Annotated in this window: 99 protein-coding genes (1 of these 99 running past the window's edge); 31 read left to right on the forward strand and 68 right to left on the reverse strand. The window is 39.9% G+C overall.

Translation table 11 applies throughout. The features are described from left to right. Positions 1 to 103 precede the first annotated feature (103 nt). Positions 104 to 1,267 carry an acyl-CoA dehydrogenase family protein gene (locus tag ACL9RF_RS16640; RefSeq protein ID WP_422801769.1) on the reverse strand — a complete coding sequence of 388 codons (1,164 nt, stop codon included), beginning with the start codon at positions 1,265 to 1,267 and terminating at the stop codon, positions 104 to 106. A gap of 110 nt (positions 1,268 to 1,377) precedes the next feature. Here ACL9RF_RS16640 and ACL9RF_RS16645 point away from each other — a divergent pair, with 110 nt between their 5' ends. The 3 genes from ACL9RF_RS16645 to ACL9RF_RS16655 all read left to right on the forward strand — a co-directional run bounded on the left by ACL9RF_RS16645 (position 1,378) and on the right by ACL9RF_RS16655 (position 5,123). Next, positions 1,378 to 2,907 (forward strand): aldehyde dehydrogenase family protein, encoded by a 1,530-nt coding sequence (locus ACL9RF_RS16645; protein WP_422801770.1) that lies wholly within the window; start codon positions 1,378 to 1,380, stop codon positions 2,905 to 2,907. Between the two features lie 27 nt (positions 2,908 to 2,934). Continuing rightward, positions 2,935 to 4,236: an L-lysine 6-transaminase gene (lat, locus tag ACL9RF_RS16650; RefSeq protein WP_422801771.1), complete on the forward strand. Its 1,302-nt coding sequence runs from the start codon at positions 2,935 to 2,937 to the stop codon at positions 4,234 to 4,236. Positions 4,237 to 4,322: 86 nt separating this feature from the next. Beyond that, positions 4,323 to 5,123, forward strand: coding sequence for a sulfurtransferase (locus ACL9RF_RS16655; RefSeq protein WP_422801772.1), 801 nt, complete (start codon positions 4,323 to 4,325; stop codon positions 5,121 to 5,123). Positions 5,124 to 5,201: 78 nt separating this feature from the next. On the opposite strand, the gene ACL9RF_RS16660 is transcribed toward ACL9RF_RS16655, so the two are convergent. The 7 genes from ACL9RF_RS16660 to hutH form a co-directional block, all read right to left on the reverse strand. Continuing rightward, positions 5,202 to 5,975 carry a GLPGLI family protein gene (locus tag ACL9RF_RS16660; protein WP_422801773.1) on the reverse strand — a complete coding sequence of 258 codons (774 nt, stop codon included), beginning with the start codon at positions 5,973 to 5,975 and terminating at the stop codon, positions 5,202 to 5,204. Between the two features lie 22 nt (positions 5,976 to 5,997). Then, a complete protein-coding gene (locus ACL9RF_RS16665) occupies positions 5,998 to 8,790 on the reverse strand; it encodes an outer membrane beta-barrel protein (RefSeq protein WP_422801774.1) in 2,793 nt (930 codons plus the stop codon). 295 nt (positions 8,791 to 9,085) lie between these two features. Further along, complete coding sequence (locus ACL9RF_RS16670; RefSeq protein WP_422801775.1) at positions 9,086 to 9,976, reverse strand: pirin family protein; 891 nt, start codon at positions 9,974 to 9,976, stop codon at positions 9,086 to 9,088. A 97-nt stretch (positions 9,977 to 10,073) separates the two neighbouring features. Next, entirely contained in the window at positions 10,074 to 11,036 is a 963-nt protein-coding gene (gene hutG, locus ACL9RF_RS16675; protein ID WP_422801776.1) for a formimidoylglutamase, read from the reverse strand. A gap of 3 nt (positions 11,037 to 11,039) precedes the next feature. Next, on the reverse strand, positions 11,040 to 13,052 hold the full coding sequence (locus ACL9RF_RS16680; protein ID WP_422801777.1) for a urocanate hydratase: 2,013 nt from the start codon (positions 13,050 to 13,052) through the stop codon (positions 11,040 to 11,042). After that, positions 13,049 to 14,308, reverse strand: a complete 1,260-nt coding sequence (gene hutI, locus ACL9RF_RS16685; RefSeq protein ID WP_422801778.1) for an imidazolonepropionase — start codon at positions 14,306 to 14,308, stop codon at positions 13,049 to 13,051. The genes ACL9RF_RS16680 and hutI overlap by 4 nt, the downstream gene beginning before the upstream one ends. Positions 14,309 to 14,310: 2 nt before the next feature. Further along, positions 14,311 to 15,879: a histidine ammonia-lyase gene (gene hutH / locus ACL9RF_RS16690; protein ID WP_422801779.1), complete on the reverse strand. Its 1,569-nt coding sequence runs from the start codon at positions 15,877 to 15,879 to the stop codon at positions 14,311 to 14,313. Positions 15,880 to 16,080: 201 nt separating this feature from the next. Here hutH and ACL9RF_RS16695 point away from each other — a divergent pair, with 201 nt between their 5' ends. Further along, the gene (locus tag ACL9RF_RS16695) at positions 16,081 to 16,989 is read left to right on the forward strand and encodes a LysR family transcriptional regulator (RefSeq protein WP_422801780.1); all 909 of its coding nucleotides are present in this window, start codon (positions 16,081 to 16,083) and stop codon (positions 16,987 to 16,989) included. A gap of 124 nt (positions 16,990 to 17,113) precedes the next feature. On the opposite strand, the gene ACL9RF_RS16700 is transcribed toward ACL9RF_RS16695, so the two are convergent. The 4 genes from ACL9RF_RS16700 to gyrB all read right to left on the reverse strand — a co-directional run bounded on the left by ACL9RF_RS16700 (position 17,114) and on the right by gyrB (position 25,466). Continuing rightward, the gene (locus ACL9RF_RS16700; protein WP_422801781.1) at positions 17,114 to 19,012 is read right to left on the reverse strand and encodes a RecQ family ATP-dependent DNA helicase; all 1,899 of its coding nucleotides are present in this window, start codon (positions 19,010 to 19,012) and stop codon (positions 17,114 to 17,116) included. A gap of 3 nt (positions 19,013 to 19,015) precedes the next feature. Then, positions 19,016 to 21,103: a ComEC/Rec2 family competence protein gene (locus ACL9RF_RS16705; protein ID WP_422801782.1), complete on the reverse strand. Its 2,088-nt coding sequence runs from the start codon at positions 21,101 to 21,103 to the stop codon at positions 19,016 to 19,018. Further along, positions 21,091 to 23,082: a helix-hairpin-helix domain-containing protein gene (locus ACL9RF_RS16710; protein ID WP_422801783.1), complete on the reverse strand. Its 1,992-nt coding sequence runs from the start codon at positions 23,080 to 23,082 to the stop codon at positions 21,091 to 21,093. Before ACL9RF_RS16710 ends, ACL9RF_RS16705 begins: the two co-directional genes overlap by 13 nt. 425 nt (positions 23,083 to 23,507) lie before the next feature. After that, the gene (gyrB, locus tag ACL9RF_RS16715) at positions 23,508 to 25,466 is read right to left on the reverse strand and encodes a DNA topoisomerase (ATP-hydrolyzing) subunit B (protein ID WP_422801784.1); all 1,959 of its coding nucleotides are present in this window, start codon (positions 25,464 to 25,466) and stop codon (positions 23,508 to 23,510) included. Positions 25,467 to 25,649: 183 nt separating this feature from the next. Here gyrB and ACL9RF_RS16720 point away from each other — a divergent pair, with 183 nt between their 5' ends. After that, positions 25,650 to 26,270 carry an OmpH family outer membrane protein gene (locus ACL9RF_RS16720; protein ID WP_422801785.1) on the forward strand — a complete coding sequence of 207 codons (621 nt, stop codon included), beginning with the start codon at positions 25,650 to 25,652 and terminating at the stop codon, positions 26,268 to 26,270. Positions 26,271 to 26,471: 201 nt separating this feature from the next. Beyond that, complete coding sequence (locus tag ACL9RF_RS16725; protein WP_422801786.1) at positions 26,472 to 27,377, forward strand: CorA family divalent cation transporter; 906 nt, start codon at positions 26,472 to 26,474, stop codon at positions 27,375 to 27,377. Positions 27,378 to 27,391: 14 nt separating this feature from the next. Here ACL9RF_RS16725 and tsaB read toward each other — a convergent pair whose 3' ends face one another. The 5 genes from tsaB to mscL all read right to left on the reverse strand — a co-directional run bounded on the left by tsaB (position 27,392) and on the right by mscL (position 29,509). Next, on the reverse strand, positions 27,392 to 28,090 hold the full coding sequence (gene tsaB, locus ACL9RF_RS16730; RefSeq protein WP_422801787.1) for a tRNA (adenosine(37)-N6)-threonylcarbamoyltransferase complex dimerization subunit type 1 TsaB: 699 nt from the start codon (positions 28,088 to 28,090) through the stop codon (positions 27,392 to 27,394). Positions 28,091 to 28,108: 18 nt separating this feature from the next. Continuing rightward, positions 28,109 to 28,360: a membrane protein insertion efficiency factor YidD gene (gene yidD / locus ACL9RF_RS16735; RefSeq protein ID WP_422801788.1), complete on the reverse strand. Its 252-nt coding sequence runs from the start codon at positions 28,358 to 28,360 to the stop codon at positions 28,109 to 28,111. After that, a complete protein-coding gene (rnpA, locus tag ACL9RF_RS16740; RefSeq protein WP_422801789.1) occupies positions 28,326 to 28,733 on the reverse strand; it encodes a ribonuclease P protein component in 408 nt (135 codons plus the stop codon). The genes yidD and rnpA overlap by 35 nt, the downstream gene beginning before the upstream one ends. Positions 28,734 to 28,792: 59 nt before the next feature. Then, positions 28,793 to 28,951 carry a 50S ribosomal protein L34 gene (gene rpmH / locus ACL9RF_RS16745; protein WP_081643199.1) on the reverse strand — a complete coding sequence of 53 codons (159 nt, stop codon included), beginning with the start codon at positions 28,949 to 28,951 and terminating at the stop codon, positions 28,793 to 28,795. A 150-nt stretch (positions 28,952 to 29,101) separates the two neighbouring features. Further along, on the reverse strand, positions 29,102 to 29,509 hold the full coding sequence (gene mscL, locus ACL9RF_RS16750; protein WP_422801790.1) for a large-conductance mechanosensitive channel protein MscL: 408 nt from the start codon (positions 29,507 to 29,509) through the stop codon (positions 29,102 to 29,104). A gap of 182 nt (positions 29,510 to 29,691) precedes the next feature. Here mscL and ACL9RF_RS16755 point away from each other — a divergent pair, with 182 nt between their 5' ends. After that, positions 29,692 to 30,333, forward strand: coding sequence for a response regulator (locus ACL9RF_RS16755; RefSeq protein ID WP_422801791.1), 642 nt, complete (start codon positions 29,692 to 29,694; stop codon positions 30,331 to 30,333). A gap of 255 nt (positions 30,334 to 30,588) precedes the next feature. Here ACL9RF_RS16755 and ftsZ read toward each other — a convergent pair whose 3' ends face one another. The 13 genes from ftsZ to mraZ form a co-directional block, all read right to left on the reverse strand. After that, positions 30,589 to 32,316, reverse strand: coding sequence for a cell division protein FtsZ (gene ftsZ, locus ACL9RF_RS16760; RefSeq protein WP_422801792.1), 1,728 nt, complete (start codon positions 32,314 to 32,316; stop codon positions 30,589 to 30,591). A 138-nt stretch (positions 32,317 to 32,454) separates the two neighbouring features. Next, positions 32,455 to 33,819: a cell division protein FtsA gene (ftsA, locus tag ACL9RF_RS16765; RefSeq protein ID WP_422801793.1), complete on the reverse strand. Its 1,365-nt coding sequence runs from the start codon at positions 33,817 to 33,819 to the stop codon at positions 32,455 to 32,457. 31 nt (positions 33,820 to 33,850) lie between these two features. Continuing rightward, positions 33,851 to 34,672, reverse strand: a complete 822-nt coding sequence (locus ACL9RF_RS16770) for a cell division protein FtsQ/DivIB (protein ID WP_422801794.1) — start codon at positions 34,670 to 34,672, stop codon at positions 33,851 to 33,853. A gap of 1 nt (position 34,673) precedes the next feature. Next, entirely contained in the window at positions 34,674 to 36,026 is a 1,353-nt protein-coding gene (gene murC, locus ACL9RF_RS16775) for a UDP-N-acetylmuramate--L-alanine ligase (protein WP_422801795.1), read from the reverse strand. 2 nt (positions 36,027 to 36,028) lie between these two features. Further along, positions 36,029 to 37,126 carry an undecaprenyldiphospho-muramoylpentapeptide beta-N-acetylglucosaminyltransferase gene (gene murG, locus ACL9RF_RS16780; RefSeq protein WP_422801796.1) on the reverse strand — a complete coding sequence of 366 codons (1,098 nt, stop codon included), beginning with the start codon at positions 37,124 to 37,126 and terminating at the stop codon, positions 36,029 to 36,031. A gap of 12 nt (positions 37,127 to 37,138) precedes the next feature. Next, positions 37,139 to 38,332, reverse strand: a complete 1,194-nt coding sequence (locus tag ACL9RF_RS16785; protein ID WP_422801797.1) for an FtsW/RodA/SpoVE family cell cycle protein — start codon at positions 38,330 to 38,332, stop codon at positions 37,139 to 37,141. A 12-nt stretch (positions 38,333 to 38,344) separates the two neighbouring features. Next, positions 38,345 to 39,718 (reverse strand): UDP-N-acetylmuramoyl-L-alanine--D-glutamate ligase, encoded by a 1,374-nt coding sequence (murD, locus tag ACL9RF_RS16790; RefSeq protein ID WP_422801798.1) that lies wholly within the window; start codon positions 39,716 to 39,718, stop codon positions 38,345 to 38,347. Position 39,719: 1 nt separating this feature from the next. Next, positions 39,720 to 40,964 carry a phospho-N-acetylmuramoyl-pentapeptide-transferase gene (mraY, locus tag ACL9RF_RS16795; RefSeq protein WP_422801799.1) on the reverse strand — a complete coding sequence of 415 codons (1,245 nt, stop codon included), beginning with the start codon at positions 40,962 to 40,964 and terminating at the stop codon, positions 39,720 to 39,722. A 9-nt stretch (positions 40,965 to 40,973) separates the two neighbouring features. Next, on the reverse strand, positions 40,974 to 42,428 hold the full coding sequence (locus ACL9RF_RS16800; RefSeq protein WP_422801800.1) for a UDP-N-acetylmuramoyl-L-alanyl-D-glutamate--2,6-diaminopimelate ligase: 1,455 nt from the start codon (positions 42,426 to 42,428) through the stop codon (positions 40,974 to 40,976). Position 42,429: 1 nt separating this feature from the next. Next, positions 42,430 to 44,544: a penicillin-binding protein gene (locus ACL9RF_RS16805; RefSeq protein ID WP_422801801.1), complete on the reverse strand. Its 2,115-nt coding sequence runs from the start codon at positions 44,542 to 44,544 to the stop codon at positions 42,430 to 42,432. Between the two features lie 14 nt (positions 44,545 to 44,558). Further along, positions 44,559 to 44,969: an FtsL-like putative cell division protein gene (locus ACL9RF_RS16810; protein WP_422801802.1), complete on the reverse strand. Its 411-nt coding sequence runs from the start codon at positions 44,967 to 44,969 to the stop codon at positions 44,559 to 44,561. Between the two features lie 68 nt (positions 44,970 to 45,037). Then, positions 45,038 to 45,961 (reverse strand): 16S rRNA (cytosine(1402)-N(4))-methyltransferase RsmH, encoded by a 924-nt coding sequence (gene rsmH / locus ACL9RF_RS16815; protein ID WP_422801803.1) that lies wholly within the window; start codon positions 45,959 to 45,961, stop codon positions 45,038 to 45,040. A 53-nt stretch (positions 45,962 to 46,014) separates the two neighbouring features. Further along, on the reverse strand, positions 46,015 to 46,488 hold the full coding sequence (gene mraZ, locus ACL9RF_RS16820; protein ID WP_422801804.1) for a division/cell wall cluster transcriptional repressor MraZ: 474 nt from the start codon (positions 46,486 to 46,488) through the stop codon (positions 46,015 to 46,017). A 529-nt stretch (positions 46,489 to 47,017) separates the two neighbouring features. On the opposite strand from mraZ, the gene aspS reads away from it, so the two are divergent. Together aspS and ACL9RF_RS16830 are read left to right on the forward strand one after the other, a co-directional pair. After that, positions 47,018 to 48,766: an aspartate--tRNA ligase gene (gene aspS, locus ACL9RF_RS16825; protein WP_422801805.1), complete on the forward strand. Its 1,749-nt coding sequence runs from the start codon at positions 47,018 to 47,020 to the stop codon at positions 48,764 to 48,766. A gap of 98 nt (positions 48,767 to 48,864) precedes the next feature. Beyond that, a complete protein-coding gene (locus ACL9RF_RS16830) occupies positions 48,865 to 50,253 on the forward strand; it encodes a LutB/LldF family L-lactate oxidation iron-sulfur protein (RefSeq protein WP_422801806.1) in 1,389 nt (462 codons plus the stop codon). Between the two features lie 81 nt (positions 50,254 to 50,334). Here ACL9RF_RS16830 and serS read toward each other — a convergent pair whose 3' ends face one another. After that, positions 50,335 to 51,606 carry a serine--tRNA ligase gene (serS, locus tag ACL9RF_RS16835; RefSeq protein WP_422801807.1) on the reverse strand — a complete coding sequence of 424 codons (1,272 nt, stop codon included), beginning with the start codon at positions 51,604 to 51,606 and terminating at the stop codon, positions 50,335 to 50,337. Between the two features lie 109 nt (positions 51,607 to 51,715). Here serS and rsmI point away from each other — a divergent pair, with 109 nt between their 5' ends. From rsmI to ACL9RF_RS16855, 4 genes are read left to right on the forward strand one after another with little or no spacing between them, the layout of a single operon-like run. Beyond that, on the forward strand, positions 51,716 to 52,381 hold the full coding sequence (gene rsmI, locus ACL9RF_RS16840) for a 16S rRNA (cytidine(1402)-2'-O)-methyltransferase (RefSeq protein WP_422801808.1): 666 nt from the start codon (positions 51,716 to 51,718) through the stop codon (positions 52,379 to 52,381). 39 nt (positions 52,382 to 52,420) lie between these two features. Then, positions 52,421 to 53,155 carry a PH domain-containing protein gene (locus tag ACL9RF_RS16845; RefSeq protein ID WP_422801809.1) on the forward strand — a complete coding sequence of 245 codons (735 nt, stop codon included), beginning with the start codon at positions 52,421 to 52,423 and terminating at the stop codon, positions 53,153 to 53,155. 6 nt (positions 53,156 to 53,161) lie between these two features. Continuing rightward, positions 53,162 to 54,796, forward strand: a complete 1,635-nt coding sequence (gene lnt / locus ACL9RF_RS16850; RefSeq protein WP_422801810.1) for an apolipoprotein N-acyltransferase — start codon at positions 53,162 to 53,164, stop codon at positions 54,794 to 54,796. A gap of 9 nt (positions 54,797 to 54,805) precedes the next feature. Then, positions 54,806 to 55,933: a cysteine desulfurase family protein gene (locus tag ACL9RF_RS16855; RefSeq protein WP_422801811.1), complete on the forward strand. Its 1,128-nt coding sequence runs from the start codon at positions 54,806 to 54,808 to the stop codon at positions 55,931 to 55,933. Positions 55,934 to 55,976: 43 nt separating this feature from the next. On the opposite strand, the gene ACL9RF_RS16860 is transcribed toward ACL9RF_RS16855, so the two are convergent. Both ACL9RF_RS16860 and ACL9RF_RS16865 read right to left on the reverse strand, forming a co-directional pair. Then, entirely contained in the window at positions 55,977 to 56,297 is a 321-nt protein-coding gene (locus ACL9RF_RS16860) for a copper resistance protein NlpE (protein ID WP_422801812.1), read from the reverse strand. A gap of 152 nt (positions 56,298 to 56,449) precedes the next feature. Continuing rightward, the gene (locus ACL9RF_RS16865) at positions 56,450 to 56,782 is read right to left on the reverse strand and encodes a tetratricopeptide repeat protein (protein ID WP_422801813.1); all 333 of its coding nucleotides are present in this window, start codon (positions 56,780 to 56,782) and stop codon (positions 56,450 to 56,452) included. Between the two features lie 143 nt (positions 56,783 to 56,925). Here ACL9RF_RS16865 and ACL9RF_RS16870 point away from each other — a divergent pair, with 143 nt between their 5' ends. The 4 genes from ACL9RF_RS16870 (at position 56,926) to ACL9RF_RS16885 (ending at position 60,801) form a co-directional block, all read left to right on the forward strand. Then, on the forward strand, positions 56,926 to 57,663 hold the full coding sequence (locus tag ACL9RF_RS16870; RefSeq protein WP_422801814.1) for an electron transfer flavoprotein subunit beta/FixA family protein: 738 nt from the start codon (positions 56,926 to 56,928) through the stop codon (positions 57,661 to 57,663). Between the two features lie 16 nt (positions 57,664 to 57,679). After that, on the forward strand, positions 57,680 to 58,654 hold the full coding sequence (locus ACL9RF_RS16875) for an electron transfer flavoprotein subunit alpha/FixB family protein (RefSeq protein ID WP_422801815.1): 975 nt from the start codon (positions 57,680 to 57,682) through the stop codon (positions 58,652 to 58,654). Positions 58,655 to 58,758: 104 nt separating this feature from the next. Next, positions 58,759 to 59,430: a bifunctional nuclease domain-containing protein gene (locus ACL9RF_RS16880; RefSeq protein WP_422801816.1), complete on the forward strand. Its 672-nt coding sequence runs from the start codon at positions 58,759 to 58,761 to the stop codon at positions 59,428 to 59,430. A gap of 9 nt (positions 59,431 to 59,439) precedes the next feature. Beyond that, positions 59,440 to 60,801 (forward strand): nucleoside permease, encoded by a 1,362-nt coding sequence (locus ACL9RF_RS16885; RefSeq protein ID WP_422801817.1) that lies wholly within the window; start codon positions 59,440 to 59,442, stop codon positions 60,799 to 60,801. Positions 60,802 to 61,247: 446 nt separating this feature from the next. Here ACL9RF_RS16885 and ACL9RF_RS16890 read toward each other — a convergent pair whose 3' ends face one another. Next, positions 61,248 to 61,748, reverse strand: coding sequence for a hypothetical protein (locus tag ACL9RF_RS16890; RefSeq protein WP_422801818.1), 501 nt, complete (start codon positions 61,746 to 61,748; stop codon positions 61,248 to 61,250). A gap of 70 nt (positions 61,749 to 61,818) precedes the next feature. Next, positions 61,819 to 62,394 (reverse strand): C40 family peptidase, encoded by a 576-nt coding sequence (locus ACL9RF_RS16895; RefSeq protein ID WP_422801819.1) that lies wholly within the window; start codon positions 62,392 to 62,394, stop codon positions 61,819 to 61,821. Between the two features lie 75 nt (positions 62,395 to 62,469). Between ACL9RF_RS16895 and ACL9RF_RS16900 the strand changes: the two genes are divergently transcribed. Both ACL9RF_RS16900 and ACL9RF_RS16905 read left to right on the forward strand, forming a co-directional pair. Further along, a complete protein-coding gene (locus ACL9RF_RS16900) occupies positions 62,470 to 63,363 on the forward strand; it encodes an EamA family transporter (RefSeq protein WP_422801820.1) in 894 nt (297 codons plus the stop codon). A gap of 16 nt (positions 63,364 to 63,379) precedes the next feature. Beyond that, a complete protein-coding gene (locus ACL9RF_RS16905; protein ID WP_422801821.1) occupies positions 63,380 to 64,243 on the forward strand; it encodes a hypothetical protein in 864 nt (287 codons plus the stop codon). Positions 64,244 to 64,304: 61 nt separating this feature from the next. On the opposite strand, the gene ACL9RF_RS16910 is transcribed toward ACL9RF_RS16905, so the two are convergent. Continuing rightward, positions 64,305 to 66,185 carry a YfbK domain-containing protein gene (locus ACL9RF_RS16910; RefSeq protein ID WP_422801822.1) on the reverse strand — a complete coding sequence of 627 codons (1,881 nt, stop codon included), beginning with the start codon at positions 66,183 to 66,185 and terminating at the stop codon, positions 64,305 to 64,307. Between the two features lie 86 nt (positions 66,186 to 66,271). Between ACL9RF_RS16910 and ACL9RF_RS16915 the strand changes: the two genes are divergently transcribed. The 4 genes from ACL9RF_RS16915 (at position 66,272) to ACL9RF_RS16930 (ending at position 71,895) form a co-directional block, all read left to right on the forward strand. Further along, positions 66,272 to 66,844: an RNA polymerase sigma factor gene (locus ACL9RF_RS16915; protein ID WP_422801823.1), complete on the forward strand. Its 573-nt coding sequence runs from the start codon at positions 66,272 to 66,274 to the stop codon at positions 66,842 to 66,844. After that, positions 66,837 to 68,132: a carboxypeptidase-like regulatory domain-containing protein gene (locus tag ACL9RF_RS16920; protein ID WP_422801824.1), complete on the forward strand. Its 1,296-nt coding sequence runs from the start codon at positions 66,837 to 66,839 to the stop codon at positions 68,130 to 68,132. The genes ACL9RF_RS16915 and ACL9RF_RS16920 overlap by 8 nt, the downstream gene beginning before the upstream one ends. A gap of 654 nt (positions 68,133 to 68,786) precedes the next feature. Continuing rightward, positions 68,787 to 69,224, forward strand: coding sequence for a hypothetical protein (locus tag ACL9RF_RS16925; protein ID WP_422801825.1), 438 nt, complete (start codon positions 68,787 to 68,789; stop codon positions 69,222 to 69,224). 85 nt (positions 69,225 to 69,309) lie between these two features. After that, the gene (locus ACL9RF_RS16930) at positions 69,310 to 71,895 is read left to right on the forward strand and encodes a TonB-dependent receptor domain-containing protein (protein WP_422801826.1); all 2,586 of its coding nucleotides are present in this window, start codon (positions 69,310 to 69,312) and stop codon (positions 71,893 to 71,895) included. Between the two features lie 69 nt (positions 71,896 to 71,964). On the opposite strand, the gene ACL9RF_RS16935 is transcribed toward ACL9RF_RS16930, so the two are convergent. The 3 genes from ACL9RF_RS16935 to floA all read right to left on the reverse strand — a co-directional run bounded on the left by ACL9RF_RS16935 (position 71,965) and on the right by floA (position 74,340). Further along, positions 71,965 to 72,549 (reverse strand): Maf family protein, encoded by a 585-nt coding sequence (locus tag ACL9RF_RS16935; RefSeq protein WP_422801827.1) that lies wholly within the window; start codon positions 72,547 to 72,549, stop codon positions 71,965 to 71,967. An 18-nt stretch (positions 72,550 to 72,567) separates the two neighbouring features. After that, the gene (locus tag ACL9RF_RS16940) at positions 72,568 to 73,086 is read right to left on the reverse strand and encodes a KdsC family phosphatase (protein WP_422801828.1); all 519 of its coding nucleotides are present in this window, start codon (positions 73,084 to 73,086) and stop codon (positions 72,568 to 72,570) included. Between the two features lie 273 nt (positions 73,087 to 73,359). After that, entirely contained in the window at positions 73,360 to 74,340 is a 981-nt protein-coding gene (gene floA, locus ACL9RF_RS16945) for a flotillin-like protein FloA (RefSeq protein ID WP_422801829.1), read from the reverse strand. Between the two features lie 275 nt (positions 74,341 to 74,615). Here floA and ACL9RF_RS16950 point away from each other — a divergent pair, with 275 nt between their 5' ends. The 7 genes from ACL9RF_RS16950 (at position 74,616) to ACL9RF_RS16980 (ending at position 83,672) form a co-directional block, all read left to right on the forward strand. After that, positions 74,616 to 78,044, forward strand: a complete 3,429-nt coding sequence (locus ACL9RF_RS16950) for a response regulator (protein WP_422801830.1) — start codon at positions 74,616 to 74,618, stop codon at positions 78,042 to 78,044. Then, the gene (locus tag ACL9RF_RS16955; RefSeq protein WP_422801831.1) at positions 78,032 to 78,865 is read left to right on the forward strand and encodes a CheR family methyltransferase; all 834 of its coding nucleotides are present in this window, start codon (positions 78,032 to 78,034) and stop codon (positions 78,863 to 78,865) included. Before ACL9RF_RS16950 ends, ACL9RF_RS16955 begins: the two co-directional genes overlap by 13 nt. A 2-nt stretch (positions 78,866 to 78,867) precedes the next feature. Further along, on the forward strand, positions 78,868 to 79,434 hold the full coding sequence (locus ACL9RF_RS16960; protein ID WP_422801832.1) for a chemotaxis protein CheB: 567 nt from the start codon (positions 78,868 to 78,870) through the stop codon (positions 79,432 to 79,434). A gap of 4 nt (positions 79,435 to 79,438) precedes the next feature. Further along, positions 79,439 to 81,052 carry a response regulator gene (locus tag ACL9RF_RS16965; protein ID WP_422801833.1) on the forward strand — a complete coding sequence of 538 codons (1,614 nt, stop codon included), beginning with the start codon at positions 79,439 to 79,441 and terminating at the stop codon, positions 81,050 to 81,052. Positions 81,053 to 81,120: 68 nt separating this feature from the next. After that, entirely contained in the window at positions 81,121 to 81,657 is a 537-nt protein-coding gene (locus ACL9RF_RS16970) for a plastocyanin/azurin family copper-binding protein (RefSeq protein WP_422801834.1), read from the forward strand. A gap of 114 nt (positions 81,658 to 81,771) precedes the next feature. Next, positions 81,772 to 83,178 (forward strand): dihydrolipoyl dehydrogenase, encoded by a 1,407-nt coding sequence (gene lpdA, locus ACL9RF_RS16975; protein ID WP_422801835.1) that lies wholly within the window; start codon positions 81,772 to 81,774, stop codon positions 83,176 to 83,178. A gap of 80 nt (positions 83,179 to 83,258) precedes the next feature. Then, positions 83,259 to 83,672, forward strand: a complete 414-nt coding sequence (locus ACL9RF_RS16980) for an acyl-CoA thioesterase (RefSeq protein ID WP_422801836.1) — start codon at positions 83,259 to 83,261, stop codon at positions 83,670 to 83,672. 86 nt (positions 83,673 to 83,758) lie between these two features. Here ACL9RF_RS16980 and ACL9RF_RS16985 read toward each other — a convergent pair whose 3' ends face one another. After that, on the reverse strand, positions 83,759 to 84,079 hold the full coding sequence (locus tag ACL9RF_RS16985) for a DUF3817 domain-containing protein (protein WP_422801837.1): 321 nt from the start codon (positions 84,077 to 84,079) through the stop codon (positions 83,759 to 83,761). A gap of 206 nt (positions 84,080 to 84,285) precedes the next feature. On the opposite strand from ACL9RF_RS16985, the gene lpdA (ACL9RF_RS16990) reads away from it, so the two are divergent. Further along, positions 84,286 to 85,674 (forward strand): dihydrolipoyl dehydrogenase, encoded by a 1,389-nt coding sequence (gene lpdA, locus ACL9RF_RS16990; RefSeq protein WP_422801838.1) that lies wholly within the window; start codon positions 84,286 to 84,288, stop codon positions 85,672 to 85,674. A 73-nt stretch (positions 85,675 to 85,747) separates the two neighbouring features. On the opposite strand, the gene ACL9RF_RS16995 is transcribed toward lpdA (ACL9RF_RS16990), so the two are convergent. The 28 genes from ACL9RF_RS16995 to ACL9RF_RS17130 form a co-directional block, all read right to left on the reverse strand. Then, entirely contained in the window at positions 85,748 to 86,761 is a 1,014-nt protein-coding gene (locus tag ACL9RF_RS16995; protein ID WP_422801839.1) for a LacI family DNA-binding transcriptional regulator, read from the reverse strand. A gap of 126 nt (positions 86,762 to 86,887) precedes the next feature. Beyond that, positions 86,888 to 87,445, reverse strand: a complete 558-nt coding sequence (locus ACL9RF_RS17000; RefSeq protein WP_422801840.1) for an HAD family hydrolase — start codon at positions 87,443 to 87,445, stop codon at positions 86,888 to 86,890. Positions 87,446 to 87,451: 6 nt separating this feature from the next. After that, positions 87,452 to 87,931 carry a hypothetical protein gene (locus ACL9RF_RS17005; RefSeq protein ID WP_422801841.1) on the reverse strand — a complete coding sequence of 160 codons (480 nt, stop codon included), beginning with the start codon at positions 87,929 to 87,931 and terminating at the stop codon, positions 87,452 to 87,454. Positions 87,932 to 87,937: 6 nt separating this feature from the next. Beyond that, complete coding sequence (locus tag ACL9RF_RS17010) at positions 87,938 to 88,591, reverse strand: ABC transporter ATP-binding protein (protein WP_422801893.1); 654 nt, start codon at positions 88,589 to 88,591, stop codon at positions 87,938 to 87,940. Between the two features lie 150 nt (positions 88,592 to 88,741). Then, positions 88,742 to 89,965 (reverse strand): OmpA family protein, encoded by a 1,224-nt coding sequence (locus ACL9RF_RS17015; protein ID WP_422801842.1) that lies wholly within the window; start codon positions 89,963 to 89,965, stop codon positions 88,742 to 88,744. Between the two features lie 336 nt (positions 89,966 to 90,301). Next, positions 90,302 to 92,707 carry a polysaccharide biosynthesis tyrosine autokinase gene (locus tag ACL9RF_RS17020; protein ID WP_422801843.1) on the reverse strand — a complete coding sequence of 802 codons (2,406 nt, stop codon included), beginning with the start codon at positions 92,705 to 92,707 and terminating at the stop codon, positions 90,302 to 90,304. Positions 92,708 to 92,717: 10 nt separating this feature from the next. Beyond that, on the reverse strand, positions 92,718 to 93,521 hold the full coding sequence (locus tag ACL9RF_RS17025) for a polysaccharide biosynthesis/export family protein (RefSeq protein ID WP_422801844.1): 804 nt from the start codon (positions 93,519 to 93,521) through the stop codon (positions 92,718 to 92,720). A gap of 9 nt (positions 93,522 to 93,530) precedes the next feature. Then, positions 93,531 to 94,430 carry a hypothetical protein gene (locus ACL9RF_RS17030; protein WP_422801845.1) on the reverse strand — a complete coding sequence of 300 codons (900 nt, stop codon included), beginning with the start codon at positions 94,428 to 94,430 and terminating at the stop codon, positions 93,531 to 93,533. A gap of 31 nt (positions 94,431 to 94,461) precedes the next feature. Beyond that, complete coding sequence (locus ACL9RF_RS17035; protein WP_422801846.1) at positions 94,462 to 96,090, reverse strand: ABC transporter ATP-binding protein; 1,629 nt, start codon at positions 96,088 to 96,090, stop codon at positions 94,462 to 94,464. Next, on the reverse strand, positions 96,087 to 97,202 hold the full coding sequence (locus tag ACL9RF_RS17040) for a nucleotidyltransferase domain-containing protein (protein WP_422801847.1): 1,116 nt from the start codon (positions 97,200 to 97,202) through the stop codon (positions 96,087 to 96,089). The genes ACL9RF_RS17035 and ACL9RF_RS17040 overlap by 4 nt, the downstream gene beginning before the upstream one ends. A gap of 3 nt (positions 97,203 to 97,205) precedes the next feature. After that, positions 97,206 to 97,487 carry a PqqD family protein gene (locus ACL9RF_RS17045; protein ID WP_422801848.1) on the reverse strand — a complete coding sequence of 94 codons (282 nt, stop codon included), beginning with the start codon at positions 97,485 to 97,487 and terminating at the stop codon, positions 97,206 to 97,208. A gap of 4 nt (positions 97,488 to 97,491) precedes the next feature. Continuing rightward, positions 97,492 to 97,962, reverse strand: coding sequence for a S24/S26 family peptidase (locus tag ACL9RF_RS17050; protein WP_422801849.1), 471 nt, complete (start codon positions 97,960 to 97,962; stop codon positions 97,492 to 97,494). 110 nt (positions 97,963 to 98,072) lie between these two features. Continuing rightward, the gene (locus ACL9RF_RS17055) at positions 98,073 to 99,185 is read right to left on the reverse strand and encodes a glycosyltransferase (RefSeq protein WP_422801850.1); all 1,113 of its coding nucleotides are present in this window, start codon (positions 99,183 to 99,185) and stop codon (positions 98,073 to 98,075) included. 8 nt (positions 99,186 to 99,193) lie between these two features. Beyond that, positions 99,194 to 100,324, reverse strand: coding sequence for a glycosyltransferase (locus ACL9RF_RS17060; RefSeq protein WP_422801851.1), 1,131 nt, complete (start codon positions 100,322 to 100,324; stop codon positions 99,194 to 99,196). A gap of 87 nt (positions 100,325 to 100,411) precedes the next feature. Beyond that, positions 100,412 to 101,542: a glycosyltransferase family 4 protein gene (locus ACL9RF_RS17065; RefSeq protein WP_422801852.1), complete on the reverse strand. Its 1,131-nt coding sequence runs from the start codon at positions 101,540 to 101,542 to the stop codon at positions 100,412 to 100,414. Continuing rightward, positions 101,539 to 102,813 carry a hypothetical protein gene (locus ACL9RF_RS17070; protein ID WP_422801853.1) on the reverse strand — a complete coding sequence of 425 codons (1,275 nt, stop codon included), beginning with the start codon at positions 102,811 to 102,813 and terminating at the stop codon, positions 101,539 to 101,541. The genes ACL9RF_RS17065 and ACL9RF_RS17070 overlap by 4 nt, the downstream gene beginning before the upstream one ends. A 9-nt stretch (positions 102,814 to 102,822) precedes the next feature. Then, positions 102,823 to 103,815, reverse strand: a complete 993-nt coding sequence (locus ACL9RF_RS17075; RefSeq protein WP_422801854.1) for a glycosyltransferase family 2 protein — start codon at positions 103,813 to 103,815, stop codon at positions 102,823 to 102,825. A 142-nt stretch (positions 103,816 to 103,957) separates the two neighbouring features. Continuing rightward, complete coding sequence (locus ACL9RF_RS17080; RefSeq protein WP_422801855.1) at positions 103,958 to 104,935, reverse strand: glycosyltransferase family 2 protein; 978 nt, start codon at positions 104,933 to 104,935, stop codon at positions 103,958 to 103,960. A 3-nt stretch (positions 104,936 to 104,938) separates the two neighbouring features. Continuing rightward, positions 104,939 to 105,862 carry a glycosyltransferase family 8 protein gene (locus ACL9RF_RS17085; RefSeq protein WP_422801856.1) on the reverse strand — a complete coding sequence of 308 codons (924 nt, stop codon included), beginning with the start codon at positions 105,860 to 105,862 and terminating at the stop codon, positions 104,939 to 104,941. An 11-nt stretch (positions 105,863 to 105,873) separates the two neighbouring features. Continuing rightward, the gene (locus ACL9RF_RS17090) at positions 105,874 to 106,851 is read right to left on the reverse strand and encodes a glycosyltransferase family 2 protein (RefSeq protein ID WP_422801857.1); all 978 of its coding nucleotides are present in this window, start codon (positions 106,849 to 106,851) and stop codon (positions 105,874 to 105,876) included. Beyond that, positions 106,848 to 107,816: a glycosyltransferase family 2 protein gene (locus ACL9RF_RS17095; protein ID WP_422801858.1), complete on the reverse strand. Its 969-nt coding sequence runs from the start codon at positions 107,814 to 107,816 to the stop codon at positions 106,848 to 106,850. The genes ACL9RF_RS17090 and ACL9RF_RS17095 overlap by 4 nt, the downstream gene beginning before the upstream one ends. A gap of 42 nt (positions 107,817 to 107,858) precedes the next feature. After that, complete coding sequence (gmd, locus tag ACL9RF_RS17100) at positions 107,859 to 108,917, reverse strand: GDP-mannose 4,6-dehydratase (RefSeq protein ID WP_422801859.1); 1,059 nt, start codon at positions 108,915 to 108,917, stop codon at positions 107,859 to 107,861. Positions 108,918 to 108,978: 61 nt separating this feature from the next. Further along, positions 108,979 to 109,764: a glycosyltransferase family 29 protein gene (locus ACL9RF_RS17105; RefSeq protein WP_422801860.1), complete on the reverse strand. Its 786-nt coding sequence runs from the start codon at positions 109,762 to 109,764 to the stop codon at positions 108,979 to 108,981. 48 nt (positions 109,765 to 109,812) lie between these two features. After that, the gene (locus ACL9RF_RS17110) at positions 109,813 to 110,439 is read right to left on the reverse strand and encodes an HAD family hydrolase (RefSeq protein WP_422801861.1); all 627 of its coding nucleotides are present in this window, start codon (positions 110,437 to 110,439) and stop codon (positions 109,813 to 109,815) included. After that, the gene (locus tag ACL9RF_RS17115; RefSeq protein WP_422801862.1) at positions 110,417 to 111,112 is read right to left on the reverse strand and encodes a cytidylyltransferase domain-containing protein; all 696 of its coding nucleotides are present in this window, start codon (positions 111,110 to 111,112) and stop codon (positions 110,417 to 110,419) included. The genes ACL9RF_RS17110 and ACL9RF_RS17115 overlap by 23 nt, the downstream gene beginning before the upstream one ends. A 2-nt stretch (positions 111,113 to 111,114) precedes the next feature. Then, positions 111,115 to 112,647, reverse strand: coding sequence for an aldolase catalytic domain-containing protein (locus tag ACL9RF_RS17120; RefSeq protein ID WP_422801863.1), 1,533 nt, complete (start codon positions 112,645 to 112,647; stop codon positions 111,115 to 111,117). 75 nt (positions 112,648 to 112,722) lie between these two features. Continuing rightward, positions 112,723 to 114,507, reverse strand: coding sequence for an ABC transporter ATP-binding protein (locus ACL9RF_RS17125; RefSeq protein ID WP_422801864.1), 1,785 nt, complete (start codon positions 114,505 to 114,507; stop codon positions 112,723 to 112,725). A 39-nt stretch (positions 114,508 to 114,546) separates the two neighbouring features. Beyond that, a protein-coding gene (locus ACL9RF_RS17130) for an NAD-dependent epimerase/dehydratase family protein (RefSeq protein WP_422801865.1) crosses the window boundary here: on the reverse strand, positions 114,547 to 115,343 show its 3' portion. Its footprint extends 163 nt past the window's final position; the window shows 797 of its 960 coding nt (coding positions 164-960); its start codon lies beyond the right edge, outside the window — the gene reads right to left on this strand; the stop codon is at positions 114,547 to 114,549.

Genomic DNA, 115,343 nt, shown 5'->3' on the forward strand with positions numbered 1-115,343 from the left:
TTACTTCCAAGCCTTTGCTGCGTATATTTTTTAATATAAGCTTAACCTGCTAAAAATGAGACGGAATAAAATGAAAAACTACGTATAGCCATCTAAACAAACTTTAAAAAGCCGATATGCCTGTTATATCCTGCCCGGTTATTAATAAATGTATATCATGTGTGCCCTCGTAGGTTATCACAGACTCCAGATTCATCATATGTCGCATTATCGGATAATCACCAACAATACCCATTGCCCCGAGCAGCTGCCTGGCATCGCGTGCCACTTGCAGTGCCATATACACATTATTACGTTTGGCCATAGAAATTTGTTGCGGCGTGGCTTTATTGGTATTCCGTAGTTGTCCAAGACGCCATACCAACAACTGTGCTTTTGTAATTTCGGTCAACATTTCCGCTAGTTTTTTCTGCTGCAACTGAAAGGAGGCAATAGCCTTACCAAATTGCTTGCGTTCCAGTGCATACTGTAAGGCTATACGATAACAGTCTATTGCTGCACCAATTGCTCCCCACGCTATACCGTAGCGGGCAGAATTCAAACACGACAAAGGGCCACGCATGGAAGAAACACCCGGCAACAAACGGTCTTCAGTAATATGCACCTGATCAAATACCAGCTCCCCTGTTAAGGAGGCACGTAAAGACCACTTGTTTGCAATCTCGGGGGTACTAAACCCTGCATCTTGCCTTTCCACAATCACCCCCCGAACCTTCCCAGCTTCATCCTTCGCCCATACCACCGCAACATCGCATATCGGTGCATTCGTTATCCACATCTTTGTTCCTGTAAGGATGTACCCCTTATTTGTACCATCACGCAACAGTTTAGTTTCCATATGCGCGGGGTCAGAACCATGGTTGGGTTCCGTTAAACCAAAGGCACCAATATACTCCCCTTTTCCGAGTAAGGGCAAATATTTCCGTTTCTGTTCTTCAGAACCAAAGGTATAAATAGGGAACATAACCAAGGACGATTGCACCGATGCAGCCGATCGGATGGCAGAATCACCGGCTTCTAGCTCTTGCATAATAAGGCCGTATGCCATATAATCCAATCCTGCACCACCATATTCGGTAGGAATAAAAGGGCCTAAAGCACCAATATCACCCAATTTCCGCATTAAATCTGGAATAGGTTCATGCGCCTGTGCATAGCTATCCATTACGGGAGCGATATCTTTTTCTATAAAAGCACGCGTTGCCGCACGAATTAAAAGGTACTCATCGCCCAATACATCATCTAAATTATAATAATCTACCGCCATATGTTTACAGATTGGTTACTTGTAAAAATAGGGATAATTCATAATATATAGCATTTTTATATTTTTTATTCGCTATATTTAAGAACATATCGAATATTATAAACAATTTTATGACAAATACAGAATTAAAAACATTAGGGATATTATCGGAGAATTTAGGCACCTCGATTGGCAACAGCTGGTTTGCAACAGGACCGCACATAGCTTCTATCTCTCCCACAAATGGCAAGCACATTGCCAACGTCGCTACTACAACCCGAAAAGAATATGAAAATGTTATTGCTGAAGCGGAGCAGGCGAAGCTGTTATGGCGTGATGTTCCCGCTCCAAAGCGCGGCGAAATTGTTAGACAATTGGGCGATAAACTCCGGGAATTGAAACCTGTTTTAGGGAAACTAGTATCCTATGAGATGGGGAAGTCTTACCAAGAAGGTCTTGGTGAGGTGCAGGAAATGATTGATATCTGCGATTTTGCGGTAGGCCTCTCTCGTCAATTATATGGTAATACCATACACTCGGAGCGCCCTAACCACCGTATGTACGACCAATATCATCCGCTAGGCATCGTCGGTATTATCACAGCCTTTAACTTTCCCGTTGCCGTATGGTCGTGGAATGCGGCACTAGCATTGGTATGTGGTAATGTTTTGGTATGGAAGCCCTCCGAAAAAACACCACTATGCGCCATAGCCTGTCAAAAAATTATAGGAGACATATTAAAAAACAATAATTTACCCGAAGGGATATCAAATCTTGTAACGGGTGCTGCTGAGGTTGGTAGATGGGTTGCAGATGATATTCACATACCATTGGTATCGGCTACAGGATCTACGGCTATGGGAAAACAGGTTGCAACCGTGGTGGCACAACGGTTGGGGAAAAGTTTACTGGAATTGGGGGGCAACAATGCGATTATAGTTACCCCGAGTGCAGACCTCAAAATGACAATTATAGGTGCCGTATTTGGCGCTGTGGGCACTGCAGGACAGCGCTGTACCAGCACGCGCAGATTAATCGTACATGATAGTATCTACGATACCGTTAAAAAATCTTTAATAGATGCCTATAGCCAATTAACGATTGGCGACCCCTTGGATAGTAAGAACCATATGGGCCCATTGATTGATACCCAAGCCGTACGAAACTACAGCGAGGCATTACAAAAAATCACGGAACAAGGTGGAAAAATATGCGTTCAAGGCGAAGTGCTTTCAGGTAAGGGTTACGAAAGTGGGTGCTATGTGCGGCCCGTTATTGCCGAGGTAGATAACCACTACGCTATTGTACAGCAGGAAACCTTCGCTCCGATTTTATACTTAATAAAATATTCTGGCGATGTGTCAAATGCTATAGCCATACAAAACGATGTTAAACAGGGTCTATCATCCGCAATTATGAGTAATAACCTCCGTGAAACAGAGCTATTTTTAAGCCATAACGGCTCTGATTGCGGTATTGCCAATGTTAATATTGGGACTTCAGGTGCCGAAATTGGAGGTGCCTTTGGGGGCGAAAAAGAAACGGGTGGGGGGCGAGAATCGGGATCCGATGCTTGGAAAGTTTATATGCGCCGACAGACCAACACGATAAACTACAGCAGTAGTTTGCCCCTAGCGCAGGGAATAAAATTTAACTTTTAAAGCTTGTAAACCCAAAAGATAAAAATTATGAGAGATATTCAACAACGCTTAAGCAAACATATACTCGCCGATGGGATGCCCATAGAAATGGACTTAACGCAATCTAAAGGCTCTTATATGAGGGATAAAAATGGCACCGCATATTTAGATATGTTCAGTATGTTTGCCTCCTCCCCTATAGGTTATAACCACCCTTATATACTTGAAAATGCTCATCAATTGACTGATATAGCAATTAATAAGCTCGCTTTATCGGATATTTATACCGATGTGTATGCCGACTTTCTAGACTGCTTCGCGCGGGTGGCCATGCCGCGGGAATTGGACTATTGCTTTTTTATTGACGGTGGTGCTTTGGCTGTAGAAAATGCACTTAAAGCGGCATTCGATTGGAAAACACGGTTAAATCTGTCCAAAGGGATATCCCAGGAAGCTGACCAGGTTATTCATTTTAAGCAAGCATTCCATGGCAGGTCGGGCTATACTTTATCCCTTACCAACACAAACGACCCCAGGAAATACATGTATTTCCCGAAATTTGACTGGCCACGGATTACTAACCCGTCTTTAAAATTTCCTTTGACGGAGGATCATTTAGCGGACACATTAGCCTTGGAAAAAAAGGCCATGGCAGAAATTGAGCAGGCTATTACAGATCATCCGCATCGTATAGCTTGTATCATCCTCGAAACCATACAGGCCGAGGGGGGTGACAATTATTTTAGAAAAGAGTTTTTCCAGATGCTCCGGGATATCTGCGATAAAAATGATATTCTCCTTGTTCTTGATGAGGTTCAAACCGGTATTGCCATGACGGGGAAAATGTGGGGGTATCAACATTATGGCATTGTACCAGATATCCTTGCGTTTGGCAAGAAAACACAGGTGTGTGGTATCTTAGGCAATAGGGAAAAATTTGACCGTGTAGATCGGCATGTTTTTAAGGAGTCAAGCCGTATTAACTCGACCTTTGGTGGTAATTTGGTCGATATGCTGCGTTTTAAACTTATTCTGGAAGTTATAGAAAAAGAAAATTTAGTCACGGCGGCCGAAGAAAAGGGTAAATATCTGCTGGAAAAACTTATCCTATTAACCCAAAAATTTCCTTTACTCACCAATGCGCGCGGGAAAGGGCTGATGGCAGCATTTGATTTTCCAGATTCGGCACGTAGAGACGGTTTTATTGCAGCTGCTTTTAAACAGCAACTTCTGATAATGGGGTGTGGCGAAAGAAGCATACGTTTCCGACCGCATCTTACGGTTACCATTGAGGAGATCGATAAAACCTTGCTAGTCATAAACAAGGTATTACAGGAAATAAAAATTTAAGAAATTCTACCCTTGGAGAAATTAAAAAAAATATAGACTTTAGCAGATGTCTATTCTTGTAAAGTTTTCATATTTAACGTTTCATAGTGACACTAGAACTCAACGAAATACAGCAACAAATGGAACAAGGGAAGCTTGTTTTCTTGGATTGCAGCATAGATAAAGTTAACAAGCCTTTGGATAAAAGCCTTATTGAATTAATTCCAGATTCTTTATTTTTTCCAATTGAAGGTGTATTTTCCGATGCCAGCTCCAACCTGCCTCATACAATGGTATCTGCAGCAGTTTTTACCCGGGAGGTACAGAAATTAGGTATTAACAGCGATACTACGATAGTATTGTACGATCGGTGGGGGCTGTATTCGTCGCCACGGGCATGGTGGATGTTTCGCTACATGGGGCATAAGGAGGTATATGTGTTAAATGGTGGAATAATCGCTTGGAAGGAAGCAGGGCTGCCGACAGTAGCTCGACATAGGCAAGCGACGAGAACTGGAAATTTCCAGGCGGCGGTTCAAAGCAACTGGTTTGAATCTAAAAGTTCCTTATATCAGAAACTACATAACCCAAACATACGGATTACTGATGCACGTGGAACAGGCCGGTTTATGGGCACTACAGCAGAACCTAGAGCTGGTTTACGATCTGGAAATATTCCCGGATCTACCAATCTGCCCTTCGAGGAGGTACTGGATGGCCCTTATTTAAAAAGCAAAGCAGCGCTAAAGGAAATATTTGCTGCACATATACGTGCAGAAACCCACAATATATTTACTTGCGGTTCGGGTGTTACAGCAGCTATCCTCGCTTTGGCTGCCTACCATACAGGCATCAGAGACCTGGCAGTTTACGATGGTTCATGGGCTGAATGGGGTAAAGAATACTAAAAACGACTGCCTACCTTTTACACGTCCAAAAGAGAAGCAATAAAAGGTAGGCAGCCGTTTATAAGGCATACTAAACTTTTAGAACAACACTTTACTCATTTGTTTTTGAAACTTCTCCTCCGTATACCAATCATAAACTGTTGCTTTTAATTTTTTGGTAACCTGTTCTTTATTCTCTGGTACGACCTTTTTCTTTTTAGTCAATACGGATGAAACAGGGGTATTAGTTAACTCCACTTTCGTAGCAAACATATTTATATTAAGCGTAGGAATGGATACGCCTAAAATTAACCCGGGCAGCCCTTGAACCAATTCGGGGCCTCCAGGAATATCAATTTGGTTGGTAAAAAAGGCTACGACATAAATCGAGTCCTGAACAAGCCCATTTGCTCTTCTACACTCATATCCAGCAATATTCCTATACTCATCAGTATAACGCCAGCGTACGGTAGGAATGCTATCCGCCAATAACAATTCATCTGCCCCAAAAGGCAGCAATTTCTGGAAGGTACCTTTATGATAATTCACATATGTTTTCGATTCATTAAAAACAGGCAAATACCTTAAAGCGGCGGAATAATTGGAAGGATAATCCTCTTTGGTCGATTCAAACAAAGTTTCCTGATTAAAGAAACTCAGCGTATGTTTTGTGACCACCTCATTCGGTCCATTTTTAATAACATTGTCTACATACATTTTATCCCAAGTATCCAGGTCAACCTTATTGAGGTAATTGCGTTTCAAAAAATTAACTATATGAAAACGTCTTTCATAGGTTACCGTTCCACTGTTAGGAAAAAAGGCATACTGCGCCCGAAGCTGCATCGCTGTACCCAAAAAAAATAATAACAAAATTAAATACCTTAGCTGCATACTAGCTTCCTCCTTTTATTGTTGTAAAATTATAAATAACCTTTATCATCATATACCTACGTAATACCTGGTTGCTTTCTTGTACGAATAAATTTCCTTGCTGTGTACGCTGAAGCCCATTATTACGGTTAAAAATATCGTTCACGAATAACTGCGTTTCCAACGACTTATCCTTTAAGAATTTTTTCGAAATATACCCGCTCGAATTTATCATATCAATTGCTTTAAGCGTTTTTGTTGCGGCGTTATGCGTTTGTTCAATACCCAATTGAATTTTAAAATCCTTGGGGAAGTAATACATAAAATCACCATAACTACGTAAGAAAAATGCCGTACTGTTTAGGTTAGGCTGCAAACTTGAATTCAGCACCTGTACACCGGGCATTATAGATACATAAAAGTCTATCTTATTAGCCTTAGACCTATTAAAACCGATTGTTGGCGACATGGTTATTGACGTATTTTTATTCCTATCGGCGTTACCACCATTTAGGGCTAAGTAATTGTAGTTTATGGCATAATTTGCATTGGCACCGATCTCTAAATTCAACCCCCAATTTTTTATCAAGGGCGTGTAATATCCAGCCCAAGCATTACCATTCCAATTACTTTTATCCAAGTTTACAAACGATACCTGTTGCTTACCTGTATTTTTATCATAAACAATCTTGGAGGTTATAGGATTTTCGAGCTGACTAAACCTAACATTTGTATAAATCCCTTTGTCTTTAAGAGGTCTATAGGTATTATACCCTAAGGATATAGTATTCGAAAAACCCGCCTTTAAATCAAAGTTATCGATATATTCCACCAGCTGCTGTGCATTTTGTTTTAAGGGCTCAATCTGTGTTAAAGAAGGTTGTACAGACCTACCTGAGTAGTTAAAACGTAGGGAGGTGTTTTTATCGATTTTATACTGTGCAGAAAAATTTGGCAGTACCGAGACCTGGTCGCGGTGTAGATTTTTATTGGGTGTATTATAATCCCGACGTAAATTATCAAAATCCAATCGGTTACTCAAATTTATGGTCCATACTTCAGATTTAAAATTTAACCCCGCATTTATCATCTGTTTCAGGCTACTACTTTTAAAGTCATTGAGTAGGTTTTCATCCAAAATATCATACTCCTGCGTCGCCGCGTTATAATTGAACGACTGGTTCAAGGTTTTATTCACATCAGATTCCAGACTATATCCCAAAGAAGCCGTAATCTTTTTAGATAGCGGTTCGGAATATGTCAATGCAGACCGCCAGCTCAGTTTATCTTCACGGTCTCTTTTGGCCTGATCAATACGCATCGTTGTACTGTCGGCAGTAAAGAAAGTATTAGCCCTGTATTGCGCATCACCATGATTTCTACCCGAATTAACATTTGCATTGAAGGTAATAGAACGTTTATCCTTTTTAAACTTCCGCGTTATAAGCACGTCGGCATTTAAATTTTCCTTAATTATATTACCCTTATTTTGATTGAAAGTTTTATTAATTAAACTATCGCTAAGGTTACGCTCTTCGCCATTCGTTTCCAACTCATTATCACTATCTAAGCGATTATACCCCATTTTTAGCGTTACTTCGGTTAAGGAGTCCATTTTAACATCGTAACGCATATTCGCTATATTGTTTCTATTATTATTTTCCGATTCGGTAATTGATGTATTAAGTCGTGCGATATCGGGCAGATTATTTTGAGATAGATAGTTTCTAGTGTTCTTCACATCCATCTGATTACGCCGAAAGCTCACATTAATTTTATGTTTATCCTCCTTAAATTTATCCGAATACGCGGCCCCCATATTTAAGGCCCGAGGAATACCCCTGCCCGAAAAATCACCGGACCAGGAGTCTGTACCATCACCAGAATCTTCCCTGCTAATATAAAACCCGCCACCGTCCATAACATTTACTGTACTGGAACTCATACCGTATTTTTCGGAAGCCTCAAAACCAAGGCCTACCAAACCATTATTTGCTGCGATACCATAAACAGAAATCTTCTGTGCAGCCTTAAATTTATTGAGCATAGCCTTTCCTGCATAATACTTATCGGTACCATATCCCGCTGTTGCTTCGCCAAACATACCCTTCTTACTACCCTCCTTAAGTTTAATATCGATAGTTTGTGTACGCTCGCCATCGTCTATCCCAGTACGATCCGCCATTTCTGATTTTTTTTCATACACCTGCACCTTACTAACCATATCCGAACGGATATTCTTCGTTATTAGGGTCGGATCGTTACCAAAAAACTCCTCGCCATCCAACAATATTTTCTTCACCTCCTTTCCTTGAGCAGTTATTTTACCACTAGCATCCATGGTAATTCCCGGCAAGACCTTTAATAAATCCGCTACTTTGGCATCCTTATCCACCTTAAAACTGGCAGCATCATATTCCACAGTATCCCCCTTAATGACAACAGGAATGCGCCCCTGAACCATCACTTCATCTATTAAAAGCGCCATTTTAGAGAGTTTTATTTGCCCCAGATTCTTGTCCTCCTCAGTAAGTTCGATTTCCTGCACAAAGTCGGCATACTGGGGGTAAGACACAATAAGTGTATACTTTCCATGCGCTAGTGTCGGAAAAGTAAAAGATCCATTCTCCTGACTACGAACAAATTTAATAAGGATGGAATCTACTGGATTTAGCAGCACCACCGCAGCTTTTCCCAACTTGCCATTATCGCTACCATCGACGACAGATCCGGAGAGTTTAGTTTGTGCATATAGGCCTACGCTCAACAGCATAGCGACACCTAAAAATGCGAGTTTGATTAGTTTTTTATTCATAAAATACTGGCTAGTCTTGTATTCAAGCCCACAAAACTACGAAAGTTTAGTAATTTGAATTCTATTCCTTTATTATTTAACTATTATTTAACACTGACCAGGTTTAATACACTACAGTTCAGCGTTTATAATGCCTAATAAAATTAAATAGCGCTAGTAACAGAAATAAATAAATAAATAAATAACTAGTAATTTAAACAGCAGGCAAAAAACACAAAAAAAACCCCTAACTAAACAAATTAGGAGTCTATAAATGGGGTAAACCTCTTATTATTAATACAAATTCGGAGCAAGCCTACTCATCCTTTGTTCTTGGCAAAGGTAGTGGCACATAGCCATCATCGCCCGGAACTTGAGGAAAGGCATGGTTCGCCCAGCGTTTCTTAGCCTCTTCTATGGTCTCTTTTTGCGTAGCGACAAAATTCCAAAAGATAAATCGCTCTTCCGGGAAAGGTTCGCCCCCAAAAATATAAACACTGGTATTAGGTTTCATTGTAAAAGAACAAAGATGCGCATCCTGAGTAATCAGAATTTGCTTCGGACCATAATCAAAACCATTACTTTCAATTTCGCCCTCCAAAATATATAAGCCAGATTCGCCATACAACTCGCCACGGATATCGATTAATGCCTCTTGATCTTTATTTTTAATCTCAATCATATACAATTTGCTATGTACAGGTACCGGAGATTTCTTTGCAAAGGCCTCCCCTGCAATCAGCTTATAACTTACACCATCTTTTTCCCAGGCCGGAATATCTGCCGCCTCAATATGATGAAAGGAAGGGTCAATAAATTCCAATTCTTTTGGTAGCGCCACCCAAATCTGGAGGCCATGCATAAATTTATCCTTTTGACGTAAATATTCTGGCGTACGCTCAGAATGTACAACCCCCTTACCTGCAGTCATCCAATTTACAGCACCGGGTTTAATCTCCATGGCCGAACCGATACTATCGCGATGAAAAATCGAACCTTCAAAAAGGTAGGTTAAGGTAGAAAGTCCGATATGCGGATGCGGACCAATATCTAAATTTTCATGATCGGCTAAACAAACCGGTCCCATATGGTCGATAAACACAAAAGGGCCTATGCTACGTTTTTGCCTAAATGGAAGTAGCCTTCCGACCATAAAATTACCGATGTTTGCAGCCTTCTCTTCTTGGATAAAATCAATATTCGACATATCTGGAATTTAAAATGTTTAGTAATTCTAATTTAACAGATTAAAAATACGAAAAGGAAAAAGAAAACCACTTAATCTAGGTTAAGTATTAAGGGAATCAGCGCTGCTGCACAATTTTAAAAATTAAATCCGCAGCCAAACGTGCCGTTCGATTGTCAATATCCAAAGCAGGATTAAGTTCAGCAATATCCACAGCAATAAGATTGGGCAGATTAATTATCACCTTAAATACCCGCCAAAAGGATCGATCTGGAATAATACCGTTAAATGCTAACGCACTAACTCCCGGAGCAAAGGGCGCTGCAAAGGCATCCATGTCGATACTGAGGTACACATAATCCACTGTAGCTGCAAAATCACGTATACTTTTCTTTATGGCTGCTACCTTTTTAGGATGGATTGCATCGGCCCCAATAATTTGCACTCCTTTTTGTTGGGCATATTGAAACAACGCGGCAGTATTAGCGATTTGCTGAATACCGATGGCTAGATAAGAAAAAGGCTGTTGTTCGTTGGATAGAAGTTGTGAAATTTGGTAAAAACCTGTACCCGAGTTAGGCCGCCCATCCGAAGGTTGCCGAATATCCAAATGCGCATCGATATTAATAATGCCAATACGCTTTCGGGTAGCATTTTTCAAACCTAAAAAATGAGGGAAAGTAATTTCATGGCCACCTCCAAGTAAGAGCGGGAAAGCCCCCGATCTTACGATAGCCTCAACAGCGCCGGCCAAATGCTGTTGGGCACTTTCCAGGTCTGTACCTTGACAGCGAATATCACCGACATCCAAAAGTTGTAAAGCAGCATTAAAATGCACAGGTAAACCAGCCAAAACCGAACGTAACACCGCAGGAGCCTCTGCAGCGCCCACACGCCCCTGATTTCGCCGCACCCCTTCATCGCTAACAAAACCTAAAAAAGCTACCGCTTTAGGCAACGGTTGTAACGCAGTTAGCGGTAAGCATTGCACCACCTGATGCCAGCGCCTATAGGCCGCCGCCGTACCATCGACACGCCCCGTCCAATAATCACTAGCCCCTGCTGTATACCCATCATTCATACGTCACCCCCCCTTAAACAAATCCTCAATAATGCTGTTTTCTACCCTATTTGCCCTGGTAACCCGGAATGTCGGTGTACGTGCAAGTTCAGCCTCCAATGCCTGCTGAGCCTCTTTATTACGGGCCCAAGCCCGACGAGCGATACCATTATTAACATCAAAAAACAGCATTTGCTTCAATCTATCCGCCGCCGCCTGGCTTCCATCCAAGAGCATGCCAAAACCACCGTTTATGACCTCCCCCCAGCCAACACCACCCCCATTATGAATAGACACCCAGGTGGCACCACGGAAGCTATCACCTATAACATTATGCATAGCCATATCAGCCGTAAACTTACTGCCATCGTATATATTAGAAGTCTCCCGATAAGGTGAATCTGTACCACTAACATCATGATGATCACGCCCAAGCACTATAGGACCAGAAATTTCCCCCTTCCGTATTGCCGTATTAAAGGCTTCAGCAATACGCATACGCCCGATAGCATCGGCATACAAAATACGCGCCTGGGAGCCCACCACGAGATTATTCTTATGGGCATCCAAAATCCAAGTAATATTATCTTGCATCTGTTGCTGTATTTCTGGGGATGCCTCGGCCTTGAGGTTTTCTAATACGGTATAGGCAATCTTGTCCGTTTTACGTAAATCAGCGGATTTCCCCGAGGTGCACACCCAGCGAAAAGGGCCAAATCCATAGTCAAAACACATCGGCCCTAAAATATCCTGCACATATGAAGGGTACTTGAAGTTTATACCATCCTCTGCCATGACGGCTGCACCCGCACGACTACTTTCCAATAAAAAGGCATTTCCATAATCAAAGAAGTAGGTACCCCGGGCGGCATGTTTATTAACCGCATCCACATGCCGTATCAAGGACTGCTTTACGGCAACAGCGAAATCATCCGGACGTTCAGCCATCATTTCGTTGGCTTCCTGAAAGGACAACCCAACCGGGTAATAGCCCCCCGACCACGGGTTATGTAACGAAGTTTGATCGGAGCCCAGCGTTACCTGTATATTGTCGATATAAAACCGCTCCCATACCTCCACCACATTACCCAGGTAGGCAATAGACACCACCTCCTTCTGCTGCACCGCCTGACCTACACGAATTAGCAGCATATCAATATCCTCGATCAGCTCATCAACCCAGCCCTGCTGTAGTCTTTTTGTCGCTGCCTCCGGATTTACCTCGGCACATACCGTTATACAGCGGGCAATATTACCGGCTTTAGGCTGCGCCCCCGACATGCCACCAAGACCAGAGGTTAAAAAGATTTTCCCTTCGGAAGTATCTCCATTGTTTAACGTCTTACGAAAAGCATTCATCACCGTGATGGTTGTACCATGGACAATACCTTGCGGACCGATGTACATATACGAACCCGCCGTCATCTGCCCATATTGCGTTACACCTAAAGCATTGTAACGCTCCCAATCATCGGGTTTGGAATAGTTGGGCACCATTATACCATTGGTTATTACGACCCGTGGTGCCGCAGTACTGGAAGGGAAAAGCCCCATAGGATGACCACTATACATATGCAAGGTCTGCTCGTCGGTCATGGTCGCCAAATACTGCATCGTCAAGAGGTACTGCGCCCAATTCTGAAAAACGGCACCATTACCACCATATGTTATAAGCTCTGCGGGATGTTGCGCCACTGCAGGGTCGAGATTATTTTGAATCATCAGCATAATTGCCGCAGCCTGCTGCGACTGTGCAGGATAATCATTAAGCGGTCTCGCATAAATGGCATAACCAGGCTTAAACCTATACATATAAATGCGTCCATAGGTATTTAACTCCGCCAGAAAATCAGCCGCTAATTCGGCATGCCATGCCTGTGGAAAATAACGTAAAGCATTTCGAAGCGCCAATTTCTGCTCCGCCAACGACAATATCACCTTACGCTTTGGCGCATGGCTTAGGGTAGCATCAACCGCCACTTTCGGCGGTAGCACGGCGGGTATTCCTTGTAAAATAAGCTGTTGAAAGTTTGTCATAAGATTTTATTTTTAGTAAATACCTGCACCCCATTTTTCCATACCTCCTGAGGCTGTAACGCCCCCTGCAGGTAGGTTATATCCTGGTAGTTGTCTGTTGCATACAGCATAAAGTCGGCCTTCATACCCCGTACAATCCTTCCCCGATCGTTAAGGCCTAACGCACAAGCCGGGCGAAATGTTAGCGCCGCCAATACCTCGGCATTCGAAAGCTTTTGCTGCGCCGCCAGGATAGCGGCAGAAGTCATCAGCTGCCCCATTGGCGCCGATCCCGGATTCCAGTCACTCGCAATAGCCAATGCGGCCCCCGCATCCAATAAACGACGTGCTGGTGTAAAACGATCGCCCAAACCGAGGGATGCCGCCGGTAAGGCTACAGCAACCGTATCCGAATTGGCCAGGCAATGAATTTCGCGATCTGTAGACGCTTCCAGATGATCCGCAGAGCGGGCATTAAAATCAACCGCAACGATACTGCTGCCAGCGGTAAACTGATCGGCATGGATGGTAATATCAAAACCCAAGGCCTGGGCTTTCCTTAAATACGGTCTTATTTGCTCAGCAGTGAAGGCAGATTTTTCAATAAACGCATCGATTCTATGCGTCAATTGCTGTTCTATAAGTTGCGGAAACAGTAGAGCAGCGATATCCGCTAAATACTCCTCTGGAGAACCGTTAAAATCCTTAGGGCACATATGCGCCGCCAAGCAGGTCGCTATTAAATCTGCCGAAGTTCCTGCGTTGGCCTTCTTTATAGCACGCAGTATTTTCAGCTCCTCGGCGACGGTAAGACCATAGCCGCTTTTCACTTCTATAGTCGTAACCCCCTGCTGCACCAATTTTAAGCTATGTTTTACGGTAATAGCAGCAAGCTCATCCTCGGTTAAGGCGCGGGTATGCGATACGGTGCTCCAAATCCCACCCGCAGCAGCAGCAATATCCAGGTAACTACTGCCACTATTCCGCAAGGCAAAATCATTCGGACGTGAACCACCAAAAGCAATATGCGTATGGCAATCGATATAACCGGGTAGCAATACCGCATTGTAATTTATATATACGATTTCTAAATCAGCAGGTACAGCATCCCTTAAACGCTTAAAATCTCCGACTTGTCGAATAACACCATCCTCTACCCATATCCCTGCATGCTGTATAATTTCCAATTGCGCATCCCGCAATGCCCCCTTTACAGGCAGCTTATCCATGGACAAAAGTTGCGTAAAAGGCCCTATTAAATAGCTTTTAATTTCCATTACTAAAAGTTTTCAAATTCCTGTTGTCCAGCTCCAAAGAGAGCGATATTATTTTTTTGAGCAGCCTTTTTAGCCTGCGCAATTAATTCACCAGATTCTACCAGGTAAAAGGCCTTGTTTAAAATATCTTCCATAGGCTGGTCCTCCTCCAGGTGTGGAATTAAAGTTCGTATATGCTGATGCATCGCCTCCACAATTGCCGTAGACTGCAACGGAGCATGGTAATCTTTAGCTTGGGCAGCACAGAGTAGTTCAATGCTCAAAATTCGGTTTACATTTTTCAAGACCTGCAATAACTTACGTGCCGATATAGCGCCCATACTCACATGGTCTTCCTGCCCCATAGATGTAGGGATACTATCGGCACTAGCCGGAAAGCATAGGCTTTTATTTTCACTTGCCAGGGCAGCAGTAGTATACTGCAAGATCATAAATCCAGAATTTAACCCCGTCGCCTTCATTAACAATCGAGGGACAGCATTGGTTTGCCCTTCCAGGGAAAGGTAAACCCTACGGTCTGATACATTCCCCAATTCCGAAACCGCCAATGTAGCATAATCTAAAGGTAGAGCAATCGGCTGTCCATGGAAATTACCACCACTGATTGTCAGTTCGTCATGGACAATAATCGGATTATCGGTCACGGCATTAATTTCCGTTTCTACAGTATCTTTAAAATGAAGCCAGGCATTTCGCGATGCGCCATGAATCTGCGGAATGCAGCGTAAGGAATAAGGATCCTGTACACGCGCACAATTCGCATGTGAGCGCACAATTGCAGAATGCTGCAGTAACGCATAAATAGTTGATGCCACATAGGCACTCCCCTTATAAGGGCGTAAAGCATGTAGTTCAGGGTAAAACGGCTTTATAGAAGCATTCAGCCCTTCCAGCATTAAGGTGGAAATTAAATCTGCATTGTTCATCAGTTTATTCATTTCTACCACCCCCTTAACCGCATGAGCAGCCATAAACTGCGTACCGTTGATTAAAGCTAGACCCTCTTTGGCACCTAGGCTGATGGCGTTCACATCCAAACGCTTTAATACCGATGCGGTATCCTGAATTACGCCATCCACAAACACCTTACCCAGGCCGATAAGGGGCAAAAACAAATGCGACAAAGGGGCCAAATCACCGGAAGCACCTACCGAACCCTGACAAGGTACTACGGGGATAATGTCCTGCTCGATATGCCAGATAATGCGTTCTATCGTAGACAGCTGCACCCCTGAAAAACCCTTACTTAATGCATGTACTTTTAAGATCAGCATTAATTTGGACAATTCCTTTTCAAGAGGTTCCCCCACACCTACGGCATGACTCTTTAAAATATTTTCCTGCAATTTTTGGGTATCGGTAATATTTATACGTGTGGTACATAAAGGACCAAAACCAGTATTAATACCATAAACTATTTCCTCTGCATCCACAATCTGCTGTACATACTGTGCACTCCGTAAAACCCTAGCCTTGGTCGCAGCATCGATCTGCCCGCGGATTTCTCCATTTGCGATAGCTATAGCCAGTGAACTACGGAGTGTATCTATACCATAATTAAATGTTTTCATCTTTATAATCAGCTGTTTATCAAATTTACCAGCTATATTTGATAAATAATAATACCAATACTATCAACAAATAATACCTTTTAGTTATGATTAGTAATTGGATAACTGCAGTTTTTTTCCGTTAAAGCGACTATAACTTTATCGCTATAAAAAGCGTATATTGTATTAAACCCGAATAATTAAAAAAATAAAAACCTGAATATGGGGTATCCAATTGAACTTCGACACCTACAATATTTTAAAGTGTTAGCCGAGGAACTACATTTTCGGAAAGCAGCGGAGCGTTTATTTATAGCACAACCAGGGCTAACGCGGCAGATAAAACAGATGGAAGAAAGCTATAAAGTTAGGCTGTTTGAGCGCAACAACCGCAGCGTAAAACTTACCCCTGCCGGGATGTATTTGAAAAGCGAGGTGGAGCTACTTTTTAATCGATTGGCTAACATAAGCTACCAATTGGAAAAAATTGGGGAGGGAAAGATAACCAGCCTAAAGTTAGGTTTTATTGGCTCCGCGGTGCAAACGGTACTTCCAACCCTATTAAAAGAGCTGAAAGCGAAACAACCCTTAATAGATATTGCCTTAAATGAACTATCCAATGAAATACAGCTGGATTATCTTCGGCAGGAAAAATTAGATTTTGGCTTTTTACGGTTGATAACGCCTATAGAAGGCCTCCAGACCATTCCTATAGCAACAGAGCATTTTGTTTTGGCCGTACCGAAGAGCCTAAAACTAAAGATAGAGACGCAAAAGGAGCCTACATTTGACCTTCGCAGCGTTAAAGAGGAAAACTTTATTTTATTTTCTAAAGACTACAGTAATAACTACTACGATCTTGTAATGAGTATATTTCGGGATCATGATTTTGTTCCGAATGTTACGCTACGCACCGTTAATGCATTAAGCATATTCAATCTTGTGGAGCAGGGCTTAGGTATAGCCATTGTGCCTGCATCCCTACCCTTAGGCTATGCCATTGAGGTAGATTTTATTTCCTTGGCTTACTTACCCCAACGCACGACCCTATCTTTAGTATGGAATGCCGAAAACCGCAATCCCGGAGTACCCCTACTTTTGGAAATATTAAAAAAAATAGTACCGTATTAAAAATAAAAACCAACAATGTTAGCGATATATCGGGTTTAGACTTCTTAAAAAGTTAGGCCATGCCTACGTGGGTCAACGATCCAGACAATGCCATACTTTTCGAAGTATTACATGTAGGCAACAGCTATTTCCCTAACCAGAGCAATAGACCGTCTGCTTCTTTGACCGTTCCAACATCGATTAACTCGCGTAATACGGCTAAGCGCTTGGCATCATCTCCGACGGATATACCATCCATCAATTCTGCTAAAGTCTGCGGTTTTTCCAACAGCAGCACACGAAACTCTGCCTCAATCTTTTCGGCCATATTTGTTTTATGCTTGCGCATTAAGCAAAGGTCGCAAGCGCCACAAGCTTCACCAGTATGTTCGCCAAAATAGGCAAGCAAGTCTTGGCTACGGCAGCTTTTACCATCCAAATACTGATAAATAGCGTGCAGTTGATTCGCTTTAATCGCCTTACGTTCCTTTATAAAATCTGTGTCGATATAGAGGTTTTTATAATCCACGCGTGTTTGTAAAAACTGCAGCTGCGGTTTATCTGTACTTGGCAGATAAGAGGCTATCTGCTGCTTTACCAACCCCTGCAACAAGATAACGACCTGCTCGTAAGGAAGTTTTAGTTTTTTCGCCAATTCGTATTCGTTTACGGGGACAAAAAAATCAAAAGCTCCCCCATAGTTGCGAAGGATAAGTTTTATCAAGGGGTCGTACTTTGCCGATTGAACCTGAAATTTATACAGTTCTTGGAAATCGATTTCAAACTTAAACCTGGAGGGCACATATACTGCCTCCGACAGTGCTATCCAGCCGTCACGTTCCAGAAACTTCAATGCACTGATGGTGGGGAGTACCTCCAAGTTATAGCGCTTCACAAATTCTGCGAGGTCAAAATCAAATAATGTACCCTTTCCTGCGCCATAAGGCACCTGAAAATTATTTGCCAGATGATGATAACATTGCTGTATAAATCGTAATGGAGGAAAGCTATTTTCAAAATTTGTCCACAGGCGATCCCTATCCGCTTGGTTATACAAAATTACAGGAAAGGCTTTTTTGCCATCCCTACCCGCCCTACCGGCCTCTTGATAATACGCCTCTAATGAATCGGGAATATCCATATGCAGCACAAAACGAACATCAGGTTTATCAATTCCCATTCCGAATGCATTTGTGGCAACAATAATGCGTATTGTATTATTTTTCCATGCATTTTGCTTCGCCTCCCTATCCTTCATCTTCATACCAGCATGATAGAAGTCGGCAGGAATACCATGGTTAATCAGAAACCATGCTATCTCTTGTGTTTCCCTACGGTTTCGCGCATATACAATACCACAACCTCCTATTTTATGAATAATACGTAGCATACGCCCCATTTTATTCTCTTCGTCCAGCGCCATGTAACCCAAATTCTTGCGTGCAAAGCTTTGCTGCATAACATGCGGCGCACTAAATAATAACTTCTCTTGAATATCGGCCACCACAGGAGGCGTTGCCGTAGCGGTAAGCGCCAAAACAGGGACTTGTGGATGCAGCTTTCGCAGTTCGCCAAGTTGTAAATAGGCCGGTCTAAAATCATAACCCCACTGGGAAATACAATGCGCTTCATCGATAGCAAAAAGATTTACCTTCATATATCGGATACGCTCGCGTACCATATCTGAATAGAGCCGTTCCGGAGATATATACAGAAACTTAATCTTTCCGAACACACAATTGTCCAACGCGATATCAATCTCCCGGTAACTCATGCCCGCGTAGATGGCTACCGCTTCAATACCTTTAGCACGCAGGTTTTCAAGCTGATCTTTCATTAAAGCAATCAGCGGACTGATAACCACGCATATGCCCTCCTGCATTAAGGAAGGAACTTGAAAACAAATCGACTTTCCTCCCCCTGTTGGCAGCAATGCCAAGGTATCACGCCCCGAGACCACAGCTGCTATAATTTCGGCCTGTAAGGGACGAAAAGCATCATACCCCCAATATTGCTTTAATATGGTTAAACTGTCTTCCTGCATAAACTAATCCTCTGGCCAAACATAAGCAAAATTATTATTTAGAAAATAAAACCTATGCGGATATTTTAAAGCTACCTTCTTCAATCTATCGATATGCGAGGCGGTATTACTGCCATCGACGAGAATGGTGAGGGCAGGGTTTTTCACGATTATAGGTTCTATCGGACTGCTATTATTATGACGCCACAACAGGTACCGGTAGCTGTGCAGTGCGGGTGGTGAAAGCCGATCCATTACAAACAGCTTTTGCCCCAGAAGATCCACTGTAGCCCCCGTATTACCAGCATAAAAAATAAATTTTATGTCCTCCATACGGGCATACCGCTTTACATCCGGAAATAGACTATAACGTAAGGCTGGATGTCGTAGCGAGTCTAAAGACGATACTACAACAACCTTTCCGCTAGCTATACTGGCCACGGCAAACCCTTGTTTTAAGGTATAAATACGAATACCCCGGTACTGCTGCTGTTGTATACTGCTGGCGACACATAAAGTAATCAATAGAGCGACAGAAAGTGCGCCCAACTTAAGGTACAGCTTCTTTTGGTAACAAAGCCCCAGCAGCAGCAACGCTAATGCCAGGTAATACAACAACAGCTCTGTTGCGGTCCACACTATCCCATCGATAGTTGCAAAGGGAAAATTTGCAATACGACGAAGTACGTTGAAAATACCCAGCAGCATAAAATCTAGAATTTGCCCTAAAACAATACTCAGCGAAACTATCGGACAGCATGCCAACAGTAGTCCGAGGTACATTACCGCCGCAACGCAATAACCTATACCCAGGTTAGCGATTAAAAAATAAGTGGGAAACTGTCCGAAGTAGTAGATAACGACTGGTGCCGTAAAGAGCTGTGCCGCCATACCTACATAACAGGTGCCGAACAAGGCTGCTAAATATTTATTTTTAGGCATATAGAATGCCTTAAATAAAGGAAACACCAGCATAATACCCAGCATGGCCAAGTAAGAAAGCTGAAAGCCTACCTGAAATAGCGCATTCGGCGCGCATAATAAAATAAAAAATGCCGAGGCAAATAAAGTATTTAACGGTTGCTGTTGCCGATAGAAAAGCATGCTGACCAAGTAAAAGGATAGCATAATACCGGCCCGAAGTATGGGCGCTGCCAAACCGGTAAGAAAAACATAAATCCATACCATCATACAGATAAAAACGATACGTACTACCCTTCCCCAGCTGTATCGATCCAAAACTTGCAGCAGGTAGGCCATACAGGCAAATACCATACTAACATGTAAACCCGAAACGCTTAATATATGTATGGTACCTGTTTGGGAAAAGGCGTCCTTAACATGTTGGTCTAAAGCCCCCCGATACCCAAGAATTAAAGCAGCTATAGCCTGATAGGCTTCTGGAATCTTTAGGTATCTTTTATACTTTTCCAGCAGTTTATGGCGCATATTAATGGCATAATACCGCAATACATAACGTTGATTTTTTGCTAGTATTTGTATAGCAGACTGCTGTATAAAGCACTGATCGTAAACACCTACGTACGCTAAATATTGCTTGTAATTAAATTCTCTGGGATTTTTGGGCCCCTCGACAGGGATACAGCGTTTGAGAAACAAAACTTTATCGCCATATTCAAACTGCCTCTGATGTACGTCATCCTGCTGCTGTACGTAGGCTAGCAATCGGCCTGATGTGCTGCCTCCCTCTGCTGCTGCTGTGGCAGCGCTCCAGGTAACGTTTACAAAAAAACGATAACTTTTATTTTTGAATACCGGCTCTTCATCAATCACCCCCATCAGCAAGGTAGAATCGGCAAGTTTAGAAAAATGATTATCCTGATATGTGGGTATACTCTTGGCCGTAATCCAGAGGCCTGAAAAAAATGTAAACAGCGAAAAGAAAACGGTAAATACACCCGTTACAATAGGTTGCTTTATAAAAACACAAAGCAGTACAAACAGTAAAATCAAGATAAGAACAATACAATCAAAAAAAGGAATATAGAAATACTGAGCGACTAAAATCCCCAAAGTAAAAGGAAGCAATAGCCGCATCATGGGCACTTTGGATAAGGTAACATCCAGCAACTTATCTTCTAGATATGCCATCTTACCTGTACCTTAATATCAGACCTTATATTCCTATCAATCCGCTCTAATCCAGCACCTAAAGATTCTTGTTTTGGGAAATAGGAAATTGCATAACGCGCCCATAGCTCCATGCTGGATAACATCTTCCAGTGAAGGTTAAGGTACGTGCGGAGCCCCCTACCATTATACACGGGAAATGCTCCGGCATAACGTATATCTTGTTCATAAGCATAAATACGAGCATAATAACTGTCTGTGTTAAAATATGCCAGGCGTACGTTGATCTTAAATTTATTCTTTGCGGAAGACCAAAAAAAATCCTGATATACCAATAAGCCCAGTGCTTTGGCATTAAATGCTTTGTTATAATGCATCCCCTCTATACGGCCAGCAATACGCCAAATAGCATTAAGCTTAACCTGGTAATCCAGTCGAAGTTGATGCCTATTGACATCTGCAATAATGCGATCTTTCTTCGTTACATTATGGTTTTCCTGATTGAACCTATAGCGATAGCGAAGCCCCAATTTGCCCCGTTTATACCATAAGTATGTGAATTGTGTTAACATATCCATTCCCGCGCTAGGCCCATCCACCCGATAACGCCACCACGGAAATTTAAAAATATCAACATAAGTAACCCATTCAAACTTACGGGCCCGCTGGTATTGTATACCAAACATTAGGGCATGTTCATTGCATACCTTCGTTCCCTCGCCAAGGGCATTGCCATAATAGGCATAATAACCGGGGGCATAATACCGAAAGCTTCCAAACCAAAAAAGGTTGGGATTGACGACAGCCAGCACTCCATTTAACACGGAAAGAGCCTTAAGGTTGGAAAGCGCCATTTCTCCATAGAGGTAGTAATTTTTTAAAGCATAGCGATACGCTCCGCCCAACAGTACATTATTCTTACCGCGGAAATCATAACGATGTGCTACATCCTCTGGACTAATTTTCCTATATTTAAAGCGATTTAATACCGCAGAAAATTCGAGGTTAAACCGCCCTTTATGAAACCTCAAGTTACTACCACAGCTAAGTAAAGGAACTGATTTTCTATACCTCTGTTCTGTAGGCGTACGGTGCAGACCACTCGAATGCAGGGTACTTAAAACCCACTCATTATTATGCTGCTCTACCCTACCCGACAATTTATTATAGGCCACAAAAGGTATCCATTCCCATTTTTCGTATTGAAATTGAGCCGCCAAGCCCCGTAGAAAATTACGCTTATCTATGCCCGTGTAAGCCACAAGCCCCTGCCCCTGTTTTGCCAAGCCATTTACAAAAGTACCTTTGCCTAAGGCAAAACCATTCCAGAGCATTAGTCCCTGACCTATCTGTAGGCCATAATCTCCTAACACTATTTTTTTTAAGTTTTTACTGATAGCTTTAATCTCTAAATGACCACTGTAAAAGTCAAAGCCATACTTTTGCTGATAGGCAAAGAAAGGCTCTCCGGCGTCTTTCTTCATATTTAGGGAGAAGCGAAAACTATTTTTATAGTCTAACCGGTACCGAAGAATTACCCGATCGGGACTACCCAAATAGCGCGATCGCGCAAGATCCGTAATCTGATAACCCCATTTTTCCTGTAAAGTTCTATCCCAACGCAACATAACACTAGAGGTAACGAGCTGTTCATCGCCGCTTAGCCGCTCCCGGATACTGGAAAATATCGCTGGCACATAGACAAATGGTAGAAGCCGTGTGACGTCCTTAATAGATAAACCCTCTACAGCCTGCAGTTCCATAACATCGATAAAAGAACCCGATTTATCACGATGTGCGATCAGGTTATCAATCTGCAGCGGATTTAAAAAGAAAAGGCCTGCTAACTGGGCTGCATCTGCGGTATTAAGGTCAATAGGATGCTTACGGTAATATAATAACTTAGCAACGAAATCGCTAAAATCTTCATCGCCAGAATAATCGGCTACAATTTCTTGTATCAAGGCATCCATATCCTGCACTTGGGCGGCACTATGCATGGGGATAAAGGAAAAACAAACAAGGAAAAACAGGGGGCACAAGGGCGAAAGGATATAGAAGCATACCTGATATGCATATCCCCACCTCCACTGATCATAATAAAATACGGCAAACCGAATACTAAAGCGAAGATTTTTGGGCAGAAGTATATAAATAAATACCCCATCCATTAGTCCATGGTTATAAATTGGTTATAAATTGGTTTTACTTTAAAGTTAGGGAATTGCAAGACAGCAACAAATTGATTACCATCACAATAAATACCACAACTTTAAAATGCCCATTAACAGGAAGAACAGCAGTACCACCTCCTCCCCATTCCAGTACAGTTAAAGTCGTATTTTACCCATCTGCAGGAAAAATAAGTGATAAAAAAAGAGGTGCCCCTAAATGAGGCACCTCTCCTATATAAAAAAATATTAGTTTAAATATCAATTTTAGCGTAACGCGCATTACGTTCAATAAACTCGCGGCGAGGAGCAACCTCATCTCCCATCAGCATAGAGAATACGCGATCACTTTCTGCGGCATTTTCTATCGTTACCTGGCGGAGTGTACGGTTTTCTGGGTTCATGGTCGTATCCCATAACTGATCTGCATTCATCTCCCCCAAACCTTTATAACGCTGAACATGTACTGAATCCTCCTTACCGGCACCTTTAAGGCGCTGAATAGCATTTAAACGTTGGTCTTCAGTCCAGGCATACTCAAAGTCTTTCCCTTTTTTCACCAAGTAAAGCGGAGGTGTAGCAATATAAACATATCCTTTTTCAATCAATTCCCGCATATAACGGAAGTAGAACGTTAAGATCAGCGTTGCAATGTGGCTACCATCCACATCGGCATCCGTCATAATAATAATTTTATGGTATCTTAACTTAGCGGTATTTAAAGCCTTAGGATCTTCTTCTGTACCTACAGAAACACCAAGCGCAGTAAACATATTTTTAATCTCTTCGTTCTCGTAGATTTTATGCTCCATAGCCTTTTCCACGTTAAGAATCTTACCGCGTAATGGCATAATCGCTTGGTTGGTACGGTCACGGCCTTGTTTGGCTGTTCCCCCGGCGGAGTCCCCTTCGACAAAGAAAATTTCACAAACTGCAGGATCATTACTTGAACAGTCGGCCAATTTCCCCGGTAACCCAGAGCCACTCATAACCGTTTTTCGTTGCACAAGATCACGTGCTTTACGCGCAGCGGCACGCGCCTGAGCAGCAATAAGCACCTTCTGTACAATAACCTTGGCTTCGCGCGGATTTTCTTCGAGATAAGTACCTAAAATTTCACCAACAGCCACATCTACAGCCCCCATCACCTCGGTATTCCCTAGTTTAGTTTTTGTCTGCCCCTCAAACTGAGGTTCAGCAACTTTCACGGAAATTACTGCCGTTAAGCCTTCCCTAAAATCATCCCCTGTAACTTCCACCTTAGAGTTCTTTAACAGACCCGAGTCATCCGCATATTTCTTTAAAATACGCGTTAAACCGCGGCGGAAACCAGCCACGTGGCTACCCCCCTCTATGGTATTGATATTATTTACATAAGAGTGAACATTTTCAGAATAGGTATCGTTATACTGAAAAGATAACTCTACAGGTATACCTTGTTTAACCCCCTCTAAATAAATAGGCTCAGGAATTAATGCCGTTCTATTTCCATCCAGAAACTTCACAAACTCGCGTAAACCACCCTCCGAGAAAAAAACATCCTTTTTATCGGATCCATCCTCATTCGGCTCTCTCTCATCGGCCAATGTTAACGTAATTCCTTTGTTTAAGAAAGCCAATTCCCGAAGACGATTTGCTAACGTGTCGTAGTTATAGGTAATCGTCTGCGTAAAAATTTCAGGGTCTGGAGAGAATGTTACAATCGTTCCAGTCTTCTCCGATACACCAACGGCTTTAACCTCGTACATAGGCTTACCACGTTCATACTCCTGATTAAAGATTTTTCCTTCCCGGTGTACTTCAGCTTTCAGGTGTGTAGACAAGGCATTCACACAAGAAACCCCAACACCATGTAAACCACCAGAAACTTTATACGTATCCTTATCGAATTTCCCACCAGCGTGCAAAATGGTCATAACCAACTCCAAGGCTGATTTATTTTCCTTTTTATTAATACCTGTAGGAATACCACGCCCGTTATCTTGTACAGAAATCGAATTATCTTTATGGATAGTAACGTGAATTTCATCGCAGTAACCAGCTACAGCTTCGTCAATAGAGTTATCGACAACCTCATACACCAAGTGGTGCAAACCTTTAGGACCCGTATCTCCAATATACATGGATGGTCGTTTCCGCACTGCTTCCAGGCCTTCTAAAACCTGAATATTATCGGCAGAATACGTTGTAGGATTCTTTTTTTCTTCGCTCATGAATGTTATTAAAATCAGAAAAAATTAACTCTCAAAGTTAATAAAAATTAAGGACTTAAGCAAGGTTTCGGGCGGTCAAAATTTGCTAATAAACACATTTTTAACCCACAATATTTGTAAAATAATGGATTTTCAATTTTTTTATAGTAGGTTTGCTTCTTTAACAGAAAACACGCTATTAGAATGAATAAATATCTTACAAATCTTTCAAAAATTGCCTTAGGCGCTTTAGCAATTACAGCCGTTGCCTGTAGCCAAAATAACAACAGCGCAACAGCACCTGTAAAAAATGATAGTACAGCGGTAAACAGCCCTGTTACTGGAAAAGAGAAAATTGTATTCGTAAATTCGGACTCCTTATCTGAGAAGTACGTTTATTTTAAAGATATTAAAGCCAAGTTAGAGGCAAAGGCTAAAAAAGCACAGAACGACCTACAAGCGAAGGGACAAGCCTTCCAACGTGAGGTAGCTGAAGCCGAACAGAAGTTAGGTACCATGAGTGCATCAGAGCGTCAGGCTACCGAAGAGCGTTTAGCGCGTAAACAACAAGAGTTGGCACAATTGAACCAAAATGCATCAAGCTCTTTAGCACAAGACGAAGCGACAGAATTCAATACGATGTACAACACGATTACCGATTACTTGAAAAAACATGCAGAAGAAAAAGGATACCAATTTGTATTGACGTATTCTAAAACCAATCCTGCTGTAATTTATGCCGATCCAAAACTGGATGTAACGAAAGAAGTCGTTGCAGCACTGAACAAAGAATACGCAGCGAAAAAAGGTACAGACAAGAAATAAGTCAAAAATAATATCCCCATAATAAAAAGACCAGCTATGCAAAATAGCTGGTCTTTTTTATGGGTACTAACCCCTAATACAGCCTAAAAAAGCCCCAAGCATAACAGGCAGTAACGTAAATAGAGAAGCAATACAAGGATAAACCATAAAATAGCGCCAAAAAATTATATATTTAATTTGAAAAACAACTCAGAGCGTATAATGGCGGAACACATTTTACAAAAACCAACACATAATTTTGAATGGATTGACATCGCTAATCCGAAGATGGAAGACTTTGATGGCCTAAAAGAAAAGTACAACCTGAATGAGGCCTCTATAAAAGACTGCTTAGAATCGGGGCATTTACCCAAAATTGAAGAGTTTGAAAATTATCACTTTTTAGTTTTACGGTCTATTCCAAAAAAAATTGCGGAAGATTCGGATTCTTTAATTGAAATAACGGATCGCATATCTATTTTTTACAACGAAAACATGTTGATAACCGTACACCGCAATCATATCCAGTTTTTAGAGCAATTAAAAAAAATGGATCGGCAGAGCAAAAAATTTTATTCGAGTAAAAGTTTGGTTAATGCGATAGTCTCCGAATCGTTAAAAAGCTTTGAATCCCTTGTGTTGGAAAATATCGCCATACGACTGGATGAATATGAAGAGCGGGTTTTCTTACACCACTACCGAAAACCGTTTATGAAAAAAATATACTATATAAAACGTCAAACCGATGTGATACGTAATGTATTAACCCTATACAAAGATATTGTCGATTACTTCCATATGCCGGCGTATAAAAACATATATACCCAAGACCTGCGGGATAACTTTTACCGAACCAGCACCTTATATAAAAATATATCCGAGAATACAGCGCAATTGTTGTCGATATATTTTAATATCGAATCCAACCATACCAACGAAATTATGCGTACGCTAACTATCATATCCGTATTTTTTATGCCACTAACTTTTATCGTAGGGGTATATGGTATGAATTTTAAGTTTATGCCAGAAATAGATTGGCGTTATGGTTACGCCGCCGTAATGCTAGCGATGTTAGTGCTTTCTATTGCGATCTACCTATGGTTTAAAAAGAAACGTTGGTTGTAACACCGCCGTCTCCCCTACTTACCTAAAATCTTTTTGGGTTGTGTAGCCACAAATTCTTTTAAATAATAGGGCTCAAAATAGATGAGGTCTTCAAAATCTTTTTCGGTAAACTTACGCCAGGCAAGTTTACTTAAGAAACCAGAAGATTGTGCAAAGGTTGCATCAATATGTATTTGAGGCTGCTGTTGAAACAGCGAAGAAAGTTTTGCTGCACCGGATCCGAAAAGATAAACATCCGCAGGGGAATACGCCTGGAAGGTATGTTCATCTATAATAATCGCTGCGGTATCCTGTAACAAAGCTTCGTTACCAGCAAACACCTTGGCATACACCTCCATCCGACGAGCATCCAACATGGGTATATAACGTGCAGCCTGAATTAAGCCATGCGTAGACACATAACCGCTAAACATGCTATCTAAGGTATTTATGGCAATTAAAGGAATATCCAATGCATAACATAAACCTTTGGCCGTAGAAACCCCTATACGCAAGCCAGTATAAGAGCCGGGACCTTTACTAACAGCTACGGCTACTAAATCACTATACAGTAAAGATAAGCTCGAAAGGAGTTCATCTATATACACCGTCAACATGGACGCATGCATATTAGGTTCTTCGGCTTCCCGCAATCCTATAGTCGTGCCATTTGCACTAATAGAAACCGAACATTTATCTGTAGCTGTATCTATCTGTAAGATATAATTAAGCATAGCATTTACTTATCTAAATTAAGGTACCGGATCATGTCCATGCCCTCCCCAGGGATTACAACGTGCAATACGTTTCAAAGCCATCCATCCTCCTTTAAAAGGGCCATATTTTAGGATTGCCTCTTTACCATACTGCGAACAAGTCGGGGTATAGCGGCAGTTGGCACTCCATAAAGGGGAGATAAACAATTGATAAAAGCGTATCAACAGCAAAAAAAACTGCTTTAAAAGCCAGCTAAATGCCTGTAGTGTTGTTTTTAATAAGTTCATCCAGCAGGTTTTTCAAGGCCTTTTCCATTTTTGTATGCATTAAAACAAAAGAAAGCTCTTCTTTACCTACATACTGAATAGCCAAGTTCAGGCGTATTCCAGCCTCACGTAAAGCAGCATACAAGAGTTTTTCTTTCTGTAGCCTATAAGCCTCCCGCATTAGCCTTTTAATACGATTACGCGCATTAGCCCGTTTAAATCTTCTTTTGGAAACCGATATAATCACTTGGGCAATCTGCCCCTTATCGGTAACAGGATTGGCGAGAAAAACCACCCGAAATGGAAAAACAACAAAAGAAGAACCACTTTTGAAAAGCTCATCAATAGCGCTTTTACTGCAAAGTCGTTCTTCTTTTTTAAATTTTTCACTCATACGATGACGATAATAGGCCGAATTCACCAAAAACTATGTCACCGGCGCACAAAGAATAATTAACCTTTGTGACGGTATTCGTCAGAAACTGAAAGACGTTTTCTGCCTTTAGCTCTACGAGATGCCAATACTCTTCTTCCGTTAGCAGTGCTCATACGCTCTCTAAATCCGTGTTTATTTCTTCTTTTTCTTTGCGAAGGCTGAAATGTTCTTTTCATGACGCTTTATTATATTTTTTTATATTAATTACCAATTATTTCCTAAAAACAGGAATGCAAAAGTACTCTATTAATTCGAAATTAGCAAGGATAAAAAACAAAAAAACACACAGCCCCAGCTGTATACTTTATGTTTAAGCCCGTGAATAATTATTTATTACGTAAAATATCACGAATTTCCGTTAGCAAGGCTTCCTCTTTCGTTGGTGCAGCAGGAGCTTCCGGAGCTACTTCCTCCTTTTTCTTCAATGAATTAAGGCCTTTAATAACAACGAAAATACAGAATGCGATAATTAAAAACTGAATTACGACATTAATAAAACTACCGTATTTAATGGCCACCTCGGCAGCATCTGTCGCCGCATCAGCAGGCGTAATTACATATTTAAAACTGGCGAAATCTACACCACCTGTAAGGAAGCCTATTGGGGGCATAATAATATCCTCTACCAGTGAAGTAACAATTTTTCCGAATGCCCCGCCTATAACCACACCGACAGCTAAATCTATTACGCTTCCGCGCATAGCAAACTCTTTAAACTCCTTTATAAATCCCATAATTTATTTAAGATTAATTTTTTACACTATAACAAATATAGTGATATAAATCATAATTAATGATATATTTGCAAAAGTGATAGTTTTTTTAAAAAGATAAAAAAAAGCTAAAGAAGTCTATTATATTTGTTTAACGAAATACTATATACCAAAGTTATTTTACAACCCTAAAACTTTACTCTATGAAAAATATTCTTATTGCCGATGACCATAGTATAGTACGTTTAGGCGCATCTGTGATAATAAAAGAAAAGTTTAATGGCACCGAAATTACACAGGCATCAACGATAAAAGAGGTTTACGACCACATTAAATTTCAAAATTTTGATTTACTGCTTTTAGACATTAATATGCCCGGAGGTAATAATATTAAAATAATACAGGAAATTTTAAATATCCAAAGTGGTCTAAAAATTTTAGTTTTCTCCTCCTACGATGAAAACATCTACGCATTGCGTTATATCGAGGCTGGTGCTGTAGGTTATTTAAATAAAAGTACCGCAATGGAAGAGCTGGCGAATGCCATTAAATGTATAGAGGAACGCGGTAAATATATGTCCGATGCAGTAAAAGACCTGTATGTTCAGAAACTAACAAGCACCAAGGCAAGCCTGGACAAAGTGAATCCACTGAATAAGCTATCGAACCGAGAAATGGATGTAGCCAAACATTTAATTGAGGGCCATGGTATTTTAGATGTTTCAAACTTACTAAGCTTGAGCTCTTCAACCGTAAGCACGTACAAAAGTCGAATTTTCGAAAAACTTACCGTAAATAATATCCCAGACCTCATCGAATTGTTCAAATTACACACGGAGGAATAGGGTATAATTTTAAGTTTAACGTTACCTTATACACAGGAAGTGTTAACCCTACAAAAGCAGCAGAACCAAATGTTTCTGCTGTTTTTGTAGGGTTTTTATTAAGCGCTATAACACGACAAGCAACAAGCACGGCCAAAGCCCCGATTGCTGCGCTAGTAGCATCGGCTAGGTTAAAGCTGTTATAAACAACTAGCGCAGGCTTAAAAAAGGCCTGCGCTAGTTGTTTTATGTATATGTCTATATAGCTATTTTATACTAATCTACGTTATCGTGCAGAAAAGAATTATTGGATCTGATTTCTGTGACGCCATCATCAAATGAAAGCGTAAATCTTGAAACCTGAGAGTCTGATGAATGCGGAACATCATCTAAAACTTTCTGTTTTCTTTTATACGCAGGTTCATTTTCCAGCTCTTGCAAACCATTTGATGATTTTAATTTCATGCTCAATTCCTTCAAACGCAGAATACGTTCTTTAGTCTTCAAAAGCTGATCCTCAAAATTCACCTCCTCCTGTTTTTCCACAAATACGGTCTTATTTTCTACGATATGATTCTGGTTTACATTTACATTTACATTCGTACGTGGAGAAACTTCTGGTACAGCTTGTGGAGCAGCTGCAGCATCCTGATAAGCATCAAAAACCGTAGGCAATTTAAATTCGAACAAAGAAGGAGAAGTTTTTAATTCATAACCATGATTTTCTTCTGCTCTACCCTCTTCTTCTACTATATTCTCATTAACCTCTAAGGTGTGACGTATCATTTGAGGCTCTGCCTGATATGCCTGTTGCGACACATTTGCGGGTCTTGCCGACGTAGTAAACAAATCTGTCTGCGCCATTGTATTGGTAGGTCCTTCGGACGGATTAACGGGCTTTACATATACAGCATGCGCCGCTTCTGCCGGGCGTTCTACAAACTGGTTCTGCGTAACCTGCTTCACATAAGCAGTAGATGAAGGCTCCGGTGTTAATGGTAAAGCCACTTTTTCTTTTTCCTTCTCTTTAACACGCTCCTCAGACGTTTGGAACCCTGTAGCAATAATGGTTACCGAAAGGCTATCTTCCAACGTTTCATCCATACAGTTACCCCAAATAAGATCGGCAGTAAGGCCCGCCTTTTCTTGGATATAGTCGGTAATAATAGCGACCTCATCCATCGTTACTTCCGTAATACCCGAAGTAATGTTTAACAAGATATAACGCGCACCTTCGATTTCATTATCTTTCAATAAAGGCGATGCCAAAGCACCTGTAACAGCCTTAATTGCGCGGTCCTCGCCGGAAGCAATATGATTCCCCATAATAGCGACACCACTGTCGTTCATTACGGTACGTACATCTTTAAAATCGACGTTTAAGTAACCCGGGATAGTGATAATTTCAGCGATACCTTTTGCTGCAGTAGTTAAAATATCATCTGCTTTCGCAAAAGCAGCTGTCATGGTTAAATTACCAAAGATTTCGCGTAAGCGGTCGTTAGAAATAACCAAATAAGAATCTACATATTTACGTAATTCTGCTAAACCGTCTTCTGCTTGAACACGGCGTTTTTTTCCTTCGAATGCAAAAGGCGTAGTAATTATAGCAACGGTAAGAATTCCCATTTCTTTGGCAGCTTTTGCCAAAACCGGGCTTGCCCCCGTTCCTGTACCCCCACCCATACCAGCTGTAATAAACAACATTTTGGTATTGGTACCTAACATTCTTTTTATATCGTCAATACTTTCGATAGCCGAGTTCTCACCTACATCAGGATCCGCACCAGCTCCCATACCCTCTGTAAGACTAACTCCCAATTGTACTTTGTTAGGAATCGGACTTAACTCTAAGGCCTGAGCATCAGTATTACATATGATAAAATCAACTCCACTAATCCCCTGCTTGTACATATGGTTCACGGCATTACCGCCGCCACCACCAACACCTATAACTTTAATAATAGATGATTGCTCTTTTAACATTTCAAATTGTATCGACATAAATATCCTATTTTTATGAACTGTCAAGTTGACGCTATCCTACAGAACTCAACAATTCGAATGTAATTATACACAAATTATCCACAAAAGTTATTAACAAATGTCAAAATGTGGAAAAAACTTTAATAGTGTGGAAAATTATTTTTTTCCAATAAATGTATCATCATCGATTTCCTGATTATCACGAATAAATTCAGAGATAATCTTAGAAAACCAGCTTTCCTTCTTATTTTGTTTTTCCGCAATTTCACGTACCGGTGTTTTATCCGTCTTCTTCGATTTAATTTCATATTGTACGGCCTCATCCTCTTCTACAGCCTGAATACCGCGAATCAATAAGCCCACACTCGTAGCATACATGGGGCTTTTCATTTCCTCAAAGATCACCTTACTAATCATTTCCGTCTTCGCCAAATATTCATTTGGATAGCCAATACGACAATCAATACCGGTGATATACTCGACCAGCTGAACCAAGTGTTTAAGCTGCGCGCCACCTCCCGTAATAACGATACCAGCAATTAATTTATCCTCGTAACCCGAAGCTTTGATTTCATAGTAAACATGCTCTACAATCTCTTCCATCCGAGCTTGGATAATATAAGCCAGGTTCTTTACCGAAACCTCCTTCGAATCTCTACCCCGAATACCAGGTACACAGATAACTTCATTTTCTTTATTTTCGTCGGCCAGCGCAGAACCATAACGAACCTTTAACTGCTCAGCTTGATTACGTAAGACAGCACAGCCCTGTCTAATATCCTCGGTAACAATATTCCCACCCAAAGGAATTACAGCAGTATGACGGATTATTCCTTCATGAAAAATAGCCACATCGGTTGTACCCCCACCAATATCAACTAAAACAACACCAGCCATTTTCTCTTCCTCATCCAATACAGCTTCAGATGATGCCAGAGGTTCTAAAAGCAGGGACGACACTTCAAGATCAGCGTTATCCACACACTTTTTTATATTTTTTATATCCGTAACACGGCCAGAGATAATATGGAAATTAGCTTCCATACGGCGCCCCGCCATACCTACAGGTTCTTTAATACCAGGTTCATTATCGATGGTAAATTCTTGAGGCAGCACATGAATTATTTCCTCCCCTGGAGGCAACACCAATTTGTACATATCCGAGATTAAACGTTCGACATCCAAACGCCCAATTTCATCATCATCATTTTTAGTAAGAATACCACGATGTTGAATACTTTTAATATGCTGACCAGCAATACCCACATTCACGACTTTAATATCTACGTTCGACTGTCCTTCGGCCGAAGAAACAGCTTCACGAATACTATAAACCGTCTTTTGGATATTGGCAACGACCCCTCTGTTCACGCCTGCAGATTCAGCCTTACCCACACCCAGCAGTTCTATCTTGTTCAAACCACTACGACGTCCTACTGTAACACAAATTTTTGTTGTGCCGATGTCCAATCCTACGATGATTGGATTCTCTTTGTCCATTTCTGTAAATTTTGGTTTCATATGCTGTATTTTTGCTGTATTGTTTGCTGTATTAATTATTTTTCATACTCATTTTAAACTGCAAGCTATCCATTATCCAATTTCCCTTACGCTCACAAATAATCTGCCCGCCATATTTCACATTGACCTTTTGATAAGCCTCAGCCCCAACCTTAGGAACAATTTCTGTATAATAAAGTGCTAATCTTTCTAGCTTATAATCCAAAGAATCTGCCGTACCAATAACCAACAGTTCCTTACCCACCCGAGGGATAAGCTCAATATCCTTTTGTTCATTCACATATAACTGAACAATCTGATTTCCCCAAAGGTTATCGTCTTTCACACGATCAACAATCTTAATTAAGTCTTTCAAGAGCTGCGACTCGACCTTTTCCAAAGGCTTACTATAGCCTTCCGAAATATGACCACTGGCAACCAATACGTGAGGAACATATTTTAAGGTAACCGGAATCTTATTACCCACAGCGTCGACATAATATTCCTTTCCGTTGTTATTTATTACCCGCAATAAAACCTCCCGTTGTTGCACCTTTACTTGGATTTTACCATCCATATCTGCATAAACTTCAGCCGCAGATACATAAGGCAATCTTTCGATTTCCAATTCAATGGCATGCAATTTCACCTCCTTCAGAGGCATATGTAATAAGTCGCCAAACTTACTATGTATCATGTTAGAGATATCCTGTTGATCGATAAAAGTTTCTTTACCCTCAACCATCACCGTCAATCCAGCGCAGTTTTGAGCTTTATCCTTACGCGAAATCATTCCCATAAGCACCACTAAACCGCCGAAGACAAGTAGTCCAAGGATAGTATATAAAACCAAATTCCAACGGATATTTCTCATATTATCTTTCCATTATTGCTTTTAAAGGTTTTACTAACCGGTCAATATCTCCCGCACCTACGGTAACGATTAATGCAGGCTGCTCCGTTTCCACAAAGTGGAGAACCTCCGCCGGAGTAACGACCCTTTTATTGGCTAGATCCACCTTTTCTAATAACCATGAAGCCGTAACACCCGCTATAGGGAGCTCGCGAGCTGGATAAATCTCCATCAGTAACAATTCATCAGCCAGCGCCAACACGGATGCGAAACCATCCACAAAATCTCTAGTTCTAGAGAACAAATGCGGTTGGAATACTACCGTAAGTTTCCGCGAAGGGTATAACTTACGCATAGAGGTTAAAAAGGCGCGCAACTCCTCCGGATGATGTGCATAATCGTCGATATATACCTGATCATGCTTCCGGACGATATATTCAAAACGTCGCTTTGCCCCTGCAAAAGAAGCTAAGGCAGCGACAATTTTGTCCATATCGATGCCTAACAAACGTGCCACAGTAATTGCTGCCACCGCATTTTCAACATTATGAAGACCAGGAATCCCTAAGCGGATATCCTGTACTGTAATTCCATCGGCATTATAATCGAAGTAAAACTCCCCATCTTTGACCAACACATTTGCCGCATAAGCATCCGCGACACCATCACGCGTATAACTGATATCCCCCTGAAAAGGCAGCCCCACCTTTACGATACTTTTTCCGCCATCTACAACACGGTCTAAAAAAAGCTTAAACGAATCAATCAAATGCGATTCATCGCCATAAATATCCAAATGATCTGCATCTGCAGATGTTACTACCGCAATATTCGGGTGTAAGGTTAAAAACGATCGGTCATACTCATCAGCCTCCACGACCACGACATTATTCGCACCAAACAAAACATTGCTATTATAGTTGGAGCTTATGCCCCCTAAAAAAGCCGAGCAATCAAATCCCGAATCTTTTAAAATATGCGCAATCATCGTCGATGTTGTCGTTTTACCGTGTGTTCCAGCAACAGCAATAGTAAACCTACTAGCCGAAATAAAACCTAAAACCTGCGAACGTTTAAAAAGTTCAAAGCCCCGTTGTTCGAAGATATTTTTGAGCTGAAGATCTTTAGGAACTGCAGGCGTAAAAATAACAAGTGAATTTTCCGAAGGCGTATTAAAATCTGCAGGAATAAGTTGGGCATCGTCGGTATAAATTACCGGTATTCCCTCTTGCACCAATGCCATAGTCAAATCAGTTTCCGTACGGTCATAACCATAAACCGCACAGCCAAGCTTGTGGAAGTAGCGGGCCAAGCCACTCATCCCGATACCACCGATACCTAGTAAATAAACTTGTTTTATTTGATCTATATTCATTGTTACTTTATTAATTTTAAAACCTCTTTAGCAATTACCACATCAGCATCCAACAGTGCTAATTCTTTAATATTACGGGCTAAATCCTGGCAAGCCCTATCGTCAGCCAAAAGATCAAATGCCGTATGCATCAACTGCTGCTCGGCATCAGCATCTTTAACCATACGTGCCGCCTGTTTATGAACAAGAGCACGAGCATTTTTTGTCTGATGGTCTTCCGCCACATTTGGTGAAGGCACCAAAATAACCGGTTTTCCTACCACACAAAGCTCAGATATCGTTCCAGCACCAGCACGAGCTATGATTAAATCCGCAGCAGCATACGCATAATCCATACGTTGCAAAAACGGCATCATTTTGACATGGCTAGGAAGCTGCCCATGCAGCTCAGCCTGCAAACGATCATAGTAATACCCACCACACTGCCAAATTACCTGCACATCCTGTTGTTCAAACCCAGTTAAAGCCTGCTTCACACAAGCATTTAAAGTAGCCGCTCCAAGACTACCGCCCGTTACCAACACCGTCTTTTTATTTGCCGAAAGCCCAAAAGAACGTAAAGCCTCCTCGCGTTTTCCCGCGATATCAACCGAAGCCCGACGAATAGGATTTCCAGTTAAAAGCACCCTATCCGCTGGAAAAAACTGCTCCATACCTTGGTATGCCACACATATCCTTTTAGCCTTCTTACCCAAGCTCTTATTCGTTTTACCCGCAAAAGAGTTCTGTTCCTGAATTAAAGTTGGCAAGCCTATAAAATTCGCCATCATTAATAATGGGCCAGAAGCATAACCACCAACCCCAACTGCCGCCTGTGCGCCAAAGTCTTTAATCAGCTTTCTGGCTTTAAACAAGCTGGCAACCAGTTTAAAAGGTAAAGTCAGATTTTTAAGCAATGACTTCCGGTTAATACCCTGAATAGCTAAACCTACAATTTTGTATCCTGCAGCAGGCACCTTTTCCATCTCCATCTTCCCTAGCGCACCTACAAACAAAATTTCAATATCTGGTTCAAGCGTGCGCAAAGCATTTGCAATCGCAATCGCAGGAAAGATATGCCCTCCCGTACCACCACCACTTATAATAACTTTATGCGCCATTTTCATATTCTTTTATATCGTTCCTAACACCACCTTCTTCGGCATTGGTGTTTCTTTCAATTCCTCATCCTGTTTTAATTCCTCGATATTTCTACTCACCGAAAGAATAATTCCCAATGCCACGGAAGTAAACAATATCGATGTTCCCCCCATACTTACCAACGGCAAGGGCACCCCAGTTACGGGGCCTAAACCAACTGCAACAGCCATATTTGCCAACGCCTGAATGGTTAAGCTAAACCCTAATCCTGCGGCCAAAAAGGCACCAAAAGCACGCGGGCTCATGGTTACAATACGTATACAGCGATACATTAATGCCAAGTATAAAAACAACAAAATAAAACCACCTACCGTACCATATTCTTCAATAATAATCGCGAATATAAAATCCGAATACGGGTGAGGTAATACATTACGCTGTACTGAATTCCCCGGTCCTTTACCAAACAAACCACCTGTAGCAATAGCAATCTTTGCATTATTGGCCTGATAGTTTTTATCCTCCTGGAAAGGGACATGCGAGTCGTGCGTCTGTTCGGTTTTAAAGAACCCCTCCACACGACTAAAATAAGTGGCTCTACGCGGACCTATCGAAATCACGATAATCCCTAAAACAGCAACTCCCAACGACACATAAGCAATCTGTTTAAAAGATATACGACCTATTAACAGCAGCAACACCGAAGTACCAAACACCATTAATGCCGTAGACAAATTAGCCCAAGCAATTAATACAAAGACTAAACATACGGCGCCCATAATGGGGAGGAATGATTTTTTAACATCCTTAATTTCCTCCTGCTTACGCGATAACATACGCGCTAAAAAAGTAATTAACGACAGCTTCGCCAAATCGGAAGTCTGGAAAGTCTGGTTAATCACAGGGATCGTAACCCAGCGTGAAGCCTCGTTAACAGAACTACCAAAAATCAACGTATACAATAGCAACGGAATGGTAATTCCCATTAAAATCTTAGAAATTCCGGCATACCATTTATAATCCAATTTATGCGATAGATACATCAATACAAGACCGACAGCAATAATCGAAAAGTGCTTAAAGAGATACAATTCTGTACCTTTACCCTCTTTATAGGCCAAAGTTCCTACAGAGCTGTAAACAGCAAGCAAGGACCATCCTGATAAAATCAGTACGATAATCCATATCCATTTGTCGCCTTTTAGTTTCGAAAATACCTGCTCCATAGTTTAAGGAATTTATAACGAAATTACAGCATCTTTAAATTTATCACCCCGTTCCTCGTAGTTTTTAAACCAGTCAAAACTAGCGCAAGCCGGCGACAACAATACCGTGTCTCCCTTCACGGCCAAGTGCGAGCTTATCTGCACAGCATCCTGCATAGACGAACTGTTTACAATAACATCCACATCATCCTCAAAGGCATCGTGTATACGAGCGGTATCTTTACCGATACAAACAATAGCCTTCACTTTTTTCTTCACCAGATCACGCAACATGTCGTAATCATTACCTTTATCAACACCCCCTAACAACAAGACAATATCTGTAGAGAAGCTCTCTAACGCATACCATACCGAGTTTACATTTGTAGCTTTACTATCATTAACATAGTTAACACCACCAATATAGGCTACATGCTCTAAACGATGCGGTATATTGACATAAGAGCCTAAGCACTCCTTTATCAGCTGATTGCGAAGCTCTTGTATTTTAGCCACCAAGCCCGAAGCCATGCTGTTATAGGTATTATGTCGTCCCTGTAATGATAATTCTTCAATATTCATCGTAAATGCCTCCGTATTAGGTATACTTATTAATATATTGTTCTGTGTATCTAAATATGCCCCTGTCTCCACAAACTGTTGCTGCGAAAAAGGCAACTGCAATGCCGGTATGTTAAACCTAGGCATAGCTTTATTAATCTCTTCATCATCGGCACAGTAGATAAAATAATCCGTAGGCTTTTGATTTTGGATAATACGGAATTTCGAGTTCACATACTTATCCATATTATAATCGTACCGATCCAAGTGGTCCGGAGTAATATTCAATAAAACCGCAACATCCGCCCTAAAATGGTACATATCGTCGAGCATAAAACTCGATATCTCCAATACATAGCTATCAAACTGCGCTCTAGCCACCTGAAAGGCAAAACTTTTCCCGATATTGCCGGCAAGGCCCACCGAAAGACCAGCCTTCTGCAGGGTATAATAAGTTAACAACGTTGTGGTCGACTTACCATTAGATCCGGTAATACAAATCAAGCGTGCATCGGTATACTGAGCGGCAAACTCAATTTCAGAGATCACCGAAATACCTGCAGCACGCAGCTTTTGAACCAAAGGTGCTTTCTCCGGAATTCCAGGGCTTTTAACCACCAAATCAGCAGTTAAAATAAGCGCCTCATCGTGACCTCCAGCCTCAAAAGTAATCTCTTCCGCCAGCAACTGCGTCTGATACTTAGGATCAATGGAACCCATATCCGACACAAAAACATCAAAGCCCTTATCTTTCCCCAAGATGGCAGCCCCAACACCGCTTTCGCCGGCGCCAAGAATCACTAAACGACCTTGCTGCGGATAATATGTATGTGCTATATTGCTCATGCTACCTTACTTTCAATGTTACAATGGTTAAAACGGCCAAAATGATACCTACAATAACAAAACGAGTCACAATTTTAGACTCGTGATATCCCTTTTTTTGGTAATGATGGTGCAAAGGCGACATTAGAAATATACGTCTTCCTTCCCCATACTTTTTCTTCGTGTATTTAAAATAAGAAACCTGCACAATAACCGATAAACTCTCGATAAGGAATATACCACACAATACAGGAATCAACAGCTCCTTACGGATAAGAATGGCAAATGCCGCAATAATACCCCCGATGGTTAAAGAGCCCGTATCACCCATAAAAACCTGAGCAGGGTAAGCGTTGTACCATAGGAAACCGATACAAGCCCCCACAAAAGCACCAGCAAAAATCACCAGCTCTCCAGAATTCGGGATATACATAATATTTAAATAATCCGAGAATATAATATTGCCGGAAACATAAGCCAAGATTGCCAATGTAACGCCAATAATTGCCGATGTACCTGTTGCTAAACCGTCAATACCATCCGTAAGATTGGAACCGTTCGATACGGCAGTAACAATAAGCACTACAACCACCAAAAACAACAAAAATGTTGTCCAAGTACCCTCCAGGCCAAATACACTCAGCACCTTAGCATAATTGAACTCATTGTTCTTATAAAACGGAATATTCGTTTTTGTAGACTTTACATTCTCGGCATACGTTTTTTCTCCCGTCTGCGGATTGATAACCAACTCGACAGGCTTCGACGAAGTAGGGTTTACCACCTGCTCACGCACCACAATATCAGGGTGAAAAAACATGGTTATCGCAATAATAACCCCTAATCCTACCTGTCCGATAACCTTAAAGCGACCCGCTAAGCCCTCCTTATTCTTCCGGAAAACCTTAATATAATCGTCTAAAAATCCGATAGCACCCATCCACAACGTGGTTACTACCATAATAATAATATAAATGTTATCCAGTTTAGCAAACAGCAATGTAGGGATAAGAATCCCCGCAATAATTATAAGTCCACCCATCGTCGGCGTTCCCTTTTTAGCCTGCTCTCCCGCTAGTCCTAAGTCACGAATAGTTTCACCAACCTGTTTCTTATGCAAAATGCGAATTAATCTACTTCCATAAACGGTCGTAAAGACCAAGGAAAGAATCACAGCCATTGCGGTACGAAAAGAGATATATTGAAACAGTCCTGCTCCAGGTATATGAAAATGTTCTTGTAACCAGCTAAATAAATAATATAACATTGATGACTCTTATTGTTCGTTAAACGTTTGCTCTAATTCTTCTTTATCATCAAAATGATGGCGTACACCATTCACTTCCTGATATTTTTCATGTCCTTTTCCAGCGATCAATACAATATCGCCAGGTTTCGCTAAGTGACAAGCCGTACGGATTGCCGCTCTACGGTCTGTAATGGTTAATGTATTTTTCTTATTCTCTGGAGATACACCTACCTCCATATCCCTAATAATCTGTTCTGGATTTTCAGTACGCGGATTATCAGATGTTAAAATTACCTTATCACTATACCTTAAGGCAACCTTAGCCATCTCCGGCCGCTTTGTTTTATCGCGGTCCCCCCCACAGCCTAAAACCGTAATAATCTGCTGCCCGGCAACCCGAAGGTGCTGAATCGTTTCTAATACATTGGCTACAGCATCCGGTGTATGTGCATAGTCGACAATACCTACAACGCCCGATGCCGAGCGCAGCGTTTCAAAGCGTCCTTCAGCGCCCGTAATCTCGCTAATAGCCGTTAAAACCTTAATGGTCTCCTGCTCCAATAAAATTGCAGCGCCATAAACAGCCAAGATATTGTATGCATTAAAACCACCAACAAGTTTCACCCACACCTCACGCCCGTCAATAGCTAACAACATCCCATCGAAATGACTTTCGATAACTTTAGCCTTAAAATCAGCTGCATTATGCAAGCCATACGTTTTTTTATGGGCGAAGGTATTTTGAATCATCACCGCACCATTTTTATCGTCTATATTGGTTAAAGCAAAAGCAAAACCATCTAAATCATCAAAAAAGCCTTTTTTAGCTTTTATATACTTATCGAAGGTCTTATGGAAATCCAAATGATCATGAGTAATATTAGTAAAAATACCACCCGTAAAATGTAAACCCACAATACGCTGTTGCACAATAGCGTGCGAACTAACCTCCATAAAACAGTAATCCACCCCTACGTCGACCATCTGGCGTAGCAAGCGATTCAATGCCACCGGATCCGGCGTTGTATGTGTTGCCGGAATCACCTGGCTACCGATACGGTTTTCCACCGTAGAAAGTAAGCCCACCTGATACCCCATATTGTCAAACAAGTTGAACAATAACGTGGCTATGGTCGTTTTACCATTTGTACCCGTTACGCCCACCAACTTCAAAGACTCCGAAGGATTACCATAAAAATTACCCGCAATAATTCCCAAAGCATACGAAGTGTCGTTCACAACAATATAAGTCACCTCTTCCGAAATAAGCTCCGGTAAGGTATCCACAACAATGACTAAGGCCTTATTCGACACAGCTGTCTGCACAAACAAGTGACCATCCACAGTTACCCCCCTTACGGCAACAAATAAAGCTCCCGCCACGACTGCTCTTGAATCGAAGCAAACGGAAGACACCTCCACATCCAGTGTCCCTACGACCTCTATAACAGGTATTGCGTGTAATAAATCCTTTAGCTTCATATTAATTCAATTGAATACTTACCCCTGTTCCCATTTTTAATCTTTCCCCAGGAATCAACGACTGTGTGACAACCTTCCCTTTACCATAAACATGCGTTTTAAAACCCGCATTTTCTAAGGCATAAATAGCATCCACCAAACCCATTCCAACCACATTCGGTACAACCCCCTCACGCACATTAACCTCTGCCAATGCTGCAGCAGCCCCCGTAGCGCCCGAATCCGCCTGTATTAAGCTACTCCAGTTAGACACCTTAAAGCCTAAAGCTTCATACACCCTTTCTGAGGCCTCTTTAGAACCCTTAAGCGTTTGTGGTGTTTTATGACCAGCCACATTAACTTTACGGGTTGCAAAATGCCCGTGCAAGGCCAGATCGTTGGCATACACCATATCCGCAAGCTCCTTAAAAACAGGACCTGCAATTGCGCCACCATAATACCCATTTCTAGGGTTACGAATAACGACAATCATGGAATACTTCGGATGTTCGGCAGGAAAATAACCCGCAAAAGAAGACTGATACCTACGCGCACCATACCCACGCGAATCGTCGGCCATTTGTGCCGTTCCGGTTTTACCACCAGAAGTATACAACGGGCTAGTCATCTTCTTACCGGTACCTTCCACCATTACCCCCTCCAACATCTCACGCATTTTTGAAATGGCAGTTTTTGAAGCAATTTGTTTATTAATAACACGCGCCTCAAACTTCTCCACTGTATTTCCCAAATGGCGAATCTCCTTAACAAATAAAGGCGCAATCATCCGACCATCATTAGCCACAGCATTGTACAATACCAATGTCTGTAAAGGCGTTAATTTCAATTCATAACCATAAGCCATCTGAATCAGCGACAGCTTACTCCAGCTTCTACTTTTCGGAGTTTTCACAAGCGGCGTCGCCTCACCCGGAATTTGCAAGCCCAAAGGTTCATTCAATCCCCAGCTATGCAACTTCGATGTAAACTTCTCCGGACGATCGCCATAGTTTTGATTAATCAATTTTGTAATCGCCACGTTCGACGACTGTTCAAAGCCCTCTTTTACCGTGATAATAGATTTCTTAGGCGCATGCGAATCGCGAATCGTATGCGATGGCACCTTATACGTACCATTACCAATATCTATGGTAGTATTGACATCGATTAACTCATCATCCAAAGCCACCAAATAAGACGCCAGCTTAAAAGTCGATCCCGGATCGGCACCTTGCGCAATAGCATAATTATATTTTTCGCGATAGACGCCATCCTTATCCTTCGTGAAGTTAGCAATCGCACGTATCTCCCCAGTTTCCACCTCCATTAAGATTACACAGCCATTATCGGCATTACTTTCCTTCAGCTGCTTCTCCAAGGCACGTTGAGCCATATCCTGCATATTCACATCAATAGTAGAGATAATATCCGAACCATCAACCGGAGCAACCTCCACCTCCCTATTCAAGGGCACCCACACCCCACCAGCAATACGCTGCATCATCTGAGCACCACTCTTACCCTCGATATAATCGCCATAAGCGCCCTCCAAACCCACACGAAACTCATCGTTTTTATAGCCTATAGTTCGTGCTGCCAGATTCGTGAAAGGTAAAATTCTTTTATTCTGCCTTACCGACACCATGCTACTAGAGAAGCGCGTTTTTCCTTCACGAAATACCCGCATCAGCGGAAATGTTTTCAACACCTTCAATTCCTGATGCGAAACAGCACGTTTTAAAAGCAAGTAACGCTGTTTTTTTGCCCGTGCTTCTTTAAGCGCTACCAAATACTGTCGGGAAGAGCGATCTTTAAAAAACGCCGACAACCTAATAGCCAAGGAATCCACCTTCGCATTAAACACATCGCTACGCTCCTCCGGTATAGCCATTGCATCGAAACGAATTTCATACTCCGGCACCGACGTTGCCAACAAGCTACCATCGTTCGAGTAAATATTACCACGTGTAGCCTCGACAACACGTTCCTGAATGGTTAAACTATCCGCTAAAGCCTTCCACTTACCACCATCCACATATTGCAAGTGAATAAGCTTCGCAAATACTGCAAAAGCCCCCAATACCATAAGCCCGAAAGCCAAGTACACACGCAACAATATGGATTTTCTAATATTCATTTAACCCAATTTGGTTATTTTTTTGTTTTAACAACTTCAAGTTTAATTGGTGGCTCCGTACGCTCCTTCAACCCCAAAGTATCGGCACGTTTTGCAATTTCCGTCTGTGTTGTCAACTTCATTAATTCAGACGACAAAGATTTATAATCCCAACTCAGCTCCTTCACCTCTTTACCCAAATAATCAATTCTCCTTACCGTACGTTCCGCCAAGTGACGATTAGAAATATACAACATGGCCAGCAAGGTTAAAAAAGCAGCAAAAGGAAGATTCTTGGTCACCAAATACGTAGACAGTTTTGTCGGCGTAAAAAGTGTACGCATAAAATTCCGCGTTACCTTTACCTTCTCCTCCACCGCATCCGACATCTCCTCCTGCACATCCTCACTCAACTCCTGGTTACGTACTGTATTTTTTTTTGCCATATCCCAATAGATAAATAACTAAATACTCTGCCCCGAACCTAAACCTAACCTAAACCCAAAACCTAAACCTAATCTACAGCAACCTTCTTCGCTGCGATGCGCAATTTTGCGCTTCTAGACCTATTATTCAAGGCCAACTCCTCCGCAGACGCCGTAATAGCTTTTCTACTAATCACGTCAAAAGGTTTAATCTCATTACCAAAGAAATCCTTCTCCACATCCCCCTTAAACTTCCCCTTCAACATAAAATTCTTCACCAAGCGATCCTCCAAAGAGTGGTAAGACATAATAACCAAACGTCCAGCCGGGTTCAACACCCCAACCGTCTGCAGTAAAAACTCCTGCAACGCCTCCAACTCCCCATTCACCTCAATACGCAGAGCCTGAAACACCTGCGCATGATACTTATGCTCTTTACCTTTCGGAACATTACCTTTTATAATCTGCTTCAGCTGCTCCACCGTCTGTATAGGCGCTGTTAAGCGCGCAGTAACAATCGTTTTCGCCAAAGACCGCGCATTCTGCACCTCACCATACATCCCAAAAATGCGGTGTAAATCCTCCTCAGCATACGTGTTAAGCACCTTCCGGGCATCCAGGTCCGACACCTGATCCATACGCATATCCAAATCCGCATCAAAGCGAATAGAGAAACCACGCTCAGCATCATCAAACTGATGCGAAGAAACACCAAGATCCCCTAAAATGCCATCCACCTGTTTCACCCCCTGAAGGCGAAGATAATTTTTCAGAAAGCGAAAATTCTGATGCACCAATACAAAACGGTCATCCGCTATCACATTCGCTAAAGCATCCGGATCCTGATCAAAAGCAATCAATCTCCCCTTCGGGCCAAGATGTTTCAAAATCTCGCGCGAATGGCCGCCTCCCCCAAAAGTAACGTCCACATAAACGCCCTCAGGTTTAATGTCTAAAGCCTCAATACACTCCTGAAGCATGACAGGCACATGATATATTTCTTCGTTCGCCATTTAATTCTATTTCATAAAACAACCTAAACCCAGCTAAACCCAGCTAAACCAACCTAAACCCCGGTAAGACCATCAAGATCCACATCCCCCATAACCTGTTCAGCCAATTCGGAGAAATCCTCCTCCGTAAAAGCATCCATTTTCTCCTCATACCTCACCTTATCCCAGAGCTCCACCTTCGTCAGATTACAAACCAAAACCAACTCGGCACCAATCGCCGCATATTCCAGCAAATTTTTCGGCAGCAACACACGACCAGCAGCATCGAGCATCAATTCCGTTGCTCCACTCGTGAACTTGCGCACAAAATCTCTATTTTTTGCCTGAAACTGATTAAGTCGCGAAAGCTGATCTAAAATTTTATTCCATTCAGCACGCGTATAGATAACCAAATTTTTGTCGAATCCACGGTTTACGACAAGCCCTTCGCGCTCCACATCAGGCAGTTGCCTTTTGAGCGCTGCAGGAACCACCATTCGTGCTTTGGCGTCCAGCTTGCATTCGTATTGTCCGATCAAATAATTCATTAGCCTATATGCCTAATCTAATTTTATTGTAAAAATAGACACTTTGCCCCACAATCCCCCACAATCCCCCACAAAAAAGTTTTCCACATCAAATTTTAGCTACAAACTCCATTCGAAACCCTTGCTAAAACAGCTAAAAACATCATTATTTATTGAATCGCGATAAGAATATTTTTTTAACCCATAATATATTTTCCTTGTTTATTTCACCAAAAATGAGGGTAAAAAAAAGATAATTTGACCAAAAAATACATTCAAGTGGGAAAAAGTGGCGGTATAATCTGCAGAAAAAAACCTAGTCACAAAACTCCCAATATCCACAATTTGTTAATAAAATTTTTAGTACCTAAAAAGCCCTCAAAAAGCCAGCATTTAAGGCCAAAAATTTCGACCATTAAAGCGTCATTTTTGCGACACGCAGTAGGCCTTACAACAGCAATACCTTGAAAATTTTAATCAATCGTAGAGGGTATAATTCGTTATTGTCCGCCAAATGCAATAATTTTGTACCTTCAATAAAAAGATATATATGTATAGAAGTCATAATTGTGGCGAACTTCGCATTGCCAATACCAACACTACCGTTACACTAGCCGGGTGGGTACAGAAATCCAGGGATAAGGGATTTATGATATGGGTCGATTTACGTGACCGCTATGGTATTACACAACTTATATTCGACGAGGCACGTACAGATGTATCGGTAATGGAGGCCGCGAAATCTTTAGGCCGTGAGTTTGTTATACAAATTAAAGGCACCGTTATTGAGCGTGAGTCTAAAAACAACAATATTCCTACAGGCGCTATCGAAGTCCTTGTATCGGAACTTTCGATATTAAACGAATCGCAATTACCACCATTTACTATTGAAGACAACACCGATGGAGGAGAAGATATTCGTATGAAATACAGATACCTGGACATCCGTCGTAACCCAGTAAAAAATAGCTTACTTTTCCGTCATAAAGTTACACAGGAGGTACGCAACTACTTATCGAATTTAGACTTCTGTGAAGTTGAAACGCCATATTTGATAAAATCTACCCCAGAAGGAGCGCGCGACTTTGTGGTACCATCACGCATGAACCCGGGGCAATTTTACGCTTTACCCCAATCGCCACAGCAATTCAAACAATTGTTGATGGTAGGCGGTATGGATAAATACTTTCAGATTGTAAAATGCTTCCGTGACGAAGACCTTCGTGCCGACAGACAGCCCGAGTTTACCCAAATTGACTGCGAAATGTCTTTTATCGATCAGGAAGATATACTGCAGGTTTTTGAAGGACTAACCCGCTCATTGTTAAAGAAATTCCACAACCTTGAGCTGGGCAACTTTCCACGTATGACATTCGATGAAGCCATGCGCACCTATGGTAATGATAAACCAGATATCCGCTTTGGCATGAAATTCGGCGAATTAAATGCCGTAACACAGCACAAGGATTTTGCTGTATTTAACAATGCAGAGCTTGTGGTAGGTATTGCGGTACCTGAAGCAGCCTCGTACACCCGTAAACAAATCGATGAACTTATCGAATGGGTGAAACGTCCGCAGGTTGGCGCGAGCGGTATGGTGTATGTAAAGTGTGAAAGCGATGGCTCTTATAAATCATCGGTGGACAAATTCTATGATCAAACCGATTTAGCGCAATGGGCAGAACTTACAGGTGCGAAAGCTGGCGATCTTATTTTAGTGTTATCGGGCCCTGCTTCTAAAACACGCGCCCAGCTGAGTGCCTTACGTATGGAATTAGGAAATCGCTTAGGGCTACGTAATCCAGAGGAATTTGCACCATTATGGGTCGTTGATTTCCCGCTATTGGAATGGGATGAAGACTCGGCACGTTTCCATGCTATGCACCACCCTTTTACAGCGCCTAAAAAAGAAGATATGCACCTATTGGATACCGATCCAGCAAAGGTTCGTGCCAATGCATACGATTTAGTGCTGAACGGAAATGAAATTGGTGGTGGTTCCATTCGTATCCACGACAAGGAAACGCAAGCACTAATGTTTAAACATTTAGGCTTTACTAACGAGCAAGCACAAGAGCAGTTTGGCTTCTTAATGAATGCATTTACCTATGGTGCCCCTCCACATGGTGGGTTAGCATTCGGGCTGGACCGTTTGGTTGCCATCTTAAGCGGACAAGAGACTATCCGCGATTTTATTGCGTTCCCTAAAAACAACGCAGGACGTGATGTAATGATCGATGCTCCGGCAACGATAGACAGGGCACAGCTTGACGAACTAAGCTTAGCAGTAAAAGTATAAAACAATAAATTTTAAATTAATTAGTTTATATTTAAAAGTTGGTTACAGTTTAACCAACTTTTATTTTTACAAGACGATTCTTTAAGTACATACAAGCCATGGCGCAAAATACGGCCACAAAATTTTTATCAGATAGCTCAGCTAAATCATTTGACCTTAATCATCGCGAGATTGTACGTCGTACGATGGATAAGTACAATAGGGCGTTTGAAAATAGCAAGCATAAATTTATTGATTTAGAAAATTCGAAGAAAAAGGCCAATCTGATTAAGTGGCGTGCTATAGAAAACCTGGACCGCTATCTGGTAGAGTTTGAATACAACTTTACGCGTAGTGGTGGCAAGGTAATCTGGGCAAATGATGCGGAAGAGGCACGGCAGGAGATTTGGAAAATAGTGGAGAAACAGCAGGCTCGCACGGTGGTGAAATCTAAATCTATGGTCACAGAAGAGATAGAACTGAATCCATTTTTAGAAAAAAGAGGTGTTGAAGTCCTTGAAAGTGATCTTGGGGAGTTTATTATTCAGTTGTTAAACCAAAAACCCTATCATTTTGTAACCCCTGCTATGCATTTGCGTACCGAAGATATAGCCCAACTTTTTCATGAAAAGTTTGCTATGCCATTGGATGCTACAGCAGAACAGCTAACACAAAAGGCACGTGAGCTGCTACGCGAGCGATTTATTACGGCAGATATTGGTATTACAGGCGCCAATTTTCTGGTTGCGGATACGGGTAGCATTGCTATTACAGAAAATGAAGGCAATGCCCGTCTTACCAGCACTTTCCCGAAGGTGCATATCGTCCTTGCTGGCATAGAAAAAATTATCCCAAACATGCTGGATCTGGACTTGATGTGGCCGCTGTTGGCGTCGCACGGTACAGGTCAGAACCTAACCGTTTACAACAGTTTAATCAGCGGCCCTCGGCTAAGCTCCGAGACAGACGGCCCCGAGGAAATGATTGTTATCTTGGTGGATAACGGCCGCAGCAGCCTGCTCGCGAAAAAGGAACAGCGAGAAGGGTTGTATTGTATACGCTGCGGTTCCTGCCTTAATGTATGTCCTATTTACCAAAATATTGGTGGACATAGTTATAACACTACCTATCAGGGACCAATAGGATCGTTAATAACACCACACCTTAGTGGTATGAAAGAATTTAAACATCTATCCTATGCTTCGACTTTATGTGGTAAGTGTACGGAGGTGTGCCCAGTGGGTATAGATATTCAAAAAATGTTACTGGTAAACCGTAGAGACTCGGTACAAGAAGGGTTGGCAACGGTCGAGGAAAAAAGATTATGGAAAGGTTTCGCCTACTTTATACAAAAAAGAAAGTGGCTCGATTTCTTTGGTGGAAGGTTCAAGAATTTTATACTCCGAAGGTTCTTCAAAAAAGCATGGGGCGATAATCGGGATCTTCCGATTTTACCGAAAAAGTCTTTTGCACAGCAATATAAAGAAGAGCAGAAGCATAAAAATTAAGCGGGGTCATGACCCCGCTTAATTTTTATGCTTTAATTTTTTAAGGGCAGTTTACTGCAAAATAGCGCTGCCACTTCTGTATTAATCAATATATTCAAAACCAGTGTATGGCACTAAAACCGCAGGGATTTTTATACCTTTTTCGGTTTGGTTATTTTCTAAAATAGAAGCCACAATACGAGGTAGCGCCAATGCAGAACCATTTAACGTATGCGCCAACTGCATCTTGCCGTCTGCATTTTTAAAACGAACCTTTAGGCGGTTTGACTGGTAGGTTTCAAAGTTAGATACCGATGATACTTCCAACCAACGCTCTTGTGCGGCACTGTATACTTCCATATCATAGGTCAATGCTGAGGCAAAGCTCATATCACCACCACACAAACGTAAAACGCGATACGGCAGCTCTAATTTTTGCAATAGCCCTTGTACATAAAGGCTCATTTCTTCAATGGCTTCATATGACTTATCGGGGTGTACCAACTGTACAGTTTCGACTTTATCAAACTGATGCAAACGATTTAAACCACGTACATGCGCACCATAGGAACCTGCCTCACGGCGGAAACAAGGTGTATATGCGCAGTGTTTTAGGGGCAATTGATCTTCTTTGACAATAACATCGCGGTATAGATTGGTTACCGGCACTTCCGCCGTTGGTATAAGATACAAATCATCATTACCGACATGATACATCTGCCCTTCTTTATCCGGCAATTGTCCGGTAGCAAATGCCGAGGCTTCATTCACCAATATAGGAACTTGAACTTCATTATACCCCACTTCGGCAGCTTGGTCTAGGAAGAAGTTCAACAAAGCTCGCTGCAAACGCGCTCCTTTACCCTTGTAAACAGGGAAACCTGCACCCGTAACTTTTACGCCCAACTCCAGGTCTACAATATCATATTTTGCCATCAGTTCCCAATGTGGCAATGCTTCACCATGCAAGGTTGGCAGCTCCCCGTGGGTAAGAACGACCTCATTATCGTCTGCCGATATACCAACAGGTACAGACTGATGTGGCAAATTTGGCAACTGCACAATCTTATGGTTTAACTCCTGCTCTACTGCAGCAAGCTTTTCTGTGAATTGTTTTACCTGCTCTTTATATCCGGAGGATTTGGATTTTATAGCTTCAGCTTCTTCTTTTTTACCCTGACGCATTAAATCTCCAATTTGCTTTGCCGAGGAATTTGCTTCTGCAGCTAACGCGTCGGATTCATTTTGAATCTTACGGCGTTGTTCATCCAAGCCTATAATCTCATCGATTAGGCCGGCCTCTTTAAAATTTTTTACGGCTAATCTTTCGATTACCGCATCCCTGTTTTCACGGATATAATTTAACTGCAACATATGTTATTATGAGTTTAAAGGGTCAAATTTACGAAATATAAAATAATAGGCAGTAATATCTCTATAAAATATAACAACAAGATTAATCAAATAACAGTACCTTTGAAACATGTTATATTTAGTACCTACCCCCATTGGAAATTTGGAAGATATGACCTTCCGTGCCATTCGTATATTAAAGGAAGCTGATGTAATTTTAGCGGAGGATACACGCACCAGTGCCCCCTTATTAAAGCACTTTGGTATCGACAAAAAAGTATTTGCCCACCATCAACATAACGAGCATAAAGCGGTTTCAGAGATTATTAAATTCCTCAAGGAGGGTCAGCATATAGCACTTATTTCAGATGCCGGCACACCGGCAATTTCTGACCCTGGTTTTCTGTTGGTTCGCGAAGCCATAAAAGAGGGGCTGGAGGTACAATGTTTACCCGGAGCAACAGCTTTTGTGCCTGCTCTTGTGAACTCGGGATTACCCAACGACCGCTTCTGTTTTGAGGGGTTCTTACCCGTAAAAAAGGGGCGCCAAACACGCATGAAAATCCTTGCCGAGGAGAAACGAACCATGATATTTTACGAGTCGCCTCACCGGATATTGAAAACCATAGACGAGTTTATCCATTATTTTGGCCCTGAGCGGCAGGCTTCTATTTCTAGGGAGTTAAGTAAAATGTACGAAGAGAATGTACGTGGAACACTTACGGAACTTAAGCAGCATTTTGAAAATAACCCTATAAAAGGTGAGTTTGTCTTTTGTGTGGCTGGATTAGATTAATTAAGTATATTTACCTAAACAATTTTTATCTCTACGCATATGAGTTTAGACCGATATATACAAGATGGACAAGATCCTAAAATTGTAGAAAAATTATATACTAAAATTGTTGATATGCTTACCCACGGTGAAGCAATCAGCTATATTGCCTTACAGAAAAAACCCGCTGTTACCTTGTTGCCTGATAGTATTACCATCAGTAATAAACGCATCTTTTTATGCGAATTTACGAAGTTAGGCCTGGCGACAAATTTTGAGATATTCTCCTGGAAAGATATTAAAGATATTGCATTTAAAGAGGAGATTTTCGGGTCTAAGGTTACGGTAATTCCGTTTACTGCAGAAAACTTAAGCATAGATTATATCCCGAAAATACAGGCTCGAAAATTATATCAGCTTATAAAAGAGGCTTTAGAAGATTCTAAAAATGAAGGACTGCTGGCTACAGCAGCGCCAGTAAAGGAAACGCCGAAACCTGTAGTTGCACCACGCGAGGTTTATACGCCTTCTGCAGCAGTTGAAAAACCGGTTATTTCCGCACCGGAACCGCAGGCTCCAACAGCAGAAACGGTTAAGGATGAGCCTAAGGTAAATCCTGTTCCGACAACCGCTACCACGACTACACCTGTGTCTATTCCTGCTCCTGCGCACGAGATGGAGGATGAGGATGAGTTAACGTTAAAGCTAAAAAAGCTAAAAAGCTTATACGATAAACAGTTGATTACACAGGCGGAGTACGAGACAAAAAAAGCAGAAATTCTTTCAGAACTATAAAATAGCGTGAAACAAAATTATTTACTGGCACTTTTAAGTGCCTTTATATTGTGGCTTGCATGGCCTCCTATGCCTTATACAGGCCTTTTATTACTGGTAGGATTTGTACCGCTGCTGCTGGCTGTAGAACAGATTATGCGCGGTAACTATAGCCATAAAGGGCGCAAAGTTTTCTGGACTGCATTTTTAACCGGTTTTGTGTGGAATACAGCCTCCATTTATTGGGTCTTTAATGCCATGAATGCCTTTTTGCCTACTGCGGTTTCCCTACTTATAGCCTTAATTCCTTTTGGCTTGGCACCTTTGCTTATGGCTACAGTTTTCCGCTTGTATTATCAGATACGGAAAACAAAATCCGTGACAAGCGGCTTTATCGCTTTGGTGTCGCTATGGATTGGATATGAATATCTACACCAATGCTGGAGCTTGGAGTTTCCTTGGATGACCTTAGGCAATGGTTTTGCCAATACGCATCAGCTTGTACAGTGGTATAGTTATACGGGGGTATTTGGTGGTACCTTATGGGTATGGATATGCAATTTACTCGTATTTTTGACTTACTGGCAATATAAAAACAAAATCGAAGCCTTTAGCAACCGTACACTGTTTGTTGCTATTGCCATCGTATTTTTTGTGCCTATAGGGATTTCCTTATTCCAATACAATACCTTCGAGGAACGTTTGAATCCATCAGAGGTTGTGGTGGTACAACCTAATATTGACCCTTACCATAAATTTGGGGATATTACGCCCGAGGAACAGCTGGCGCAGTTAATTGCCTTGTCCGAAAAAGTTGCTAAACCGAATACCGAGTTTTTTATTTGGCCAGAGACGGCAGTATCGGCTAGAGGGGGAATCAACGAAGATGACTTTCGCTCCTACCCCGCTTACGAGCAGATGGTAACCTTCTTAGCGAACTACCATAACGGAAATATTGTTACTGGTATAGAAAGCTATGCTTTGTTTCCGGAGCAGAAAACATTTACAGCACAACCTTATGCTGATAAGTTTATAGAAAGTTACAATGCCGCAGTTTTGGTTGATGGTTCAACAAAACTGCAGTTTTACCATAAATCTAAGCTGGTACCGGGTGTAGAGCTAATGCCGTTTGGAAATGTATTGGCTTTTATGAAACCACTGTTTCAGCATTTCGGGGGTACAACGGGAGGTTACGGCTCGGACCCGGAACCATCGGTATTGTACAGCCAAAGCGGTATCGGTGCTGCACCTGTTATTTGTTACGAATCGATATGGGGAAACTATGTGGCTGATTATGTAAAAAAAGGAGCACAATTTATTACGATTATTACCAACGATGGCTGGTGGAAAAATACGTCAGGAAAAGATCAGCACCTCGCTTATGCCAAACTGAGGGCCATAGAAAATAGAAGATGGGTAGCCCGCTCGGCAAATACCGGAATCTCTGGTTTTATTAACCAACGTGGAGATATTGTTCAAAAGACCTCTTGGTGGACGCCTGCCTCTTTAACGCAGGAGATAAACCTGAATGAAGACCTTACATTCTACACCAAAAATGGAGATGTTATTGTTTTTATAGCACTTTTTGGCTGCCTTTTAGCAGTAGGTATGCTATTGATTTCCACCCAAAAAAAAGATAAAAAATTTATACACAATACGTAAATTTGCCGCATGCAAGTATATTTAGATAACGCAGCAACAACACCCTTAGACGCTGAAGTGATTGAAGTGATGGTAGAAGCCATGAAAAATGACTTTGGAAACCCATCATCGATTCATGCACATGGCCGTCAGGTTAAAACATTAGTTGAAAAGGCAAGAAGAACAATTGCCAACTTATTACATGCTTCCCCCTCGGAAATCTTCTTTACCTCTGGTGGTACTGAAGCTGATAATATGGCGATAACACGCTCTATTGCCGACTTTGGTATTACCCATGCGATTACATCGCCAATAGAGCACCATGCGGTTTTGCACACCTTAGAGGAACAGGAAAGGGTCGGAAATATAAAATTAAGTATCCTGAATCTGGATGAAAAGGGAAATATTGACCTGGCTCATTTAACAGCTTTATTGGCCGAGAACCCGCGCTCGTTGGTGTCTATTATGCATGCCAACAACGAGTTAGGCAACTTGAGTGATATTAAAAAGATTTCAGAGATATGTAATACCTATAATGCGATCTTTCATTCGGATACCGTGCAGACAATGGGGCATTATATACATAATCTTTCGGAATTAAAAATCGATTTTATTACCGGTGCCGGTCACAAATTCCATGGTCCTAAAGGTGTAGGCTTTTTATATATTAATGCTAACAATAAGATAAAACCTTTTATCTATGGCGGTGCGCAGGAAAGAAATATGCGCGGTGGTACCGAAAATGTGTATGGTATTGTGGGTTTAGCGAAAGCCTTAGAAATTGCGTATCGTGATATGGATGCGCATCAGGCTTATATTCAAAACCTAAAAGATTATATGATCAGTGAATTGCAAAAGGCAATACCTGATGTTCGTTTTAATGGAAATATTGAAGCCGATAAATCGTTGTATACGGTATTAAATGTATCGTTACCATGCACGGATATGAGCGATATGCTGTTATTTAACTTGGATATAGCCGGTATTTCAGCATCAGGAGGCAGTGCCTGCAGTTCAGGATCGGATATTGGATCGCATGTCCTAACCGGAATAAAAGCCGATAGCGCTCGACCATCCGTTCGTTTCTCTTTTAGCAAAAACAATACGAAAGAAGAAATTGATGTGGTGGTAGCGAAACTAAAAGAAATATGTCAATAACAAAAAAGATCCTCTTCATGAGGATCTTTTTTGTTATTGACCCTTATTTTACTTTGGGTAACCAATATTTCTGAGCTAAATCGCCTGTAATCTCATTTCCTGACAAATCCAGCTGTACTAAATTTTCATCGCCTACTTTATATTTATAATCAATACCATTTAGCGTCAGTTTATTCTTTTCAATCTCCCAGGACCCTTCTTTTACAAACTCATCTGCAGACTTCCCTTCATAGGTATAACGCAAAACATAGGATTGATCTCTGTTTATTTCTAGAACGGTACTGATGGCATCGCAATCGACACAAGGTAAATTACCTGAATAGATGCCGACAACATTTGCTGCCCGCAATTCTTGATTTTCCATTTTCTCCTTAGCTACGGATGTTTTCTGATTGTTAATACAGCTTAGGATACACGTGAAAAATACAACTATTGATATGTAAAATAAAACCCGCATAGTACTTGTTAAATATCCTTAATCAAAAAGGATACCAAAACTATACTTATGCCGACTTTTTAATAATCATCGTCGTCATCAAAACCTTTTAGCATATTTAATGCCCCCATCAATTCGCCCTTAGCATGCATCTTGCGTTGCTGGCTGGCTATAAGTATTCCTCTATTGTAAATTTCTTCGGCCGCTGACTTATTATTTAATTTTTCTAATAGCTTCCCGAAATGGTAATAGGTACCCACGTAATCTGGAAAATTTTGAACCAGGTTTTCAAAACCCTGTTTGGCTTTTTCAAAGTCTTCGGCTTTTACGTATTCCATGGTTAAGGCATAATGCAAAAAAGGATCATGGGGGCTTTCTTTAATAAACTCGAGCAACTGTATAGTTTTGTCCATTTAAATCGTTATAAATTACAAATAAAGTTAAACCGAAGTTAAAAAACAAAATTATTATGCACGCATAGGATTTATAAAATTTATACTTATATTTGGTAGAAACCTAATTGATAATTAATAGTTTTAAACTAAAAGCCAATAGTATGAGAATATTAGTTTGCATAAGTAATGTCCCAGACACGACAGCAAAAATAACCTTTACCCAAGCGGATACCGAGTTTAATTCGGCCGGTATTCAATACATTATCAATCCTTACGACGAGATTGCCTTATCCAAAGCAGTAGATTTGGCTACAAGTACCTCAGGAAGTGTTACGGTGATTAACGTTGGTGATAGCAGTACAGAGCCAACGATACGCAAGGCTTTAGCCATAGGTGCAGATAATGCGGTACGGGTGGATGCTGCCGCCAGCGACGCTTGGTTTGTTGCCAACCAAATTGCAGCATATGTTAAAGAAAATAGTTTTGACCTTATTTTAACCGGTCGTGAATCGATTGATTACAACGGTGCTCAGGTAACAGCCATGCTGGGCGAGTTACTTCACATCCCTTCGGTATCTATTGCCAAAGGTTTAAAGGTTGAAAATGGACAGGCACAGATTGACCGCGAAATTGAGGGGGGTAAGGAGGTGCTGACCGCATCGTTACCAGTTGTTATTGGAACTGCGGAAGGTGTTGCAGAGGTTAAGATTCCTAATATGCGTGGGATTATGGCTGCACGAACGAAGCCTTTAGAAGTACGCACCGCAATTGCTATAGAGCCATTAACAAAAATTACAAGCTACCGCAGTCCAGCACCGCGGGGCGCCGTTAAATTAGTCGACGAGAGCGATATTAATGGATTGGTGGATTTATTACATAACGAAGCAAAAGTAATCTAACGAAAAAGAAATTATTATGTCAGTACTAGTATATATTGAAAATACCGAAGGCATTTTAAAGAAATCGGCCTTTGAAGCGGCTTCTTATGGTAAAGAAATTGCAGGTTTGTTAAATACGGAAGCTATAGCTATTGCCATTGGGGATGTCAGCGCTTCGGAATTGCAGAAATTAGGGAACTACGGCATAGCTAAGGTATTACATGTAAACAAAGATAACCTCAAGAATTTCGTTAATCAGGCCTACGCTGCCCTTGTTGCGGCTGCAGCGAAGCAAGAAAATGCAGAAATTGTAGTTTTATCAAATACCTTTAGCGGCAAAGGTTTGGCACCGCGTATTGCGGCAAAACTTAATGCCGGACTAGTAGCGGGGGCTACCGCTGTACCCAGCTTCGATGGCCATACGTTGAAGGTAACGAAAACGGCATTTTCGAATAAGGCGATTGCCACCGTATCTTTAGATGCACCGGTGAAGGTGCTTAGCATAAACCCGAATGCCTTTTCGGCTAAAGAGGCGCCGACCACGGCTACAATTGTGGACTTTACGGCTGACTTAACGGAAGCGGATTTTGGCACTTTAGTAAAAGATATTGTTCGCGCTACGGATAAAATAGCACTCCCTGAAGCAGAGATTGTCGTTTCTGCAGGTAGAGGACTTAAAGGACCCGAGAATTGGGCTATGGTGGAAGACTTAGCGGAGGTTCTAGGCGCCGCAACAGCGTGTTCTAAACCTGTGTCGGATGCAGGCTGGCGGCCCCATGCAGAGCACGTAGGGCAAACTGGTATCGTTGTGAGTCCGAATTTATACATTGCAATAGGTATTTCTGGCGCTATACAGCACCTGGCTGGGGTAAGCTCCTCCAAGACTATTGTCGTAATAAATAAGGATCCTGAAGCGCCATTTTTTAAAGTTGCCGACTACGGTATTGTGGGCGATGCTTTTGAAGTGGTTCCAAAATTAATTGAGGCCTTAAAAAATCACAAAGGAATTTAAATAGCTAAATCCTTTAGTAATAGAAGTGGTGAAGGTAAAAAATACTTCCACCGCTTTTTTTTTGCCGTTAATATTCACATATTTGTACCATCGAAGGTGAGAGGATGAATAAAATTAAGTTAGACATAGTAGGTTTATCATATAGCCAGACGCAATCTGGTGCCTATGCTCTTGTATTAGGTGAGGTAGATGGCAACAGGAGACTTCCTATTATCATAGGTGGCTTTGAAGCTCAGGCTATAGCGGTAGAAATTGAAAAAATGACCCCTAGCAGGCCGCTAACACACGATTTATTTAAATCTTTTGCGCAAGCATTTACCATTGATTTAGAAGAAGTATTGATTTATAACCTGGTGGATGGGATATTTTTCGCTAAGATTCTTTTCAAAAATGGTAGTAGTGTAGTGGAGTTGGACGCACGTACTTCGGATGCTGTAGCGTTGGCCGTACGATTTGGATGCCCCATTTATACCTACGACTTTATTATGTCGGCAGCGGGCATCGTGATAGAGAGTAATGATTTTGCCTTTTTGGAAAATATCAGCTCGACAGCAGCTACAGATACACCGAAAGAATCCAGCACCACCACCTCATCTACTCCTTCAACTGAAGAAAACAATTCATCAAAACCGTCTCTACGCCCTGAACCCATTACATCTCCATATGCATCTTTAAGTTCAGAGCAGTTAGACTTAGCCCTACAAAAGGCTATCCAAGAGGAGCAGTATGAGGCTGCTGCTAAAATTAGAGACGAAATCGAAAGAAGAAAATCATAACATAAATATATGTCCATAAAAATAAGACTGACCATAATGAGCTTTTTGCAGTTCTTTGTGTGGGGAGCTTGGTTAATTACTATTGCCAATTATTGGTTTGGCACCAAAAATTGGGATGGAACAGAGTTTGGGGCAATTTTTGCAACTATGGGTATAGCTTCCTTGTTTATGCCGACCTTAGTGGGTATTATTGCAGATCGTTGGGTTAATGCTGAACGCCTGTATATTTTACTGCACTTACTTTATGCCATATGCTTGATTTATTTGGCTAAAGTAGATAATCCAAATTCCTTCTTTACCCTGATGTTACTGGCGATGTGCTGTTATATGCCGACATTGGCCTTATCCAATTCCATTGCTTACAGCTCCTTGACGCAAGGAAACTATGACCTTATCAAGGCCTTCCCTCCGATTCGGGTTTGGGGAACGGTAGGGTTTATCGCTGCCATGTGGATCACGAATTTAACGGGAAATAAAGCGACTGAAATACAATTTTATATTGCTGCTGCGGGGTCTATTTTTCTATCCTTGTATGCTTTACTTGCCATTCCTAAATGCCCGCCACAACATTTAACCAAGGAAAATGCTAAATTATCTGAAATACTGGGTTTAGAAGCTTTTAAACTGTTCGGAAACTATAAAATGGCCTTATTTTTTATATTTTCTATGTTTCTTGGGGCAGCATTACAGTTAACAAATGCTTACGGGGATGTGTTCTTAAGCGAATTTGCAAATTTCCCTAAGTATATGGATTCTTTTGTTGTAGAACGCTCTACAATTATAATGTCGATTTCACAAATATCGGAGACTTTGTTTATTCTGGCCATTCCTTTTTTTCTAAAACGTTTTGGTATCCGAAATGTTATGCTTATTGCGATGTTGGCCTGGGTATTACGCTTTGGATTATTTGCTTATGGCGACCCGTCTTCGGGATTATGGATGATTATTTTATCTTGTATTGTATACGGTATGGCCTTTGACTTCTTTAATATCTCGGGTTCATTATTTGTCGAAACATCTACCGATTCAAAAATCCGTTCTTCGGCACAAGGCTTGTTTATGATGATGACCAATGGTTTTGGTGCCATTTTAGGGTCACGCGTGTCGGGATGGCTTATCGATAAGTATTTCACCCACTCGTATACCAATGCAAGCGATTTGGCTTCGTACCTAGATACACAAGCAGATAACCCGAAGTTTCTCGAAGTGATTGCCCATAAAAAAATACAAATAAACGATGGTGTATTCGATCAGGTTATACAGGTAAAAGAATGGCCACATATTTGGTTAGCCTTTGCGGCTTATACGCTTGTTATCGCAATCGCATTTGCCTTGTTATTCAAGCATAAACACGAGTATAAGAGTCAATAAAAAAGAGACATCAGTTGTAGCTGTATCCTAAAAATATGGACAGCTAATAGCTATTAATACGTACGATAATGAGCCCGAAATTGTATCGGGCTCATTTCTTTTGTATGGCGTTGTAGCTGCTCTTGGCTAGCCTATTGCTTATTCCCTACCGATATTGTTTTTATCTGTTGCTATATACACAGCAGGGGACCTTATAAAAATCAATAAAAGCTTTAATGTATAGGTATGCCTAAAATCCTGAGTTTAGGTATTGCGGGTATTACTTCTTTCTTTGGCGTTGGGTGGGATATATATGCCTTGTTGTATGGCTTTTCAGGGGCGTATTAAAAAATTATCCTCCGCAAAAAAACAGTTACCCCATAGCCATAAAAATGCCCCCAAAAAGTGTTTACCTCTTGGGGGCAGTGTATTTTTAAGCAAAGCTTATTCTTTAATTTAAGTGCTTCTTATCTTGCTTTTGCTTCTGCCAGCATGGTTAAAACGGCGTCTATTGTTGATTTTGCTGCATCCTTCATTTTCTGTGTACCGTCGTAATCGGCATCTAGGGTAACCTCCTTGGATTTTTCTTTATAGGTAAACTTTAAAATATAACGTGCTACATTACGGCCTTCGGTAGAATCCTTACGTACGGTTGTCATGTCATTATCAACATTCCAGAACCCCAATTCCTGGGCTTTACGATGTAAATACAAAAGATCATCGTTCCGAAGTTTTAACGTATCGGTTACCAGCTTATCGTCTTTGGTGAGGTAGGTATAGATTTGTGTTTTTGAGTTATAGCTATTCAGCATTTCTCCTGGAGTACCATAAGTGATTTCAATAGATTCAAAATCGGCGAAGCGGAAAGGTGCATTTTTAATCATTGACGCATAATATACCCAACAATAAACTACAAATGGTACGATAATACATATCGCTAAAAAGATCTTTTTTGATTTTTCACTCATGATAAAACTTATTTGGCCACAAAACTACGTATTACATTTGAGATAGTAGAACCCGTATGTAATAATGTGTTTATAATATGGGGGTACCACAACGTGTAAAGTATTTATAAAACCAGGTTTCTTTGAGATTTGAAATCATTACTCCCTTTTTTGTTGAAACATGTACAAACATATCGTTCTGCAAGTAGATACCTACATGATCAATGGCCTTGCCACCAAAAGAAAAAAATACCAGGTCGCCTTCTTTTAATTGATGGTCGTACTTTCGCTTCACCACCTCCGCCATATCCCGTGATGTACGCGGCAAATCTTTGCCATATACCGTATTGTAGGCCATACCTACAAAGGCCGAGCAATCTATTCCGGATCGCGTAGTTCCGCCGAGCTGATGCGGACTTCCCATCCATTGATCGATAAATACATAAAGCTTGGTATTAAGATCTTTCTCTTTTACCCCAAGGTAGTCGGCATAATAGGATACTACATTTCCTTTATGCTTCTCTTCATTTGCATAAACATTACCGTAGTTTTTGTCGCGAGGATTAGACAGTACCGTTTTTTTCTTAGCCCCACAGGAGGATAAAAAAAGCGTTAAAAGCAGTAAGAAATAGAATATTCTAGCTAAATATAGACTCGTAACACGCATAGTAACAATTATATAGTACAAGCATAGGGAAATAAATTGAGATTTTACGACATTTCTTAGTTAATTTTGCCCCTTATGAAGCGATTTCAAGGAGCATTAGCTGTGTTTTTAGGCGCAGCAAGTTTTGGCGTTCTATCCACCTTTGTTAAAAAGGCCTATGGATTAGGATATAGTTTAGGCGAGGTAACCGGCATTCAGGCACTGATGGGAATGCTATTTTTATGGGTATTGTACCTGGTATACGGCAAACGTTTAAATACGGAAGGAAAATACCTCAAAATTACCCCAAAATGGAAAATTATCTTATCTGGTTTTTCAACCGGTATGGTAAGTATATTGTATTACAAATGTGTAGCACTTGTACCGGCATCTATTGCTATTGTATTGTTAATGCAGTTTATATGGATAAGTGCGGTTATTAATTATATATTCTTTAAACAGAAGCCTAGTCTTAAACAAAGTATCGGTATTATTTGCATCTTAGGAGCTACACTTTTAGCAACAGGATTATTTGAGGCTTCTTTTAGCCGTGTAAGCTTAATCGGTATCGGATATGGTTTACTTGCTGCTTTAGCATATGCTGTATTTATCTTAGTAAATGGTAAAGTAGGAAACGACTACCCACCTGTGCATAAAAGCGCCCTTATGGTAACTGGAGCTTGTATTTTTGTATTTATGGCTTTACAGCCTATCGCTCTTCTTGACGGTAGCCTGGGCACGGATATTTATACCTACGGACTTGTATTATCGTTGTTCGGTACTGTGCTGCCACCCTTATTATACGCCTATGGCATGCCTACTGTAGGTGTATCCTTGGGTAGTATCTTAAGTGCTGTGGAGCTGCCGGTTGCGGTTTCCATGTCGTATTTTGTGCTTCAGGAGGAAGTAAGTTTGTTACGCTGGCTGGGTGTAGCATTAATATTGTTGTTTGTGGCTTGGATTAACATCACGAAGAGCTCCAAAATTTAGCGTACTTTAAGTTCACATGATGAAAGGAATATTATTTTTAACTGCTGCAATAGGCTTACTGGTATCTTGCCAATCCGCAACTACTAACACGCAAGAAACCCAACATACCGCAGCACAGGAAGTAACCCCACCGACTGGTGACACCTTAAGCCGAGAGGATATCGCTTTTGGAGTATTAAGTGACGATAAAAAAGGGGTTATTGTACTGCCGGATGAAGAAAATTCGAGTACTACAACCTTTACCCAGGTATATATACCTGGCGCTGTTGCAATCCGTAAGACGGGGCATCAGCAGGAAAGTGCAACTTTTAATGGCCGGGAGACAGCCGATAATTTTAAGGACCTTGGAGGTGATATTTATGCCATAACATCGGCATCAAATTTCAACTTGGATTATGCCCTACTCGGAACAGCATCCTTTGCGAAAGAACGCAAGGCTCTTGCGGTAAAAGAGGTATTTGCTGATGCCAGCCATCAGCCCGATTTAAAGAAATATGCCAAGAGCTCTAAAACAGAGCTGCTAACGGGCAAACTTATTGCCGTAACAGCACAGAACGATAGTATATTTTTAGCGCAGCTTAAACCTGTAGCAGATAGTGTAACCGTATTATTGCTGTGTAAAGAGAAAACGAGTGGCAAAATCCGAACATACCCTTATACTGAAAAATATAACGATATGAGCACCTGGAGTGTTGACGATGCTGGCGAGTTTCCGATGGATAGTTACCATATTCTCTATGCATTCCAATATAAAGATAAGCTAGAGTTAGTAACGCTTTTTCCTGGTGCGGAGGGTGGTAGTTTCACCTATTTCACTGTAGATAAAAACGATAGGCTAAAGGTACTGAAACAAGCCTATGCCTATTGGTCGCCCTTATAAAAATAAAAAGGCAATACAGATGAGTATTGCCTTTTTTTACGTACAGGGAATAAATCTTCAACTATATTTTATTGGCTAAAGCTTTGGCATCCTCAGCCAACTGAATAAAGGTACTACGATAGCCATCCTTATCTTGCCCTTTAGCTGCTTTAGCACGTAGAATAAGGCTATCATAGGCTGCATCTTGCTTAAATTCTGAATTCCGCAACAGCATGCCAAGCTCCGCTACAGCGGATATAAAACGTAAATCTTCACTCACATGGTTTAAAGGTGTTACCACAGGCAGGACCACAACTTCCTGAAGCTTACTTTTGTTTTCTTTGGGATCTTTGTACCTAAACTTTACGGTAGCCAGTTCCTGTGATTTATTATTTTTCGTTGTAGCCCTGTTATTCTGGTATTTCAGGGGGTCTACCGTGCCTACTACTGTACTGGAAACACCTACAGGAACAATCTCATACAATGCCGTTACCATATGGCCTCCCCCCATATCGCCCCCAATTTTCGTGTCGTTATTAAAATCCTCGTCAGCCATAACTCTATTCTCATAACCTATAAGGCGGTAGTACTGCACATACTTAGGGTTAAATTCAACTTGGATTTTCACATCTTTAGCGACCGTAAAGAAGGTGGCGCCAAACTCGTTTATAATCGCCTTTCTTGCTTCCGCAATTTCATTGATATACGCATAATTCCCACGGCCTTTATTGGCTAATGTCTCCAACATAGCATCCTTATAGTTACCCATACCGTAGCCTAAAACAGAAATGTTAACGCCAGACTCACGCTCCTTTACAATAAGTTTTTCCATATCAGCATCGCTCGATGCGCCCACATTAAAATCACCGTCGGTAGCCATAATAATACGGTTATTGCCATCTTTAATAAAATTCTCACGAGCCAGGCGATAAGCCATCTTCAAACCATCCCCCCCCGCAGTACTGCCGCCAGCCTGCAAAGCATCTATAGCCTCTATAATTTTCATTTTTTTATCGCCAGCAATAGACTCCAGCAACACCTGCGCCTGCCCAGCATAAACAACCAAAGAAACACGATCCTCAGGTCGTAATTGGTTTACCATTAATTTAAACGAAGATTTTACCAGGGGTAGTTTATTGTAACTGGACATGGAACCCGAAACATCAATCAGGAAAACTAAATTCGCTGGCGGCAGTTTATCGCGTGAAATATCCTTGGCTTTTAACGAAACACGTAAAAGCTGATTTTCCTTGCTCCAAGGGCTTTTCGTCAACTCGGTCATAATATTAACAGGTACATTTTTTTGGGGTCCATCGATGTCGTACGGAAAATAATTAATCATCTCTTCAATACGTACCGCATCTACAGGAGGTAAATTCCCCATTTGGAGAAATCTTTTTACGTTGGAATAGGCTGCACCATCCACATCGGCAGCAAAGGTTGACAGTGGATTTTTTAATGGACTATTAAAGGAATTATCTTTAAACTCCTTGTAACTTTCAGTATTGGCTTGATTTGGGGTATACATTACCCCTATCGATGCCCTATTAATCAAACGCTCCGTATGGCTTGTACGGGGACTCGTTTTCACCATGACACCAGCCGTTGTGGCATCCATAGCTTGGTATTGAAGCGGTATAGACGTTGCACCAACTTCTTTTTGCTTATGTTCTATAGGCAGTAAAGCCATATTTAAGACCTTTTGCTTGCTAATTTTTACTTCTTCAGTTAAAAAGCCAACCATTGAAAACCGTAACGTTTGGCCTTCATGGGCTACAATACTATACTTACCCTGCTTGTCGGTATACACCACAGCATTTTTATTTTCGACAACGGTAACGGCAACACCAGTTATGGCTTTACCATCCAAATTATTGGTAACGGTGCCTGTAATATTTTGCTCCTTTTCTTCTGCAAATAGAAGGGTGGAGAATAAAATGAGAATTATTGTAATTGCTTTCATATGTTCATTTTTTTAATTCTTTCAAGGGATGCGACAAAATGAAAATTTCCATAATTAGAAAAAAAAAATTAATTTAACACACTAATATGCAACCTTTAAAAGTGCCGAACAACTCCGATTATGATGATAACCAGCTTCTGGACAGTTATCTAGCGTCGAATGATATGGTTTTTTTGGGTCAGCTGTATGCCCGCCATTCCGAAATGGTGTACTATGTTTGCCTACGTTATTTCAAAGATACCGAAAAAAGTAAGGATGCTGTTATGCAGATATTTGAAGAGCTAACGGTAAAAGTTAAAAGACAAGAAATACATAATTTCCCAAAATGGCTTTATGTGGTTAGCAAGAATTATTGTTTAATGATGCTACGATCGAACAAAAATCATCCAGAGGTTTTTACGGATAGTTTTGTGGAATTTGAGGTTTATATGCATCCGGAAGATAACAATCAAGAAAAGGAGGAACAATTGTTACAATTGGAACATTGCATGGAAAAGCTTCCCGAAAAACAAAGGATAACTGTAGATTTGTTTTTCATAAAAGAAACCTGTTATAAAGATATCGTTGAAGTAACAGGCTTTACCATGAAGGCTGTGAAAAGCTATATTCAAAATGGTAAACGCAATCTAAAGAACTGTATGGATAGAAGCCATGAATAAAGAATTCCATAACATAAGTTATCTTCGCCGTTACGTGAAAGGTGAATTGTCGTCTAGGGAGATGTTCGAAATTGAACGTGCCTCTCATGCGGACGAAATGTTAATGGACATTATCCTGGGTTTGGAGATGGAAGAAAACTTGGCAAAAAAGCGCTTAAACACGCAAAAGAATAAAGTTTTGGGGCTATCAAAAAAATGGCTTGGTATGGCTGCATCGTTGCTGTTAGCCTTTGTTGCCGGTAGTATTTATATGATACGTTTAAATGGCATTTCACAACAATCGACGGAGGTGGAGAACGCAACCAATAACTTAAGCTCGACCGAAAGCGCTAAGAAAGTACCTTATTCTGATGATTTGCAACAGCAGGATTACGATCATTCTGGAGTTAACAGCAAGGAAGATCTGCCCTTAGCACTAGAGAAGCCTGCAGCATTAGCTAGACCAAGGGTAAACCATAAAACACCAAAAAAATTCCCCGCAGCGCCGAACCGTAGAGATGAAACTATTATTGTATATATTCCTGCACAAAAAGGTGTTGGAGGCAATGCTATATGGAACCGCAATAACCGTATTTTTGATAATGAAACCACGGAGGAAGAAACACTTGAAATCAGTAAATCTACAGATGCCGGACAGAGTTTGGTTGCCGCGAATACCAAAAGTATTTTAATAGCCTCTAACGCATCACCAAAAAATAAAACAGTACAGGACGTAACTTCCGCAGCGCAGCTGCGTGCAAAATTGACGAGTATGAACCTCGATCCGCAAACGAGTATGATGTTGGGGCGCGTAATTGATGAGCAGTCCAGGGAACCTTTAGCAGGTGTCAAGGTTAAAGACTTGGACTCCAAACAAATCGTCACGACCGATTCTACTGGAAGATTTGCATATGCCTCTAAAATAAAAAGTAACCTTGAAATAAAGGCCCCCGGGTATAAAACACGTGAAATAGGTACGACCATCGGTGAGCAAACCATATCGCTAAATCCATCAAATGGCGAAGCTTTCGACGAGTTATCGATAAAAGCTAATGAATCTAAAAATTCGGAACCATTACTGGGCTGGAAACGGTACAAAAATTATCTGGACACAGAATTTGCGAAAGTTGCTGCAGCGGATATCAGTTTTATGGTGCAATTTGAGCTCGATAATACCGGTACGCCAACCAAAATAAAATTTACGCGTTCTTCGCATACCACCCTCAATGGGCAGTTTCGTAAGATTATTGAGCAGGGCCCAAAATGGCATCTTGGTATCGATAGAAAGAATATAACTTATCAATATTAGTAAAAGGTATTTTAGGCTTTTACCTCCGTGAAATTGGGTTAAAACCCGCCATACAGTAAACGATACCCCTACGGAATAGCCATTTTACACAACAGCCCGTTTGGCTGTCAGCGTATAGCTGTGCACCTGCTTGCAGCTGCTGCAAGGATTAAATACTAGCCTCCGGTTGCTGTAGTTATCGAGCCCTAAGAAGTAGGATGTTATAGCCTATTAAAGCTTCTACAGATCCCTCTTTACGACAGCAATTGAAATAAATAAATGTGCGTAAGGATGTCAGAATTAAAACATACACATTTTAAAATGGCATAGCAGGGTATGTCAGGTTTAAAAATTACGATCTATTGTTGGTTATTCGTCCTTTTTAAACCTGCATACAGATGTATTACCAGAATACGGCTATACCGGTTGCTGCAATCCCAATGCAGTGCTATTTATTGGATTCTCGATATGATCTTACCATAAATCTTAAATAGTATAATTGCCAAGGATAGTAAACCAATAATTCCCAATACCGCGAGAACTGACTGTTGAAATAAATGTATCATAATGCACTAGGTTTGAACTAAAAATAAAAAATAGATGGCAATTATTTTACTAAAAATGTAAAAACTATAAAATTTTTATTGTGCCACAAAAAAACTATATTTGTAATTGATGAAAAGATTATTTACCCTACTGCTATGCATTTTTTATGCTGCTGTCTCCTTCGGGGGCTCGGTATATTTGCATCAATGTGGTGGAAAAACATCTTTAAGTTTATTCGACAATGCTTCGCATGCCAGCTGTCCGATGTGTCAGACGGCACATGCAAAGACGTCTCTTCCTGCGCAAGAGCAGGAAAATAGTATGTACTGTAAAACGGGTAAGTGTACCGATATTGAAGTAAAAATTGACTCTTTATCGGACAAACATTTTCCGGGTCAAAACACGACATCTTTTACTTTTACACCAGCCATTGTTCCCTTATTATGGATTGGTTTAAAACCTGTTGAAAAGATCGTCAATACGATGCCCCTACAAGCTTATGCAGGTTATGGTTTCTCAAACACCTCGCCACCGGCTTTCTTGTTAAACTGTATTTTCAGAATTTAGCCCTTTCTTTTTTTTGCATTGGAATAATACGACATAGTAACCTGTGTCCTTATGTTTCTATTTTACAAAATATAAAAGAAAAAAAATGAAATTATTAGTTAGACTAACATCCCTCTTGCTATTTATTTTTATAGCAAATTATACGTATGCCCAAACCGATAGTACAACAAATTTTACCGTTGCAGGCAACTGCGGTATGTGTAAAAAAAGAATTGAAACCGCAGCAAAAATTCCAGGTGTCGAATCGGCATTATGGGACTTAAAAACGCATCAGATTACCGTAAAATATAAATCTAAAACCGTTACCTCGACAGCCATTCAAGAGGCTATAGCGAAGGCCGGACATGATACTCCTTTGTTTAATGCTCCCGACGAGGTGTACAACAGCTTGCATGAATGCTGCTTGTATGACCGTTTGGACGATAAATTAAATGCAAAGGCTGCGCACGATCATGACCATGCGGGAGACCACGACCATGATCACGACCATATTGTTACCGGGGTCGTGGTAAATGAGAACAGTAAGGGCAACCTCTCTCCTATTGTTGGTGTTAATGTAAAATGGTTAGAAGCGCCCACTGTCGCTACAACGACCAATGAGAATGGGGTATTTAAAATAAAACACGATAAAGGTTATAAGAGTTTGATATTCTCACATAGCGGACTACAATCGGATACTATTGTGGTAAAAGATTTGCATGAGGTTTTGGTGGTACATGCGCAAGACAATGTATTGTCGGAGGTTATTGTATCACGCAAAAGAAAGTCTTCCTACATCAGCGCCGTGGGTGGAAACCGTGTGGAGGTATTAACGACACGTGAGTTGTTTAAGGCCGCTTGCTGCGACCTTAGTGAAAGCTTTGAAACGAATGCTTCTGTGGATGTGGTGAGCAACGATGCTGTAACAGGAAGTAAACAGATACAAATGCTTGGCTTAAGTGGTATTTATACACAACTAACCGTCGAGAATTTGCCTGGACCACGAGGGTTTGCCACTCCGCTAGGTCTAAATAGCATCGCCGGTTCATGGATAAATTCTATTGAAATCAGCAAAGGTATTGGCTCGGTGGTTAATGGTTACGAAAATATGGCCGGACAAATAAATGTGGAGCTTAAAAAGCCTCACAATTCGGAAAAGTTATTTTTCAATGCTTACGCCAACAATATGGGGCGTACAGACATCAACCTTAATCTGGCGCATAAAATAAATGAAGATTGGTCTGTAGGCTTATTATTGCACGATAATTTCATGTACAATAAAAATCTAAATTTCAGTGACAATGGCTTCCGCGATATTCCGGTAGGTAACTTGTTCTCTGGGATAAACCGTTGGCATTATGAAAACGGCAAGGGTACGATAGCGCAATTTGGGGTTAAATTTTTAAAAGATGACCGTACTGGTGGTCAGGTAGATTTCAACAAATCTCGCGATAGGGGTACGAAAGATAAGTACGGTTTAGGCTTTGATAATCAGCGCCTCGAGGGTTTCGCAAAAATTGGGTATGTTTTTCCTGAAAACAGACTGCGGAGCATTGGTTTACAACTTTCGGCATCCAACTATAAGCAGAACAGCTTCTTCGGACTTACCGATTACTTAAGTAAACAAACCAACGGTTATGCAAACTTAATCTTTCAGGATGTGATTGGTACGGTGGCGCATAAGTATAAAGTGGGGGCTTCCGTAACTTACGACAACTACGAAGAGACGGTTAACAAAAATCAGTTTGACCGCAAAGAGGTTGTTTCTGGTGCCTTTGCTGAGTATACTTTCAGTCCGTCCGAGAAATTTGATGCCGTATTGGGTTTACGTCAAGATTACAACTCCATATATGGCTGGTTTACGACGCCACGTGCCGTGTTACGCTATAGTCCGGCTAGCGGAACTACCTTGCGCCTGAGCTCGGGTAGAGGTCAACGAACCGCCAATATCTTTGCCGAGAATATGAGCATTTTTGCCTCTAGCAGGGCTATCGATTATCAGGCTTTGCAAAATAAGGGTACAGCCTACGGTTTAAAACCTGAGGTGTCCTGGAATACGGGCCTTTCTGTAGACCAAAACTTCCAGGTATTTGGTCGTGAAGCAGGAGTATCTGTCGAATTGTTCCATAATAATTTTCAAAATCAAGTGGTAATAGACTATGAAGATCCCCGCGCGATCTCTTTCTATAACTTGGATGGAAAATCGTTTTCCAATAGTATACAAACAGAGTTGCGCTTTATGCCGGCCAAGCATTTTGAAGCCCGTTTAGCGTATAGATTATTAGATGTAAAAACCGACTATCATGTGGGTAGGCTGCAAAAACCATTAACGGCGAAACACCGTGGTTTTATGAATTTAGCTTATACCTTGCATAGTGGTTGGAGTTTCGATTATACCCTTAATGTGGTCGGTAGCAAAAGACTGCCTTCTACAGTTGATAACCCTGTAGAATATCAATTACCGGCTTATTCCAAAGCTTATACGACTATGAATGCTCAGGTAAGCAAAACCTTAGGGAAGCATAAAAACATCGATATCTATATTGGTGGTGAAAACTTAGGAAACTATTTCCAAAAAGAGCCTATCCTTGCTGCCAATGATCCATTCGGTTCTTACTTTGATACCAACTTATTGTGGGGACCACTAACAGGAAGAATGTTTTATACAGGTATACGATACCATATTAAATAATACAAAGGGGCACGCTATTTTAAAGTGCCCCTTTGTATTTTTTTTAATCCGACTACTGTGTAGTAAAAACTACATTTTTTTTAATGCCTGATACAATGCACTGGTTGGCAGGCCGACAACATTTTCAAAGGACCCTTCTATATAATCAATGCCAATACGACCAATCCATTCCTGAATACCATATGAGCCTGCCTTATCGTAAGGTTTATAGCGATCCAGGTAATACCTTATTTCTAGATCATCTAAAGTAGCAAACTTCACTAGCGTTTTATTGCTGAAACTAATCGTATTACCTTGATAAGCAATGGCAACACCGGTGTATACTACATGTTCTTTTCCTGATAGACCTTTTAATACAGCGAAAGCCTCCTCGAAATCTTTAGGCTTCCCTAATACATTTCCCGCCTGATCAACCACTACGGTATCGGCGGTTATTACAACCCTGTCCTGGTATGAGGTATCGGAAAATGCTGTTAACTTCTTCTTAGCAATTTCCTCTGCTACCGATGCTATGGGCACTTCAGCTGAAATCGTCTCCTCTACATTAGGATGTACGACTTCAAATTTTAAATCTAGCGAAGCCAAAAGTTCTTTTCTTCGGGGCGATTGAGATCCCAAAATAATAGGAATGTTTTGCAGTTCTTCAATTGTCATGTGTTGTGCTGTGTTGTGTTATATACTTTTAATGCTGCTGTCGTTATGCCATAGCCCCTGCAGTTTCATTATCTTTTCTAAAGTTTCGCGAACAACACCTTGTCCACCTTTTTTCGTAGAAACATAATGACTTACTTTACGAATTTCCTCGGCAGCATCTGCCGGACAAATCGCAACCGCAACCTGTTGCATACAGGTAAGATCGGGCATATCGTCACCAATAAAGGCTATATTTGTGGCTTCTATAGCATACTTCGCCATCAGCTCTTCCAACAAGGGCCATTTATGTGTTACGCCAATATGAATCTCCTGTATTCCAAGCCCCTCCATACGTTTAAAAACACCGCGAGATTTTGCTCCCGTAATTACCCATACCTGCAGGCCATTTTTTACTGCATACTGCATGGCATAGCCATCTTTTACATTAAAGGTACGCAGCTGGTCACCGGCTTCGTTAACCAAAATATCGCCATTCGTAAGCACGCCATCTACATCCAAGACGATGCACCTAATATTTTTAAAATCCGTTAATATCATATCCAAACGCAAATGTACACAATATGTATACTTGAAAAACGAGATATTGTTACTCAATGTCGCCAAAACATTATCAAAAACACCCCATTTGTCACAAAACAATTGTTATTACAACTTTTTTTTAAAAAAAAGTTGACAATATTAAAACTAACCGTACCTTTGTGCTCTCAATTCGGAATAAGCACCGAATTGACATTAAAATTGTCTTTTCATAATTTAGGTTTATAATTGGTTAGTAGCAAACCTTGGCGCCCATCGCCAAGGTTTTGTTTTTTATTTATCGCCGTCTGAAGCCTTAGGTTTTGCGATAGAATTACGCATATCCGTATCCGCTTGAATATTCTGCATTTTATAATAATCCATAATACCCAGATTCCCGGAACGGAAGGCATCAGCCATAGCGAGTGGAATTTGTGTTTCAGCCTCAATAACTTTAGCTTTCGCTTCCTGAGCCTTAGATTTCATTTCCTGCTCAGATGCTACCGCCATAGCTCTACGCTCCTCTGCACGTGCATTAGCCACCTTTAAATCGGCTTCAGCCTGATCGGTTTGCAATTTAGCGCCTACATTTTCACCAATATCAATATCTGCAATATCTATGGATAGTATCTCAAAGGCTGTACCCGAGTCCAGGCCTTTTGATAATACAGTTTTTGATATACGATCAGGATTCTCCAGTACCTCCTTATGATTTGCCGAAGACCCTATGGTCGTAACGATACCCTCGCCTACGCGGGCAAGAATTGTTTCTTCGCCGGCACCACCTACAAGCTGGTTAATATTGGCACGTACCGTAACTCTGGCTTTCGTAATAAGTTGAATACCGTCTTTCGCTACTGCAGCAACAGGCGGTGTATTGATCACACGTGGATTTACAGATAGCTGCACCGCATCGAACACATCTCTACCTGCAAGATCTATTGCTGTAGCCAGTTTGAAATCCAAGGGTATATTAGCCTTATCTGCAGAAATCAAGGCTTTTATTACCCGGTTTACATTCCCTCCGGCAAGGTAATGCGTTTCAATATCATTTGTCGTTATACGTAGTCCTGCTTTTGTAGAGGTAATCATTGCATTGGTAACTAAAGCTGGCGACACCTTCCGTAGCCGCATCAATACCAGGTTTAGTAAACTTATACGCACATTAGAAAGTTGTGCTGTAAACCATAAATTAACAGGTAAAAGGTAGAGCAATAAAAATAAAGCAATAACACCCCCAACAATGGTAAGGATTAAAGAAATATCAGGATTCATAAATTAAATATTTGTATGTCGCTTAAAGATATTAATAAATTTCCACCTATACCATAACTAAATGGCACAGTAGCAATTTTGTTCTTCAAACACAACAATTTATACAATACAATTACTACATTTGTGTCATCAGCCGAGACAAATTATACGTGAAAAACATTAGTGCAGGGTATGATATACCCAACTATAATAAAAGTTAACAATTTAAAAATACAAGACATTTTACGGTAGTAAAATGCGGCACACATATGCAAGTAGTTAAAAAACGTAAGTTCATGAATACGAGGAACAAACTGAAACAGCAGATTATTGTAAGTATAGGAATAGCCATTTTCATTATCTTCTCTTCGGCAACTTACCTCTTTTACCAACTCTCTAATTATATGGATCGAAACGATTTGATCCTCCAAAATTCACAAGACCAACTTAATGTTGTATCGACTATTAATAGTGAATTGTATAATTACACCCAATGTCAAATAAAATTTATACGCACAGGCAACCTAAGTTACAAAACCCAAATCCAAAATATCACAGAGAATTTACGTGAAAAGACCTTACAACTGGATCAGTTGAGTGCCGAAAATGAATCCAATGCAAATGATTTTATTCGCCATGTTAAAGAAATCTTAAATCAAGATCATAGCAACAACTTAGGCGATATTAAACCGCCCGTAGAACGTATGGAATTCTGGATTTCAGAACAGGGGAAAAATTTAAATGTATCAAACGATTTCGTAAGCTCTATTGTCAGTTTTAAGGCCAAGGAGATAAGCAAAAATGAGAAACGTATCCAAACCTTAAAGTATGTAACCGTATCCTTAATTGCTATATCTTTAGCGGTAATTGTATACACCATTTATAAGATCTTACAAATACTAAACTATCTGCGCCAATCGGGGTATGAGCTTAAGCGCTTAAACCAAGAATTCCAGGTTGCCAAAGAGAATATTGAAAAGACAAATTGGATATTGGAGAATTCGGCCTCTTTAAGTGACCGAATTACAGGGATAGACAATACCAAAACCATCAGTAGTTTAATACTACAGCATCTCAATGAAATACTGCCCATGTTATCGGCGGCAATTTACGTTCGGGAAGTTGACAGCGAAACCTATGTTATAACAGCAGAATCAGGCACCAATAACGCCCATACTATCCAGCGTTTTGAAAGTGGCGAAGGCTATTTAGGAAAAGTTGCCGAGGAGCAAAAAATCAAAAAACAAACCATTCAGGACTCGCAACAGCTAAATATACAAACTGCGCTGATAAACAACCTTCCGGCCACCGTATTTATCTGTCCATTAGTTCACGAAACCCGAACCGTGGGGATCTTAGAAATTGCCCTGATTGCTGATGATAATATATTAGAGCGATACCATGATTATTTACAACGGGTGTCAAAAAATGTCGCTACACGTATAACATTTGGCCAAAATCATATTTTGGTAGAGAACCTATTGGGCGAAACCCAAAGACAGACCGAAGAATTAGAGGCACAGCAAGAGGAATTACGCATCACCAATGAAGAGCTTATTCACAAAACACATCTACTAGAGTCTTCGGAAGAGGAACTACGTGTACAGCAGGAAGAGCTCACGCAAACAAATATTGAATTAAACCAAAAAGCAGCCGAGTTAGAAAAGAGAAATGAAGAGTTAAACCAGGCACAGTCTATCGTTGAACAAAAAATTGCTGAAGTTGAGTTGGCCAGCAAATATAAATCTGAATTTATGGCCAATATGAGCCATGAGTTACGAACGCCTTTAAATAGTATATTAATTTTAGCGAAGTTATTAAAAGATAATAAAGCACACAACCTAAGCTCCGAACAGGTCAAATATGCACATGTAATCCATGGTGCTGGAAGTGATTTATTAGAGCTGATCAATGAAATTCTAGATCTTGCAAAAATTGAATCTGGAAAAATCGATCTTAATTTAGAGAATATCGACACCCAAGATTTCCTGGAAAATACAACCGACTTCTTTAAGGCTATTGCTAAGGATAAGGAAATAGACTTTATCGCTACCATAGAAGAAAATACACCCTTGCATATACTAACCGACGAGTATAGGTTGCAACAAATCATAAAAAACTTCTTATCGAATGCCTTTAAATTTACACCTAAAGGTGGAACAGTAAGTTTCACCATAAAAAAAGTAAACAGCAACCTCCATTTAGAGGTTATAGACAGTGGAAAAGGTATTTCCAATGAAAAACAGGAATTAATTTTTGAGGCCTTTAGACAAGAAGATGGCTCTACAAGTCGTAAATATGGTGGTACAGGCCTAGGACTAACCATCAGTAAAGAGATTGCCTCGCTTTTAGGAGGCAGAATACAGTTGAAAAGTGAACTTGGCGTTGGTAGCACATTTACGCTGATTATACCGATCCAACTAACGCAGGATGCTGCACGCGATAATCAACATGCTACAGTGATATCACATAGTAGTGTTACGCCTAAGAAGTTAACAGAAACAAATATGCCTGAAATACAGGCACCGCAAACGGAAAAAACCGAAAAAGAAAACCGGAAGATTCTAATTGTTGAAGACGACATCAATTTTGCGGCAATATTAAAGGAATTTGCTGAGGATTATAATTTTGAGGTTGAACTCGCACATGATGGGGAAAAGGCTATTCAGATGGCGCAAACCCTATTGCCCGATGCTATTATTTTGGATGTTATGCTACCGCTTGCCGATGGTTGGGAGGTACTTAGGGTGTTAAAAGAAAACCCTGAAACCAAACATATACCGATACATATGATGTCGGCAGCAAGTTTTAATAAGAAAGAATTTATCGAACGTGGCGCCATTGGTTTTATGCATAAACCCGTTACGGAAAAAACCATTCAAAAAACATTTGATAATATAAACCTGAACTTAAGCCAGTCGGTTAAAAAAATTCTATTGGTGGAGGATCAGGAATTCCAAAGTGACTTTATTAAGAATTCCTTTGCCGATCATAATATAAATGTTATACAGACCTTCTCGTTAAACTCGGCTTGGGATAAGCTGAATACGGAAAAAAATATCGATTGTATTATTCTGGATCTCCATCTTCCGGATGGCAATGGAATGGATCTTATAGAAAAAATAAAGGATACACCGGCATTAATGGAAATCCCGATAATCATCAATACTGCACACGAGCTACCGAAAGATCAGTACGATAAAATTCTATCGGATGCAAGAGCTACTGTATTAAAAACAGATAAGTCTAGCGATAGACTTATTGATGAGGTTAACCTGTTTCTGAACAAAATAAATGATAACAATTATCAACCCCTAAAAAATATCGATACGCTAAATAAAACGAATAATTTGGCTAGTAAAAGGGTATTGATTGCAGACGATGATATGCGTAATGTTTTTGCGCTGACCACAACTTTGCAGGGCTTAGGGATGGAAATTGAAATTGCTAATAATGGTAAAGAAGCGGTTGATATTATAGCATCTCACGGCGATACCATCGATATTGTCCTTATGGATATTATGATGCCTGAAATGGATGGTTACGAAGCTATTCAGCGCATACGCGAAAATATACGGTATAAAAATTTACCTATTTTAGCGGTAACCGCAAAAGCGATGAAAGGTGATCGAGAAAAATCGATACAAATTGGTGCAAATGACTATATTAGCAAACCTATTGATATCGATAAATTAACCTCTTTAATGCAGGTATGGTTAGGTTAGAAAATAATAATTTTATTTCCTTTGAGGAGTTAGACGAAATCGTTTATTTATTAAGAAATATTTCAGACTTCGACCTCTCTGGATATTCCAAATCTTCCCTAAAAAGAAGGGTAGAAAGATTTATGTCCGTAGAAAAAATGGACCTTGTCGATTTAAAAAATGCCATCCTAAATATTGAAGGTTTTGAAAATTTCTTTATACAAGAGTTAACGGTAAATGTTACCGAGATGTTCCGTGACCCTGAATTTTATAAAAAACTAAGGGAATTGGTGTTTCCGTATTTAAAAACCTACCCCCGCCTTCGTGCCTGGAGTGCAGGGTCTTCCACTGGCGAGGAGGCTTATTCGTTGGCGATATTGCTTAAAGAAGATGGTCTTTTGGATCGATCTTTTATTTATGGTACCGATATTAGTGCGCGGGTGTTGGACTTTGCGCGTAAAGGGGTTTACCCAATAAAAAAAATTAAATCTTATACAGATAATTTTAACCGTGCAGGATTGACTTCTGATTTCTCGGAGCATTATACAGCCATGTATGACGCCGCTATAATAAACCATGAATACCGAAATAAAATATTGTTCTCGACACATAACTTAGTCTCGGATCATGTTTTCAATGAATTTCAATTGATTATGTGCCGCAATGTGATGATCTATTTCGATAAGGAATTGCAGGAACGCGCACTTAAACTTTTTTACGAATCCCTTACCCTTTTTGGATTTCTATGTTTAGGGAGTAAAGAGAGTTTATTCGGACATGAGCTGAATAAAAACTTTAAAATAATTGATAAAAATCTAAATATTTATCAAAAGATTAAGTAGTTATGGAGGTCGCAACAGAAATAATACTTATTGGGGGTTCTGCGGGTTCTTACAACCTGATCACCGAAATATTGGATGCCCTTCCCCTACAATTTAATTATGCCTTAATCATAATTATTCATCGCAACCCTTCTTTTTCAACCCGTATTGAAAAAAATTTGGCGCAGAAGCTTAATCGCCCGATAATCTCCGTTAAAGATAAAACCGCAATCCTGTCGAATAGTGTTTACTTTGCGCCGCCAGGATACCACCTTCTGGTGGAGCCCGATGGAAATTTCTCTTTAGATGTTTCCGAACCTATCAATTACTCAAGGCCTTCTATAGATGTGGCCTTTGAAACTGCAGCACAGGTCTATACCCAAAAGTGTACGGGATTTTTACTATCTGGAGCCAATCAAGATGGCGCAAACGGTATTCGCATTATTGAAGAGTATGGTGGTAAAGCTTACATACAAACCCCAGATGAGGCCATAATAGAAACCATGCCCATGTCGGCGGTAAAAGTTTCCCTACAGCAGAATTTATTGAGAAATGCTGAAATTATAAACTTCTTCAGCAGCAAAAATTAATCGTATGAATACAGTCAACTTATTAATTCTTGATGATAGAATAGAGAATGTTATCAGTCTCGAAGCCCTTCTTTCGGATATTGAGAACATCAACATCATATGTTCTACCGATCCGAATGAAGCGTTAAAAATCTGTTGGAAGAATGATATTTCCATTGCTTTAGTTGATGTACAAATGCCTGAAATCAATGGATTTGAATTTGTATCCTTATTAAAATCAAACCCCAAGACTTCACATATAATGGCCATTATGGTCACCGCAATATCCAAGGAAGACAAATACCTGATTCAAGGTTTAAAAAGTGGTGCCGTAGATTACCTGTATAAACCCTTACACCCGGAAATCACGATTGCCAAGGTTACCGCTTTTATCAAGCAGATCCATATTCAGGAAGAGATTATCCAGAAGAATACCGAGTTAGAACTTTCCAAAAAAGCGCTCATAAAGGCGAACCAGGAGGCAGAGCAGGCCAGAAAATCCAAGGAGATTTTTTTAGCAAATATGAGTCATGAAATCCGAACGCCTATAAATGGTATTATGGGTATTGTGCATATGTTAAAAACTGCCAATCTAAATAATGAGCAGTTGGATTGGGTACGTCGTTTGGATGTTGCCTCCAACTCCTTACTCCTGATCATCAACGACATTCTCGATATATCGAAGATTGATTCGGGCATGATGAAAATAGAATTTGAGCACTTTAACATCAAAAATCTACTGCTAGACCTGAACAAAATCTACCAGATTAAAGCGCACGACAAAAAACTTCAGTTTAACTTAAACATTGACGAGAAACTTCCTGCCTATGTAAACTTCGATTCGTTGCGCTTACAACAGATTATTGGAAATTTTATCTCCAATAGCATCAAATTTACCGAGCAGGGTGGAATTTTCTTTGCTATAAAGGTACTCGATCAGGTGGATAATAATTTTAGAATTAAATTTTCCGTCCGCGATACGGGTATAGGTATCAAACATGATGCTGTTGATAAGATATTCCTGGCTTTTGAGCAAGGCGATGATGGTATAACCAAAAAATTTGGCGGTACAGGTTTGGGCCTCGCCATTGTAAAACGGTTGGCAGAATTGCTAAAAGGGGAAGTGTATGCTGAAAGCCAGTATGGCAGTTATTCTGAATTTTCTTTTATCGTAGACATGGAAGAGGTCGAAAATAAAGACACCGTCAAGGAAGAAATCATCAAACAATATAATGAGCTTGAAAAATTTAAAGACTTCCAGGTTTTAGTTGCTGAGGATAATGAATTGAATAGCTTTATGCTTTCGCATATCTTAAAAGGATGGGATTGCAATGTTACCGTAGTAAAAAATGGCCGTTTAGCCTTGGAGGAACTGGAGCATAAAGATTTTGATCTTATTTTAATGGATACGCATATGCCTATTATGAGTGGTTTTGAGGCTATAAAGGAAATACGTAGCCGTCGCGATACGTATAAAAAGCGTACCCCTATTATTACGATATCGGCATCGGTATTAGAGCATGAGCAACAAGCGGCTTTTCAGGTTGGGGCCGATGAAGTAATTGGAAAACCCTTTAACCCAATCGAATTGCACACGAAAATTATTAAGATATGTAAAATGAATAGTACAGTACTTTAGTTTTTAAACTTAAAGCACTGTTTTGCCTATTTTTTAGTAACTTTAAGGTGTCAATTTAAAAAAATTTTATGAAAAAATTGTTTTTAGTACCAGCAATTGCGGCTGTACTTGCTTTTGCTTCTTGTGGTGGTAATAACACTACACAATCTAACGAAAATACGGAAACAACTTCTTCTGCAGAAGAAGACGCTTCATCCGCTGAAACGGTTCCTGGCATTGAAAATGTAACCCTTTCCAATACTTGGACAGTTGAAGGTACCGATCAAATGAAATTCAACACCGAATTAATCCGTGTGAAAGCGGGTGAATCTGTAGAACTTACTTTCAAAAATGTGGGTACTATGCCTAAAGAATCTATGGGGCATAATTTCGTCGTATTAACACCTTCAGTAGATCTTGCTACTTTTGCTGGTGAGGCTGCTGCCGCTGCTGATAATGAATATATTCCTAAATCAGCACTTTCTTCGATTGTGGCGCACTCTAAATTATTAGGTCCAGGTGAATCTGATAAAATTACCTTTACGCTTAAAAAAGGTGTTTACCCTTTTATCTGTAGTTTCCCAGGCCACTATGGTGTTATGCAAGGAAAAATCGTTGCAGAGTAAAATTTGCACTTAATAGCTTAAAAAGACACGATATCGTGTCTTTTTTTATGGCCTAAATGTAGCTTTACCGCAAGATTAATCCTAACTTAGTGGCAAAATTTTAAAATCGTAATTATGCAATACGACGTAATAGTAATTGGAAGTGGACCAGGTGGTTATGTAGCCGCTATCCGATGTGCCCAGTTGGGTTTAAAAACAGCTGTAATAGAGAAATATAGCACCTTCGGTGGAACTTGTCTCAATGTAGGATGTATCCCGTCAAAAGCGCTATTAGATACCTCAGAGCATTACCACAATGCTGCTCATAACTTTGCTACCCATGGCATCAGCTTAAGTGACCTTAAGATTGATGTTAAAAAAATGATCGACAGAAAAAACGATGTTATCGCTCAAAATACAGCCGGCATTACTTTTCTTTTTAAGAAAAACAAAATCGATTCTTTCGAGGGTGTAGGATCTTTTGTAAACAAAAACACGATCAAGATTGCTAAAAAAGATGGTTCATCAGAAGAAATAACGGGTAAGAATGTAATTATTGCTACCGGATCAAAACCTACGGCACTTCCATTTTTACCTATCGATAAAAAACGTATTATTACGTCTACAGAAGCTTTAAATTTAACCGAGGTTCCCAAACACTTAATCGTTATAGGTGGTGGTGTTATTGGTTTAGAGTTGGGTTCTGTTTACGCCCGCCTTGGTGCCAAAGTATCTGTTATAGAATATGCAAAATCTATTATCAGCACGATGGATGGCGGATTAGGGAAAGAGCTACAACGCGTATTGAAAAAATCCTTAGGTATGGAGTTTTTCCTTGGTCATAAAGTTACTGGCGCTACAGCTAAAGGTAAAAATGTAACAGTTACGGCTGAAGATGCAAAGGGTCAATCGGTATCTTTTGAAGGGGATTACTGTATTGTTTCTGTAGGTCGGGTGGCATATACCAAAGATCTTGGTTTAGAAAACATTGGCATCACAGTAGAGGAAAGAGGCAATAAAATTACGGTAAACGAGCATATGGAAACCGCTGTTGAAGGCGTTTATGCTATTGGCGATGTGGTACGTGGAGCCATGCTTGCACACAAAGCCGAAGATGAAGGAACTTATGTTGCTGAACGTATTGCTGGCCAAAAACCGCATATCGACTATAACCTTATTCCTGGTGTCGTGTATACCTGGCCAGAAGTTGCTTCTGTCGGACAAACGGAGGAGCAATTGAAAGATTCAGGAAAAGCATATAAAACAGGATCATTCTCTTTTAAAGCTTCCGGAAGGGCTAAGGCATCCGGCGATACAGATGGTTTCATCAAGGTATTAGCCGATGCACAAACGGATGAAATTTTAGGTGTTCATATGATAGGCCCACGTGCTGCCGATATGATTGCCGAAGCCGTAGTGGCTATGGAATACCGTGCATCTGCAGAAGATATCGGTAGAATTTGCCATGCACACCCTACCTATACCGAAGCCTTTAAAGAGGCTGCTCTTGCTGCAACAGCGAACAGAGCGATACACGCATAAAGAACAAATAAAAGAGGCACTCTAAACTGATTGCCTCTTTTATTTTAATATATACTATACAAAATTCAAAATTTTATACCATGAATTTTCATACTCGTAAATGGGTTAAACCCGAAGATCTTAACCCTAACGGTTCCTTGTTTGGCGGAACATTACTGCGTTGGATTGATGAGGAGGCGGTGATTTATGCGATCGTACAATTGGGGAATCATCATGTGGTAACAAAATACATCTCCGAGATTAATTTTGTAAGCTCCGCAAAACAGGGCGACATTATTGAATTAGGGATTACGGCGACCAACTTTGGCACGACCTCTATCACCATGCGTTGTGAAGTGCGCAACAAAATTACCCGCAAAACAATTCTATCCATCGACAAATTGGTATTTGTAAATCTTGATGCCGAGGGAAACCCTGTACCGCATGGAAAGAAAGAAATAACGTATGCCTATATGAGTATAGAAACATTGCCGAATGGCAACCGTAAAGATTAACAAGGAACGAAGTGGTTGCAAGCAAACACTTCGTTCGAATTGTAACCCTTAAAATAATTTAAAGGCAGCTAGCTTAGGATTTAAATTTAAGCCCCTTGCGCTTTAATTTCCCGTTTTACATCTTTTTCTACCCAAAAGGAAACCACTGGAATTAACGATACCACAAAGTATTTTATAACGCGCGAAATTGTCCATTGGTAGGACTGCCAACATACGATCAAAAGGATAACAAATATAACGACCAAAAAACCATGTATGGAACCTGCAATCCGTACGGCACCGTTTCTAATATCATCGGGAACTTCCATAAAATAGGGTAAAACATATTTTACAGGCATAGCAATAAAAAATAAAATGAGCGTGGAAATGGCCTCCCATAAAGCCACTTGTTGAAATATTCGTAACATATTGGATGTTTTTTTTCTTCAAAAATAAACAATATTAGTCCGGCAAATAATTTTTAAGCAATCTTTACCCACTACTGACAAAGGAAAATTTCAACGCCTATTATTTTCGTATAAATCACGACAATAAGGGGAATCCAAGTTCGGTCTACCAAAAAAAAAATGTATTTTTGGCTATAAATTTTAAAAGAAATAAATTCAAAAACGATATGAACTACGACATTATTGTAATTGGCAGTGGTCCTGGAGGTTATGTTGCGGCTATCCGTGCGGCACAATTGGGTTTTAAAACCGCAGTTGTGGAGCGTGAATCTTTAGGTGGCATTTGCTTAAATTGGGGTTGTATTCCTACTAAAGCTTTATTAAAAAGTGCACAGGTATTTGAATATTTAAACCATGCTGAAGAATATGGTATTAAAGTTCAAGGTGGTGAAGCTGACTTTGGCGCTATCGTAAAAAGAAGTCGTGGTGTTGCAGAAGGTATGAGCAAAGGTATTCAGTTCTTAATGAAAAAGAACAAAATCGATGTGATTATGGGTACTGCAAAAATCAAAAAAGGCGGAAAAGTTGAAGTTAAGGCTGCCGATGGTAGCAGTAAAGAATATACAGCAAAACACACAATTTTAGCTACAGGGGCGCGTTCTAGAGAACTCCCTAATTTACCGCAAGACGGTAAAAAAATCATTGGCTATAGACAAGCTATGAACCTTCCGGAGCAACCTAAAAACTTAGTTGTTGTAGGTTCTGGTGCTATCGGTGTCGAGTTTGCCTATTTTTACAGTACAATTGGCACGAAAGTTACCGTAGTAGAGTTTATGGACCGTATTGTACCGGTTGAAGATGAAGAGGTTTCTAAACAATTGGAAAAATCTTTGAAAAAAGCGGGTATCAATGTTTTAACAAAATCAGAAGTTACTTCGGTTGATACTTCGGGTGCTGTGTCTAAAGTGCATATTAAAACGGCTAAAGGCACAGAAGTTATCGAAGCAGATGTTGTTTTATCGGCTGTAGGTATTACCCCGAATATTGAAAATATCGGTTTGGAAGAAGTAGGTGTAAAAACAGATAAAGGACGTGTTTTAGTAGACGATTTCTACAAAACAAATATCGATGGTGTTTACGCTATAGGTGATATCGTAAAAGGACAGGCTTTAGCACACGTTGCTTCGGCAGAGGCTATTACTTGTGTTGAAAAAATTAAAGGTTTACATGTAGAGCCTATCAACTACAACAATATCCCGGGATGTACGTACTGTTCACCAGAAATTGCTTCTGTAGGCTATACTGAAAAAGCTGCTCGTGAAGCTGGATATGAAGTTAAAGTCGGAAAATTCCCATTCTCAGCTTCAGGAAAGGCCTCGGCTGCTGGTGCTAAAGATGGTTTTGTAAAAGTAATTTTCGACGCAAAATACGGCGAATTTTTAGGTGCACACTTAATTGGAGCTAACGTTACGGAAATGATTGCAGAAGTCGTTGTAGCGCGCAAGTTAGAAACTACAGGGCATGAAATTATTAAATCGGTACACCCACACCCTACGATGAGTGAGGCTATTATGGAAGCTGCTGCCGATGCTTACGGTGAAGTTATTCACTTGTAAGCATACGAGATACTAAAGATGTAAAAATAAAAAAACGAAGCCGTCTAACAGATGGCTTCGTTTTTTTATTCCCTTATTTGAGGATAAGTTTAGACTTTAATACCACCTGCTGGGGCACCCAAGGCTCTTCCTCTGGTTTTTCTAATAGTTTAAATAATATCTCCGCTGCTTTTTCACCCTGCTCGCCCGGATATTGTTCAATACTTCCTAAAGGAGGGCTCTCCATATACTTCCACAAAGGGTAATTCGCAAAACTTATAAAGTGCATTTCCTGCCCGACACCAATGCCCTTCTGTCGTGCATATTTAATGACATCTAAGGTAACAAAATCATTAAAAGACACGACAGCCGAAGGTCTTTCGGCCAACATACAAAGCTGCTCCATGGCTTGAATATTTCCCTGCTCCGATAGGTCGGTATGCACTACATAACGTGCATTAAATACACAGCTGTACTTTGCCAAGGTCGCCTTAAAAAAAGCCGTCCTTTCCGCCGTTGCCAGTAAAGTGTCTGGGCCATTAATCAGGGCAATATTTTTATGCCCCCGAGATACAAAAGCCTCAATCGCCTGCTCCATACCAGTAGATAAATCACAATAAACCTTATCTACCTCCGATGTTTCCGGCACACAGTCAAAAAATACAAGAGGTATACCACTACCCTTCAATGGTTTCAAGAAGTCTAAGTCTGCCGTATTTTTGCCTAAGGATATTAAAATACCATCTACACGGTGTTTTTTAAAGGTATGCACAATTTTAGCCTCCCTTTTAGGGTCATCCTGCGACTGCCCCAAAAGAACCGTATACTTTTTTTCTTCGGCATAACCTTCTATTGCACTAATGGCAGCCGAAAAGAAAGGCTCAGAAAGGTCGGGAAGAATAACACCAATCGTAAAAGTTTTCCGCTGTTTGAAAAATATAGCCGTTTGATTGGGTTCATAATTTAACTCCTCAGCCATTTTTTTTACCCGCATAGTCGTAACGAGTCCAATGCTGGGATGGTCATTTAAAGCTCTTGAAACTGTAGAAGCGGAGATCTTAAGTTTTCGTGCTATTTCTTTTATTGTTGTTGGTCGCTTTGACCTCATAAAAAAATTCCTTTCTCTTAAAAATATGTTTATAAATAGGTTAATACTAAATTACCTACCGTAGTTACCTAAAAATAAACATATTTTCAAAGGAAAAGAAATATAAGCGCTTCTTTTCTATTAAAATTAAAGAAATAAACTAGTATCTACAAGAACAATATCTTTCGTTTCAATCTGATACAATTCGGCTAAATAGGGCAGCACTTCAAGATCCCGGAAGGCAAGCTCTTCTTTAAAAAATAGCTTAATCTCCTTCCTTAAATCCTGGTTAATACCCCAATCTATAAAACGTATTTTATTTAACTGCTCCACAGGATTGCCATCTGCCAAAATTGCAATAGCCTTTCCCTGACTTCTTAACTCGGCAAGCAGCTCCTCCAATTTAGGATATATTAATAAAGGCAATGGCAACGCGGCATTAGCTTGCAGGCGTTCAAAGTTCTCCTTATACTTATCGTCGATTTGATAAAGTGCCTGCAAAGCTGGAAATACAGCATCTTCGCCATGGTGTTCGTACACTTTTTTCATGGTACTAAGCATATCCTTTGCGGTAACAGATTGTTCCGTAAACTCGTAAAAGCTAGCAAACAGGTAATATACCTGAAGGATAAAGTCTTTACGTGGAAATAATACATCATCTAAACCGAAAACATATAGTTTTCCTGTCTTATCCAAAGATTCCATGGGCCTTTAATCTTGAATTGCTGTCAGTAAAAATTCCTCCCCAGAGTCTGAAAACACCCCGAGACCATTAGATATTGAAGGTCCTGCAAGGCCCTGCTCCAATAGATCCTTGCCGTTAGCCATTAAATGCAAAGGTAAGGCTTTGGGTGGGTTGCTGAGGATTGATAAAGACGGCAATATCTCCATATCCGGACATAAGACCTGTATGCCGTACTCTTCAAAAAGTGCCATTGAGCGTCCTAATGCAGCAATTTCTTTTAATCCTAAAGGTAAGATATAAGCTACATGATGGTCGAGGGCTAAAGTTAACATTTCATGTACATAGGAGGCGCTTTGTACAGCTGGGCACGGAATATATTTATCGATGAATACAGAAGGAATGTCCTCTGCTGTTGCCGCCAACACCTCAAAATCCGGCGCCATTAAATTAGCCACACGAATGCCTAGCGGTCGTGTAGCATAGGTTAGCAATAAACGCTTTTTCATTAAAATTTAAACATAGATTTGACCATCCCGCATATGGATGGTTCTATCAGAAATACTTGCTAATTCTTCATTATGGGTCACAATAATAAAGGTTTGATTCATGGTATCCCGCAGATGGATAAAAAGGTTATGCAAAGCAGTAGCATTTTCCGAATCCAGGTTACCGGAAGGTTCGTCAGCTAAAACGATGGCGGGATTATTTATTAAAGCACGCGCCACGGCCACACGTTGCTGCTCGCCACCTGAAAGCTGTGCTGGTTTATGCGCGGCCCTATCAGCTACCCCCAAAAGGGTTAATAATTCCAGTGCGCGCTGCTCGGTCGCTGCCTTTGCTGCACCATGGATAAAAGCGGGTATACATACATTTTCTAAAGCTGTAAATTCAGGTAACAAATGATGAAACTGGAAAATAAAACCTATAGAAAGATTTCTAAACGCACTTAACTTTTGTTCGTTTAAGGCATTAATATCTACATCATTAATCATTAAAGAACCTGAATCGGGCCTATCTAATGTACCTATAATATGTAATAGGGTACTTTTTCCAGCACCTGAGGCGCCAACTATAGTTACCAATTCACCGCGAGCAATATCCAGGTCAATTCCTTTTAGAATAGCCAGGGGACCATAAGATTTTTTAATATTACGTGCTGAAAGAATCATATACGAAGATAGTAAATAAAACATTTACGGTACCATGATTCTGCCTTCGAAGGAGACGAATAGTATACAACTAGGATAAAAAAAGCCACCTTTGGAAAGGTGGCTTTTTTTAAACGGGCCTATAAGACCATGTATTTTAATACGGATCTATTTATCCAAAATTTCTGCGTAAGTAATTACGGCTCTACTCAATCGAGGGTCGTTATAGAACATATTGTCTACACCGCCTTTATTTTGAACTTTTAATTGTGCCGGGTTAACACCAAACTCGTTAACCAATACTTTGAAGATACTTTCTGCACGTTCTTTACTTAAACGTTCGTTAATCTGCGGCGTACCTGTACCCTTATCTGCGTAACCTGTTACGGTATATACCATATCTGGATTGGTTTCCTTAATTAGTTTAGCAAAGAAGCCTAAGTTTACACGTGCCTCATTACTAACCACACTTTTATTAATAGGAAAAGTAACCAAGATAGGTGCCGCCAGCATATTTTTCATAACGTTGATATTCGTAATGGTCGTATCCTTCGCATTCGCCAATAACTTACGTAACTCATCGTTATCGTTAGACAATTGTTTCACACGACTGATAAGTGCTGCAAGGGCAGCCTCATCATACGAATTTGTGATGGTTGTTGTAGACTGTTTATCCCAATTACGTTTTTTGAATTTATATACTAAACCTAAAGAAGCGGAAAGTGGACCTTCACCGAATCTACCACCTAAAACACCATCAAAACGGTCATTCACCAAAGCACCACGCACATCCAACGTTAAATCAAAAGCACTACCTAAACGGAAAGAGTTAAATATACCCGCGTTTAAACTAACTTCCTTTTGTTTTGGTTTATCGTTGGTAACCATGTAACCTACACCCAAATAAGGACTGATATTATAAAAGCGTTTTTCTCTAAAACCACCGAATATATTGGTTAAATTAAACAACACATCGGCATGTACATGGTAATAATCAAACTCTCTTTCATAAAGCTTGTAGTCATCCCAAGGTTGTTTATCTACTTTTTTACCGTTTTTTGATAAGGCTACATCCTGTGTTGCGGTATTAATTTTAAAACCATTCGCACCCGCACGCACCCCGATTCCTGGCGAAAACCATTTACCCAAATATAACTCATAATTTGGTGTAATACGATCCCCAAACTTCATTTGTTTGGCATGATCGCCAAAGAATATCTGCGCACCAGCACCGGCGCCTAAAAACCAATTGTCCCAGAATCTATTGGTAACTACACGGTATTTATCTGTATCTTCTGTGACCACAGTGTCACGTTTTACCTGAATAGATTGTGCATAGGTTGCTAAAGAAAATCCAACTCCAGCAAGAACACAAAGTAATTTTTTATTCATAATAAGTGTAATAATATTTTTTATTAATAATATATTGCAAATTAGGGCAACTAAAATTATCGAAAGATTAATATAATTAGCTGTTTATTAACGTTTAATAAAAGAAACAAACTAATATCGATAAAAGTTTTTCAAAGATAGAGATTGTAATCAACATGTCGATCTAAACGTCTAAATTTATCATTTCTTGTAGAACTTAAACTACAAGTAAAAAAACTATCCTATTAAACACAACAAACTAACAGCCAACGTCTTAATCAAAAGCTAAATAAAAGCTGCATACTGGAAGCTACAGCTTTAACAACTTTTATTTAGCTTATTTAAGGATCGATATCCCTATTTACCCCAAAATTTCTCCCATCTGGATTTCTTCTTCAGTTCATAGCCATAGCCATAACCGTAACCATAGCCACCATAACCGTAACCATAACCGTAGCCATAACCGTAGCCATAACTCGCCTGGTCAAAACGCACACCATTTAAAATAACACCCAAATTCGTTAAAATTCCATCTTGATACACCTTTTCTAATTCTGGCAATTGGCGTTTATCCATTTTGCCAGCACGTACAACAAAAATTGTCAGATCCGTTATACGATTCACAATTGTCGAATCGGCTACAATTCCTAAAGGTACATTATCAACAATGATATAGTCGTAACGTTCTTTCAATTGTTCCAATAACAAGTCTAGGCGTTTACTTAATAAAAGCTCTACCGGATTAGGGGCAATAACACCAATCGGCACAATATCCACCTCAGCATGTAGACGATCTTTGTAAATAATCTGATCCAAGCTAATTGTTGCATCGGAAAGGAAATTGGTCACACCCACCGGCATCGGTATACGGGTTTTACTACTTAAAGTACCCTTTCTCAAATCCAAATCCAATACGACAACCTTCTTTTTCAGAAAAGACAAACTCACGGCTAAGTTAATGGCGGAGAAAGTTTTTCCTGCTCCCACATTAAAGGAGGTAAAAGTAATGACTTTCAATTCCTTCTCGCCAGAAATCATAAACCCTATATTAGTTCGTAATATCCGGAAAGCCTCCGTTACCGAATCCGTTCCTTGCTCATGTACTACCACTTCACTTTCCGACCATTTATGCCCTTTAGAAAAAGGCAACTCCCCAATAAATGGAATGGTAATACCTTCTTCCAAATCCTTCCGGAAACGGATCTTGGTATTTAAGAATAACATAAACAACAATACCACAGTAGGGAGAATAAAACCAATACCTGCCCCTATAGCTACTTTTTTAAATTTACTAGGCGCAATTGGATAAGGATTTAAAGTAGCGCTGTCCAACACTCGAATATTATCATCAGTCATCGCCTGGTTTAGCGCATTTTCTTCGCGCCTATTTAATAAGAAAAGGTATAAATCCTCCTTCACCTTCTGTTGGCGTTCAACGGTTAACATCTGGCGCTGCTGAGACGGCAACCCTTTAGCCTTTTGTATCGCGGCATTCTCTTCCTTTCTAAGGCTACTAATTTTAATATCAAATCCCGCAATTACGTTATCTACAGCACGAGTTATATTTTCACGCATTGCTCCCAATGTTAAATTCAAATCCTGAATTACAGGATTCTCGGAGCTATTTCCCTGCTGCAAGCGATTACGTCTTAACAAAACACCATTATATTCCGCAATTTGTGCTTCAATAAAACTTTCTACAAGACCGGTATTGCTTGGGATAAGCTCATTTACCATAGCAGGATCATTTAAACGTTTACGCATAATCTCTACCATAGCCTTCTGCGTTTCAACATCCTTACTAGAGGAATCATACCGTCTGGAATCCGACCAATATAAATCTCCCGCTGCCTTTACATCCATACCCTGATTGGCCGTCTTCATCTGCTCTAAGCTTCCCTCTACAGACCCCAATTCGTTCTGTATAATATGTAACCTCTCCTGAATAAAATTCGCGGTATTTACAGCGATTTGATTTTTATTTCTGATCGAATTATAATTATAGACCTCAATAAGTTTGGTAATCACATCGGCTGCACGTTCCGGATTAGTGTCCTCCATAGAAATACGTAGAATCTCCACATCTTCCAATTGTTTTATAAACATACCATTGAGAAAATGAGCCGCCATACTATTTAATGCCACATTAGTGACCTTAATTTTCTGTTCTACAGATTTTTCGGCAGATAAGGATTTGTTTTTCGTTACCGTTAAAAGCCCAATCGGCGTTTTAACAAGTTCATCTAAAGTTACTATAAATCGTTTTTTAGGATCTGAATTAGAAAAATCACTCAAAATAACTTTATTCTTACCAATATCTTCAATAGTAAAAGATACGGTAATACCTGGATCAATATTAGTAAACGATACTAAAAATGGAGAACTCTTATACAATTCATAATTACGCAAGCGTTTTAACACCGAATAAGAGACATTTGCCTGGAGCTCCTTGACGGTTTTCTCCATCAATTCCTTGGATCGTAATTGTAGTATTTCTGAATTTACATTTACAGCACTAAACATATTATTCGGGCGTGCAATACGGGAGGTAGAAATCGTATTTGACGCGGTTTTTATCATTACCGTTTGCGAACTGGTATACACAAAAGAGGTTTTACTATATTGGTAGTAAAAAAAACCTACAAACAATACAATGGATAAAAGATACCATTTCCAATGTAATAATAAATATTTTAGCAAATCCAGAATATTTACTGATTTTTGCTCATTATTGCCTGCTAATTTTAGCGATTTATATTCCATAATAAAAAGGTTACCTTTTAATCAATGTTAGTATAGAAATACCTAATGTTATTACACTTGTAAAATAGGTTATATAGCGCCAACTCAAGTCTTCACGTGGGGTGCTCACACCTGAACGAGGTTTTACATAAATGATATCATTTTGTTGTAAATGGTAAACAGGAGAGTCAAATATTTCCACCGATTCTAAATTGTTGACATACATACGACGCTGTCCGGCCTCTTCACGGATCACACAAATCTCCTTCGTTAGACCATTACTTTTAACGCCTCCGGACCTGGTAATTGCCTCTAATAAATTTAATTTCCCCTCGGGCGCATCCAATATCCCGATACGGCCGATTTCGCCCATAACCATCACTTTCATATTTAAAAGTTCCACCTTTACAAAAGGTTCGGTAATCAGTTTCCGGGCCTCAAGACTATTTTTAATTAAGCCCTCCACCTCATTAACCGTTAAACCCGCAACCTTCAAGCTCCCCAAAATAGGAAACTGTATATTTCCATTTTGATCTATTAAGTAGCCCCTTTCTTTAATAGCTCCTGTGCCATCAGCCGTAATATTACCTTGCTCATTTACAGAATACAATCCGCTTTGCTGATTAAAGGGTATAGCCAGTTCAGGAGTTTTAGCAGACACCGTTATTTGAATACGATCACTCTCCTGAAGTTTAGATAAGGGCTCCTCAGCAATCTTATAGATAACATCGGGCGACATATCATTAATATATACCACTTTCTTGGGAACTAAGCAACTATTAAGACCACATAAAGTGATTAAAATTGCCAGACAGAATAAAAACGATCTTTTCATTGGATTAGATTATAATTTATTTATTTCTTGATTACATAACACCGCTGCCGCTGCATTTGGCAAACAACTCAACTCCCCTACAGGCACCAAATTTGCTAAATCGATCACTGAATCAGCCATGGTGGCATATAATTCATCGTTCCAGCGTAAACCAGAGCAACTCGGCAAAATTGCAATAACGGCCTCCAGATTTTTTTTGGGTTCAAACACATTATCAGGGCCCTGCTTTAAACGCACAAGACCTTTTAACGATCTATTTTCAGAACGATAGCAAGGTGTTTTGCCACTCCATGGTGTACCATAAACACGAACCTCATTGGCTAAAATTCGTACGGCAGGATTATCGTCATTCAACAAAGAGAAGCCCTCCAAATGGTTAATCCATAAACGGCTATGCGTACTCTTTCCGGTGCCAGACTTACCCAAAAATGCATAGGCAGCGTCTCCTTTTTCCACAACAGACGCATGTACGAGTACCGTTCTGAACCAAATTGCAGACTGGGCAAATACAACCATTAACATCCAAGCCAAAATATTGGAAGAACCTTTATCGTTGTCTCTAATTTCAATTTTAGCAGATTTAAAATCTAAAGAGGAAAGCATACTAAAACCTTGTTCAGCATCTAAATGGTTAACTAGGGTTAAATATACATTATCTAAGGAATAAAAACTAAAACGATCTCCCCAAATCGCAGAAATATCACTTAGTAAATTTGCTTTTTCCAAATCAAAGGTTAAGCTATCGAAAGTTATTTCTACTGAACTAACGATATCTTTCCCAACTATATCGTTCGTTTTAAAATCGCGAAAAGTAGGCAACAACGCATCTATGTCTGCCTGCTCTGGCACACGAAGCTCTAATAACAACCCTGCAATCTCGTAATAATGATGCTGTATTTCAGTTTTCATAGGTATAAAGGGAAACTAATTATATTTTAAATTAATGTATAACAATTGATTTAGCACATTTGGCGGATACCTTAACATCATGCGTTACCAACACGACAATTTTTCCGAAGCTCTCTTTTAGCAAACCCGCCATCAACCGATCGGTAGTGGCCTCATCCAACGCTGACGTAGCCTCATCTAAAAGCAAAATATCACCCTTTTGCAATAGTGCACGTGCAATCGCAACACGCTGCGCCTGCCCTTCAGAGAGGCCATAACCAGACTCTCCGATGTAGGTATTTAAGCCCTGCGGCAAACCATAAACAAATTCGGCACAGGCAATATCAAGCACGCGATCAATTTCAGCCTCCTGAGCATCCAGCTTGCCCATGATTAAATTATCACGAATGGTACCCGAAAACAAACTATTTCCCTGCGGAACGTAGGAAAAATTTATGGTATGTGCGGCGGAAAGTGGATGCGCTATACCCTCCTTATCGAGGATAGCAATCTGCCCTTTATCTGGCTTTATTAAAGCCAATAGCAAACGAATAAAAGTAGTTTTCCCACGCCCGCTAACGCCTAATATAGCCGTAGGTTCGTGACTATTAATTTCAACATTTAAATTATTTAACACAATATGATCATCGTACTTAAAGCTCACCTCTTCAAAACGCAAACCCTTTGGTTTTTCCATAAACACCTGATCCACATGCGGATCTTGCTCCACGGCGTCAATTTCGCGTACCCTTTCTAAGGAAGTTTTAAACCGTACAAAAGTCGGAAAGAAGGCTATAGCTGCCAGAATTGGAGACTGAATACGCCCGACCAACTGCAGGAAAGCTGTCATTGTTCCAAAGCTAATCTGCTGGCTATGTAGTTTATACACCCCCCAAATAAATGCGACTAAATAACCAGAATTTAATGCCACCTTCATAATTCCTTGTGTAAAGAGATTAAAGCGTAACATTTTATATTTCAAATCCAGCCCTTCATGTTGCGTTGCGGCAAAACGTTCTTCTTGCAAATTTGCCATGCCAAGTGCGCGTACCAACACCCGGGCACGTAGACTTTCCTGCATAATATTATTAAGCTTACTTTCTGCCTGCTTTACCAGCTTATTTAATACGCGCGTTTTCTTAAAATAAATCTTTGAAAATAAAAACAAGGGCGTTATGGCCAATATCATCCATGCCAACATGGGATCCATAAACCATAAAAAGGTTAATGAAGCGATCAATTTGATAAGCGTAAGCATAAATGTCCAAATGCCTGTCCCTGCCATTTGCACTACTTCTTGGCTATCCGCATTAATACGAACCAATAAGTCGCCGGTATGCCATTGTTTAAAGACCTTCCATACCGAACGAATCTGCCCGGCAAACAAAAGTTGCTGCAGCCGAATCATCAGCGATAACTGCGTTTTCTGATTGATCCATGCGGACAATGTCGAGCAACATAAGCCGACAACTATACTCAGAACCACCCAAAGCAACGTTAGATTCAGATTCCCATCCACAGACGACAGGGCAATATCTATGGCATGTTTAGACCAATATACAAAGGCTAGCGAAGCAACTACAGCGACCATCTCCAACAAAAAAAATGCCCATAACCGCCCATGAAAACCATGGGTTAAGCTACGAAGCCATTTCCAGTCATCCATATAGAGCTTTATCATGAACTTTTCCTTCCCTGAATTTGGTCAACGAGTTTAACAATAGGAAAACAGATGGTTTCAAAAGGAGCCAATTGAATGGAGCGACGCCAATGTGGCAATACCCGACTAAAAACTGAATTCCTTTTTACATGTGCTACCGGCTCAACATCTGATTTGTTGAAACCACGATTATCATAGAACCCAAAATTGCCGACTTGAAGAATCTCTTTAAACAGCCAGGTGCTATCCCTGTGGTTAACATAGTCGAAGGGCACTGCATCCCGCCTTAAACCCAGATAATCCACCAAAAAAACATGCACTAAATCCATCCATTTCAGCATGTGCAAATCGGCATAAACTTTCCTTAAGGCTAGGCCATCTATACTTTTGGATAGGCTATTACAAATACGAGCGATATCGCAAAACTGACGCAAGCCTATACCGAAACCCAAAAAATGTTTTAGAATATGTGCGTTAGCTTGAAGATGCGTTAAAAAGGGCGACGGGGTACGTACGTTTACTTGATGCAACGGGTAATACAAATCTTTACTCCGCTCGAGCATTTCTAATTTCTGTAGTTTCCCCTTTTTAAATGGATTCAGGATATCCATCATGCGCGAATGATGTTCTATTTCAACATTCATAAAACTATAAAAGGAGCTCTCTAAAGCACCCTTACCGACCTGAATTCCCTGGGATTGAATTAACTGATTGGCCTTATCATATTCCTTTCTACTGGCGAAATACAAGTCAATATCACCTGAGATGCGATGTTCAGGCTTCAGGTATAAATTTCCAAGCCCCTCTCCTTTCAATAAATAAGGATAAATAGCATGCTCCTGAAATAACATCAACAGCTTTTCAAGCACCCCGGATTTTCGTTTATTTACGCGCTCTATCTGATCAACACGAACCGTCCATTTAAATTGCAATTCCATTGGAGGAAGCAATTCCTTCGGTAGCTTAAGGATGCCATCATACACCAAACCATCTACCGTTTGCATTACTGCCAAATTAAAAACCTTACCCCACTCTGCATCTGATAATGGAAAAACACCATTATGCGCAGGCTGGGAATTCCATAGTCCAGCCCTTAACAATATCATAAATGCATTAATTCCCTTATCTTCCATGCATTAGGTTTTCACTAAAAGATCATTATTTTGAAAGATATTTACAATATGTTGCACATCCGCTTTTACCGCATCCAAGTCGATACCCGAAACATCATACTCCTCCAGTAATAAGGATACCATATCCTCTTCTGTAAAATCAATATCGACCAACTTATCCCACAACCAAGCCGCTGTTTCATTTAAAGAAAAAACATTAGAAAAATCCATCATATTTTTTTCAGGAACAACCACCACATAATTATCCCCAATTTGACGTAACTTAAGCTCCGCTCTTAATCTCATAAATTTATTTTTTACGTTTACCAAATAATTTATGCACAACAATTCTAAATGGGCGCAGCAAAAACCAAAGTAAAGCTGCAGCTTCAATAGAAAACCGTTGAATATTTTTATAGGTACTACCTTCCATTACAGCTATTCCAACAGCCCATACATCTTCTTTATGTACTTTTTCAATTTGCATTAAGTTACCATCACCAGCCATATAAATCCACTCCTTACGCATAGCAACTATACGATGCAAGATAATACCATACTTAGTATTAGCTAAAACAACCTTACCCAGTTTAAAATCGCTCTTTGCGATTGGTTTTATAAGCAGACGGTCTCCATTTCGTAAAAAAGGAACCATGCTTACTCCCTTTACAGGCAAGACAACATCATTACCGTCATGCAAGGCCTCCTTAATATGCGCAAAGAAATCTTGGTTTGGTACACGTAATTTTTTTTTTGTCGTCAAAAAATTAGCTGCATTCATAATGTAAATCTCCGCCAAATTAATAAATTAATCCTGCACAGACAGCGTAGAATAAACCTTAGGCAGGTATTTCATTTTATTTGTAGCCATTCTACTATAAATTCAACATTTTAGTTTAATATCTCATAAATATGTATAGCCTTTCGAATCATAACCGCCGTATTAAAATACGATTTATACCTTTCAAAGGCTCCCGACTGCAGTTTCTTCCTCAGGGCTTCATTCTCCCCAATCCGAGTTATAGCCTTGGCTAGTGCGTTACTATTACGCTGCTCAACAACTAAGCCAGAAATATTATCTTCATTTACCCAACTCACACCAGAACCTGGAATATGCATACACACGACAGGTTTATGGTAAGCCATCGCTTCAATTTGCACAATAGCGAAAGCCTCTGTCTTTAAAATTGAACTCAGGCAAAACATAGTGCAAGCCTGAAAATATGCAGGTACATCTTCATCAGCCACATAGCCTAAAAATTTCACTTTATGCGATACTTTCAACAAATCCACTAAAGCACGCAAATCATTCCCTAGTGGCCCCGTACCACCAATCAAAATAACATAATCATCAGAAAGCTGCGCTGCGGCACGAATTAAATATTCATAACCTTTATATTCTACCAAGCGCCCTAAAGAAAAGACAATTTTTTTACCGGCATATTCCTGTCGAATTTGGTTAACCTTTCCCGCTGGCACCTCAACCGGATCTATGCCAATAGGGATGTAATCAATTTTATGCTTTACATGCTGCAGAAACTCAGATTCCTGCACATAAACTGGTGTAGTACCCACAATCTTGTCGGCTCTATTAATCAACCAACTTTGTAAAGGCTTGTATAATCGTAAAAGGTTTTTCTGTTTTAAAATATCACTATGCCAATGCAGCAGCACCTTACCTTTATACCCGGATAGGAACAACGCCAACGTTGCCATCGGATCAGGATGATGAATATGCACCACATCGTAATTGTTTACTATACGTCGTAATGTAGTAATCATTTTCGGTGCCAACATAGTCGCCGCCAGCTTAATCTGCGTAGGCACAATGATGAGTTTCGCATAGTCATTTATCACCATGGTTCCTGGCGGATGGTTTTCTGTACTCGCACATAGCATATCACAGTATACCTGCTGTTGGGAAAGCCCCACCATTAAATCGTACATTACTTTTTCTACCCCTCCTCTAATGGGGTAAAATTTACCGATTTGTAAAATTTTCATAGGATATTTTAGGTATTTAGATTTTTATTATCCTTCAATAAAAAGGAAAAAACTTCCGCCCAATTTTTGGCATAAGGTTCCTGCTTAACAGACTTCTCTACAGCACAAAATGCCTGCAGATCCTGGTTTATCACCTGCTGCATAAGCTGCGCTAACTCCATCGGATTGTCGACATCAAAAAATGCTACCTTTGAAGCCCCTTCAGCCGTTTCATGAGCATACGGTAAATCTGCCAGCAACATAGGCTTATTATAATTCGCATACTCAGAAATAGGTAGCCCCCAGGTTTCAATCTTAGAAGGAAAAATCAAGCAGCTACTTTTTTCATAATAGTGAAACAACTTCTCCTTACTTAAAAACCCAATGAAATGTAGGTTTTTAAGTGGTTCTCCCCAATTTTTATACAACCATTTAGCATAATTATTTTCATCCCCTTTAACGGTTAGATACACCGAAAAATCAGTTAGCCCCCAGTCTAGCTCCAGAATTTTTACCGCCTTCGCTATCACTTCAAAATTCTTATGGCTATTCGGTGATCCCGCAAATATAAAGGATGCTTGAGCTTGCGCTATTGAAGTTAAAGGCGAAGCCTCAGGCAGCCTGGATTGCGGGGGAGCAACGATAATATTGTCTTTCCTAACCGCAAACATTTTCGACATCGCCTCCCTAAACCAGTATTGCTGAACCACTAAATAGTTATTTCTCTGGATATTAGGCTTATATATATACTTGGTAAACAACGAGAACAGTGCTATTTTGGGCGTAAAAAAGAAATCCATAATTTTCCATTTATAAAAGGAATACGAATTATGGCAATAAACAGCCCTACGCTCAGCAGCAACCGTTGGCGTTGTATCGTGCAAGGAAAACCATAAATAAACCGGCGCGATTTCTTTCGCTATTTTTCCCATTGAAACATACTCATACCAAAGTCTGTTTATCCATCTTTTCTTCGGCCACTGTGTCTCAATGTATTCGATATTAGGGTAGTGCGCCAATTCTTTTTTATAGACAATTGCAACCACACGGTATTCGGGATTTTCTGATACAAAACCAGATAAATACTGTAAACAATCTTTTAAAATGGCTAAGGTCCCTGCTTCCACGAGATTTACGGCCGAGATCACAATGGTCTTCATAATACGGTAAGCTACAGTTTTAATTTTTATATGTTAGATTTCGCGTTTAACGTTAAGGGTTGAGGGTTGAGATTAGGTACGACGTACTTAGGATTGGGGATTTTGAAATAAGCTGATCCATTTTTCCATAACGACAGACTCCTCAAAGCGCTGCGATGCCAGCTTTGAATGTGCCCCCATTTTTTTACGTAAGTCCATATCCTGTAATAAGGAAGTTAGTTTGGCAATATATTCGGCACGATCCCCTTCGGCAATTACAAAACCATTTTTACCACTTTCGATAATGTCTTTAGGCCCACATTTGCACGCATATGCGATTAAAGGCAAACCACATACCTGTGCCTCTAAAAGTACCATAGGTAAACCTTCATACCGGGACGTCATCAGCAGAAGATCACTTTGCAGGTAGACCTCCTGAATACCCGTAGTAGGTTTTTTAAGAAAAACAACATCGGCTAAGTTGTACGATTTAATCTGCTGTTGTAACTTTTCCTCATCCGGGCCATGACCGTATATAGACAGGCGCCAATCGGGAAATTTCGAATATATAGCGCTCCAAATAGCCAATAACTCCTCAAAATTTTTTTGATGGTCCAAGCGACCAATAGCAATGGCATGTTTCCCCTGCAGTGCCGATCTATTTTCGGTATGGAAGCTATTGGCATTGGGGATAACACGCATATTAGGAAGATCTCCCCAGTAACCACTATCCTCCTCCGTTAAAACCACAAACTTTTCATACTTTTTGGCTATTTTAAGGTCGTTATTACTCCGCCATTTATTTATCCATCCCTGAATTCCTTTTTTACCATATTGCATTCTCTTAAACCGGGAAAAGTGAATTTCCATAAGTTTACGACTACCATCCGCAATGCGGTACAAAAACTCGCCGTCATGATCAAACATCGATATAACGATATCCGCCTTCAACGTTAACAATAAGGTCGTAAGACGCTCCTGGTGTACCCTTTGCTTTCTGCGATGTGAAAGTATTTTTTTGAGTATCCCCAAATTATGGTTGTCTGTATAATTGATACCCAAGTCATACTGCTCAACCTTGGCATCCAAAGCGAAGTAAGGAGAGCGCCCCTTTTGGTCTGTCGTAATAATGCTCATTTGATACCCCATCTTACTGAGGTAATTCACCTTATTAGCCAAAACTCTTTCCATTCCCCCAGAATTAAAAGTTCCTAAGATACAGTAGACAATTTTCATCATAAACGATCTGGAGTTTTATAATAATTAGTAAAAATATAGGGAGACCCCATTGCTAAAAAAAGGGAATACATTAAAAAACTATCTGTTGAAACCTTTAACCAGTTTACAAATGTTAACACTAGAAATAACAGAAATAAGCCCCTGAGATAAGGAAAACGCTGTCCTAACCCTATAGTTAAGTAAATAAAATAAACAATAAATAGAAATAAACCGATAAGACCGGCGTAAAATATAAACCGCAAATATCCAACATCTGTTTCCATATAAAAGGAAGAATCCGGGCCATTAAATAACCCATCCCCAATAACCCAAGTTTTCAAGGTTTCTGGAAATACATACATGGTCATTAGTAAATCGGTAGAGTCGGTTTTCCAGGAGCCCGTTTCCACAAACTTAAAAAACCCTTCAAAAGCAAACCGCAGCAAATTATATATTTCAGGAATATTATTATAAAGATAAACGACGGTTGGAATAAACACCATTAACGTTAACAGAATAACCTCCCAAATTTTAAAGTTTTGAAACATTTTGTTTGCCTGCCAAAATCCTGTTATAAAAAATAAGTATCCAAGCCCCATTAGCATCCCAACGGATGTACTTCTGGCGATCATATTGCCTACAACAGAAATAATAAAGAAGGAAAGAAAGAGAAGGTAAATGGAAGACTTTTTTTCTTTTACCCTAGTATCATGAGCCAATAAATAGCCTGCCATAATCAACACCGCAGAAAAACGGCCACCAGCAAAATCTAAGGCTGCCCCAATACCATAAAGCCTCTTACGCTCGTTTAAGAACTCTGTTAAGCCGCCCACAGAAACATACTGGTCAACAATCTGTTTTACATTATCATTAAAGTCAATAACGAGCGCTAGTATACATTGAACAGCACAGACCGCCATTAAATAAAAAACCAATAACCTAAAATCAATATAACCATGTACAATGGATATCAGCGTAATACAGGTATATGCCGCCAATAGCCAGACCCACATGGATACAATATACGTAGCATAGGAATAGTCGTCTGTATTATTATAGTCGGTGGCAAAAAAACAAGCGATAGAAAAAATTATCGCCAAGAAGGAACCCATTAACACCTCTTTCGAAAATAGTAAGCTTTGCATACGTATAAGATGCCATAACATAATGGGGACACCTACTGCTGCCAGCATAATTTTCGTATTTATACCTTTTAGAAATGTAAACTCAAAAGGAAAAAGATAGAAACTTACAATAATACCTGTAAAAAAAATAAGTATCCAATTTTTCATAACTGAAAATTAACGGTAAAGCATACGATATATCACCGTATAGATTAAAAAATTATAACACTGCAACAGGCGAAAATTCTTCTGTAGTGCCCACTTTTGCAGTAATTTTGTTCTTTTTGAAAATAATGGATTTCTATCGATATATGCATTCGATTCGGGGTACCATAACAGCCATCTTTCATAACTCTGTATATCCGTGCTGATTAAGAAAGGAAGCTTAACATTTAATTTAAAAAAATGTAACTCTTGATTAAATTGACCTTTCCAAAATTTTTCTACAAAATTTAATAATGTCTCTACATTATATTTTATCTGCTCCAGATGTTTCTGGCTCACAGTTTTAGTAAATGCCCCTGTATTTAGCTGCACATAATGGTACAACGCTTGTGGTAAATAAGCCGTGCGCTTGGCAAAAGCAAACAATTGAATCATTGTCATGTCTTCTCCCATGCCATAGCCCGCAGGAAACCATATGTTATGATCCGTATACAGTTTTCTACGCACCAATTTGTTCCAAACATTATACTTAAGTTTACCCGATAATATTGCCCTTACCACTTCGGTGGGCTTGGTTAAGTCTACGCCATCCACATACTGCGACATATACCTCTCCTTGGCACGATAGGATAGATACCAATCACAAAATACAATATCAGCATGCTGCTGCTCGGCGCAGGTTACCAAACTTTCTAAAGCATTTTTGTCGAGCCAGTCATCACTATCACAATGAAAAACGAAATCACCACTAGCCTCTTTAAGCCCTGTATTCCGGGCAGCAGGCAAACCCAGATTCTGTCTATGTTGGATAATTTTAAAAGTTTTTTGCCCTTTATAAAGGCTTAATTCTTCCTTTAAAATTAACAAACTATTATCCGGAGAAGCATCATCCACAAACAACAATTCAATGTTATCCAAAGATTGCTGCAACAGTTGCTGCACACATTTTTTTATAAAAGCCTCAACCTTAAAAATCGGAACAATTACAGAAACAACAGGATGCATAGTTTATCGTTTTTCTTTATTATTTTAATACTTTATTACTTACCTACTTTCGTGACAATACCACATTTTTTAACGGATAGCCTTTATATATCCTGCTCCTGCCCCTATGCTGCAATAGCAATTGGGAACCCACGACCTAAGTCTACCTTGTTTTTAGTTTTTTAGCTTGAATATAAAGACGCACCACGGGCCAAACACCATTTGCCGATGCCCATCCTAGAAAACGCAGATGTAAAGGGAGCTTCTTAAAAGACATAATATACGGATTTGCTTCGGCATATAAACGGCGCCAGCTTTTAAAGCTTTCAATATCTAGCGAAAACAATAAGGTCTTTTTAGCGGCTAATTTTAAAAACATAATTTCCTTATCGAAGAACCCAGGTCTATTTTGCGTTAAAAATGAAATAATAAAGTCAGTATTGACAAGCATATCCTTTATTTTCTTTTCTGAAATACCCGTAACCAAGGAATTTGTATTATACTGTATATAGTGATAAAATGCCGCCGGCAAATACCCTATTTTTTTAGCATAGAAAAACAAGCGAACATTTGCATTTAAATCTTCCCATAAATCATAACCATCCAAAAATGAAATACCATGGTGCCTGAACATATCGGACTTATACAATTTATTCCATAACGCCCCATGCATATTTTCCATCAACAAGTTACGTATACAACTATCATTTGATGTATCAAAATCTTGCTTACATACCTGTTCACCAGCGGTAGTATCAAATACAAAATCAGACCATACAATATCCAAATCCTCTTTTATGGCATGAGTATACAGCCGCTCAAAAGCATCTTTTTCGATCCAATCGTCGGCATCACAAAAAGCCGTATACTGCGCATTCACCTGTGCTAAGCCCACATTACGCGCCGTTGCTGCACCCGAATTTTTCTCGGTAGTTAAGTACAATACATCCGCCAAACGTTCAGGATAGGTGGCGACAGTATCGCGGATAATTTTCATGCTATCGTCCCTACCATGGTCGTCCACGAAAATATATTGAATGCTTGCTAAAGACTGCTCTAAAAGTGAACGGACACCGCGTTCAACAAATTTTTCAACCTTATAAACAGGCACAATTACCGCAACTTGATATTCCTTTGGCATAAATTAATCTCTTAGTTGCCCATTTTTAAAATAACGCAATACAATTTTAAGACGTTTCACCAGGGAAAGCCTATCTATATCATTCATCCGACGGGCGTAAAAATCAAGGTAATATTGCTCATCGAAGATAAAACTCTTTCTATAGTACTCCCACCATATATCAAAATTCAAACACCAACCCTTCCAAGGTTTAGGGCCATTATAATGTATCGTTCCTTTTTGTATCACCAAATCCACATCCTCCTGCGAATAATAGCCCATTCCTTTTGCTGCAGCAATCTCGGCCACCGTACCCACCACACCAAACCATGGAGGCAGTATTTTTATGGCATCTTTACAGACCAGGTTCAAGGTATCCTGATCCTGATACTTCCAATTTGATTTTGCTACAGCAATAAATTCCGGAATTTTATTGTCGTCCAAAATTTTCTTTGAATTTAAAATAATGGTACCCGAACAAATGTAATCGCCGATTTCCATTCCAATAGACGTGTTAACATATGCTGTAATATCTGAAAAAGGCGTTGAAACCCCGGCAACATAATAATCATCGAGATTTGTATCCAAGAAAATTGCACTTAAATCCTGTTGAAAAATAATATCTACATCGAAATACATGATTTTATCGTATTCGGGTATCAATTCCGGGATAAGTAATCTATAGTACGCAGCATGTGTAATTCCACGTATTTCATAAGCCCCTTGAAAGGCATTTCCTACAGACCTAAAAGTTATCTTACAGTTGTTATAGAGAATAGGAAATTGATTTAAAGTACCGTGAATAAACTTTGCATCATCAGCATGAAGAATATAAATATCATAAAAAGTATCTTCATGGGCATTTAACAATAAAGAGGTTAAACAAACATGCGCTGGTATGGCCAAGTTATCATCGAAACAAAACGCTATAGGGACAATTTTTTTCATAGTTACATCTATTAGTTAGCGCTAGATTTTATCCAAATCCAGACATCAAATAAAAAATACCACTTCCAAATTGAAAACAATGCTAAAAGTTTATGCCTTTTGCGATATGATTTTTCTTTGAAAATTTGGGTATTCGATTCGGGCATCTGCTGTGCCCAGTTCACCAAATCAATTTTATGAACACTAAACAAAAGTCGTCGTTTAGCGTGTAGTTTAAACCTTCGTATGGCAGCCTCCGAAAGCCCCGTTACACCATGATTCTGTAAAAACAAACAAGCATCCTTTGCATTTGCAATTTCTTCGTAGATACGCTTGGAATTAGTATCGCGCGTATAGGATATCGGGTTCGTCTGTAAATAATGGTACAAAGGTTTATCAACAAAAGAAATCTGCTTTGCAAAATACAATACCTTAATTAACACGTTTTTATCCTCGGCCATATTCATCTTATCGATAAATCGAATGGAATAGTTTTCAAAGATATCCCTTCGTATAACCTTATTCCACAACATACCTTCCACCTCCAGACCAATTAACGCCTTAATAAAATGCAAACTATTGGCCTCAATATTCTGGCGGTCAATTTTTTGCCCATCGCCATAGTCAATAAAGTAACTACACCAAACCAAATCTGCATGTTCTTTAACGGCAGTCTCCATCAGCAAGGCAAACATATCCGGTTCAATCCAATCGTCGCCATCAACCCAGCCAATATAAGTGCCCTTAGCCCGATCTAAACCATAATTACGCGTCTGACTAACGCCAGCATTTTGCTTATGAAATACTTTAATTCGACCATCCTGCAAGGCCAATTTATCACAAACCTGTGCCGAATTGTCTGTAGAGCCATCATTTATTAAAAGCAGCTCAAAATCAATAAATTCTTGTTTTAAAATGCTTAAAACACAGTTCTCCAAGCTGCCCTCCACATTATAAACAGGAACAATAATGGAGAGAAGCGGCTGCGTAGCTGTTGCTATACCATTCATATGGATTTATAATTAACATCGGCTTTTACAAAAAATAAAAACCGGATATAAAGATTCACCGTCATCGCTAGCATTTTTTCAGTAAACAAGCCATTTCGGTGTAACCCCTCCAATACATTTAAAACTTTGATTACGTTCGGATTTTTATACATGGAGAACGCAATCTTCACGAATTCCACATCGCTATAATCCACATAATACAAAACCGTACGCTTCTGTTCCTCCAAACAAACCTTATCCAGGTTATGCGCGAAGTCCTGCACAATAAGCTTCATACTATGCCTCGATTTATCTTTGTTAGCAATGGTAATACCCTCAAAATTTTGATAATATACATAAGTCGCCGCCTTGCATAAAGCCACGGAACGAAGCTTTTTTGCTAAGAAAAAATTCCAATAGGCATCCTCATGAATAATTCCCTCCTTAAAAAAAAGGTCATTCTGAACCATAAAATTGCGGCTAATTAGTTTATTCGTCGCCATAACAGGAAAAGGCCATCGCGCCAACATAGCCTTTTTAATTTCTACGTTATCGTTCCAAAATTCCGGCCCATCAAATGCATCCATGGTATACACATCATTCCATTTTGCAGGCACATATTGGAAATTTCCCTGTACCATTTCAGCCTGATATTTTAGGGCTAAATTTCCTAATAACTCAAATGTTTCGGGAATAATTTCGTCATCACTATCCAAAAAATAAACATAATCACCCTTTGCTTCCCTAACACCCGTATTTCTAGCACCAGAAAGGCCTTTATTTTCAGGGTGCACAATAACACGTGCCTGTGTCCAATTATGTTTTTCAATAAAAGTGTGGATAATTTCAGCACTATTATCTTGCCCTCTGTCATCGACCAATATAATTTCTAACTGTGTATACGTTTGATTAAAAACAGATAACAGGCACCGCTCAACTGTGGCAGCTACATTATAAAATGGAATAATAACTGAAATTAAATGCATTTTAATATTTACTATATCGGTAACAACGTTAATTAAACGTAATTAAACAAGTTTTAAATCATTTGCGACCATCTCTTTCACCATCGTCGGCAAATCGTATTTAGGATACCATCCCAATTGGGTATTCGCTTTATTCGGATTGCCAATTAACAAATCCACCTCTGTAGGTCTATAATATGCAGGGTCTACACGTACCACAACTGCCCCAACAGGCACCTGATAATCCGGATTACTACAGTTTACGACAGTTGCTGTTTCATTTTCGTCCTTCCCAACGAAGGCAAGTTCTATACCCACCTCATGAAAAGCCATTTTTACAAAATCACGAACATAGGTAGTTTTGCCCGTTGCAATAACATAATCTTCAGGCACCTCTTGCTGTAGTATACGCCACATGGCTTCTACATAATCTTTGGCATGCCCCCAATCGCGCTGTGCATTCAGATTGCCCAGGTACAAACATTCCTCTTTCCCCTTAGCGATTTTCGCTACTGCCATGGTTATTTTACGGGTCACGAATGTCTCTCCCCTACGGGGTGATTCGTGGTTAAACAAAATGCCATTACAGGCATACATATTATAAGCCTCACGGTAGTTTTTTGTAATCCAGTAGGCATATATTTTTGCGACAGCATAAGGCGAACGTGGATAAAACGGCGTAGTTTCTGTTTGTGGAACCTCCTGTACTAAACCATACAATTCGGAGGTTGAAGCCTGGTATATTCTGGTTTTTTCTGATAGTCCTAAAATACGTATGGCCTCCAAAATCCTTAAGGTACCGATCCCATCCACATTTGCCACATATTCTGGCGAATCAAAACTCACCTTAACATGCGACATGGCACCGAGGTTATAGATTTCATCGGGCTGAACTTCCTGGATTATACGAATTACATTTGTCGAATCCGTTAAGTCGCCATAATGAAGCTTAAAACGCACATCTTTTTCATGTAGGTCAACATACAAGTGATCTATACGTTGGGTATTGAACAGGGAAGATCGGCGTTTTATGCCATGTACCTCATATCCTTTCTCCAGTAAAAGCTCGGCCAAATAAGAACCATCCTGCCCCGTTATCCCCGTTATTAATGCCTTTTTCATTGTTTATGATATCTTTAATTAGATGTTAACGGCTAAATTTCAATAACCGCAACTCCCAAATTTAGCTACTCAAATCTTGGTCTATAATTGCCTGTAATGTGCTATCAAGCTTAAACACTGATTTATGCTTTAAATATAACTCCTTAAAACAACTATATTCTTTTTCAGGATTATGAAAACTATTTGTTTGATGAAACTGATCTTTCCAGTAGTCTAAACTTCCTGACCTATAATCTTGATTATGGGCGGTTTTAAAAAAGGTAATTCCTGTAATATATAACTCCTTTGGAGCGCAGTCCATAATGGCAAAAATTGCTTTTGCACCCGTAGTTGGTGAGATCGGAAAAAATACGTCTCTCATCATTTTACAAATATCTTCAGGGCAGTCCGAAAATGGGTAATTACCCTTTGTAGATTCTAAAAATTTGTTTCCATACCTACGTCCGTAACCTTCTGATTCCATATTATGTGGAAAAATCAAATGGCCAACATTATGCTTTCTCCATAATTCAGTTTCAATCGGACTTTTTCCACTATCATTTTCTACATAAAAGGAATGAAATAAAAAGTCCGTACGAGTTCCAATACATTCTTTGTATTTATCAATAAGTCGAACACCATTATTCAATCGTACAACGATATCATAGCTTTCAATAAATTCTCCTAAATGTTCTTTATACGCTGAGTCTGCACCACCAATAATGGCTACTCTTTTACCTTTAAACCAATCTTCATTAAAAGCAATTTTCGCCTTCTTTTTATAATTTCTTACTCTAAAGGTCTCTATTTTAGTAATAAGCGAATTATATAATGCATTCAATTTATTTTTTATTCTGACCAAAAACATAAGTATTAATATAATTTAGAATTGCTAATCATTTTTAATAAACAAACCTTAGGCATTTTCAAAAGAATCCATATAATAGGATAAATCCCTTATTTTGGGATTATTATACCCTATAAACGTAATATCATTCGCTTTTGAAGCTTCAAAATCATTAATTGAATCACCAATTAATAGCATATCATTTTTGGAGTATGCGTTTTCAGTAATAATCTGCTCTACAAGTTTAATTTTTGGGGTTGGTGACCCCAAAATACTCTTAAAGTATTTTTTTAAATTTAGTTCTTCGCAGATAATATTAAGCTCCTTCCCATCAGATCCTGAAACAATATGCATTACATAGTTATTGTAATTATTCTTTATGAAATTTACAGAATTTGAGATCAACAATTTTTCATCAATCAATAGGGAAAGCATGATTTTAGAAAAGTCATTCGTCAGCTTCGCTAATAATTCATCGCTAATAGATTCTCCGCGAATATTTTCAAAGAAATATTTTAATTTAACATAGCGAGATAAACCACCGTTTTCCTCATGATAGTCCAATAATTGTTTTACTTGCTCCTCGGGATAATCTTCTAAAACCTTTTTAAAACCTAAACTTCGGATAGGCATAGAATCTAGAATAACTCCATCAAAATCCCACAGAATAACCTTAAAGTTTTTTAATATTTTCATAAATCAATTCTGCTAATCTAAAATCATCATTCCAATCAATATCCAAAGCCTCAATTTTTGTCAATTCATACATAAATGGCTTAAGGCCAATACGATCATCATACTTCAAATAGTTTTCCCTAGGATTAATAAAAATAGCACTATTAACCTCGAACAGAGGTTCTAAATCTTGAGATCGTGGCCATTTCATAGTATTCCTGTCGTGTGAAATAAAAGTATTAACCTGTTTAGACCAAATAAAACTTTGTATCTTATTTACCGACATTAAGCTATCACATTGTTGCTTTTCTTTGTGATCAATAAATGTTTTAATAGCCTTATCCATTACCTCTTCATTTACAAATGGCTCGGTAACATGTACCCAAACTATATTATCTTCCTTGATGACTGTTGGAATATATTTTATTAAATCCAATAAATTTGTGGAAGAAAGGCATAAATAATCCGGTCTCTCTATCACTTTAATTCGATCCGAATGAAAAGAGTGAGCAATTTTGATACTCTCCTCATCATTCGTTGACAATATTATCGGATATTCACCTTTTGTCTTTAGAAGCTGTTCAAGTTTCAAGCGTAACAAGCCTCCGTCAATTCCAGCGAATTGACGTGTATTTTTATCTAAAACACGCTCACTCCCCCTTCTTGTAGGGAGAAAAAATGCAAAACTTTCCATATTTATATCAAAGAATAGATAGAGGTAACTGGTAAAAAATTATATAATGACGTCGTTAATGACGTAAGGTTAATATTTTCATTATCTTTTATAAGTTCAAAAAGATAAGAATTTTCAATATTTAAATCTCTCTCTTTCTGTGTGACAAGCATATCACTATAGCCATCATAGCCCACAACAAACAAATCTTTCGCTTGCATATTTAAGACTACCTGCAAAGCAATAGCAGTATGCGCATCCTTAAAACGATTGGTAAAATCAATATGTTCTAACTCGAACGTATTAGGTTTAATCGATGCAGGCACATAGGTTCCCATAACACGAGGATATGGAGGCAATATACATTGACCATTAAAACCACTTAAATCATTAAAAACTTTTTCCAGTCTATGTCCTTCATTCCCTACAAGACAGAAATATTGTTTATTAGGTAAGTCCTTAAATAAATAAGCATTCTTCGAACTCGCGTGAATAATGACTACCTCTGGTCTATTTTTTAAAAAAGTTTTAATCGCTTCCTGATGCTCCAAGACCGACTCTCCACCACCTACTAATAAAACGGCACTTTCCTCCTTTAGATGGACAGGAGGAAATTGATCGTTATCTTCTCTTTGATTAGATCGATTATCTAATGCACGTATTATACTATTAAAAGAATAAAACCTGGTTGTAACCCAATCCATAACATTCTTTTGAGGTAATGAATTCGCCCCTGAAATCATATAAGGCAAATTTGTTCCCCATTGATGTTTATTTAATAAAGGTTGAAATGCGTCAACTGCTTGACCAAGTGCATTGAAATCAACATTAAATCCTTTTTCTTTATTTAAATACGTTAACAGTAACTCCGTTTTAAGATTTCCTGCACCCCTACCCATTCCCAAAATCGTTGCATCCACCATCTCCACACCATTTTCTAATGCCGTTAATGTATTGATCAGGGCTAATTCCAGATTATTATGACCATGAAATCCTAAAGGCACATTTATTGAATCCTTTAATAGGCCAATAGTTTCTACCACTTCCGTCGGGGTTACACCGCCATAAGAGTCCACCATATAAAAACAATCAGCCAGCCCATTCACGGAATTAAGCTGGGTTAGAAATCCAGACTTTTCTTTCCATTTAGACATATACATTACGTTAAAGGCTACCTCAAAACCATATTTTTTAATTTCTTCGGTAAGTGTAATTGCACGAACCAAATTTTCAGGATCCAGCGCTATACGTACCATAGCTACTAATCCCACAATTGGTTCTAATAAGGCTTTCAGATGCTCTTTACGGATATCCTTTTCATTAATAATGACAACTAACTTTTTATTCGTTATTTTTTTTAAATTTTCAATTTCATAAATAGGGCTATAAAAATACTTTCCCAAATATTCCTGCATTGGAATACTTCTGTACCCAATCTCGATATAATCAACAGGTAATTTATTTAGAGATACAAGATAAGATTGGACGCATTGAGAATCGAAATCCCAATTGGTGTAATACCCACCATCTCGTAAGGTACAGTCTAATATTTTCATAATTCTTTTGTTTATAATTTTCTAGTATTCCTATTAATTACTTTTATATCTTCTCTTTACAAGGAGTCACAACAATTACATTCCCTGTAATTCAGTTAATTTCTTAAAATAATTAGATCTATTTTTTAATTCCTCAAAATCTCCAAATGCGGCAATTTTTCCATTTTCCATCAGATAAATTGTATCGACATGTTGAATCGTGGATAACCTATGTGCAATGGAGATAATAGTAACCTGGCCATGCAAAGAATCGATACTTTTTTTGATTTCCGCTTCCGTTTCCGAATCCAGAGCCGAGGTTGCTTCATCCATAATTAATATTTCGACATCCCTATACAATTCACGCGCAATGGAAATCCTTTGTTTCTGTCCACCGGAAACATTTAACCCATTATTGCCAAGTAATGTCTCTTCGTGGTCGGGTAAATTGGTCAGAAAAGAACGCAAGCTACACATATCAATAACCTTATTAAATTTAGCCAAGGTATGCTCATTTTTTTCATCCCAAAAAGTGACATTCTCAAATATAGAAGCATTAAAAACCGTAGCCTCCTGACTAATATAGCCTATCTTACTTCTAAAATCATTAATGCTAACCTGCCCTATGTCTACGCCATTTACCGTGTAGGCCCCGGTATTAGCAGGAATAAGGGTACAAATAAGATTAACTAAGGATGTTTTTCCTGATCCCGACTCACCGACAAAAGCAATGGATTCATTTTTTGATAACTGCAGATTAATATCTTTTAATACCTGATGGTCGCCATAACTTAGGGTAATATTCTGCAGAGAAATTTGGTTTATGCTATCAAAAGTTTGTGCACCACCCAGATTCTCCTTATGCTGATCTAAATATTCTTGAAAAGAAATTATATTTTCTACCGTTCCGATATTCGATAAGTAATTGTTCCAATTGATCTGCAGATCAATAATTTTCTGCATAGCACGATAAAAGAATAAAAGAATTATCATGACCGCAGACAACGGGGATTTAAAAATTAAAACATGGACAGCGATGGCGCCCGCAATAACAGCAATGGTCATAGGCTCGCGTAAAGCAGACAAGCGAGAAGTAATGACCACAACACTGATATTATTCTTAATCAAACTCGTTAACTCCTTACGCAACCTATTGAAAAAAATAGTATTTCTTCCGGTAGCCTTCATGTATTTAAAATGATTAATCACCTCAATCACAATACCGCCGTAACGATGGTTATTCTTCGTAATATCCCTGGAAAGGTCCTGTGTTTTTTTATAAAACGCCTGATAAATAAAGTTAGAAAGTCCGCCGCCAATAACAACGAGAATTGAAAACTTCCAATCTAAAAAGAAGGCAAAACCGAGGTAACTGATTATAAAAAAACCATTTTTTATAGACTCTAAGTACTGGCTACTGGCATATACTACCTGCCAGGATTCACCGGTTAACGAGTTTTGCATCCGTCCGATGTCTGTAGATACAAATTCTTTATAACTCAAATCACTTAACCCTATAGCCAGCCGTTCCCGAATGGCTTTTGAAAAACGCTGTTGCGTAATGCCAATGAAATTTGTTAAATAATAGAAAAATATACCCTTTAAAATAAACAGCACCACAATTAAGATTAACATATTCATTACGCTAACCTCCATATGCAAAAACTGAAATAAATCCTGAACAACCTTGGCCGTATTATCCGAACCTGCCCCTACTTCAGTGTTATCTGCGACTTGCAACAACGGGATAAACAATGTCATTCCCAGGCTGTCCATCAATACCATAAAAAAACTAAACAGTAATAACAGGACAATTCTATACCCTAAGAATTGATAAAAGAAATAAAGTGTACTAAATTTTTTCTTTAAATATGCTTTCATGCAAATATCCTTAACACCAATTAAACAGCAAATACCCTTTTACTTTACAAACTCCGCCTTGAGCATACGCTCCAAGCCCTCCTCCAAAGCAAAAGGTGGTACAAACCCCGACTGCAAGGCTTTCGATGAATCGTATTTCGTAACGGCACAGAATTTCTTCACCCGAATGGAGCTAATATTAAATTTTTTACGCGTAATAAATGCTAAGGCATCAAAACCGTAGCCCCCTAACATCCCTAACCAGTACGGAATACGGATGGTTGGGATTTTTTTATCCAAAATATTTCCCGTATGATAAACTAAATCATTGGTATTAAAATCGGGTTTATCACCGTAATTAAAAACATGATACCCCTCGGTAACCTGATGGATCAAATACTCCATAAAGGCTACAATATTCCCTACATAAGACAGCGACTTCTGATTCGTTCCAGGGCCTATCATCATAAATTTACCCGATGCAATCTGATTTAACAGATTAAAAACATTCCCGCGGTTTCCTTCGCCAAAAATTACAGTAGGACGAATAATATTGATATTCCAATGGCTATGGTTTTTATACCATTCCTGCAATACCTGCTCCGCCTGCCATTTACTTTTTCCATAATGATTGAAAGGATCTGCCGGAAAACTCTCGTCCGGGTTATCCTTATCCAATCCATAAATAGCTACAGAGCTTGTAAAAATTAAACGCGAAATACCGTTTGCCTGCATAGCATCTAACGTTATCTGCATTCCTTTTACATTCACATCATAATATAAGGACACCGGACTTACATCATCACGGTGTTCTGCAGCGAGCAATATGACCAGCTCACAGCCCTGCAATAATTTGG

The sequence above is a fragment of the Sphingobacterium sp. Mn56C genome (assembly GCF_049319645.1).
GTDB lineage: Bacteria > Bacteroidota > Bacteroidia > Sphingobacteriales > Sphingobacteriaceae > Sphingobacterium.

Coding starts and splice junctions, on each gene's coding strand:
- ACL9RF_RS16640 (WP_422801769.1), bottom strand. CDS start 1,267: ATGGCGGTAGATTATTATAATTTAGATGATGTATTGGGCGATGAGTAC.
- ACL9RF_RS16645 (WP_422801770.1), top strand. CDS start 1,378: ATGACAAATACAGAATTAAAAACATTAGGGATATTATCGGAGAATTTA.
- lat (WP_422801771.1), top strand. CDS start 2,935: ATGAGAGATATTCAACAACGCTTAAGCAAACATATACTCGCCGATGGG.
- ACL9RF_RS16665 (WP_422801774.1), bottom strand. CDS start 8,790: ATGAATAAAAAACTAATCAAACTCGCATTTTTAGGTGTCGCTATGCTG.
- ACL9RF_RS16670 (WP_422801775.1), bottom strand. CDS start 9,976: ATGTCGAATATTGATTTTATCCAAGAAGAGAAGGCTGCAAACATCGGT.
- hutG (WP_422801776.1), bottom strand. CDS start 11,036: ATGAATGATGGGTATACAGCAGGGGCTAGTGATTATTGGACGGGGCGT.
- ACL9RF_RS16680 (WP_422801777.1), bottom strand. CDS start 13,052: ATGACAAACTTTCAACAGCTTATTTTACAAGGAATACCCGCCGTGCTA.
- hutI (WP_422801778.1), bottom strand. CDS start 14,308: ATGGAAATTAAAAGCTATTTAATAGGGCCTTTTACGCAACTTTTGTCC.
- hutH (WP_422801779.1), bottom strand. CDS start 15,879: ATGAAAACATTTAATTATGGTATAGATACACTCCGTAGTTCACTGGCT.
- ACL9RF_RS16695 (WP_422801780.1), top strand. CDS start 16,081: ATGGGGTATCCAATTGAACTTCGACACCTACAATATTTTAAAGTGTTA.
- ACL9RF_RS16700 (WP_422801781.1), bottom strand. CDS start 19,012: ATGCAGGAAGACAGTTTAACCATATTAAAGCAATATTGGGGGTATGAT.
- ACL9RF_RS16705 (WP_422801782.1), bottom strand. CDS start 21,103: ATGGCATATCTAGAAGATAAGTTGCTGGATGTTACCTTATCCAAAGTG.
- ACL9RF_RS16710 (WP_422801783.1), bottom strand. CDS start 23,082: ATGCATAGTGCCGCCCAAGTGCAGGATATGGATGCCTTGATACAAGAA.
- gyrB (WP_422801784.1), bottom strand. CDS start 25,466: ATGAGCGAAGAAAAAAAGAATCCTACAACGTATTCTGCCGATAATATT.
- ACL9RF_RS16720 (WP_422801785.1), top strand. CDS start 25,650: ATGAATAAATATCTTACAAATCTTTCAAAAATTGCCTTAGGCGCTTTA.
- ACL9RF_RS16725 (WP_422801786.1), top strand. CDS start 26,472: ATGGCGGAACACATTTTACAAAAACCAACACATAATTTTGAATGGATT.
- tsaB (WP_422801787.1), bottom strand. CDS start 28,090: ATGCTTAATTATATCTTACAGATAGATACAGCTACAGATAAATGTTCG.
- yidD (WP_422801788.1), bottom strand. CDS start 28,360: ATGAACTTATTAAAAACAACACTACAGGCATTTAGCTGGCTTTTAAAG.
- rnpA (WP_422801789.1), bottom strand. CDS start 28,733: ATGAGTGAAAAATTTAAAAAAGAAGAACGACTTTGCAGTAAAAGCGCT.
- rpmH (WP_081643199.1), bottom strand. CDS start 28,951: ATGAAAAGAACATTTCAGCCTTCGCAAAGAAAAAGAAGAAATAAACAC.
- mscL (WP_422801790.1), bottom strand. CDS start 29,509: ATGGGATTTATAAAGGAGTTTAAAGAGTTTGCTATGCGCGGAAGCGTA.
- ACL9RF_RS16755 (WP_422801791.1), top strand. CDS start 29,692: ATGAAAAATATTCTTATTGCCGATGACCATAGTATAGTACGTTTAGGC.
- ftsZ (WP_422801792.1), bottom strand. CDS start 32,316: ATGTCGATACAATTTGAAATGTTAAAAGAGCAATCATCTATTATTAAA.
- ftsA (WP_422801793.1), bottom strand. CDS start 33,819: ATGAAACCAAAATTTACAGAAATGGACAAAGAGAATCCAATCATCGTA.
- ACL9RF_RS16770 (WP_422801794.1), bottom strand. CDS start 34,672: ATGAGAAATATCCGTTGGAATTTGGTTTTATATACTATCCTTGGACTA.
- murC (WP_422801795.1), bottom strand. CDS start 36,026: ATGAATATAGATCAAATAAAACAAGTTTATTTACTAGGTATCGGTGGT.
- murG (WP_422801796.1), bottom strand. CDS start 37,126: ATGGCGCATAAAGTTATTATAAGTGGTGGTGGTACGGGAGGGCATATC.
- ACL9RF_RS16785 (WP_422801797.1), bottom strand. CDS start 38,332: ATGGAGCAGGTATTTTCGAAACTAAAAGGCGACAAATGGATATGGATT.
- murD (WP_422801798.1), bottom strand. CDS start 39,718: ATGAGCAATATAGCACATACATATTATCCGCAGCAAGGTCGTTTAGTG.
- mraY (WP_422801799.1), bottom strand. CDS start 40,964: ATGTTATATTATTTATTTAGCTGGTTACAAGAACATTTTCATATACCT.
- ACL9RF_RS16800 (WP_422801800.1), bottom strand. CDS start 42,428: ATGAAGCTAAAGGATTTATTACACGCAATACCTGTTATAGAGGTCGTA.
- ACL9RF_RS16805 (WP_422801801.1), bottom strand. CDS start 44,544: ATGAATATTAGAAAATCCATATTGTTGCGTGTGTACTTGGCTTTCGGG.
- ACL9RF_RS16810 (WP_422801802.1), bottom strand. CDS start 44,969: ATGGCAAAAAAAAATACAGTACGTAACCAGGAGTTGAGTGAGGATGTG.
- rsmH (WP_422801803.1), bottom strand. CDS start 45,961: ATGGCGAACGAAGAAATATATCATGTGCCTGTCATGCTTCAGGAGTGT.
- mraZ (WP_422801804.1), bottom strand. CDS start 46,488: ATGAATTATTTGATCGGACAATACGAATGCAAGCTGGACGCCAAAGCA.
- aspS (WP_422801805.1), top strand. CDS start 47,018: ATGTATAGAAGTCATAATTGTGGCGAACTTCGCATTGCCAATACCAAC.
- ACL9RF_RS16830 (WP_422801806.1), top strand. CDS start 48,865: ATGGCGCAAAATACGGCCACAAAATTTTTATCAGATAGCTCAGCTAAA.
- serS (WP_422801807.1), bottom strand. CDS start 51,606: ATGTTGCAGTTAAATTATATCCGTGAAAACAGGGATGCGGTAATCGAA.
- rsmI (WP_422801808.1), top strand. CDS start 51,716: ATGTTATATTTAGTACCTACCCCCATTGGAAATTTGGAAGATATGACC.
- ACL9RF_RS16845 (WP_422801809.1), top strand. CDS start 52,421: ATGAGTTTAGACCGATATATACAAGATGGACAAGATCCTAAAATTGTA.
- ACL9RF_RS16855 (WP_422801811.1), top strand. CDS start 54,806: ATGCAAGTATATTTAGATAACGCAGCAACAACACCCTTAGACGCTGAA.
- ACL9RF_RS16860 (WP_422801812.1), bottom strand. CDS start 56,297: ATGGAAAATCAAGAATTGCGGGCAGCAAATGTTGTCGGCATCTATTCA.
- ACL9RF_RS16865 (WP_422801813.1), bottom strand. CDS start 56,782: ATGGACAAAACTATACAGTTGCTCGAGTTTATTAAAGAAAGCCCCCAT.
- ACL9RF_RS16870 (WP_422801814.1), top strand. CDS start 56,926: ATGAGAATATTAGTTTGCATAAGTAATGTCCCAGACACGACAGCAAAA.
- ACL9RF_RS16875 (WP_422801815.1), top strand. CDS start 57,680: ATGTCAGTACTAGTATATATTGAAAATACCGAAGGCATTTTAAAGAAA.
- ACL9RF_RS16880 (WP_422801816.1), top strand. CDS start 58,759: ATGAATAAAATTAAGTTAGACATAGTAGGTTTATCATATAGCCAGACG.
- ACL9RF_RS16885 (WP_422801817.1), top strand. CDS start 59,440: ATGTCCATAAAAATAAGACTGACCATAATGAGCTTTTTGCAGTTCTTT.
- ACL9RF_RS16890 (WP_422801818.1), bottom strand. CDS start 61,748: ATGAGTGAAAAATCAAAAAAGATCTTTTTAGCGATATGTATTATCGTA.
- ACL9RF_RS16895 (WP_422801819.1), bottom strand. CDS start 62,394: ATGCGTGTTACGAGTCTATATTTAGCTAGAATATTCTATTTCTTACTG.
- ACL9RF_RS16900 (WP_422801820.1), top strand. CDS start 62,470: ATGAAGCGATTTCAAGGAGCATTAGCTGTGTTTTTAGGCGCAGCAAGT.
- ACL9RF_RS16905 (WP_422801821.1), top strand. CDS start 63,380: ATGATGAAAGGAATATTATTTTTAACTGCTGCAATAGGCTTACTGGTA.
- ACL9RF_RS16910 (WP_422801822.1), bottom strand. CDS start 66,185: ATGAAAGCAATTACAATAATTCTCATTTTATTCTCCACCCTTCTATTT.
- ACL9RF_RS16915 (WP_422801823.1), top strand. CDS start 66,272: ATGCAACCTTTAAAAGTGCCGAACAACTCCGATTATGATGATAACCAG.
- ACL9RF_RS16920 (WP_422801824.1), top strand. CDS start 66,837: ATGAATAAAGAATTCCATAACATAAGTTATCTTCGCCGTTACGTGAAA.
- ACL9RF_RS16925 (WP_422801825.1), top strand. CDS start 68,787: ATGAAAAGATTATTTACCCTACTGCTATGCATTTTTTATGCTGCTGTC.
- ACL9RF_RS16930 (WP_422801826.1), top strand. CDS start 69,310: ATGAAATTATTAGTTAGACTAACATCCCTCTTGCTATTTATTTTTATA.
- ACL9RF_RS16935 (WP_422801827.1), bottom strand. CDS start 72,549: ATGACAATTGAAGAACTGCAAAACATTCCTATTATTTTGGGATCTCAA.
- ACL9RF_RS16940 (WP_422801828.1), bottom strand. CDS start 73,086: ATGATATTAACGGATTTTAAAAATATTAGGTGCATCGTCTTGGATGTA.
- floA (WP_422801829.1), bottom strand. CDS start 74,340: ATGAATCCTGATATTTCTTTAATCCTTACCATTGTTGGGGGTGTTATT.
- ACL9RF_RS16950 (WP_422801830.1), top strand. CDS start 74,616: ATGAATACGAGGAACAAACTGAAACAGCAGATTATTGTAAGTATAGGA.
- ACL9RF_RS16955 (WP_422801831.1), top strand. CDS start 78,032: ATGGTTAGGTTAGAAAATAATAATTTTATTTCCTTTGAGGAGTTAGAC.
- ACL9RF_RS16960 (WP_422801832.1), top strand. CDS start 78,868: ATGGAGGTCGCAACAGAAATAATACTTATTGGGGGTTCTGCGGGTTCT.
- ACL9RF_RS16965 (WP_422801833.1), top strand. CDS start 79,439: ATGAATACAGTCAACTTATTAATTCTTGATGATAGAATAGAGAATGTT.
- ACL9RF_RS16970 (WP_422801834.1), top strand. CDS start 81,121: ATGAAAAAATTGTTTTTAGTACCAGCAATTGCGGCTGTACTTGCTTTT.
- lpdA (WP_422801835.1), top strand. CDS start 81,772: ATGCAATACGACGTAATAGTAATTGGAAGTGGACCAGGTGGTTATGTA.
- ACL9RF_RS16980 (WP_422801836.1), top strand. CDS start 83,259: ATGAATTTTCATACTCGTAAATGGGTTAAACCCGAAGATCTTAACCCT.
- ACL9RF_RS16985 (WP_422801837.1), bottom strand. CDS start 84,079: ATGTTACGAATATTTCAACAAGTGGCTTTATGGGAGGCCATTTCCACG.
- lpdA (WP_422801838.1), top strand. CDS start 84,286: ATGAACTACGACATTATTGTAATTGGCAGTGGTCCTGGAGGTTATGTT.
- ACL9RF_RS16995 (WP_422801839.1), bottom strand. CDS start 86,761: ATGAGGTCAAAGCGACCAACAACAATAAAAGAAATAGCACGAAAACTT.
- ACL9RF_RS17000 (WP_422801840.1), bottom strand. CDS start 87,445: ATGGAATCTTTGGATAAGACAGGAAAACTATATGTTTTCGGTTTAGAT.
- ACL9RF_RS17005 (WP_422801841.1), bottom strand. CDS start 87,931: ATGAAAAAGCGTTTATTGCTAACCTATGCTACACGACCGCTAGGCATT.
- ACL9RF_RS17015 (WP_422801842.1), bottom strand. CDS start 89,965: ATGAATAAAAAATTACTTTGTGTTCTTGCTGGAGTTGGATTTTCTTTA.
- ACL9RF_RS17020 (WP_422801843.1), bottom strand. CDS start 92,707: ATGGAATATAAATCGCTAAAATTAGCAGGCAATAATGAGCAAAAATCA.
- ACL9RF_RS17025 (WP_422801844.1), bottom strand. CDS start 93,521: ATGAAAAGATCGTTTTTATTCTGTCTGGCAATTTTAATCACTTTATGT.
- ACL9RF_RS17030 (WP_422801845.1), bottom strand. CDS start 94,430: ATGAAAACTGAAATACAGCATCATTATTACGAGATTGCAGGGTTGTTA.
- ACL9RF_RS17035 (WP_422801846.1), bottom strand. CDS start 96,090: ATGATAAAGCTCTATATGGATGACTGGAAATGGCTTCGTAGCTTAACC.
- ACL9RF_RS17040 (WP_422801847.1), bottom strand. CDS start 97,202: ATGGAAGATAAGGGAATTAATGCATTTATGATATTGTTAAGGGCTGGA.
- ACL9RF_RS17045 (WP_422801848.1), bottom strand. CDS start 97,487: ATGAGATTAAGAGCGGAGCTTAAGTTACGTCAAATTGGGGATAATTAT.
- ACL9RF_RS17050 (WP_422801849.1), bottom strand. CDS start 97,962: ATGAATGCAGCTAATTTTTTGACGACAAAAAAAAAATTACGTGTACCA.
- ACL9RF_RS17055 (WP_422801850.1), bottom strand. CDS start 99,185: ATGAAAATTTTACAAATCGGTAAATTTTACCCCATTAGAGGAGGGGTA.
- ACL9RF_RS17060 (WP_422801851.1), bottom strand. CDS start 100,324: ATGAAGACCATTGTGATCTCGGCCGTAAATCTCGTGGAAGCAGGGACC.
- ACL9RF_RS17065 (WP_422801852.1), bottom strand. CDS start 101,542: ATGATGAAAATTGTCTACTGTATCTTAGGAACTTTTAATTCTGGGGGA.
- ACL9RF_RS17070 (WP_422801853.1), bottom strand. CDS start 102,813: ATGAAAAATTGGATACTTATTTTTTTTACAGGTATTATTGTAAGTTTC.
- ACL9RF_RS17075 (WP_422801854.1), bottom strand. CDS start 103,815: ATGCATCCTGTTGTTTCTGTAATTGTTCCGATTTTTAAGGTTGAGGCT.
- ACL9RF_RS17080 (WP_422801855.1), bottom strand. CDS start 104,935: ATGCCAAAGGAATATCAAGTTGCGGTAATTGTGCCTGTTTATAAGGTT.
- ACL9RF_RS17085 (WP_422801856.1), bottom strand. CDS start 105,862: ATGAAAAAAATTGTCCCTATAGCGTTTTGTTTCGATGATAACTTGGCC.
- ACL9RF_RS17090 (WP_422801857.1), bottom strand. CDS start 106,851: ATGAATGGTATAGCAACAGCTACGCAGCCGCTTCTCTCCATTATTGTT.
- ACL9RF_RS17095 (WP_422801858.1), bottom strand. CDS start 107,816: ATGCATTTAATTTCAGTTATTATTCCATTTTATAATGTAGCTGCCACA.
- gmd (WP_422801859.1), bottom strand. CDS start 108,917: ATGAAAAAGGCATTAATAACGGGGATAACGGGGCAGGATGGTTCTTAT.
- ACL9RF_RS17105 (WP_422801860.1), bottom strand. CDS start 109,764: ATGTTTTTGGTCAGAATAAAAAATAAATTGAATGCATTATATAATTCG.
- ACL9RF_RS17110 (WP_422801861.1), bottom strand. CDS start 110,439: ATGAAAATATTAAAAAACTTTAAGGTTATTCTGTGGGATTTTGATGGA.
- ACL9RF_RS17115 (WP_422801862.1), bottom strand. CDS start 111,112: ATGGAAAGTTTTGCATTTTTTCTCCCTACAAGAAGGGGGAGTGAGCGT.
- ACL9RF_RS17120 (WP_422801863.1), bottom strand. CDS start 112,647: ATGAAAATATTAGACTGTACCTTACGAGATGGTGGGTATTACACCAAT.
- ACL9RF_RS17125 (WP_422801864.1), bottom strand. CDS start 114,507: ATGAAAGCATATTTAAAGAAAAAATTTAGTACACTTTATTTCTTTTAT.